Source organism: Rhizobium tibeticum, assembly GCF_900110205.1.
GTDB lineage: Bacteria > Pseudomonadota > Alphaproteobacteria > Rhizobiales > Rhizobiaceae > Rhizobium > Rhizobium tibeticum.
In genome coordinates this window covers 114,572-201,638 of the sequence record NZ_FOCV01000009.1, presented here as the reverse complement: position 1 = coordinate 201,638, position 87,067 = coordinate 114,572, and the positions used below count along the sequence as shown (strand labels likewise).

Sequence of the window (87,067 nt, the reverse complement as noted above, 5' to 3'; positions counted from 1 at the left end):
GCATCGCCGATCTTCCCGTCTCCCGCCTGCACGAACTGCTGCCTTGGGAGTGGAAGGCACAAAAGGGAACCGCTATTGCGGCGGCCGCGTAAACAGCTTCCGGAACAACGCTTCCGAACGCTCCAAGCCTTCATCGGTCAGGATCAATGACTTCGACTTGTTGACTGGGTCGCCGATCATGCCCTTCTTGTGAAGCCGATCCGTCGTTGCCCAGTCGAAACCTTTCCAGGCGCAACGCTCATTATGCAGCGTCAGCCATAACAGCGCCAAAACTGCATCGTCGATTTTGTCCTCATCGATCTCCATGAACCGACATTACCACGCGCGAAAATCAAAATCCCGCGGCCTTGCTCGGATGGATACGTTGGTCTCCTGGGAATGCTCGATGTGGTCGATGGCCGGAGCGTAGAAGGCGGTCCCGCAGTTGACGCTGTGCGCCGGTGCGAGGGCTGGATACTCGGCCCCACCGTCGCGATGGCGTAACGTGACCTGGGACGAGGGCAGGGCACGTTGTCGGCAATTCATCTCAAGTCTCCGGCAACCTGAAACAAATTGCAGGCACGCCGGTTGCCGCACTTAGTGCCTCTTCCGCCGACATTCCGACATTCTCGACGAGACGTTTGACAGAGTGGGCCATGTCGATGTGCGCACCGGCCAGCGATCCCAGGTGGTTGACCAACCTGCCGTCAATGACGTGGGATCGTCTCGTTGTGTAGGTCAAAGTGGTCCGGTCCGTTCCAGGTTGGCATGGCGTCAGAGACCAACATAATACGGTCGCGGCGGGCACCGGAGCGGATCGCGAGACGCAGTACGGTATCGCCGATGTGATGGCCATCGGCGATGACGCCACAGCAGATGCCGCTGTCAGGCGCAGCCCCCACGACACCCGGTGCGCGAGACGTCATTGGCGTCATGGCATTGAACAAATGGATTACGGCCGTCGCGCCCTCGGCGATTGCGAGCCGAACCCGGGCGTCATTTCGCAGCAGTGTGGCCAAGTGAGTCGACCACATCCATCCCGCAGAATCGCGCGATCGCTCCCTGCGGAACACATTCAGGCGCCAGCGTGAGAAGCACCGGCGATGCCGCGTTCCGGAGCCTCTCTAGGGCTGAGAAAGTGCGCTCGCCTATGGGTTGTTTCAATGCGGGGTTGCGCGCCCCTTACGAAGGAAGCGCGTGGCGACTTATACTCAACCCATTCGCCGGTTCGAAGGCCGCGGCCAGAGCTATCTCAACTGCTCCCTGCATTGCTGATCTGGCCGAGCCGATAGGCGAACTGGGCCCGACTGAGGCCGAGCATACGGGCAGCTTGTGTCACGTTGCCTCCTGCGCGCCGGATCGTCATCTGATAGATCTGCCGGTTGAGATCGTCGATGGCGAAGCCGCCTTGCTCGATCGCCTGCTCCAGGACGGCCGTCAGGGCTTCGTTCGGGCCTGGGGAATGAGGCTGCATTCCTAAGCCATGCGCCGCGGTTTCGAGCGTCGATGCTGTCACGGGGTTCTGGTGCGCGGTCAGGACTGCGCCGCGCATCAGTGCTTCAAGCTCGAACAGGTTGTTCGGCAATGGAAGCGCGGCGAGCCATGCTGCCGCATCCTCTGCCAGCGTGGGCGGGGTTTTGCCGTATGCTGGCGCCAAACGCCGCATAATAGCCTGGGCCAGGCGGACGATGTCGCGGGGCCGGCTTGCAAGGGCAGGCATGGCAACGGGCAGAGCCGTGAACGCGTAGAACAGATCCCTGCGGAGATGCGGCAGGCTTGCCAATTCATGGGGCGAGAGTGTCGAGGTTGCGATAAGTCTTGGACGAAGTCTGTCGCCGGCTCCCGTTCTTCCATCTGAAAGCATTCCAGCGATTTGGCGCTGGATTGCTGCGCCCAGCTTTTCGATATCTTCCAAGACGATTGTTGTTGCGGCCTCCTCGCCCCGCGCCGGCTTGCGGCCCCGGCGCTGCTGGTCACCGACCATGTCGAGCAGGTTGGTGTCGGTGATCTCCGAACAGGAGAAGCGCGCGAATGGCGCTGCGGTGCCATGCGTTGCGTCGTGGATATGGCGTGCAGCCATGCATTTTCCACTGCCGCAAGGGCCGGTTATCAGGACAGGGATGTCTGTCAACTGGGCGATCCGGTCAAGACGCTGCCGCACCGGCTCCAAAAGGATGGCCGCAACCGGATCCTCGGCATGGCTGCGGCCACTGGGCGCATCCTGCTGCAGTGTGGTTGTCCGCATCGTCTGCGGCTGGAGTGCGGACGGCTTTCCTTCGGCGAGGATATGACGGCGATAGAACCGGACCGTGTCGTCGTCCTTTTCCCATGCCTCTGCGGGTCGGCCAACCACACGACAGCGTTTGTCGCCACGTGCGATGCACTGGACCTCCTTGTAGACGATCAGCTTGCCGAAAAAATAGGAAGCATAGCCGGCGGCATAGCCCACCTGCGTCCAGCACATGGATTCATGGGCGATACCGTGGCGATCGAGATATTCGGTCGCTTCCACACTGTCGTTCCAGAAGAACTCGCCCGAGAACTTGCCCTTCTTGAAGTCGAAGTCGTTGTGCACCGTCTCGACGCGAGCCTCTCCCTTGAGCATGTGGAGCCTGGTGCCCGCGGTAAATGCGTCACCCTGATCGAGCGCCGGCCATGCCTGCCGGATGAATTCGGCATCTTCCTGGCCGGCAGATAGCCGAGGCGGGTGAGGATGACAAAGGCGTCGTCCCGACCATGCTGGCGGATCAGTTCGTCGCGCAGCGCGCCGCGCGTGGTGGCGCGCTGCATGATGAGACGGCGCTCGTTGAGTTTGATCGTTCCATCGACGGGATTGTATGTGAGCTTGCTCAGGAATTCCCGGATCGTCGGATTGCCACCCCGATCAAGAAGGGACTCCTGGTTTACGGTCAATCTCATGAAATACGTCCTCCCGAGACGGTCCGCGCCATGCCTCCGCGGATGTGATTTACAATGACCGTGTTTATGATTTGAGCAAGTGGAATTTATCATTTCATAAAGTCCGCAACGCAACATTCTTCGTGGGCGTCGCAATATGAGGCGTTTTGAAATTTGATTTTCGTGATTTTTTTCAATGACCTCCATCGGCGATGACCCATGCGGAGAAATCTCTGAAAGAATGAATTTGACGAGATTTTCGGCCGCTCTCTAAGCTTCAATGCAGTTGTCGGATGGAAGATTTTTCGGAGGAGATTTCCATGAACGAGCGACCGAAAATCGTGAAATTGCCAGAAGAGCCCTACGAGGAAGCCATCCGCCGTTTTGCCCGCGACGGTGCCCATATTCCCGGCGACGATGCCTCGACGCCCTGGGTGCCTTTCGGCGACTCCGCGGCGATCAAGCATCTCTGTTTCGACGTGCGCACCAATTCGGTCGCCAACATCCTCTGGGTCAAGGGCGGCGGCCGGATCGGCACGCACAAGCATCGCGGCGTCGTCTCGGCGGTCACGCTCGAGGGTTCGTGGGGCTACTACGAGTATGACTGGACCGCGCGTCCGGGCGATTTCGTCTACGAACTGCCGGGGTCGGCGCACACGCTCTACTCCGACGATCCCAACGGCATGAAGGCGCTGTTCTGGATCAACGGACCCATCGAGTTCTTCGACGACGACGCCAAGTTCACCTTCACCGCAGACGTGTTCTGGTTCATCGACCACTACACCAACTACTGCAAGGAGAAGGGCCTCAAGATCAACGAACAGATGTTCATCTGATCCGTCGTAGATCCCTTCAGAATTGCAGCCATCGGGAGGAAGCATGTCGCTTCAGGAAATGTTCGACGTATCGGATCGGTCAGCGATCGTCACGGGTGGTGCGTCCGGTCTCGGCCGTGCCTATGCGGAAGTGCTCGCCGAGGGCGGCGCACGCGTCTGCATTTTCGATCTGAACCAGGACGAGCTCGACCGCACGGTCGGAGAACTCTCGCGGGGCAATGCCGATGTCTGGGGCTTGCAGGTGGATGTCACCGACCGCCCGGCCTTGTCGATTGCTTTCGATCAGGTGGCCGAACGCCATGGTAGGATCGACGTGGTATTCGCCAATGCGGGCATCGATGCCGGCCCTGGTTTCCTCACCCCGGACGGCGATCGCAATCCCGATGGCGAGATCGACAATCTCAATGACAGCCATTGGGACAAGGTGATCGCCACCAATCTGACGAGTGTCTACAATACGATCAAGCTCGCCGCCCGCCATATGAAGCGCACCGGCGGCGGCCGGATCATCGCCACGTCCTCGATCGCCGCCCTCTACAATGACGGGATCGTCGGCACGCCCTACATGCCGGCCAAGGCGGGTGTTGCCCATCTCGTTCGTCAGGCGGCGATGGAGCTCGGCCGCCACAACATTCTCGTCAATGCCATCGCGCCCGGTCCCTTCATCACCAACATTGCTGGTGGCCGCATGCGGTTCGAGGAGGACCGCAAGGCGTTCAGCATGTGGTCCGCCCTCGGCAGGGTGGCCGAAGTCTCGGAGATCAAGGGTCTGGCGCTCTATCTCGCGTCGCCCGCGTCATCCTATGTCACGGGTTCGCATATCGTCATAGACGGAGGCCTGGTGCTCAGGCCCGCCGAGGACGCCATTCAATTCACGCCGCGGGCTGCGGGAGGCAGCGCCACAGTGTGAAGCAACAACAAGAGGAGGAGAACACAATGAGCAGCATCGAATTCCTGAAAAGCAGTATCAGTCGCCGCACGGCTCTCAAGTCAATGGGTGCCGCCGCAGCCACGCTCGCCATGCCCCATGTCCTGCGCGCGGACACGACCGACACAATCAAGATCGGCTTCGTCTCGCCGATGACGGGACCGCTGGCACCCTTCGGCGAGGCTGACAGCTATACGCTCGACAAGATGCGTGCGCTCCTGGCCGGCGGCATCGAGAACAAGGGGAAGAAATACAATATCGAGATCATTCCCCACGATGCCCAGTCCAATCCCAACAAGGCGGCCGAAATCGCCGGCAACCTGATCCTCAACGATGAGGTTCATCTGATCATTCCGGCCTCGACCACCGACATCAACAGTCCGGTGGCGGACCAGGCCGAACTCTATGGCTGCCCGTCGATTTCGACGGCAGCACCCTGGCAGGCCTTCGTCATGCCGCGTGGCGGTGCCGAAAAGCCCTTCGAGTGGAACTACCACTTCTTCTGGGGCCTCGAGGATGCGCTGGCCACATTTGTCGGCCTCTGGAAGTCGGTCGAGACCAACAAGAAGGTGGGCATGCTGTTCCCGCGCAATGCCGACGGCGAAACCTGGGGTAACAACGATTACGGCCTGCCGCCGACGGTGCAGAAGGAAGGTTTTACGACTGTGATCCCGTCGATGTTCCAGCCGCGCACCAATGACTTTTCGGCTCAGATCGCCGAGTACAAGGCACAGGAATGCGACATCGTCGGCGGCATCACCTATCCGTCCGACCTCAAGACCTTCATCACCCAGTGCAGCCAGCAGAACTACAAGCCGAAGGTGGTCACTGTGGCCGCCGCACTGCTTTTCCCGTCGGGTATCGCCGCCATGGGCCCGCTCGGCGAAGGCATGTCGACGGAAGTCTGGTGGACGCCGGCTTTCACCTTCAAGTCCTCGCTGACCGGCCAGAACAGCGCCGATATCGCCGGCGAGTGGGAAAGCTCGCAGAACAAGCAATGGATCCAGCCGCTCGGCTATGCCCATGCGCTCTGGGAAGTGGTGGTGGACACGCTCAAGCGCGCCGAAGATCCGCGTGACCGCGCGGCGATACGCGATGCCGCCAAGGCCACCAACCTCAATACGCTTGTCGGGCCGATCAAGTTCGGCGATGGTCCCCATCCGAACATCTGCAAGACGCCGATCTTCGGCGGCCAGTGGGTGAAGGGTGCGAAATATCCCTATGACCTCAAGATCGTCGACAACGCAGTCTCTAAGCTGATCGCGCCGGAGCAGCAGCTGTCGCTGCTCAACTGGTCCTAATCGAGAAAACGGCATCGCCATGCATGATCAAGTGCTCCTCAAGGCAGAGGGCCTGTCCAAGTCCTTCGGCGCCATTCGTGTCATCCACGATGTCGGTTTCGAGGTGCACACCAATGAGGTCCTGGGCCTTTTGGGGCCGAATGGCGCGGGCAAGACAACGCTCTTCAACCTGATCAGTGGCGATCTGAAACTGGATGCCGGCGAACTTCTGTTCGCCGGTGCCGTCTTGCAGCATGAGCCGCCCTACAAGCGGTGCAAGCGTGGCATCGGCAGGACCTACCAGATTCCGAAGCCCTATGGCGGCATGACCACGTTTGAGAACCTCATGGTGGCGGCGATGTTCGGCGCATCCCGCTCGGAAAGAAGTGCCAACGACCATTGCGCCCAGATCCTCGAGGATTGCGGGCTGGCCGACAAGGCCAACAAGACCGCCGGCTCGCTGACGCTGCTCGACCGCAAGCGGCTGGAAATGGCGCGTGCCATGGCGAGCGATCCGAAGCTGCGGCTGCTCGACGAAATTGCCGGCGGCCTGACCGAGCATGAATCGCATGTGCTGGTCGATCTGGTGAAGAAGGTTCGACGGCGCAATGTCACGGTTGTCTGGATCGAGCACGTGCTGAACGCGATCATGGCTGCGGCGGATCGGATGATGGTGCTGAATTTCGGGGAGAAGATCGCAGAGGGCACGCCGCAGGCCGTTATCGCCGATCCCAATGTCCGCCGCGTCTATATGGGAATCGAAGCATGACGACTGAGCCACCGATCCTGTCGACACACGGGCTCTGCGCCGGATACGGCGATTTCCAGGCGCTCTTTTCGGTCGATTTCGAAATCATGCCCGGCGAGGTGGTCGCGCTCATCGGCGCCAACGGTGCCGGCAAATCGACCTTGCTGAAGGCGGTCATGGGGCTGTTGCCGAGCAACCGGGAGATGATCCGCCATGCCGGCGTTCCGGTCGGTGGCAGTGCGCCGTATCAAATGGTCCAGAACGGCTTTGCCATGGTGCCCGAGGGTCGCCGGCTTTTTGCCGGGATGACGGTGGAGGACAATCTCCTGGTCGCGGTCGATCACGGCCGCAAGAACGGCGCCGCAATCTGGACCATGCAGCGCGTCTTCGATCTCTTTCCGGCACTCGCATCGATGCGCAAGCGGCTGGTGGAAAAGATGTCGGGCGGCCAGCAGCAGATGGTGGCCATTGGCCGCGCGCTGCTCAGCCAGCCGAAGGTGCTGCTCTGCGACGAGATATCGCTCGGGCTGGCCCCGAAGGTGATTGGCGAGATCTATGACTCGATGCCCGCCATCACCAAGGCGGGAACCGCGGTGATCCTGGTCGAACAGGACGTGTCGCGCGCTCTGGCGGCGTCGAACAGGCTCTATTGCATCCTCGAGGGCAGGATCACGCTTTCGGGAAACTCCGCCGATGTCGCGCGGGAAGATATTGCGCGGGCCTATTTCGGAGCAGACCATGCAGTGGCTTGATGCGGTCATCCAGGGAATCCTGCTGGGCGGCATGTATGCCCAATATGCGCTCGGCATGGCGCTCATGTTCGGCGTGATGCGCATCGTCAATATCGCGCATGGCGATCTGGTCATCCTGCTCGCGCTGATCGGTATCTCGCTTGCCGCGGTTCTCGGTTTCGGGCCATTCACCTTGATGATCCTGCTGATCCCCATGGCCGCGGCGATGGGCTGGCTGCTGCAGCGCCTAGTTCTCAATCGCGTGCTCGGCGACGATCCCCTGCCGTCACTGATTGCGACGTTCGGCCTGTCCATCGCGCTTCAGAACCTGATGCTGCAGATCTGGTCGGCCGATACGCGCTCGCTGCCGGGCGGGGGCATCGAGGCGGCGTCGGTCAATATCGCCGGGCTTTATCTCGGCGTCCTGCCCCTGATCGTGTTGCTGGTCGCCACGCTTCTCACCGGCGGCATCGACCTGATGCTGCGCTATACCCGGTTCGGCCGAGCGTTGCGCGCATCCGCCGCCGATACCGAGGCCGCGGCGATCACCGGTGTCAATCCGCGCAAGGTCTATGCTTTGGCGACGGCGCTTGCCGTCGGGATCCTCGGTTTTGCCGCCGTCTTCCAGTCGCTGCGCTCCACCGTTTCGCCCCCGACGGTCCAGCGCAGCTGATCTACGCCTTCGAGGCTGTCATCATCGGCGGCATGGGTTCGATCTGGGGCGCCTTCCTGGGATCGATGGTGCTCGGTATTTCCCAGGCAGTGGGTTTCCGCCTCGATCCCGGCTGGGGAATTCTGGCCGGCCATCTGGTTTTCCTGCTCGTGCTCGCGACCCGGCCGCAAGGCCTGATTTCGAAGAGGTAACCCGTCATGAACCACACGATCCTCGAGAGCGCGACGGACGAGCCGACGGCAAGGGTCTTTGCTTCGGCGCGCGTTAAGCGGCATACGACGTCTAGCCGGGTTGCCCAGACGATCGCCCTCCTCATCCTCGTCGCCATGCTGGCCATGCCGTGGTGGGCCGGCTCGGGCAGCATCCGCTGGGCGATCGAACTTTCCTGCCTGATCGCGATTGCCCAGATGTGGAACCTACTCGCCGGCTATGCCGGTTTGGTGTCGGTCGGCCAGCAGGCCTTCATCGGCGCCTCGGCCTATTTCATGTTCGTTCTGGCCTCGAATTTTGGCATCAACCCGTTCCTTGCCGTTGGGCTCTGCCTGATCCTTCCGGCTCTGCTCGCGGTGCCGACCTATGGCTTGCTGCACCGGCTGGATGGCCCGTACTTTTCGATCGGGACCTGGGTGGTGGCCGAAGCCTTGCGGTTGCTCACCAGCAATCTCGACTACGTCAATGCCGGGGCGGGTCTCACACTTCGCGTGCTCGCCAAATATAGCCTGCACGAGCGCGAGGTGGCGGTCGTGACACTGTGCGTGATCATGCTGCTGGTGACCGTGGGCGGCAGCTATTGGCTGCTTCGTTCGCGCCACGGGCTGGCACTCACCGCCATGCGCGACAACCCTGTGGCCGCCGAGAGTCAAGGCGTCAACGTCAAGCGCCTGCGCTTCCTGATCTTTGTCGCCGCCGCCGTCGGCACGGGGCTTGCCGGCGCAATCTACTATATGGCGCAGCTCAGGATCACGCCGTCATCCGGCTATGATCCGAACTGGGCCTCGATTTGCATCTTCATCGTCATGGTTGGGGGTATCGGCTCAATCGAGGGGCCGATCATCGGAGCACTGATCTACTTCTTCGCTGACCGTTATTTCAGCCAATATGGCGCGGTCTATATGGTCGTCCTCGGCATGCTCACCCTGTTCATGGCGCTCTACGCCCGGAGCGGCATCTGGGGGCTCTATTGCCGGTTCTTCGACGCGCCATGGTTTCCGGTCGGGCGCAAACTGATCCGGCAATCCAGCGACAAGGGGACATAACATCATGAAGGCCGCACTTTTCGACCGGCTCGGAGCACCGCTCAAGATCATGGATGCGGAAGACCCGAAGCCGAAGACGGATTATCTTCTGCTCAAGGTCTGCCGCTGCGGCATTTGCGGTTCAGACCTCCATATGACCGAGGATCCCGTCTTCGGCGTCGCGGCCGGCGATATTCTCGGCCACGAGTTTTCCGGCGAGGTGATCGAGGTCGGTTCGAAGGCAGGAGCCTTCAGGGTCGGCGACCAGGTGACGGTCGCGCCCAATCGCGGTTGCGGTCGATGCCCGAGCTGCCTCAAAGGCGAACCGGCCTGGTGTCAGGAAATGGAGCTGATCGGCGGCGGTTACGCACAATATTCCGCGGTTGCCGGCCGTCAGTGCCGCAAGCTGCCGTGGGGCATTTCCGCTGCTGACGGCGCGCTGGCCGAGCCGCTCTCGGTGGCCCTGCACGGGCTGATGCGAGCCGGCATGGGGCAGGGTGATCGCGTGTTGATCGTCGGTGCCGGCGCCATCGGGCTTGCCGTTGCCTTCTGGGCACGCAGGCTTGGGGCGGGAAGTGTGGCCGTCACCGACATTCATCGCCACCAGGAAGCGCGTGCGATGGAACTTGGTGCCAGCGCCTTTGTCACCGCCGATCCTGATCAGGCTGCCAATGTTGAACTGGCGCTCGGCGGCCCGCCGGACATTGCCTTCGAATGTGTCGGCAAGCCGGGTCTCGTCGATCATTGCATCGGCCTCGTCCGTCCTCGCGGCAAGGTCGTCGTGCTGGGGCTTTGCACTGTACGCGACCATCTGGACAGCTTCCGGGCGATTTCGAAGGAGGTCACTGTCATCATGTCGGTGTTCTTCAACATGCATGAATTCGCAACGGCCATCGATGCGCTGGATTCGGGGCGCTACGCGCCGCAGAACCTGATTTCCGATACCGTCTCACTCATGGAACTGCCCGACGCTTTCGAAGCCCTGCGCAAGCGCACCACCCAGTGCAAGGTGCTCGTGGATCCGTTCGGATCGCCGTGAGTTCCGTCGACATGCTGGAAGACCTTGGCCACGTTGTAACCGAGGCAAATTCGGGAGCGGCTGCCTTGGCTCTGTTGGAGGCAGGCAACGTCTTTGACCTGATGATCACCGACTATTCGATGCCTGGAATGAACGGGGCGGAACTAGGGCAGGCGGCGCGAAACCTGGTGCCGGATTTGCCTATCCTTGTCGCGTCGGGCTATGCAGAACTTCCCCCCCCGGTGCAGGTATAAACCTGCCTCGGCTCGGCAAGCCCTTACACGCAGTCCCAGCTTGCTGCCGAGATCAGCAAATTGTTCAGCCCGACGTCGCCTGAGGCCGAGGCGCTCCTGCAGCGGAAGTCTTATGCAGACGAGAACGACGACGATTTCCCCGGATAAGGATCGCCTTACGGCATCGGCAAAGGCGATGGCGATCTAAGACTTCGACCAGCATTACCTGGAGAACAATGCCTTTGCCCGCCTCTGGCGCGAAGCGGAAAATCAATTCCTCTTTCCGGCTAAGGCTTGCAACTAAAAGTCTAGGTATGATTAGGTCTCTGTAACTAAATCCAAATGAATCCTCCCGCGGGCGAAGCCTTTGCACTTGTGCCGCCGTGGGCGGATTTACCTAGCAACATGTTTTGATCTGCATTCATAATACTATTTACTAATTAAGATTCTGGTATACCGTCGGGGAGCGATCGGCACCTATGCCATACGTCACTTCGCGACGGGCCCTTGGAGGGGGCGCGCATCCGGCCGGCCGTAAGTCGCGAACGGGCCCTCGCAACTGCGGCCCTAGGGAGGTGTATTATGAAACAGCTGAAACGCAAAAATGCAGCCCTGTTCTTCGCCGGGTTGATGCTGAGTGCGGCACCGATGGCTGCATCCCATGCTGCCGACAAGCCGACGCTCGCATTCGTCGTCAACGGGGCGTCCGACTTCTGGAAAGCCGCCGAGGCGGGGGTGAAGAAGGCGCAGGGCGAAATGCCGGACTACACCATGGAGCTGAAGTATCCTGAGCAGGCGGCCGTCGCCATTCAGCAGCGTCTCATGGAAGATCTCGTCAGCGCCGGCGTCAAGGGGATCATGGTTTCCGCCGTCGATCCCAAGACTCAGACGGACGGCCTCAACAAGATCGGCTCGCAGACGGCTCTCTTCACCACCGACAGCGACGCGCCGAAGACCAACCGCGTCGCCTATATCGGTTCTTCGAACGTCGACGCCGGCAAGCAGGCCGCCGAAATCGCCAAGAAGGCGATGCCTGACGGCGGCAAGTGCATGGGCTTCGTCGGTCTGCTGGGCGCCGATAACGCCCGCGAACGCATCGAAGGCATGAAGGAGGGGCTCAAAGGCACCAAGATCGAGCTTGTCGATGTTCGCGGTGACGACATCGACCAGACCCGTGCCAAGAAGAACGTCGAGGACGCGCTGGTAGCCAGCCCCGACCTGACCTGCATGGTCGGCTTCTACTCCTACAACACGCCGCGCATCTATGAGGCGCTGCGCGACGCAGGCAAACTCGGCCAGATCACCGTCGTCGGCTTTGATGACGACCCGATCACGCTCGGCGGCGTCAAGGAAGGCACGATCGCCGCGACCGTTGTACAGCAGCCGTTCGAATGGGCTTATCAGGGCATGAAACTGATGGCCGCCTACCTCAAGGGGGACAAGTCCGGCGTTCCCGCCAACGGCTTGATCATTATCCCCACGGTGATCATCGGCAAGGATGACGTTGACAAGTACGCCGCCAACCTGAAGGCGATGGCCGGAAAATAACCCGCCTTCGCGGCGGCGGCACTCGCCGCTGCCGCGAAAGGATCACGCCGACAGTAGCAGTCATGGACAGGCGATGAATCATAGCTCCGACATTCCGTCACCGGACGCGCCCTCAACGCCGTTCCTTTCGCTTTCCGGAGTTGGCAAGACCTATCCAGGCGTCGTTGCACTCGAGGGTCTCTCAATGGACATCGTGCCAGGCGAGGTCATCGGCCTTGTCGGCGAAAATGGGGCTGGAAAATCGACGCTGATGAAGATTCTCGGCGGCGTGATCGCACCCGATCGGGGCAAGATCCTGCTCGACGGCGCAGAGCGTCGTTTCCTCACTGTGGAATCGAGCATCTTGTCCGGCATCGCCTTCGTGCATCAGGAACTCAATCTCTTTGAGAATCTCGACGTCGCCGCCAATATCTTCCTAGGGCGCGAACCGCTGAAGGCGGGACCTTTTAAGCTTGTCGATCGCGATCGACTAAGGGACATGGTGAAGCCGCTCTTGAAGCGCGTGGGCGCGCATTTTTCCGCCGACACACCCGTGGCGTCGCTTTCGCTTGCCGAGCAGCAGATGGTGGAAATCGCCAAGGCGCTGTCCATCAACGCGAGGCTCGTAATCTTTGACGAACCCACTTCCAGCCTTCCGCTGGCGGAAACCGAGCGGCTGCTCAGCATCATCAAATTGCTGAAGGCGGATGGCATCAGTGTTATTTTCATCTCGCATCGCCTCCACGAGGTTGAGCGCGTAGCCGACCGGGTCGTAGTACTCCGCGACGGCGCGCTTGTGGGCACGCTCGCCAAGAAGGACATCGGCCACGACCAGATGGTCAAGCTGATGATCGGCCGGGTGCTTGCGGCCCGTACTGCAAAGCCGCAGCGCTTGCCCGGCTCAGTTGCGCTGAAGGCAAGTGGCGTGCGCACCGCGGCCTATCCCGGCCGCCCCGTTGATCTTGAAATCAGGTATGGAGAAATCATGGGGCTTGCGGGCCTCGTCGGGTCGGGCCGCACCGAGCTCGCAAGGGTACTCTTCGGCATCGACCGGAGTTACGGCGGAGCCGTCCTGCAGGACCGACAGGAAATCGTGCTCCGTTCCGCGCGGGACGCCGTTGCTCGCGGCATTTTCCTGGTGCCGGAGGATCGCAAGCGCAACGGCATTCTTCTTGATTTCCCGATCACCCAGAACATAACCCTTGCCGATCTCCCCATGCTCGCCACCCGCTTCATGCTTTCCGCCGAGCGGGAGACGGCGGCGGCCGAAAAGCAGCGCGTTCGCCTCGGCATCAAGACGCCCTCCGTTTCGACGCGAACCGGCACTCTGTCCGGCGGCAACCAGCAGAAGGTGGTGCTTGCCAAATGGTTGTCGATGAGCCCGAAGGTGATGATTTTCGACGAGCCGACACGCGGCATCGATATCGGCGCGAAGAACGAGATCTACGGCTTGATGCGGGCGCTTGCCGATGCCGGTGTCGCGATCTTGATGATCTCCAGCGACATGGAAGAGGTGATCGGCGTTTCTGACCGCATTGCCGTCATGCATGAGGGCCAAATCGCCGGCATTCTCGATGAGGACGAATTCAGTCAGGAAAGCGTCCTTTTGCTTGCTGTCGGCAAAGGCGTAAAATAACCGCAGCGGCAATATAATTGGGGTATCGGGGGATGGATCTCGAATGATCAAAAAAGATCTTGGACTGCTGCTTTTGATCGTCGTCGTCGGCATCGTCGTCGCCATCATCAATCCGCGCTTTCTGCTGCCAATCAACCTGGCGAATACCGCCAACCTGATCGGCCTGTTCGGCATCCTGTCGATCGGCCAGGCCTACGTCATCATTACAGGCGGTATCGAACTTTCCGTGGGCTCGCTCGTAGCGCTTCTTGGCGTGCTGTTTGTCGATTTCGTCGCGGTCCAGGATATGTCATGGATGCTGGCGCTACCACTCATTCTAGCGCTCGGCGCGGCCATAGGTGCCATTCACGGCTGGCTGATCACCCGGCTGAACCTGCAACCCTTCGTCGTCACCCTCTGCGGCCTCCTTATCTATCGCGGGGCGGCGCGCTTCTATACGGCCGACGGGACGGCGGGTTTTGCGTTCGGCCAAAATTTCCCAGACCTAGAATTTCTGACCGCCGGACGGTTCTACGGCGTTCCCAACACCTTCATTGCGCTCGTCATCATTTCCGTGGTCATGTGGGTGGTGCTGCATCGCTCTGTCTTTGGGCGTTATCTTTACGCGATCGGCAAGAACGAGGAGGCGGCCCGCTATTCCGGTATCCGCACCGGCCGGATGGTGATGTCGGCCTATGTCATCTGCGGACTGCTTACGGCGCTTTCGGCGATCTATTTCGCCATGTACACCCGCTCGATCTCGCCGGCGAGCCACGGCCAGTTCTATGAACTCTACGCGATTGCCGCTGCCGTACTCGGCGGCTTTTCGCTCCGCGGCGGCGAGGGATCGATCGTTGGCGTCGTGCTCGGAACGGTCCTGCTCCAGGAGTTGCAGAACCTCGTGAATCTGCTTGGCATCCCCTCCTCGCTGAATTTCGCCGTCATGGGTGGCGTGATCCTCATTGGCGTCCTGATCGACCAACAATGGAACGCGATCCGCGCACAGCGCCGCCTCGTCTCTGCCGCCCGGCAGACCGAAGCCCGTGTTCCGGACGAAGGCACATTGCCGGTGGCTGCCAATCAGGACTAGGCCGGTGGATGAGACCATTCAAATCCGGCCCCCGAAACCAACAAACAGCCCGCGCAAGTGGGGCTTCTTAGGCACAACAGCACTCAGCGACTGATCGGACGCCATCGCGGCGACGTCCTTGCCATCGGGGCAGCTCCAAAAAGGCGCGCATGTCGTCGTGTTCCCGAGGAAGTCGAAGCGGATTCCGGGATTTGCCGTTGCCTCCGACACAGGGCTTCGACGGGCAATAGAGGCATGTCACCCCCGAAGCTCGTAGAGCTCCGTCTGCCCTGTTCGACCTCTGACGCTAACGGTTCCGACGGATCTGAAATTGAAGCTCTCTTCAACCGCGTCGCGGATCGCGCTACTGACCAGGATCGAAGTTCCATAGTCACGGTTCAGGCCCTCTAGCCGCGAGGCGATGTTTACCGTATCTCCGATGGCGGTATACTGGCGGCGGGTCTCGGCGCCGACGCTCCCGACAACGGCCGCGCCGGTGTGAAGGCCGAAGCGGGTGATGAGTACGGGGCGACCGGCGGCATTGTTAGCCGCATTCATCGCGTCGACGGCCGCCTTCACCGACAAGGCACAGCGGCAGGCGTTTTCGACATGTCGCTCGTCGTGAACGGGTGCGTTCCACATCGCAAAAATGGAGTCTCCGATGTATTGGACGATGGTGCCGCCGTGGCGCTCGACGATCGTGTTGAGGGTTTCGAAATAGGTGGAGAGCAGGGCGACGACCTCTTCGGGCGAATGCCGCTCGGAAATGGTCGTGAACTCGCGGATGTCGGTAAAGAGAACGGTGATCTCCTGCCTGGAGGCAGAGCCTATGGCGGACTGGCCGGCGATGACGATCCTGCGCACGAGCTCGCGCGGCACGTAGAGCGAGAACGTCCGGATGGCATCGCGGGCCGAGCCCAGCGCCTTCGCGAGCGCGTTGACTTCGGATATCCAGGAGCGTGAGACGCGGCTCTGCTTGAATTCCAGATTGCCCAATTGCCTTGCCTCGTCGGCCAATGCATAGAGCGACCGGCTGATCAATCGGGAGATGATGATCGCGGCAATCGCGCCTGCTGCCAAGAAGGCAGCGGCGGCGGCAAGGTTACGCCTCAGCGTGCGCTCGACAGGCCCGATGAGCTCGTCGAGTGGTGCGGCGATGATGACCGTATAGTCTTTCAGCAAACCGGCGATTTCCGCATGGAAGCTTTGAGCGAGGTACTCGCGGCCATTCACCCCAAAACGGACGACCTCGCCATCGGGCACGCGACTGTCTTGTGCCAAGGTGGTGACCGCTGGAATGGCGGGATCTGCGTCTACCGCGTCTGCGGCCGACAGCACCATCCCACGGCGGATGCGATCGCGCAGTTTCGTCATGACTGCCGGGTCGGAGTGTACGATCAGACGGCCCGTGTTGTCGAACACATAGCCATGCGCCTGTTTCGAGACCGTGCCGATATCGACAACCTCCCCCAGGCTCACAAGCATCACATCGGCGCCGATCACGACTCGATCCTGCCCGACGGCGGGCGTAGCGAACGTCAGGGTGAGGTAGTTGGTCGCGGCTGAGATGTAGGGGCCGACCGAGGTCGTCCGACCCTCGGAGAGCGCAGCTTTGTACCAAGGCCGAAAGCGTGGATCGAAGACATCGTCGCGGTCGGCACGCCGAGCGAGAGGGCGAGCGTCCTTATCGAAGAAAGTCCATGTCGTCACTGGAATGCCGATGACCTTGGTGATCGTGCGAACGGCGAATGCGGCTCCGGAAGGGGTGTTCATGGTGTCGCGCCAGGCGGGATTTGTGCCAATGCTGATGGCTTGTACGTAAGTCCCATCCGCATAACCGGCATAGATTCCGTCGATGCGGAAAGATGACTTCAGTAGCCGCAGCAGGAGATTGTGCTTCGCCAGCAGGTCCTGGGGAGGCGGCGTAAGCATTTGTGGGACCGCGGAGGTCATCTCGATCGCGGCATAGCCGCCGCTAAAGACATTGCGGTAGTCCTCGATGGTGCGCAAACCGAGCTGCCGCATCTGGGCTTCGCCGGCAGAAAGGGCAGTCACCTTGCCTTGGGTATAGGCCATCCACACGAGTGGCAGCGCCGTGCAGGCCAATAGCCCGACAATGATGACGCTAAGATGCAGTCGCAGGGGAAATCCCCAGTCCGATGGCGTCGTGGTTTCCGTTGCGGGCGATGGCTGGGCGCGATGTTCCATACCTAACCCCCAGGAGCGATTGCAATGCCGACCAGCACAAGGCGGAGGCAAGTCATCGTTATAGCTGCATTGAGCGGTTTCGCGTCGGAAAAGCGCGCCCCTTGAAATTCCGAAATACGATTGCAGGCCTGAGGCAATCGATGATCCGAGAGCGCGGGCGCAAGCAACTGATGCTGAAGGTTCCCGAGATTCGTCACTTCCCCGCTACCTCCGGCAAGCGAGACATTGGGCGATCTTTTCGAATCGTATGATCTGGCGGTCTCTGCGCTTGAACTTCCGTGCGGCCCCGTTGATGAGCCGCGGATTGTCGAGTGCGAGCGGCTCTGCCGTGACATGGAGCAGGAAGTGAGGGTGTATTGTAATGAGGGATTTGGGAGGCAGGCGCGTTCCCGACATGCTGCGGTAGCCTTCATTGCCAGAGGCTGCGACATTGTGAGAGCGCTTCGTGATGGCTGACGCGAAATGCATGATGTCGAACTCCTCTCAAGATCAGCATGGCTCGACGCCTTTCACTTTCTTGTCCTTGTCGTCGAGCGGCAGGGTGGCCGCCATTCGCTCGGCCGACGCGGAGGGCCAAGCCCAGGCTCGCAGCAGCTCGTAAAAGACGCTGAGGACGATGGGTCCCAGAAACAGGCCGAGCAGGCCATGCGAGAGGGTTCCGCCGATGACACCGATGAGGATCACGGGCATCGGGGTCGATAGCCCTCGGGACATCAAGATCGGCTTCAACACATTGTCCGCGAGCGTGATCGGGATCGCCGCGACAGTAAAGGCAAATGCCATCGATGTCGGCCAAGAGAACCATGCCCAGACGACGACCGGGACAAGAACAAGGCCGGGGCCCAGCTGCATCAAGCAGAGGACAAACACAAGGAAAGTGAGGGCTCCGCGTGCCGGAATGCCGAAGAAAGCGAAACACAGACCGCAAAGGAGCGTCTGAAGAAAGGCCACGCCGATGACGCCGCGCGAGACGTTGCGAACCGTTGATCCCGCCAGCCGCGCAAAGCCGACACCCCTCTCTCCGCCGATGCGGTCTGCCAATACCTGGATGGTTGCCGCGAGACGGGGAGACATGGTGAGGAAGATTCCGGAAAGAATGACTGACGCGACGAAGCTCAATACGCCGCCTCCGATCGATGCAAGCTTGGCGATGATGACGCCCATGACCTCGCGAAGCGGTGCCTGGAATTTCATGATCGCTGCAGCGAGGTTGCTTGCGACCTGGTTCCAGCCGGCGTAAAGGCGCTCGCCGACCACAGGCCAACTACGTATCGCTTCCGGCGCTGCGGGCAGCGCGAAGCTGTTGGTCTTCAACTGACCGACGAGTGCCTGGACTGCATCGGCAAAATTGACAGCGACAAGCGTCAATGGTGCGATGATGAGCATAAGGCATGCCATGACGACAACGGTGGCTGAAAGCGCTGGCCGATTTCCCAGCAGCCTGGACAGCGCGTCGAACATTGGAAAGAGCGCCACCGCAAGGATCGAGGACCAGATGACGATCAGCGCGAACGGCGCAATCAGCTGCAGGCTCCAATAGGCAAACAGCCCAATGATGCCGATCCGCACCAGGTCGCTGACCCGTGCCTCTATGGAGATCTGCGCGGGACTGGCTTCCGTCGCCTTCCCGCTCGTTGGTTGCTCCATTGCAGTATGCCTATCCCACGGCTTTCCATAGGTGGTGCCCGAACGGATCAGGCCTTATCTAGTCGTCTCCGGCACGACGTTTCGGACGCTCTGATCCTCGATGTAGTCCGATGGCCGCTTCTGCCGTTTGCCGAGGTCCGGTGCCTCGAACTTCACGCGCTGGTAGGGGATCGACTGCAGGATATGCGAGATGCAGTTTATCCGAGCGCGCTCCTTGTCGTCGGAAGGCACGATCCACCACGGTGCGTGGTTGCTGTCCGTCATGCGCAGCATCTCGTCATAGGCCCGTGTGTAATCCCACCAGCGTTGGTACGACTCGACGTCCATGGGGCTGAGTTTCCACTGCCTGACCGGGTCATCGATGCGGCGCTTGAAGCGGCGCTCCTGCTCTTCCTCGCTGACGGTCAGGAAATACTTCAGCAGAATGACGCCGCTTTCAACGATTGCCGCCTCGAAGCGGGGCGCAAGTTCGAGGAAGCGCTGGGCCTTTTTCTCGCTGGCGAAGCCCATGACGCGGTCAACCCCCGCCCTGTTGTACCAGCTGCGGTCGAAGATCACGACCTCGCCGGCTGCAGGCAGATGCGCAATATAGCGCTGCATGTAGATCTGGGATTTCTCGCGATCGGTAGGAGCGGGCAAGGCGACGACCCGGAACACGCGCGGACTGACTTTCTCCGTTATCCTCTTGATCATGCCGCCCTTGCCGGCGGCGTCACGGCCTTCGAAGATGATGACAATCCGGGCGCCAGATTTCTTAACCCATGCCTGCAGATGAGCCAATTCGATCTGCAGTCGTCTGATTTCTTTGTTGTAGTCCCACGATTTTGTCTTCTTCTGCTTTCCCTTGCGTTCCATTGGCGTCTCTTGCTTGGCGTCATATACTTCGTCCATCGTTCCCTCCATTCGTTTGATCTCGCCCGGCATTCACGACCCTGCCGCGTTGCCCAAGAGCGCTCGCAGCGCCTCTTCCCTGCCGTTGAAAAGGTTGTGAGCGCCGATCGCCTTGATGACGCCAGCGCGCTCGAGAATGCCCCGGCTTTCCTCGCTGAGGTCAGTAATCGCAAAGACGATGTCCCGCTTTGCGAGGATACCCGCCAAGGCGTCGAGTGCTGCCGCGCCAGTGCTGTCGATATGGGTGATGGCGCTGGCATCCAGCACAAGACACTTGGTTCCGGGGGCGAGGTCCTTAGCGACTGCTGTCAGCCGCATGCGGAGATAGTCGGCGTTGTAAAACAGAATATTACCCTGGATCGCGAAAACAGCAGCGCCCTCGACGGGGCGAGCCTCCGGAAAGCGGGCGAGGTCGAAGAAGCCGTGCCGCCCTTCGATGTGGCCGAGAAGGCCGTCGCGCGGAAACATCGTCTTGCGCAACAGGTAGACGAAGGTTGCGGCAACGGCGACGACCACGCCGTTGAGAACGCCGAAGCTGATTGCGCCCCACATGGCGATCAGCGCAAAGACGAACTCCATGTGGCTGATGCGCCAGATCTTCTTGAGTTCGTAAACGTCGATGAGGCTGATGGCCGCTGTTGCAAGGATCGCAGCGAGGGCAGGGATCGGAAGGATCCGCAGGGCGCTATGAAGGAACACAAGAGCGGCAATCAGCGTGGCGGCCGAAACCAGCCCTGCGGCCTGGGAGATGCCACCGGTCGACAGGTTTATGGCGGTTCTGGAATCTGACATGCTGATCGGAAAGGAGCCGAAGAGCCCGGGCGCGATGTTGGCAGCGCCGAGACCGATCAATTCCTGGTTCGCGTCGACCTCTTCACCGGTGCGGGAGCCGAAACTGCGTGCCGTGACGATGCCGGCGCCGAAGCTAACGAGAAACACGGCCGCTGAGCCGAGCACGATCTTGTCCAGTGGCATCTGATGGAACGCCGGCAAGGATAGGCTCGGGAAACCGCTTGGAACATCGCCGACAACGGCAATGCCGTGCCCCCGGAAGTCGAAGAGCGCCGAGAGAATAACGGAGACAACGACCACGAGAACAGGACCCGGGACCTTGAGGTTGAATGCCCTGACGATCCACAGCACCGCAAACATGGAGAGGCCGAAGAGGAACGACGGCCAGTGGATCAAGGCGCTCTTGCCGAGAATTTCAAGGACCGGCGCAAGCAGCCCTTCGGACTCGATCTTCACGCCTGTGAAGCGGCCGATCTGCCCGACGAGGATGGAAAGCGATACGCCGGCAAAGAAGCCCACGAGGATCGGACGCGACAGAAAGCTTGCTAGCACCCCGAGCCGCAGAAGTTTTGCCGCGATGCAGAACACGCCAACGCCAAGGGCGAGCGCCGAGGCGATGGCAACCCTGTCGACATTGGCAGCGGAAGGCTCGGCCGCGATGATGGCGGCCATCGCAGCCGCGAGCACGGTCATTGTGGCGGCATCGGGGCCGACGATCAGGAGCCGGGATGGGCCGAAGATTGCGTAGGCGATCGGAGCAACGATGCTGGCATAGATGCCTGTCTCCGGCGGCAGGCCGGCAATCGCGGGATAGGCGATGGCGCTCGGCAAGCCCACTGCGGCGATCGACAATCCGGCCGGGATATCGCTACGAAGCCAGTCTTTGTTGAAACCGGCCAGGCCCCGTAAGATTGGTAGGCTGCCTATCACCTCGGACCCTCCTGAATCTCGATCTCCGAGCTTGTCCGGCCGGCGCACCCAAGCGACGACCGGAAGGTTGATGCGTTTTCAGTGTTCCAGGAAGACGTAGTTCATCCAGCTGCTCATGCGCAGCAGGACCTTCCGCAAGACAGCGACGTGGTGCCAGTGATGTGTGTAGACAGCGACCTCGGCGACCACGCCACCGGGCAGCTGATAGTCGTCCGTGTTTTCCAGCAGCTCGATGCGCGCCAGCGTCTGCCCCGGCGATACCCGCTCGGGGGATTGCGGATCGATCAACGCGCCGCTCGGCTGCAACTGGCCCTGCGCCATGACATCGATGACTTCCTTTACGCGCGCCTTGAAGATCTTGCCGGGCACCGCCTTGAAGGCTACCTCGGCCTCGTCGCCGGCCCGCACGCGCTGCAGCGAATTCTGAATGAAGGCTGCGGCCAGCTCCCGATCCTCGCCGTTGATGAAGACCATCACCGGCCGCAAGGGAAGCGGGTTCGCCATCATGCCGGGGCGGAGAAAGACCTGCGTCACGGAGCCGTCGCTCGGCGCACGGACCGTTGTCTGGTCGAGGTCGTACTCGGCGTTTCGCAATTCGGCCTGCAGCCGTGCCACTGTGGGATTGGTGCCGTTGATCTCGGACTCATAGGCAAGCTTTGCCTGCATCGCCTGCGCGCGAGCTGTGTCGACGGCGGCCTCTGCCGTCAGGTAGATTCCACGCCGGTTCTCGACTTCCAGTTCCGAGAAGACGGCTGCCCCACCCTTCGACCTTGAGTTCTCGTTCGATTGCTGGAACTTCTCAAACGCCTGCAGCGAGCGATCCCGTGAAGCTTCCGCACCTGACACTGCCGAGTTGGCGGCGTCGAGAGCAGCCTTCAGCTGCAAAACGCTTTGCTCGGCTTCGGCAAGAGCCGCCTTCTTCTGATCGACGGTGTACTGATAGGGACGGGGATCGATCCGGAAGAGAACATCGCCCTTTTTCAGCGGGGTATTGGCGGCAACGGGCACTTCCACGACCTGTCCTCCAACCACGGGGATCACCGGAGCTGACGTGAAATAGATGCGTCCGTCGCTGGAGTAGGGGTGATTGTAGCTCATGAGCAGCAGAAGGCTGGAGATAAGAAAGATTCCGCCGAGGACGGCCGTTGCGAGCGTCCACTGGTTCACCGGAATGCGGAAGATCTTGAAGATCGTCCAGCAAATCGCGGCATAGGTGAGGACGAGTAGAAGATCCATCAGGCGTTCTCCTTCTCCGGCGACTGCGCCTCGAGGTCTGCGATCCGTGCGTGGAGACGGGCAATTTCGGCATTGGCTTCCGCCTCGGCCGACAGCTTTCCGTCTGGCCGGATGCCCCAGCCGCGATCCTCGCGATAAAGGGTGGCCCAGATGAAAAGGAAGGGCCAGATGGCGTGCAGCGTAAACAGGCTGACCCATCCAGCGACATGGATGGCGTCTTGGTGCGGATGGTTTCTGGCCTTGGCGATCAGATGTGGAATGTCATGGATCGCGATCACTGCGTAAAACAGAGTGACGACGACAAAGATCAACACGCCCAGTGCAAAATAGTCGAGAAACACGGTCACTCCCCTTCGGCCGTTCACCGTAGTCGAGAAGGAAATAGTAGACCTGCCCGGCCTCGAACGCCCGTAGCATCACGTAATATCTATCGAGCGTGGTGTCGCTCGACAGGCAGTCCGGATTTTGGAGATTAAGGGTGGCCATCCGCGACAGCGCACGTGTCACGCCGCAATGGCAACTACCGGAGATTTCATCACTATCGGGATTGGGGAATGGTTTGACCGGCTTGCGGGCGCTGAGGCATTCCCGGATGCCGACGAACTTCCGGCACTCGCAAGGCGCAAGCGTATGCCGCGGCAGACGGACCTCTACCCCATTCGCCGCCGTCACGCGTAAGTTCGCGTATGTTACGTCTGCAACGTAAGTGGCTGTAATACAATACATCAATCTGCTTGACGCGAATATGACAGCGGGGGGCGGCATGACGTCGGGAGAAAGCAATTCGACACATTTGTCTGCCCTGGAGATTGCCGAGGCGCAGTTTCCTGCCCAGGCCGGGAGGGTACGGCAGCTTTTCCAGACGAACGAAACATTCCGCAGCATGTGTGAAGACCTGGCTGCCGCCGCTGAGACGTTGGCCAATGTCGAGCGTCTTCCGGACAATGTCAGAGAAACGCGACGGCAGGAATATGCGGGCCTCGTCGATGCGCTCGTCTCTGAAATCGGCGATGCGCTTTCCCAATCGAAAGTCGTCATGCTCAGGCGGCAGGGTGAGGCAAAGCCCAAACCGCAGTGAGCATTCAGCCAGGTCATCTGCAAGGAGGTCGGTGCATGATGAAAGCAAGATCCTTGAGGCTGCTTGCGGGGCTCTCGGCCTTGGCAGTCATTTCCATGCATCCGGGGCTGGCGGCATATTCACAAACCGCGACCCCCACACCGAAGCCTGCGTCGAGCGAGAGCACGGAGCCGACGGAGCCGGAGACGGATTTACTCTCCGAGGATGAACTCGAGGTGCTCGTCGCCCGTATCGCGCTCTATCCGGACGAGCTCGTGGCCGCAATCTCGGCAGCATCGCTGTTTCCCCTGCAGGTCGTGGAGGCTCAGCGCTTCCTGGAGGCCAAGAAGAAAGACGCCAATCTCAAGCCGAAAGACGATTGGGACGGAAGCGTTATATCACTCCTGAACTATCCCGACATCGTCAAGATGATGAGCGACGATCTCGATTGGACCCAGGCGCTTGCTGACGCATTGAACAACCAGCAAAAGGACGTGCTGATCGCCATCCAGCAGCTTCGCGACGAAGCCGTGGCGAAGAACATCATCAAGACGGACGACAAGGTCACTGTTGTCACCGAGAACGAGAACGTCGTCATTCGACCGACCGATCCGGAGAAGGTGTATATCCCGCAATACCCTCCTGAGATGCTCTATGAACCGGGCTATGCGGTCGAGCCGATCTCCTACTATCCCGACTACTACGACAACTACTATTATCCAGGGGCCGGGTTCTTCGCAGCGGCGGTAACCGGTGTCGCGTGGGCGGCCATCGTCAACTGGGACGATTGGGGCGTTTGGGGCGGCAACTGGGACGGCGACCTCGATCTCGACTGCAACAACTGCTTCAACGACCGGAACTTCAACGGCAAGGGGAACGACATCGACTGGACCAAGGTGGACCGGAGCAAGCTGAATATCGGAAAGGATCAGTTCGCCAATATCGATCGTTCGGCGATCAAGTCCAGCCTGCAGTCTGACAACCGCAACCAGCTCAAGAACAAAGTGAGCGACCGGCAGGCAAACCGCGGGCCGGGAGCCAGGGACGTCGGCGCCCGTGCCGACGACATCCGCAAGGGCACGGTCGAAGGCTTGAAGGCAAATCCGAGGGCGAACACCAGAGACGCTGCGGCGAACCGGCCGGGGGCGTCGCGCCCGGATGCCCGCCCGGGCAACGTGGCCAATCGCGCGGATGCGCGTCCAGGGAATGCAGCCAATCGCCCCGGCAACGCGGCGAACCGTCCGTCAAAGCCGGCAGCCAAGAAGAAGCCAAGCGCACCGAAGATGGCGGCGCGATCCGACAATCGTCCGCGCCAGCCAAGCGCCCTCGGTAATGTGCAATCCGGCCGGCGTGAGGCGGTGGCTTCCAAGCGGGGCGGGCAGAGCATGGGAGGCGGGCAACGCGGTGGCCCACGTCCCTCCGTCCAACGCTCGCGCCCAATTCCGCACGGAGGCGGTGGCCGCGGCGGTGGTCGAGGCGGCGGCGGTCGTGGTGGCGGCGGTCGGCGGTAGTGTTCCAGCTTCTCGGATTTCCGGAGATAAACCATGAGACCACAGTTGAGATTAATCCCGCTGCTGCTCGGAACGGCTCTATCCCTGGTGTCGGCAGCTCCGTTGATGTCGCAGATGCAGACGGACCTTTCGGAGTTCGAAGCTGGCACCCCGCCGTCGTTCGACGATCCATCGGAGGCGCTTGATCGGCTCAAGACCGTGTTGAGCGCCAACGACGTTGATGGCTTGGCAAGCCTTCTCGGTCTGAGCGCGGCCAAGCTGCGATCCAGCAATGAGGCGATGATAAGCTACGGCATCATCCGCGAGGGAGCCGCGCGGCAGTTGCAATTGCAGGACGTCGAAGATCGCAAGGTCGTCCTAGTCGGAGACGTCCTGTGGCCCATGCCTTTCCCCCTATCCAAAAACAAGGACGGCAAATGGGCATTCGATACGGAAGTCGGGCTACAGGAAATCGTTAACCGCAGGGTCGGCCAAAACGAGCTTGCAACGATCCGGACGATGCACGACTACGTCAACGCCCAGTACCAATATGCTCAAATCGACGAGGACGAGGATGGCGTCTACGAGTTCGCTCAGCGGCTGATCAGCAGCTCCGGCAAGCGGGATGGCTTGTATTGGGAGCCCGGCTTGTTCGATGAGGAGAGCCCGGCCGGGCATCTGATAGAGACGGCGGCTTCCGGTAAGGCCAAGCGCGGCGAAGGGTATTATGGATATCGCTATCGTATCTTGACCGCCCAGGGTTCCAACGTCATTGGCGGCAAGCAGAACTACATCGTCAATGGCAACATGACAGCCGGATTTGCCTTGATTGCGTGGCCGGTGACGTATCGCGTGACCGGGGTTCAGACGTTCATCGTAAACGGCGCGAACATCGTTTATCAGCGGGATCTGGGCCCCGAGACGGAGCAGCTGGTCTCAACAATCAAGGAATTTAACCCGGACGAGAACTGGACGATCGTGCGCGACTAGCCCAAGCCATTCGCAGAACACGCGGATGCGTCGCGGGAACGCTTGGCCTTTAGAGACTCGAGCCTCCTTGTTCGTCAGCGACTTTTCCTGCCGACAGGCCGCAGGAGCCTTATTCACGCTCACGACGCAAACCTGCCGGGCGGTGCCGGGTGTCTATCCGATCAGGCGCCTTCCGTCCGATCTATTCGACAGGCGGCTCCCAGGTCAGGAAGAAGCCGACGTCGCCGGGGATGCCGCCCGGGAAATTGATAATCGCCGCTTTCAGGCCGTAACCCTGGGGCTTTGCGACCGTTTCAAATAGATCGTAGAGTTCCTTCGCCTTGCCCTGCAGGCTATTTTGCCAGCCAGGGAGGTTGTTGTTGATGCCGCGACCGCTGTCCGAGCAGAGGCTGGACGGAAAGCTATAGATCATCGCTTCGTATTTCCCGTCCGCAGCCGCCTTCATCACAAGGCGTTTGATGACTGCGCGTTCTGTCTCACCGATATGCTTCTGGAAAAAATCCTCGATGAACTCTGCATGTTTCGTCGCCTCGCGGGCCTTTATCTTTTCGTCGCGTTCCATCTCCGCGAGCTGAAGTTCAAGTGCACGCTTGCGCAGATCTTCGGCACTGGTCATCGACTGGGGGGTCGTCTCGCTTGCAGTCATCGCCATGTCCTCCAAAGTTTTCCAAAGGATAAGGTGAGTAGGGGCGTTAAGGCAGTAAAATACGCGTCGGATGGGGTAGCATACGGTATGCTACGTCGCGAACTACTGGCTGCCGATCATGCCATCGCCAGGAGGGATCGCGACGCCGGAGGCCCGCAAGCCGTCAAGGAAGCGCTCCTGGTCTTGCGCACGGTGGAGACGTAGCGCCACTTCCTTGCGGATGTTTTCCATAAGCACCGGGGCATTCATCCGGAGCCAGTCCTGCTCGCTGCGCGCTTCGTCAAGCTTGCCTGACGCGCCGAGGATGGCCAGCAAAACGAGATGGTGCATGGGATTGTATTTCAAATCGGCCATGCGGGCCCAAAGCTCAGCTGCCTGATTGTCTCCCCTCATATAGGCACATAACGCCATACCGACCTCGTAGTATCCTCTAGGGCCGGGATTTCTGCTGATCGCGCCGGAGATCAATTCGCAGCCGGTGTCCCACCTTCCGAACATTGCAAGACGGAAACCATATTCGCCCGCAACCTCCGTATCATTGGGGTTGATTGCGTAGGCGGCAGCTCCCGCTCTCAGCGCAGCGTCCACGTCGTTGCTGAAGAAGCTGGCGAGCATCAGCGCCTGCAATGCACGGGCGTTCCGGGGGTCAAGATCCACCGCCCGTTTGGCTGCGTCCGCCGCGAGCTCCAATGGCCGTGGCGACGACTGGGCTCTGAGCTGGTATTGGAACCTCACCTCATCGAGATAGATCAGCGATAGCAAAGCCCAATAGGTAGAATTCGTTGGAAGCCGTCTGACTGCCTCCGTCAGACAATCTCTTACCGCCGTATGCATCCGCGGATCGAGCTCGGCTCGATATGCGTAGTACGACAGCGCACATGAATAAGCTTCCCAATCGCCGCTGTCCGGCTTGACGACCTTGCTGACATAAGGCTGAAAGGCGATACCGTATGGTTGGGCAATGGTCGTGGCAATACGTTGCGCAACGTCGGTCTCCACCTCAAGCAGGTTGCGCTCGCGCAGGTCCGCATCATAGTCGTCTGCCCAGATGACGGCACCGTCCCCGAGGCGGATCAGCCGCGCGATCAGCCGCATTTTATCCGCTTCGAGCCGAACGCTTCCCTGCAGTGCAAACCATGGTCCTTCCGCCTGGGATCCCGGCTGTGTTCGGGGGGCAATGACGACGATCTCCCTGAACTTCGTGAGTTGTCCGACGACTTCATCCGTCAGCCCTTGTGCGATGTCTGCCGAGGCAGCCTTGCCGGGAACGTTCTGGAACGGCTCGACCATGATCCTGGGCTGAGTGCCGTCGCTTGAAACAGCAGATGAGGACAGGGCCGGTGAAGCGGTAAGGGAAAGGCGCGGCACATGAAGGAAGCCTATGACCCCAACAATTGCTGCGGACACGGCTATGGCATACCACATCCAGCGTCGGTAGCGTGTAGGAGGGGATCGCATTGGTGCCGGCGCCGGTTCTGTCGGATCCCGTTCAGGAAGCGTGCTCGGGGCCGATACCACTTGAGCGGTGGGGTCGCAGGCACCTTCGGCGTAGCCGAAGGATGGCACATACCCGCCTTTTGGTATCGTAACAACGATGCTGTCGGCGTGGCCGGCAACCAAGTAGTAGCGTTCGAGCGCCCTACGGATCCGGCCTGCCTCGATCCGCACAACCGGATCGTTTTGGGCGTCGAAGGACGTGTCTCTCGCGAATACCTCTTGCGCAATCGTGTAGGCCTTCAGGTAGTCGGCACGGCCTGAAAGTGTCTCCTCGACAATGAATTCGAGAAATCGCCGGCCCCGGTCGGGTGCGTGAAACTCGCCACTGGAGAGGATGCGCTCGATTTGATCACGTATTTCATTGACTGTGGGATGGGCAGCCCCATCCCTGCTCGCTCGGGAACTTTGCATTGCAGGCGCCCTCAGACTGTTCCTGTCGCTCAGTTTTGTCGGCGGTCTCAGTATATACTAAATCTGCTAATTCAGGGGGTTGCAATATAATTGTTTGATCTCCCGTAAGGGGGGACGATTTTGGATTTGCGGCGCAAGGCCTCTCATCTTTAAACAGACGAGCTTGACCAGATCGCACAAGTCGAAATGCCTTCATGCTTGACAAAGCGCATCGGATTATCTTATTGGGTAAACGATAACCCAAGGGAGGAAGACTTGGCGGCGTCGCTTTCAGACATAGCGGAACTGGCGGGGGTCTCGATCAAGACCGTCTCCGGCGCGCTGCATGGTGGATCCGCCCGTATGTCGGAAGCGACGCGCTCGAGGATCAAGCAGATTGCCGAGGAACTCGGCTATGTCACCAACCTCGCTGCCAGAGGCGTGCGGCAGGGTTGGTTGCCGCTGATCGGCGTCGTTGCCGACGAGCTTATCACCTCACCCTTTGCGACGGAGATCATCCGCGGCCTCGATGGTGCCGCACGGACGGCGGAGATGGCCGTCTTTGCGATGAACCTCAACGGCACCCGCGATGTCGCTTCGGTTCTAGAGGAGGTGCGCCGCTTTCGTCCTCGCGCCATCGCCTATGCGGCGATGTACCACAAGACCGTCGCCTTGCCGGAAGCGTTGGTCGGAAATGTCGGCATCATGATCAACTGCAGCGAAGCCAACGGTCGGGTAACCTCGCTGGTGCCTGACGAAGAGAGTGCTGCCTTCGAGATCACTCGTCACCTGCTCGCCGCCGGGCGTCGCCGCATTGCCTTCATCAATCTTCCGGGTCTTCTCGCCGGGGAATTGCGTGAGCGCGGCTTTCGAAAGGCGCTCGATGAAGCAGGCATTGCGCCGGCCGGCGTTGTGCCTGCTGTGCGCCGTCCGATCTACAGTGACCGCGCGCCCAGTCTGGTCGGAACGCATATCGCCGGCCTGATGAACGCGAGCGAGCGTCCAGATGCCATTCTCTGTGGCAACGATCGTGTCGCCATGGAGGTGTATTCGGCGCTAAGGCGCGTGGGAGCGCGCATCCCCGACGACGTCGCGGTCGGCAGTTTCGACAATCAGGTCGAGATCGCCACAAGGCTCGATCCGCCGCTGACAACGATGGCTCTGCCGCATCGCGCCATGGGCCGGCTTGCCGCAGAGATATTGCTGAGCGAGGAGACGGTTCCTCCGCAAGCGCGAAGGCTTCCATTCCAGCTCATCTCTCGATCTTCCATCTGAAAATCAACCGCAGCATGATTATCCAAAGGAGGAGAAATAAAATGGGTAAACGTTTACTTTCGGCGCTTCTGGTCTCGGGGTCCCTTGCCGTAACCGCCGGCCTGGCAGAGGCTAAGACGGTCATTCACATGATGCATCAGGGTGATCCGGGTTGGGTCAAGACCTACGGCGACGTTGGCAAGCGCTTCGAAGAAGCCAATCCCGATGTTGACGTCGAACTCATCTATGCGCCGCATGATGCCTACAACGAAAAGTTCAGCGCGGCTGTCATGGCCAAGCAGTTGCCCGACATCATGGAACTCGATGCACCGTTTCTCGCCAACTACGTTTGGTCGGGATACCTGCAGCCGATCAAGCCGTTGATCGAGAAGGATATCGTCGACGACATGACGCCTTCGAATGTTGCACAGGGTACCTATCCGATCGACAAGGACCTCTATGCTGTCGGTCTCACCGACTCCTCGGTCGTGCTCTACGGCAACAAAAAGTACCTGGAGGCGATCGGCGCACGCATTCCGAAATCCGTCGACGACGCCTGGACGCGAGAGGAATTCGAAGGCTACCTGGAAAAGCTCTCCAAGCTCGACGGTGTCAAATGGCCCATCGATACGTTCCGCGGCTATGGCATCAAGACGGAGTGGATCACCTACGCTTACGGACCACTTCTCGCGTCTGCCGGCTGTGACCTGATCGACAGGACATCGTGGAAGGCAACGGGAACGCTGGACGGCGAGGCCTGTGTCAATGCGCTGACGATGATGCAAACGTGGGTGAAGAACGGTTGGGTCGTTCCGGGCTCTTCGGGCACAAACCAGTTCTATGCCGACGGCAAGCCGGCTGCATTGGCACTCGGCGGTCATTGGTTCTATGCGGAGGCAGCCGCGGCGATGAAGGACGATATCGTCGTCATGCCGCTGCCGAAGCTCGGCACCAAAGGTGTGAGCCCTAACGGGACCTGGATCTGGGGTATCACGAAGTCGTCCGAGCATCCCGACGTTGCCGGCAAGTTCCTGAGCTTCCTTCTGAAGGACAAGGCGTATCGCGAGTTTGCCAAGGAGAATTCCGGCTTCCCCGGGCTGAAGAGCTTTGCCGCCGATTCGCCGCTCTACGCTGCGGGTGGCCCGATGGCCGTTGCCTTCGAACAGGCGTCGAAGACGGCCGTCGCTCGCCCGCCGCATCCGGCCTATCCGACGATTACCTCGGCCTTCATGCAGGCCGTCGACAAGATCTTTAATGGTGGTGACGCCAAGGAAGCATTGTCGGAAGCCGCCCAGAAGATCGATGAAGATATCGAGGATAACGCCGGCTACCCGCCGTTTGATGCGCAGCAGTGAGACTTTTGCCGCCAGGCCGTGCCGGTAAGGCAGCCTGGCGGCAACCCCGTTGGATGCCCCCAACTTCAGGAGGAGGAGATCATGACTTTGCAACAATCGCCCGCCGCCGGGCGGCTGCGCTCGGGCGGCCGACGCGATCGGCGTCGGCTGGCGCAGGAGGCCCTGATGATCGCCCCCGCCGTCCTGCTTCTCGCCGTCTTCCTGATCGCGCCGTTCCTTCTGTCATTCTGGACGTCGATGACGAACCAGCCGCTGGTGCCGCGGCCGACGCCGGTGCGCTTCGTCGGGTTGCTGAACTTCCAGCGCATCTTCAACGATCCGCTGTTCTGGACGGCCTTGTGGAACGTGTCGCGCTTTACATTCTGGGTTCTGCCGGTTCAGTGCGGCCTCGCCTTTGCGACGGCGCTGCTGCTGCACCAGAAGATACCCGGTCGCAATCTCCTGCGCGGCATGTTCTTCCTGCCTGCGATCACCTCCATGGTTGTCGTCTGCGTCATCTGGGGCACTCTGTTCCAATATCCCAGCGGGCCGTTCAACCAGATCGTCGGCTTCCTGTCCGGCGGCCGGATCCAGCCGATCGACTGGCTAGGCGATCCCGACTGGGCGATGTTCTCGATCGTGCTGCTCTCCGCGTGGCAGGCCTATGGCTTCCAGATGATCGTCTACCTCGCCGGTCTCCAGGGGATTCCGGACGAACTCTATGATGCTGCCAAGATCGATGGCGCGAACGCACTGCGCCGCTTCTGGCATGTCACGATGCCCGGTCTGCGGCCCACTCACGTCTTCGTGCTTGTCATTACGACCATCCAGGCGTTCAAGCTCTATACGCAGGTCGCCATCCTCACCCAGGGCGGACCAAAGGGAAGCACCGAAACCGTCGTGCACTACATGGTGCGGGCCGGATTCGAGGAGCAGAAGCTCGGCTATGCTTCTGCCGTCTCCGTTATTCTGTTCGTCATCGTACTCGTAATCGCGCTGATCCAGCGCAAACTCTTGAGGCGCTTTGATGTCTGATCTCGTCATGAGCCAAGCGACGCCCGTCGTGAAACCCTGGGCTTCCAGCAAGGCGTCATTCCACCTCGTCCAGGCCGTCTGCATCTTTATCATCGCCCTGGTGGTGATCTCGCCGCTGTTCATGCTCCTCATCGCCAGCCTGAAAGACGATCGTTTCCAGATCCTGGCGGATATGGGCAGCTTCCGTGCCTTCTGGGTGTCGGATCCGACGCTCGCCAACTTCAAGGAAGTCGCGCACTTCTCAGGCGAACTGGCTTTCGGCCGCTACCTTCTCAACTCGCTGCTGATCCTGGCGGTCACAGTCGGCGGCGGCCTCGTCGTCAATTCCATGGCCGGCTTCGTGCTGGCCTGGGGCTCGCTGCGCGGCAAGGCCGTCTTGCTTGCGCTGGTCGTCGCTCTCTACGTTATTCCGCAGGAAAGCATCATCATGCCGCTGGTGGTGATGGTGTCGCGCGCCGGCATGACCGACACCTTCGCCGTGCAGATTCTTCCCTGGGTCGCGAGCCCCCTCTACATCTTTCTGTTCTACCAGTTCTTCGCACAGCTTCCCAAGGAGCTCTACGAAGCGGCGGAGATCGATGGGGCTTCAGTCTTCCGTATCTATCGCTCGATCTATATGCCGCTCAGCCTGCCTGCGCTTGCCACCGTCTCGATCCTCATGGGGATCGAAAGCTGGAACCAGTATCTCTGGCCGACCCTCGTGACGCAGACAGACTATGCGCGTCCGATCTCCGTCGCCATCGCCACCTTCTTTGGCCAGGACAGCATCTACTGGGACCGTGCCATGGCCGCCTCCGTCCTCATGATGCTCCCCATTCTCGCTCTCTACCTCGCTTTCCAGCGCTGGTTTGTGAGCTCGTTCGTCGGCTCTGCCGTGAAAGGTTGATTGATGACAATTCAAACAGGACGTTTCTCGGGGTCTCGGGAGAACGTGAGTGCCGATCTCCAAGCCGGGGACGTGATCCACGTCTGGTTGAAGGCGCGGATTACGGGCGTTACGGCGTCTGTCGCCGTGACCGTCGAGGGTGTCGAGATCGCCGCGGTGGTTTCCACCAAGACCGAAGAGTTCGACTTCCAGCAAGTTGTTCTGTCAGCAGGTGGAAAATGCGTGCTGATCTATGAGCCATCGGCCACGGCCGTCTCGGTGATCTACAGCTTCGATCCGGTAAGCGTGCTTGAGCAGGGCATTCGCGTGCTTCACTACGCGGCAGCAAATGCGCCGCCGCAACTCCATTCGGGGTATCATTTTCGCCCGCCCTTCGGCTGGATGAACGACCCCAATGGTTTCGGCCGATTCGGGGGGAAAGCGCACCTTTTCTACCAGCATTACCCCCATAGCCTGCGCTGGAACACGATGCATTGGGGGCATGCGGTCTCGCATGACTACCTTCACTGGACGCATCTTCCGGTCTTCCTGTTTCCTGTAGCCGAACTCTCGATGCGTGACGACGGCCGCGGAGGAGCTTTTTCCGGGTCGGCCATCCCGGTTGCGACAGAGGACGGCGAGCAGATCCGCGTCTTCTGCACCGAGCAGGTGCGGGATCGGAAGCCGGAGGAGCAGATACAGCTTTCTGCGATCTGCGCAGACGGGATTTTTGTTGGCAACCCCTCCGTTGTCCTGCCGGTGCGACCGGAAGGACTGGGGCTCACGCTGGATTTCCGCGATCCCTATGTATTCAAGGGGCCGGACGGCCTCTGGAAGATGTTGCTCGGCAGCCGCGACAAATCCGGCGGCGTGATCCTCCTTTATGAGACGTGTGATCGCGACGCTGCGGGCAACTGGAGCTTCGTCGGCATCCTGCATCGCGAGGATCGTTTTGGCATGACGGCCGCAGAATGCCCCTGCATGATCCCTCTGGGCGATGTCGCAAGCGACGAGACGCGCTGGGCTCTCATTTTCGGCCTTCTGACCAGCCGCGATCCGGCGACCGGACGTCGTAACATGTCGTCCGTCACCGTTGGTCGGTTCGATGGTCGCCATTTCCAACCGGAGTTTGAGCAGGAACTCGACTTCGGATCTGACGCCTATGCCTTTCAGGCTTTCGTCGATCATGACGGACCTGTCGGTCTGGCTTGGCTGGCGAATTGGACGGACGTTTCAAAGAGCGTCGATTTTCCAACGGCCATGACACTGCCGCGGCGCATTCTTCTCGATGGAAGCGCGGTCCTGACGCCGCCCATCGAGGCAGTCGAGGGCCTGCGCCACAAGCTTCTCGATGACGACGGGTTGCGGACCGGCAAGAGCGTCGAGTTGGTCGATGGGGCGGTCGAGATTCAGCTTGACCTCAAGCAAGCCGGAGCATCCTTCGAACTCAGTTTCGATCATCCCGAGATCAGTCTTGGTGTCAGGCAGGACAAAGATGGGCTGGCGGTCCTTTTCGACGCCGGAACGGGAAAGCCGTCGCCGCGCTACTTGGCTGCCGGCGCCAAGCCTGAGCAGGTTCGCATCTTTGTCGACGCCGGCTCGATTGAAGTGTTCGCGGACAACGGCCGCTGGTGCGGCACGAAGCGCATCCCAGGCTTTGCCGCTATCCGATCGGCAACACTTAACGCATCCGAAGGCAGCGTCGCGGCTGCTCGCGTCTGGCAACTCAAGCTCTGATCGAAGAGAGAAAGACATGGCATCCGTCGCGATTGAACAGGTTCGCAAGCAATAGGGCGCCGTGCCGGTCATCGACGGCGTCTCCGTGGATATAGAGGACGGCGAGTTCGTCACATTGGTCGGGCCGCCCACTGTCGACCTTGGGGGCGTGTCGTCACTTGGCCTCCAAGGAGCGCGATATCGCGATGGTTTTCCAGAGCTACGCCGCTCTACCCGCACATGACGGTTGCCGAAAACATGGGCTTTGCTTTGAAGCTGCAGGGGCAGGACAAGGTGGCGATCGGCAGGCGCGTCCAAGAGGCTGCTGACGTTCAGGCGCTACAGCCCTGCTTGATCGCCTGCCGAAACTGCTTTCCGGGTCACCCTGCATCCGGGTGAGGCGATAAACGTCGTTCCTGACCTATCCAAGACGCATCTTTTCTCGTCCGAGGGAATGCGGCTGAACTGACCGATAGCGGGCATAGGAAACCGACGTGCATCGGGGTATCATGCGCATGTGATTGCGAATGCCGCAGAAATTCTACCGGGTGTAGAATTTCTGCGCCTGCGCTGATTGACAGTTGTCGGTCGTGCGACAAGTTAAGCTGGTCGTTAGACGCAGTTTGAGGGGGCTCAATGAAACCTTGCGTCAGTCAATTTTCAGCCGTGCTTGCAACTGCTGTTTTCGCTCTCGCGACGAGCGTGGACGCACTCGGCCAGGAAGGTGCCAAGCCGGCCGCGCCTTTGCCGGCGGTGACCGTTGCGCGGGCGCTCACCAAGGACATTCGACCGTCTATTTCGTTCAGTGCCCGCGTGGAGGCTATCGACAAGGTCGAGCTACGAGCCCGAGTCGACGGCTTCCTCGAGAAGCGTCTCTTTACGGAGGGCCAAGACGTCAAGGCCGGGGACCTGCTCTTCGTCATGGAGAAAGGCCAGTATGAGGCCGCCGTTGGCCAGGCAAAAGGAGCAATCGAGTCGGCGGAATCAGCCTTGGCGCTGACCAACATCGAGGTTGATCGTCAGTCAGCGCTTGTTGCGAAGAGTGCGGCACCCAAGTCGCAGTTGGACCTGGCGACGGCAAAGCAGCGGGAAGCGACGGGGAGCCTTGTCCAGTTGAATGCTTCGCTCGACAAGGCAAATCTGGACCTCAGCTATACCGATATTCGCGCGCCAATCACCGGACGGATCGGTCGCTCGCAGTATTCCGTCGGAAATTTTGTCGGCCCATCCAGCGGCGTGCTTGCGACGATCGTCAGCCAGGATCCGATCTACGTCACCTTTTCCGTTTCGCAGCGCGAGATCCTGGAGGTGCGCGAAAAATTGGGCACCTCGGGCAAGTTGGGCGAGCAGGTGAGCGCTGCCAACGTGCATGTGCAGCTTGCCAACGGCAAGCAGTATGAACAACCCGGCAAGGTCAATTTTGTCGATGTGACGGTGGATCAGGGAACCGACACGGTGCCGGTGCGGGCAACCTTTCCCAATCCCGACCGCATTCTGATTGACGGGCAGTTGGTGAATGTGACGGTTGAGGGGGGCAGCCCACAGAACATGCTGGTCATCCCGCAAGCGGCGGTGCAGCTCGACCAGTCGGGCCCCTATGTACTCGTCGTCAACAGCGACAAGAAGGTTGAGACACGCCGGATCGAAGCCGGCCTACCCGAAGGGAGCGAGCTCCCGGTCTTGAAGGGCCTGACGGCCGAAGACCTCGTCATTACTGAAGGAATTCAGAAGGTTCGTGCGGGCCAGCTCGTGGCGCCAGTCGAAACAAAGCCGGGGTCGTAAGCCATGTTGTCCGCGATTTTTATCGCTCGGCCGCGGCTTGCGGTCGTCATTTCACTCGTCATCACCATCGCCGGCCTCGTGGCGCTGACGGTTATCCCCATCGCACAGTTTCCGGATATCGTGCCGCCGCAGGTGTCGGTAACGGTGACTTATCCGGGTGCAAGTGCCGAGACCGTGCAGCAATCGGTGGCCCAACCCATCGAATCGCGCGTCGTTGGCGTCGACAACATGATCTACATGAAGTCGACCAGCGGCAATGACGGAAGCTATACGCTGACGGTCAGTTTCGCGGTGGGTACCGATCCCGACATCAACACCGTCAACGTGCAGAACCGCGTCAACCTGGCCGAGGCGCAACTGCCGCAAGAGGCACGCGCACAAGGCATCAGCGTCAAGAAGAAATCCTCGGCGCTGATGCAGTTGATCGCGCTCACCTCGACGAGCGGTGACCATGACCAGCTCTTTCTTTCCAATTATGCTACGATCAATATCATCGACGGTCTGAAGCGGATCCCGGGCGTCGGTGATGTCTCGCTGCTGACGCCGTCGGACTACAGCATGCGCATCTGGGTTTCTCCCGATCGCCTGACGAATTTTTCGATGACCCCGAGCGATATTGTCGACGCATTGAAGCGCCAGAATATTCAGGCCGCAGTCGGCCGCATCGGCGCACAGCCGGCCTTGCCCGACCAGCAATTCCAACTTACCATCCAGACCAAGGGTCGCCTGACCACCACCGAGGAATTCGGAAACGTCGTGCTGAGGGCCGAGCCGGACGGATCCTTCGTCCGCATCCGCGATGTGGCCCGCGTCGAGCTGACCTCGAAGTCGGCGGAGCAGCTCGGTCGTCAGGACGGCACACCGGCCGCAGTGCTTGGCATCTATCAGTCGCCAGGTGGCAACGCCATCGCGACGGCCGAAGCGATCAATCAGCTTCTCGAGAAGCTCAAGCCGTCTTTCCCCGAAGGCGTCCAATACAAGGTCACTTACGATACGACGAAGTTTGTCGAGGAGAGCATCCACGAGGTCGTCAAGACGCTGATCGAGGCCTTCGTCCTCGTCGTTATCGTGGTCTACCTGTTCCTGGGGAGCGTGCGCGCAACCCTTATTCCCCTGATTGCCGTGCCCGTGTCGTTGATCGGCACATTTGCAGTGATGATGGGGCTGGGCTTTTCCGCCAATACCGTGTCGTTGCTCGCGCTGGTTCTTGCCATCGGCATCGTCGTTGATGACGCCATCGTCGTGGTCGAAGCCGTTGAAGCGCATCTGGAAAAGGACCCGAGCGTCACGCCCGCAGAGGCGGCCCGTCGTGCCATGCGCGACATCACGGCGCCGATCATCGCCATTACACTGGTGCTTCTTTCGGTCTTCGTGCCGGTGGCTTTCATTCCCGGCATTTCCGGCGAGCTGTTCCGGCAATTCGCCGTTGCCGTCTCCGTGTCGATGGTCATCTCGGCCATCAACGCACTCAGCCTCTCTCCGGCGCTCTGCGCGGTTCTCCTGAAGGCCCACCACGGTCCGATCCGCTACGTCCTGAAGGGGATCGATCTCGCTCGCGACGGTTACGCCGCGATCGTGCGGCGCTTTGTTCGTCTGGCGGCTTTTGGCCTGGTCTTGCTTGCGGTGCTTATCCTCGGCACCGGCTGGCTGTTCAAAGTGACGCCCACGGGCTTCCTCCCCTCCGAGGACCAAGGTGCGATCTTCGGCGAAATCGTTTTGCCTGATGGCGCTTCGGTCAACCGATCGGATGCCGTCGCGAAACGGGTCGAGGAGATGATCCGCAAGACCGAAGGCATTGAGGGCGTTATGTCGGTCGTCGGCTACAGCTTGCTTGACGGCCAGGTGAAGTCGAACGCGGCCCTGCTGGTGATGACATTGAAGCCCTTTGCGGAGCGCACCACGCCTGAGCTTTCGGTGAACGGCCTGATCGCGAAGCTGAGCGCCGACCTTCAGGCGATCCCGGAAGCCAACGTTATCGTCTACAATCTGCCGCCGATCATCGGTCTTGGAACAGGGAGCGGCTTTGAATACCAGCTCCTCAGCCTCAGCGGCGGCTCGTCGACGGAAATCGCGCAGGCTGCGCGCGGTCTCGTTTTTGCGGCGAACGAGAATCCGGCCCTGAGCAGGGTCTACACGACCTACACGGCCAATACACCGCAGCTCTATCTCGACATCGACCGCGAGAAGGTTCAGACGCTGGGGATCCAGGTCTCCGACGTCTTCAACGTGCTTCAATCGATCCTCGGCAGTTCCTACGTGAACGACTTCAACCTGTTTGGTCGAACCTGGCAGGTGACGGTGCAGGGTGAGGCTTCCGACCGATCGAAGATCGATGACATCTACCGTATCAACGTGCGCAACAGCAAAGGCCAGATGGTGCCGATCAAGGCCTTTGCGCAGGCGCGGGTGATCCTCGGGCCACAGCTCATCGTCCGCTACAACAACTATTCCAGCGCCACGATCAACGGCGGACCGGGACCGGGTCGCAGTTCCGGCGAGGCAATTGCGGCCATGGAAGAGGTCTCGGCCAAGACGCTTCCGCCCGGCTACAGTTACGAATGGACGGGAACCGCACTGCAGGAAATCGAGGCGAGCGGCAAGACGGCGATCATCCTCGGACTTGCCGTGCTCTTCGCCTATCTATTCCTGGTCGGACTTTATGAGAGCTGGACTATTCCGATCGCGGTGTTGCTTTCTATATCCGCAGGCGTTGCCGGGTCGATGCTTGCCCTCAAGATCGCCGGCCTCGACAACAACCTCTATGCCCAGATTGGCCTCGTCGTCCTGATCGCGTTGGCGGCCAAGAACGGCATCCTGATCGTCGAGTTCGCCATGGAGCGGCGTAGGCACGGGCTTGGTATTTCGGAAGCGGCGATCGAAGGGGCGCGGGAACGTTTCCGCGCCGTGATGATGACGAGCTTTGCCTTCATTGCCGGCCTCATTCCCTTGGTCATTGCGCAGGGGGCTGGCATGCTCAGCCGCCGCGGTGTCGGCACCGCCGTCTTCGGCGGCATGCTGGCCTCGGCACTCGTCGGCATCTTTCTGATCCCCGTTCTCTATGTGATTTTCCAGTGGCTGCGGGAAAGGGCGAAAGGCGTCAAACGCGAGGCGAAACCACAGGTAGTCGAGGAAGGGCAGCACTAGCTGCCGTTTTGTCACGCAAGACGAACAGGATCATCCGTTCGCGATGTACAGACCTGGCTTCCCAAGGATAAGTGCCGGCCGTGGTGAGGCTCTGCTGCGCGCCTACCGGCCAATATTCTACGTACACGGTAGTAAATTGCGCGATTGTCGAAGTGGGAAATGTTGCTGAGCGTCGTTGGAACATTTAGCGCGGTCGCAGGTTGCTTGTGTAAATAGGAGCGAAGCGATGCTGATTCTTGAAGAAATTCTCCTCGTTTCTGCTGATCGGGTGGCGTGCTGTCGTGGGCAGCTCGAGTTGGATCTCGGGCAAATGATCGACGAGCTCGAGCGTTCGGGCTTCTCCCGCAAAGAAATATTGGTCGCCCTGAGCGAAATGATCGGCGAAGAATTCTCGGCTCTTCCAGACATGCCGAGATTCCACTGATCCCATCTACACTGTCAGTCCGATATGGTGGCAATTCGCTCATTGCGCTATGACATCGCAATGAGCGAGAAGTTCCTGATCACCGGCCCGGACAATCCACGAGCCACCATCATGCTTGCCCACGGTGCCGGCGCGCCGATGGATTCAAAGTCCATGACGGCAGCCGCAGACGCGCTTGCTGCCGTCGGGTTCTGCGTTGTACGCTTTGAGTTCGCCTACATGGCTGCCCGCCGGACATCCGATGCGCGAAAGCCACCGCCGAAGGCCGAGACTCTGATCCCCGAATATCTGGAGGCGGTAAAGGCGCTCGCGAGCAACGGGCCGCTGATTATCGGCGGCAAATCCATGGGTGGACGAGTGGCGAGCATGGTGGCCGACGACCTCTACGAGCAAGGGACGATCCATGGATTGTTGTGCCTTAGTTACCCTTTCCATCCACCCGGCAAGCCGCAACAGTTGCGCACGGCGCATCTGAAGAACCTGCGCACGCCGACGCTTATCTGCCAGGGGACGCGCGACGAGTTCGGTACGCGCGAAGAGGTGGCGACTTATCCGCTTTCCGCTGCAATATCAGTCTTTTGGCTCGAGGACGGCGACCACGATCTTGCGCCGCGCAAGAAGATTTCCGGCTTCTCAGTCGGCGATCATCTCGCCACGACGGCTGCGCGCGTGAAGGCTTGGGCGCACGACAGCTGCCTCCGTTAGGGGCAGGCGGGAACGTCAACTCGACTTGACGGATGTGAAAGCTTTATGCATCTTCGCGTGCAAGGTGTGACGTGCATATCTACGATCCTTTATCGCATGTTTGGGGGACAGGCATGGCGACACGCGTAGCATGTTCAGGGCTCTTTTCATCCGTTTTCGCCGCAACGCTCGCGATGAGCAGCGCCGCCTTTTCCGCCGACCTCGTGATCGCGATGCCGAATTGGCCTTCGGGACAGGCAACGGCCAATATCCTCAAGGTCAGCATCGGCAAGGAGTTCGGGCTCAATGCCGATGTGCAGGAGATGGGCACGCTACTTGCCTTCAACGGCCTCGAGAAGGGCACGGTGGATATCCACCCAGAAGTCTGGCAACCTAATCTCGAAGACGTCATCAAGCGGTTCGTGACGGAAAAGGGCGTCGTGGTTCTCGCCAAGCGTAGCGTGCCGGCTTGGCAGGGCATCTGCGCATCACCGGCTGCCGCGGAAAAGGGCCTGAAGACGATCGCGGATCTCAGCGACCCGGAAAAAACGAAGATTCTCGACACGGACGGTGATGGTAAAGGCGAGATGTGGCTCGGCGCACCGACATGGTCTTCGACCGGGATCGAGCGGGTCCGGGCAAATACCTACGGCTATGCGAAAAACCTGACGCTGGTCGAGTCGGAAGAGGAAGTTGCCATGGCGGGGCTGGATATCGCGATCGCGACGAACCAGCCGCTGGTTTTTGCGTGTTACGCGCCGCATTTCATCTTTGACCTGCATAAGATCGTCCGCCTTGCCGAGCCTGCGCATGATGCGAGCAAGTGGAAGCTCGTCGGTCCTAACGATCCACTCTGGATCACCAAGTCCTTGGCATCAACGGCCTGGGACACGGCGAATTTCCGCATCGGATACGCGGCGGCTTTCGAGAAGAAGCACCCCGATATCGCCGCGTTTCTGGAAAAGGTCGATCTGTCGCCAGAGGAAGCGACGGCGATGAGCTATGCGCTCGAAGTCGAGCGCATACCGCCACTCGACTACGCGACAAAATGGGTCGCCGACAACGCAAAGCGCGTCGATGGGTGGGCGAAAAAATGACAGCAAAGCCCAGATTTCCAGTGAAGGCGAAAGAGGCCGCAGGGGGGCGCAAGCTGACCTTGGCCCTGCTTGCGGCCGCAGCGTGCGTTGGCCCTCTTGCCGCGTGGGCACAGACGCAGATCTATGATTCCAAGACGCACACCTGGGTTGATTACGACAAGAGGAAGGCCCGCCAGTATTACGCGCGCAACAATCAGCCGCCGGAAGCATTCCGAATGCAGACGGTTCCCTTCAGGACCGCCGAGCCGCCGGGAACGATCATCATCGATGGCAACCAGCATTTCCTCTACCTCACCCAGCCTGGCGGTCAGGCAATCCGCTATGGCATCGGCGTTGGCCGCGAAGGTTTCGGATGGGCCGGGATAGTGCGTGTCGGCCGGACCGCCGAATGGCCGACCTGGACGCCGCCGGCCGAGATGGTGGCACGCGACCCGAATGCGGCGAAGTGGGCGGCCGGGATGCCGGGTGGACCGGAAAACCCGCTGGGTGCCAGGGCGCTCTACCTCTACGAAGGCGACCAGGACACCATCTATCGGATCCATGGGACAGCGGAGCCTTGGACAATCGGGCTCGATGTGTCTTCCGGCTGCATCCGCATGAACAACAACGACATCGTAGACCTTGCGTCACGGATCAGGATCGGCGCCAAGGTCATTGTGCTGATGCAGGGGGCTGCACTCTACAAGGGCGTTTGAAAATGGGCCGGCTCAGCGCCGGAGAGCGAACAGATCACGCAAGTCGGGGGACAGGGTTTTGTGGAAAAACACCGCGAAGACGATTTCGATCGGCCGAATGATGGCGGCAATGACAAGTGCGGCGCTGCTTGGTGCCTGCACGCCAACGCCACCGGCGCCTGAAAGCATGGCGCGCACAACGCTGCAGACCGCGCCAGCGGATCTGCAGCTGCTGTGCGCCAATTCGGCGGCTGGAGTTGCCGGTGCGAACGCCAAGGTATTGCCCACGGCGTCTCGCCAATTGCCCGACGGCACCTTCGGCGTCGACCTTGATGCCGGCGGCAAGAAATTCTCGTGCATCGTCGACAACAACGGCACGGTCCGGTCGGTGCAGCCGGCATAGTCGGTTCGCGGCACGCCCGCCCGACGGCTTGGCGTACCCGCACTGACCTTAGACGGCCACCAGCTCCAGCTTGACCTCTGGGAAGCGACTGCAGCTTGCATGAACGCTTATTGCACCCGTCAGCCCGGTCGCCTCCAGCCAGAAGCCGGCCGTGCCGCCCTGTAGCGAAACCGATGCCGGACCGACAATCTTTGCGGGCCCGTCGACCTGCAGGGTGACATTCTCGTTCATGAAGGGCAGGCGTTGACCCTGCTGATCAAGCGCGCGGATGATGACACGGGTCGTGTCGCGCTCGCGGGCCTTCAGCGTCGTGCTGTCGGCAACGATCTGCAGCGTCGTCGGCAGCGGGTCGGCGGCAAGCGTCAATCTGGCGACCGGTTCGCCGTCAATATAGCCGATGAATTCGCCGTCGATCCACTCGAGGCCCCATGTGCCAAGCTCGTCAGGCGTGAAATGACGGTGGTCGAGAACCACAGGCGGGTGCGGCAGGTGCGGATAGTTCTCGTGGTCGGGCCCGATTCGCTTCGTCACTAAGCCGTAGCGCAGTTCGACCTCGTCGCAGTTGGTCAGGATGATCAGTGGCAGCACGCCGCCGATGTTGCGTTCGCCGCGCGCCCAGAAGGTGACCGGCTGCATGACGATCTCTTCGGAAGGATCGCACTGGCTGGCATAGACATAGGCCGCAAACTTCGGTTCGCGGAACATGTCCATGACGCCATGGTAGCAAATGCGGTCGCCGGAGCCGAAGTCCTTGTGGGTGTTGTAGTCGAACATGCACCAGCCGATTGCGCCTGCGATATCCGGATCGCCATAGGCGGCGTTCAGCACTTCGAGGTGGCGGCGGACATGCTCGGCCTGCCGGGCTTCCTGGTCGTAGATCTTGGTGGGATACATGTGACCACCGAACTCGGTGATCATGTAAGGCACCTTGCGGGACAGGCCGGTGGCCTCCTGCTGCGGGCGAAGCGCCGTGCGCGGACGGTTGTTGCCGGGCAGTTCCTCGTTGCCGAGGATGAAGTCGTTCATCGTGTAGACGTCTTCCAGCAGTTCACTGTCCGTTATGTAGCGGACGCCGCCGGTCTGTCGTGTCGGGTCGAGTTCACGGGCAAGCCGGTTCGTCTCGACGTAGAAGTCGTGGCTGTCCTGCGACTCATTGATGCGCACGCCCCAGATGATGATCGAAGGGTGGTTCCAGTCGCGTTCGACCATGCGCCGGACGTTGCGGATCGATTCCTGCTGCCACGCCTCGTCGCCAATATGCTGCCAGCCTGGAATCTCTTCGAAAACAAGAAGGCCGATGCGATCGCACCGGTCGAGGAACCACTTCGACTGCGGATAGTGCGACGTGCGGACGATATTGCACTTCAGCACTGACTTCATGATGTCCGCATCGCGCTCCTGGGCCGATCTGCCCGCGGCATAGCCGACATAGGGGAAAGCCTGGTGGCGATTGAGGCCGCGCAGCTTCAGCGGCCGGCCGTTGAGCAGGAAGCCTTCGGGCGTAAATTCCGCGGTGCGGAAGCCGAAATGCGACGAGACGCGGTCGGAACCATGGCTTGTCTTCAATTCGACGGTGACATCGTAGAGCGCAGGATCGGCGATGTCCCAGAGCGATATGCCGGTCAGGCCATCGAAGGAGAGCGTAAGGTCTTCACCGGTGGTTTCTGCGGAAGCCGTGGCAAGCAGGCGTCCGTCAGCATCCTTCAGCAACGCCGATACCGAGCCCAGGAACGCAAGCTGCTGTGGATTGGCAAGATCGACGCGCACGCTTGCCGACTTTTCCTCTGCCAGCACGTTGTGGGTTTCAATCTTGAGGTTGCCGACCGAGATCGGGTCGGTGACCTTCAGCCAGACGTCACGGTAGATCCCGGCATAGGTCAGGTAGTCGATGCGGCCGCCGAAGGGGGGAATCTCAGGATTTTCGCTGCCGTCGATTTTCACCGTGATCAGATTGTCGCCCATCACCAATCTGCCGGTGAAGCGCGCTTCGAACGGCGTGTAGCCATCCTTGTGAGCGATGATCTCTTCACCGTTCAGGTAGACGACGGCATCGGCCATGGCGGCGTCGAAGACGAGGGACACCTCGCGGCCCTCAAACTCCGGCATCCAGCGCAGGATCTTCTGATAGGTGAACGCCCGCTGGTAGCTTTTCTCATCGAAGTAGTTAAACGGCAGCTCAACCGCCGTATGAGGCAGCCTGACGGTCGCCGTGCCATCGAAGTCCTCAAGCAGACGCTGGCCGAAACCCTCGTGAAAACTCCAGCTTTCGTTGAAAGAGACGACGGAACGCATCTCAGGCTCCCATGAAAAAGGCGTTGCGGATGGATTGGCGCCGGTTGCGCGCGCGTGAAAACTCGAACATCGATGGTTCTTTCTGGATGGAAAGGCGCGCCGAGGTCTTGGTTCGATGGCGCGCGACACTGAGCCTATGGATATTGTGCGCCGTTGGTCGTGGTGTAGATCGAATACAGCGATTGGGTGGCCGTGATGAACAGCCGGTTCTTTTTCACGCCGCCAAAGGCGATGTTCGATACCGTTTGCGGTACCTTGATCTTGCCGAGCAGCGTGCCGTCGGGCGCGAAGCAGTGAACGCCGTCGGCAGCACTCGTCCAGAGATTGCCGCTGACATCGAAACGGAAACCATCCGGCACGCCGCTGTCGATCGAGCAGAAATACCGGCTGTTCGTCAGCTTTTTGCCGTCGACGACGTCGAAAACGCGGATGTGACGCGGGACTTCATGATTGGAAGAGCCGGAATCGGCGATGTAGAGCTGCTTTTCATCGGGCGAGAAAGCAAGGCCATTGGGCTGGATGAAATCGGTGACGACCGCTTCGATCTCCCCGGTGGGGGCATCAATGCGGTAGACATTACGCGTTTCCTGCTCCGGTTCCGCCTTGTGACCTTCGTAGTCGGACATGATGCCGTAGCTCGGATCGGTGAACCAGATCGAGCCGTCCGATTTGACGACGACATCGTTTGGCGAGTTCAGACGCTTGCCGTTATAGCTTTCGGCCAGCACAGTGATGCGGCCGTCGAACTCGGTGCGGGTGACGCGCCGTCCGCCGTGCTCGCAGGAAATCAATCGGCCCTGGCGGTCGCGGGTGTTACCGTTGACGTAGTTGGATGGCGAGCGGAAAACCGAGACGTTGCCATCGGGCGCCCAACGCATCATCCGCTCATTGGGGATATCGCTCCAGATCAGGCAATTCAGGTCTGAGAACCAGACGGGACCTTCGGACCAACGGCAGCCGGTATAGAGTTCCTCCAGCCGGGCGCTGCCGGCGATCAAGCCGCGGAAACGGTCGTCACGGATGTCATAGAGCGCATCTTCTGACACGGGTCAGCTCCTCCCAAAGCGATGTGACGCTCTTCGTAAACGTAAACGGCAATGTGTTCCAGAGCCCGGCGCCTGCAAAAGCGCCGGGCTCTGCATTTTTTCAAAGGGCCGTGTCCGGGTGCGGCGAGCCGTCATAGGCTCCCCAGATCGACTGGTCGAAGCAGATCATGGATCCGGTCATGAGGCCGGATTCCGCTGAGGAGAGATATGCGCATGCGCGGGCTACTTCCTCGGGATCCACGAGGCGGCCGAAAGGCTGGCCGGCCGCCGCCTTTTCCAGCCAGTCGGCGGGTGCGCCATGAAATTCGCGCTGAATGCGATCCTCCCCCTCGGACGCCATCCAGCCGATGTTGAGACCGTTGACACGGATGCGATTGCGCAGCAGAGCGTATGCCGTGTTCTTCGTCAACGTTTCCAAGGCACCCTTCGAGGCGCAATAGGCGCTAATGAAGGGTTGCCCTGCCTTGGCCGACATGGAGCCAATATTGACGATCGTGCCTTCGATCTTCTCACGACGCATCACCTTCACCGTTTCCTGCATCAGGAAGAAGGGGGCGCGCACGTTGACGGCGAACATGGCGTCAAAGAGTTCTGGACTGGTATCCAGGATGGTTCCACGGTCGGTGATGGGGGCCGCATTCACGAGCGCATCGACGCGGCCGAAGGTCTGGTCGCAGACATGAACGACGTTTCTTGCATCATCGACCTGCCCGAGATCCGCTTGGACATAGACGACCTTGATGCCGGTGGCGGCAGCGATCTCGTCGGCCTTCGCCTTGCCCTTCTGCTCGTTGCGGCCACAAATGACGAGGCCCTTGACGCCGCGCTCGGCAAACAGGCGGGCGATTGATGCCCCGAGCCCCTGCGTACCGCCGGTCACGATTGCGATCTTGCCGTCGAGGCGGCTATGGTCTGTTGTCATGCTTTCCTCCAATGAATGATGGGCCATATGCCAAAAGCTCCCGACGCGAGAGGCCCCGGGAGCAAAATTCGCCAATGCTTCTGCGTCAGCTTCGTCGCCGCTCGCGCTGTTGCGCCAGTGCCGACGTGAACCGCGCATCGTCCCAATCTTCCTGCAGCGCCTCATGCATCAGCTGCGCTTGCGTCTTCGGGGCAAGGCCACCGATGGGTGGGTCGCGGTCGAGGTTGGTCGGGAAGGAATAACCCTCGGCGCAGGCGGCGACGGCGTTACCGATCTCGCCTTCGGACAGATTGCCCTTCATCTTCTTCAATGCCGGGAATAGCCTGGCGCTCATGCGCTCGCGATTGACCGTCTCCATGGCGCGGCCAAATGCGGAGGAGACCTGCAGCAGATTGGCCACGCGCTTGATGTTGGTCGAGCGGTTGGTACCGGCTGCGTGGAAGAGGGCCGGATTGAAGAACACCACGTCGCCCTTTTCGAGCGACAACTGGACATGATGCGTTTCGAAATAGTCTTTGAATTCCTGGCGCTTGAGGGCGAGGTAACCCGGCTCGTAGGTCTGGCTATGCGGCAGGAAGAGCGTGGGGCCACTTTCAAGCGGCATGTCGCAGTGGGCGACCGCGCCCTGCAGTGTCAGCACTGGCGAGAGCCTGTGCACATGCGCCGGGAACTGCTCGATCACCTTGGAAGACTGGAAGCCCAGATGGTAGTCGCGATGAGCGGACTGTGCGGCGCCGCCCGGATTAACCCGGTTGACCTGTGCGGTCATCTGATAGCTCGGGCCGAGCCAGGCTTCGCTCGCGATCGCGACGATGGCGTTTGCATAGTATTCGGCAAAGTTTTCGGGATCGGCGAGGCAGTGCTTTTCCAGCGAGTTCCAGATGCGGTCATTGGCGCCCGGCTTGGCAAAGTGGTCGCTGCCGCCGGTAGCCGTTCGATGTTGCTCCTCGATGATCTCGTCGAATATTGCGCTGGCGCGGTCGATGACGCTTGTATCCCTGTAGGCGCGCTTGAAGACGACGACGCCGGGGCCATCACCGAAGGCTTCGCATATCTCGGCGAGGACCGCTCTGCGGCCTTCGGGGCTGGCGATCGCTGCTAAGACCTTGCCGCTGTCGTAAATCAGAATGTTCTTTTTCACGGCCTCTGCCGTCGGATAGTCGGCGAGAGCCGTTGTCTTCTCGGCAAGCTTGCGGAAATCGCCGAGATCGCAGGCGTCTTCGGTCAGCCAGGTGCGATCGGCGCGCAGTTTTTGTCGGTTGTCGGATTTCATCAGGTACTCCTCCCTTTCCGATGAGCGTACTATACGCCGCCGACCGGTGTGTTATAGATCAGGAATCCATCAAAAAACCATCAAAGACGGATAACGTGGCACATCGGTTTCTCGTCAAGGATATCGCCTTTCAGGCCGGCTTGAGCACGGCGACTGTGGATCGCGTCCTCAACGATAGGAACGGGGTTCGGCACCAGACGATTTCAAGGGTTCAGGCAGCGATCGCCGAGCTGGAGAAGCAGCAGATCGGCGGAGAAGTGAGCGGACGAAAACTCGCAATCGATGTCGTCATGGAAACGCCGGACCGGTTCAGCACCGCGGTTCGCGACGCCTTCGAAGCGGAGGTTGCGACGTTCCTGCCGACTGTGTTTCGGTGCCGTTTCCATTTCGCCGAGGTCATGAAGCAGGCCGAGCTGGTGCAACTGATTGACCGGATCCGGCTGCGCGGCACGAACGGCATCGTGTTGAAGGCACCTGATGTTCCAGAGGTGGTCGCGGCCGTGGCGCGCGCAACCGAAGCGGGGCTTCCCGTGGTTACGTTCGTGACGGACTTGCCCAATTCGTCACGCAGCGCTTACGCAGGTGCGGACAACCGCGCGGCCGGCGAGACGGCGGCCTATCTCATCGGTGCGCATTTCAGCGGAGCGCCGGGGCGCGTCCTCGTGACACTTTCCAGCGGTCGCTTTCGCGGCGAGGAAGAGCGGGAGATCGGCTTTCGCCGCGTGCTGCGTGAACGCTATCCGCTGATCGGCGTGAGCGAGATCAGTGAAGGGCACGGCACGGACGCGGCGACGGGAACGTTGGCCGTGCAGGCGATTGCGGCCGATCCGGCAATCAACGCGGTCTACTCGATCGGAGGCGGAAACCGGGCGGTGCTTGCTGCCTTCGAAGCGGCGCAACGGCCGGTCCGAATCTTCGTGGCGCATGACCTTGACGCAGACAATCGCGCGCTGCTTGCCGCCCGCAAGATCAGCTTCGTGCTGCATCACGATCTGCGCACCGACGCCCGTTCGGCCTTCCGCGCCGTGATGGGTCGCTCCGGAGGCGGAAGTGCGCCTTCGGCATTGTCGTCGGTGGAAATTGTCACACCTTACAACATGCCTGCGACGGGCTGAGCTTTGTCTTTCCCTTGCCGGCAAAATCGCGATACAGCTTTCGCACCAGCGAGGGAAACGGCATGGAATACAGCGATATAGGGATAATTGCGGCCTGGCTGACGGAGCAGGGGCTGAAAGGCGCCTCCGAGGCAGAGCTGCTGACCGGCTTCTGCAACGCGTGTTGCGAGCGCGGTCTTCCGCTTGATCGCGGCATGGCGCTGATGGATACGCTGCATCCCGTCCACGAGGGCCGGGCGTTTCGCTGGGATAGCCGGGAGGAGATCGAGACCGAATTCGAATACGGACCCTCGAGCGAAGGAGCGGCGCTGGACAGCTGGCAGCGCTCCGCCTTCTACTATCTTTGGGCCGGAGAAGAGAACGAGGTCAGACGGCGCATCGGCTTTGGCGATCCGACCGATTTCGTCATGCTCGACACAATGCGCGAGCAGGGCCATACCGATTTTGTTGCGATGGTCCACCGGTTCGCCAAGGCTGGCACGATAGGCGAGATGGATTGCTTCTTCTCTCACTTCGCGACGCGCCATCCCGAAGGGTTCTCGGATCAGGATCTCATTATCCTGCGAAAGCTGGTGCCGGTACTGGCACTTGCGATCAAGTGCATTGCGCTAGCGCGTATCGCGAGGACGATTGCAGAGGTTTATCTTGGCGATGATGCCGCGCGGCAGGTACTGGAAGGCAAAATCACGCGTGGGAAGTCGGAGCGGATCTCGGCGGCTCTCTGGTTCTCGGATCTTCTGAATTACACCAAGATATCCGACAGCGCGCCGCCGGAAGAAATCCTGCCGATGCTGAACGCCTACAGTGATGTCGTCATTTCGGCAATCCACGAGGCCGGCGGCGACGTATTGAAGCTGATCGGCGACGGCGTCCTGGCAATCTTCAAGGGGGACGAGCCGGCAGATGCCTGCTGCGCGTCGTTGCGGGCCGAGCGATTGCTGCGGCAGAAGCTGAAGACGTTGAACGACGAACGCGCGCTCGAGGGGCGCCCAACGACGGAGGTCTATATCGGCCTGCACATCGGCGATGTCTTCTACGGCAATATCGGCAGCCGCGAGCGGCTGGACTTTACCGTCATCGGGCCTGCTGTGAACGAGGTTAGCCGGATCGCCTCGATGTGCCGATCGGTCGATCTCAACGTACTGATGTCGTCGGAGTTTGCGGCGACGATCCCGGAAGGCGAGCGCGGCGCGCTGGCCTGCATCGGTCGTTATGCACTCCGCGGTGTCAAGCGCGCGCAAGAGCTCTACACGCTCGACACGGCGCGCATCGAGATCTGATCGCCTTTTGCCTATCGCTGCCCGGAAGAAATTTCACGGCGTTGTCGCCTTCTGCCGATAGAGGATTATATCGCGTTAAGGAAGCGGATTGCTTCTTTCAGCTTCCTCTAATCCAAATAGGAGAACGGCATGCAGATCAATCGTACAGGTTCAGCGCAGTGGTCCGGCGGACTGAAGGACGGCAAGGGACAGATTTCCACCCAAAGCGGCGCGCTCAAGCACTATCCCTACGGTTTTTCGAGCCGCTTCGAAGGTATTCCCGGCACCAATCCGGAGGAACTGATCGGAGCGGCCCATGCCGGCTGCTTCACGATGGCCTTGTCGCTCATTCTGGAGGAAGCGGGCCTCAAGGCGATCGATATGGAGACGACGGCAAAGGTGACGCTCGAGAGCGTGGAAGGCGGCTTCGCGATCACCGCGATTCATCTGACGCTGACCGGCACGGTTCCCAATACGGACGAAAGGACGTTCGTCGAACTCGCCAACAAGGCCAAGGCAGGGTGCCCGGTCTCCAAGGCGCTCTCAGCGGTGCCGATCTCGCTGGACGTCAAGCTCGCCTGAGCCCGAAGGATAAGGCCGAGTGCTGCGCATAGGCGTCGGCACTTTGCCGTCTGCCTGGTTTCTCAAGTCCCGCTTTATCTCAAAGCAATTGCGCCGCGGGGGTAGGGCGGCGGGGCGGTTATCGCGTGCCCTGCCGCATCGAGCATTCCAATGCACAATCTGGCAACCCAAACGCCATCGCCGGAGTTAGGCGGTGGCGGGATCGCATTGGCGTCTGATCGTTCCGCTCCTCAACGCACGAAAACCTTGACATATTACGATTGATATTTTACGACTGACGAAATTCAAAAATCGTCAGTCGTAAGCAAGGTGCGTGAAAATTGATCAACGATGCTGCGGAGAACACGATTGACCTAGCACGTCAGGAGAATGTGTCGCGCATTCTCGACGCTGCTGAGCGGCTTTTCCGTCATTACGGATATTCAAAGACGACGGTTGCCGATATCGCCCGCGATCTCGGCATGTCGCCGGCCAACGTCTACCGTTTCTTTGCCTCGAAGGTGGAGATCCACCAGGCGATTTGCGGCCGCATGCTCGCCTTGAGCTATCAGATGGCCTACGACGCCTGCCACTTGCCGATTAGCGCTTCCGATCGGCTGCGCCGCTTCGTGCAGGGCCAATACCAGATGACGGTCGAGACCATGCTCGACCAGGAGAAGGTGCATGAGATGGTCGTCGTCGCCATCGAGCGCGACTGGCACGTCATCGAGAGGCACGTCGACAGCATTCATGAATTGCTGGCTGACGTGATCCGTGAAGGGATCGCAGCTGGCGAGTTTGCCGAGCAGGACGCGGATGTTGCCTCCCGCTGTTTCGGGGCTGCAACCATCAGCCTGTGCCATCCGCAGATGGTGGCGCAATGTCTCGCCAAGACCAACCGCGCCACCGTCGATGAACTGGTCGAATTCACGATCAGGGCACTGAAAAAATAATGCGCGGCAGGGGCCGCAGATCAACCGATAACCGATTTCAGGAGTGCGAAAGATGATTTCGCTGAAGACAGTCCAGTTGCCGTCCTTTGTCAGTCTTGCGCTCCTTGGCGCCGTTGCACTCGCCGTATCTGGCTGCAGCGAGGAGAAGAAGGCCGAGAGTGAAGAGATCATCCGGCCGGTGAAGGTGGTGGAAATTGCCGCGGCTGGCGATACGCGTGCGCTGGATTATTCCGGGGCGGTGAAGGCCCGCGTCGAGATGAACCTTGGCTTCCGCGTCGCAGGCAAGATCATCGACCGTCGCGTCAACATCGGCGATCGCGTCAAGCCTGGCGATCTGCTCGCTGAAATCGATCCGACCGATTACGAATTGGCGGTCAGGACCGCCGAGGCAAATCTTGCCGCTGCCGAAAAGGGTGTGGCGACCGCCGACCTTGCCAACAAGCGCGCCCAACAGCTTTATGACAAGAGCGTCACGGCAAAGTCACAAATGGAGCAGGCCGCGCTCAGCTACGATCAAGCGGTTTCGACACGGGATGCCGCAGCGTCGTCACTCGATCAGGCCAAGAACCAAGTCACCTATACGGAGCTCAAGGCTGACCGTAATGGTATCGTAACATCGATCAGCGCCGACACTGGCGCTGTTGTCGCGGCAGGCACGCCTGTCGTCACCGTCGCGCTCGACGGCGAAAAGGAAGTGCAGATCGCCGTGCCGGAAAACGACATTGCGCAGTTCAAGCCCGGCAAGACGGTCAAGGCCAGCTTCTGGTCAGACAACAAGCTGGTGCTCGACGGCAAGGTGCGTGAGGTTTCCGGCAGTGCCGATGCGCAGTCGCGGACTTTCTCGCTTCGCGTCAGCCTTCCGACCGACGATCGCGTGCTGCTCGGCATGACGGCGACGATCGAGGCCGCCATTGGCAATGCCGAGACCAACGTTGCCATTCCGCTGAGTGCACTTGCAGAGAGGGACGGCAAAAAGATTGTCTGGGTCGTCGATCGCAATGCGTCAACCGTCCATGCCCGTGAAATCAAGGTCGCGGACTTCACCGGCGGCGGTGTCCATGTCGCCGACGGTCTGAAAACTGGCGATCTCGTCGTCTCAGCCGGCACGCAGTTCATGACCGAAAACCTCAAGATCAAGCTGCCGGAACAGCAGTCGGCGCAAGCCGAAACCGGCGACGTCATTCGCTAGAGCCCGGCCCGGAGAGGATACGATCATGGATAACTCCACCGCCGAGAAGCGTCCCTTCAACCTGTCGCGCTGGGCCATCGGCCACCCGAGCATTGCGCGCTTCCTGTTTGGGCTGATCCTCATCACCGGTGTCCTCGGCTTGATGCGCATGGGTCAGAAGGAAGATCCGGATTTCACTTTCCGCGTTATGGTCGTGCAGGCCATATGGCCGGGCGCCTCCATCCAGGAAATGGAAGACCAGGTCGTCAACAAGATCGAGCGCAAGCTGCAGGAAACGCCGCATATCGACTGGGTTAAATCCTATACGCGGGCGGGTAGCGCCATCATCACCCTGCAGGTCAAAGGCGATACCAACAGTGCGCAGGTGGCCGATGCCTTCTACCAAGTGCGCAAGAAGGTCGGCGACATCTCCAATGAGCTGCCGGAAGGGCTGCTCGGGCCCTATTTCAACGACGAGTTCGGCGATACTTACATCACGCTGCATTCGATCAGCGGCGATGGATACAGCTATCCCGAGTTGAAGACGTTCGCCATCCAGGCGCGCGACATGCTGTTGACGACGCCCGGCGTCGAGAAGGCGGTGATCATCGGCGACCAACCTGAGAAGATCTACATCGACGTTTCCTCGAAGGCGCTGGCTGAACGCGGCCTGACCGTGCTCGACCTGCAGAATGCAATCAAGGGGCAGAACAGCGTCGATCCGGCTGGATCGGTCGATACCGGCACGCGTTCGGTGCGCATCTCCGTCGAAGGGGATGTCACGAAGGCGCAGGACATCCGTGAGCTGCGGCTAAAGGCCGGCAATCAGGTGACGCGCCTCGGCGATATCGCCACCGTCTATTCCGGCCTCGAAGATCCCTATCAGCGCAAGTATCGCTTCAATGGTCACGACAGCGTCCAGGTCGGCGTCGTCATGGCCAAGGGCTTCAAGGTGACCGATGTCGGCAAGGATGTCGAAGCGACCTACCAGCGCTTCGAGGAATCGCTGCCCTACGGCGTGGCCGTCGACCAGATTTCCAACCAGCCCGACGTCGTCACCGATGCCATCAGCGAGTTCATGCATGCGCTCGGCGAAGCGCTGATCATCGTGCTCATTGTGTCCTTCCTGTCTATTGGCTGGCGCTCAGGTCTCGTTATCGCGATCGCTATCCCGCTCGTGCTGGCCGCGACCTTCGCCATCATGTACGAGCTCGGCATCGACCTGCAGCGCATCTCGCTCGGCGCCCTGATTATCGCGCTCGGCCTGCTCGTGGATGACGCCATGATCGTCGTCGAGTTGATGGAGCGAAAACTCGAGGAAGGTCTTGTGAAGATCGAGGCGGCGAGCTTTGCCTATTCCTCGACCGCCTTCCCGATGCTGACCGGCACGCTGATCACCACCGCTGGTTTTATTCCCGTCGGCTTTGCTGCATCGACAGCCGGCGAATATGTTCGCACGCTCTTCTATGTCGTCGGCATCGCGCTTGTCGTCTCATGGTTCGTCGCGGTCTATTTCACGCCCTGGCTCGGCTACATGATCCTGAAACAGCGCCATCATGCGGGCGAGCATCACGATGCCTTCGATACGCGCTTCTACCACCGCCTCAGAGCGACGGTCAGCTGGGCCGTGCGTCATCGCATCATCGTTATCGCGATGACACTCGTGACCTTCGTCACCAGCCTGTGGGCATTCCAGTTCATCCCGCAGAACTTCTTCCCGCAATCGTCGCGCCCGGAAATCCTCGTCGACCTCTGGCTGCCCGAAGGCACCAGCATCAAGGAAGTCGAGACGCAGGCAAAGGCGCTCGAAGCCAAGATCATGGACGACAAGGACAAGAAATTCGTCGCCACCTATATCGGCGAGGGCGCCCCGCGTTTCTTCTTGCCGCTCGATCAGCAGCTTCGCAATCCGAACTTCGCGCAGCTTCTGGTCATGGCAAACGACGAGCCGGCGCGCGAGCGGCTGATTGTGAAGCTGCGGACCATCCTGGCGCAAGACTTCCCTGATATCCGCGGCAAGGTGGATCGTCTGTTCCTCGGCCCGCCGACGGGTTGGCCGGTGCAGATGCGCATCATGGGGCCGGATCGCCAGGAAGTGCGCAAGATCGCGGACGCGGTGAAGACAAAGTTCCAGGCCAATCCGCTGCTTGGCGCGATCCACGACGATTGGCTGGAGCCGGTACCGGCAATGAAGCTGGTGATCGATCAGGATCGTGCCCGCGCTCTCGGCGTCACCTCGCAGCGCGTTCGCCAGATGCTGCAGACGGCCGTGTCCGGTGCACCGCTCGACGATTTCCGCGATGGCGAGGAGACGGTGTCGATCGTCGCCCGGGAGCCGGAAGCGAACCGCGCCCTGCTGTCTGCCGTCAACTCGGTTTATGTACCAACGGATTTCGGCAGCTTTGTCCCAGTGTCGCAGGTTGCCAAGGTCGTGCCGGTCTTGGAGCAGGGGATCGAGTGGCGGCGTGACCGTCTGCCAACGATCACCGTGCGCGCAACGCTGCCCGATGGCGTGCAGTCCAATGACGTCGTCATGAAGATGTATGCCGACATGCAGTCCCTGCGCGACGGTCTTCCGGCCGGCTACAACATCGAGATCCAGGGCGGTGCAGAGGACTCCGCCGAAAGCCAGGCGTCGATCGCGGCCAAGGCTCCGATCATGCTCGTGGTCATCGTGCTCTTGCTGATGGCGCAGTTGCAGCACTTCGGCAAGGCCATGCTCGTGCTGGCGACCGGCCCGCTTGGGATCATCGGTGCGGCTGCGGCCTTGCTGATATCAGGCGCACCCTTCGGCTTCGTCGCCATCCTCGGAGTGATCGCACTGCTCGGCATCATCATCCGCAACTCGATCATCCTCGTCGACCAGATCGACCAGGACATCAAGGCGGGGATGCATCGGCAGGAAGCTATCGTCGGTGCAGCAGTGCGGCGCTTCCGCCCGATCATGCTGACGGCGCTGACGGCTGTCCTGGCGCTGATCCCGATCTCGCGTGGTGTCTTCTGGGGGCCGCTGGCTTACGCCATGATGGGCGGCATTCTGGTCGCGACGGTGCTGACGATCCTGGTGCTGCCAGCTGCGTACGCGCTGTTCTTCGGCAAGGAGCCGAAGGCGGCTGGCGCCGAAAGCGATCGGTCGAACGCCAATGACGACGCGGTGGATGATCGCCATCCCCCGGCTGTCGCTGCCGAGTGACGTCAAAAGGCGCGGTGAAGGCCGCGCCTTTCTGCTTTGAGAGGTCAGCCTTCCGCGTTCGCGCGCTTTGGCAGCACGAGATCATCCACCGTGTAGGTGTGGAATTCGCTCGTCGAGACGCTGTCGAGCATGCGGAACTTCTCAAGAAAAGCCGGATCGGCGAAAAACTCGCCGACATTGCCTTCGTCCTGGATCGCTTCGATGTTGACGACGGTCGTCCCGTCCGTGCTTTTTGAAAGGTTGCTCCAGAGGAAGCCTTCCTTGCGCTCCGCGACATAGTGAACGACGTCCTGGATGATCCGGAAAGCCTCGTCCTGTTTTCCCGGATGGGCGTGAATGACGTTGACGATGAAGGTCGTGGGGGTGGGCGCGATATTGAAGCCGGCGGCGTATTGGTTGGGCATGCGGGTCTCCGTGGTTGCAAGGCCGAGTTTTCGGCCAACGGGAGAGTGGTAGCCTTGTCCCTATTACGGAAAAATGGGACGATGTTCCGATAAGATCGGACAATTTTGTCCGCAATGGGAGGGGTGCTTGGATCATTTTGGCGCGCTCGGAATATTCATACAGGCGGCCGAATTCCGCAGTTTCGCCAGAACAGGGCAGCAATTCGGTATTTCGTCCTCGGCTGTCGGGAAAACAATTGCGCGGCTTGAGGATCGGTTGGGAGTGCGGCTCTTTCATCGCAGCACGCGCAGTATCACGCTGACGCCCGAAGGGGCGATGTTCCTCGAGCGCTGTCGGCGGATCGCCGACGAGTTCGAAGCCGCAGAGCTCGAGCTGGCGAGGACGAAGGCGGCGCCGCGTGGAAAACTTCGTGTCAGTCTGCCATTGGCAGGCATGTTGTTCATGCCGACGATTACCGCCTTCATGCAATCCTATCCCGAGATCGAGCTCGACCTGGATTTTACCGATCGCCTTGTCGATGTGATCGAGGAGGGGTTCGATGCCGTCGTTCGAACCGGCGAGATCAGCGATTCACGCCTGATGACGCGCACGCTCGGCAAATTCTCTCACCGCATCGTCGGCTCGGGCGAATACCTCGCCCGCATGGGCGTGCCGACGACATCGCAGGACTTGCGACGTCACTTTTGCCTGCATCACCGGTACCCCTCGAGCGGCAAACTGGAGCGATGGCCGTTCCGGACCGATGGCCCGTTGGATCTGCCCGTGTCCTCGATCGCGAGCACCTTGGAGCCGTTGATCTATATGGCCGAGAGTGGGATCGGGCTTGCTTGCCTGCCGCTGTTTACCGTGCGCGAACAACTCCGTTCGGGCCGGCTGATATCCGTGATGGAAGAAGAGCTGGCAGACGTCGGCGCTTTTCGCATCCTATGGCCTGCCAATCGCTACCCGGCCCCGAAGATACAGGTCTTCGTCGACTACATGGCGCGGCACCTTTTCAGCTAGCCACGAAATCGGATTCCGCTTTCAGGCCGAGCAGAGCGGCGCCGATCAGGCCGGGCTCGACGCGGCATTCGCTGCGCACCACCAGCGGGCGATCGAATTTGCGCAGGATGCGCTGCCGAACGGCCTTGTCCAGCTCGGCAAGCAGTGGTTCGACGTTGGAAAGCCCGCCGCCGACGGGGACGATGGTCGCGCCCGTGATGTTGATCGTCAGCGCGAGCGGTGAGGCGACGAGATCGACGAAGACGTCGATGGTGCGCGCCGACTTGGCCTCGCCCTTCAGCCAATCATCGATGATCTCCTGGCTGGAGAGGTCAATTTCATGCAGCGTCTTGTGCAGGCGTTCGAGGCCACGCGCGCCGCCGACCGTATCGACGCAACCCTTCTGGCCGCAGCCGCAGGGATAGGCCGGAATCGCAACGGGCGGATTGCCTGCCTGTGATGCGAGCGCCGGGCCGTGGCCCCATTCGCCGGCAAAGCCGCCAGCGGCATTGATCAGGCGGCCATCCGCAACGACACCGCCACCGACGCCCGTTCCAAGAATGGCACCCAAAACGATACGATGGCCGCGTCCGGCACCGAGATCGGCTTCCGCCATGGCGAAGCAGTCGGCGTCATTCGCGATCAACACCGGAAATCCGAGTTCGGTTTCGAGGTCGGCGGCGAGATTGCGGCCGTGGATGCAGGGGATGTTGGCGCAGGTGAGCCGCTGCGTGTCAGGATCGACCACGCCGGCGATCGAGAAGGCCAGGCGCCTCGGCTGCTCGCCGGTTTCTGCTATGATGGCGCGCAGCGTGTCGACGAAAGCAGCAAAATCGTCCTTGGGGGTCGGACGACGGCCGAGTGGCCTGATGTCGGCTTCGGAGTGTGCCACGCCGCCCTTGATGGCGGAGCCGCCGATGTCGAAAGAGATGATCATTCGGGTTCTGCTGGTTTGGATGGCTTCTGCGTCTGCTCGCACCCTTCCGCCGGTTTTGCAAGCCAAATTCCGGGCTAGGCTGGAAGCGTCATCTTCGCTTCGAAGCCGGTTTTTGCACCGGTCGCCGGCGACAACAACTCCAGCGTGCCGCCCATCTGAGAGACGATGCGGTCGGCAATAGCCAGTCCGAGCCCAGAACCGGACGCTGTCGTCTTGCCGCGGCTGAAGCGCTTTTTCAGATTCGCCATGTCGGCCTCGCGAACCAGCGGTCCGCCGTTGATGACGCGGATGATGCCGCCGCTTTCAAGGCTGACATTGACCGGCAGGTCCGGATCGCCGTGCAACAAGGCATTCTCGATCAGGTTTCGCGTGACGATGCCGAAAGCGTCCATGTCTGCGTTGCGGACGAGCTTTGCGTCCGGCGCCGCGGAATATTGAAGCCTACGATTCGTGCGGCTGTCGCGCTGGAAGTCGGTGACGACCATGTCCAGTACCGGGCGCAGGTCGACCGTAGTTGAGCTCCCACCGATGCCGGCTTCCGCGCGTGACAATTGCAAAAGCTTCTCTGCCAAACGGCCGAGATTGACCAGCGAAGCCTCGACCTGTTGGACGCGATGCTGCGTTGCACCGGGCGGCAGTTCCTCAATGAGGCGCTGAGCCTGTGCAAGCGCGCCGGCGATCGGCGTTCTCAGTTCGTGCGCGCTGTTGGCGGTGAATTCGCGCTCCGCTTCGAGGGAAGCGCGCAGGCGCCCGAGGAGCAGGTTGACCGATCGCGCAATCGGCCGTAGTTCGACCGGCAGCTTCTGGCCGTCGACCTCAGCCATGTTGCCACTGTCCTTCGTCCCGATATCTCGCCGGAGCGTCTCGATCGGTCGCAGTGCGCGCCCGACGATGAACCAGATCGCGAATATGCTGGCGGGAATGAGCGCCACCAAAGGGATGAGAAGTGTCACCGTGCTTTCGCGTACCGCCTCGCGCCGGTTCTTGAACCGATCGGCCACTTGCAGGAACAGAGAACCGTCGGCTGTCACCTCGGTATAGATTCGAGCCGTCGGCGTGTCGTGAAACCCCATGCGAAGCGGCGCGTCGAAGGGCTCGGCCGGGGCATCATTCGAGCGCAACGCTACCTTGCCGCTGGCGTCGCGTACCTGATAGGTCAAATACTCGCGTCTGGCCGCAGCGTCGAACATCGCCATGCTGTGCGGATCGATCTTCGTACTCTGGTTCAGATCGTCGAGGATCAGAGCCAGCAGGCGCTCGGTTGTCTCCTGCTGGGCGCCGTCGAAAATCTCGTCAAATTCATGCTGCATCACCCGAAAGCTGAGGCCGATCGCAGCAAGCCAGAAGACGACCATGACGGTCGTCAGGGCAAGAATGAGCGGGCCGGTGATGCTGCGTTCGCGTTTCATCTTCATCCGATTGTGTAGCCGATGCCGCGTGCCGTGCGGATCCTGTCCTTGCCGATCTTCTTGCGCAAGCGGCTCACATAGACCTCGACCGTGTTGCTTTCGATCTCCGAGCCGAACGCATAGAGCGCTTCCTCGATCCGGTCCTTCGGAACGATCGCGCCTGGGCGCGCCGTCAAGAGGTCTAGCACCGCCCATTCGCGGCTCGTCAGGATGATCGTTTCGCCGGCCACGGAGAGCTGATGCAGGGGCCGGTTGATCTCGATATCGGAAATGCGGAGCACGGGATGCGGATTGGCGTCATAGCGGCGCGCTACCGCCATGATGCGCGCTTCCAACTCGTCCAGATTGAACGGTTTCACGAGGTAGTCGTCGGCGCCGGCGTTCAGCCCGTCGATGCGATCCGAGATCTGGTCTCGCGCCGTCAAAATGATAACGGGCGTCTTCAGGCCTCTTTCGCGAAAGCGGCGAAGAAACTCTACGCCGCTGCCATCCGGGAGCTGAAGATCGAGAAGGATCAGCCCGTAGTCGACAGGTCTAGCCGCGGCGTCAGCATCGGCGAGATTTTGTACCCAGTCGACGGCATGATTGGCGGCGATGACGTGATCCCGCACTGCTCCACCAATCATTCTGTCATCTTCAACCAGCAGAATTCGCACAGTTTTTTCCTCGGTGCCAGTTAGCTCGCAGTTCAACCCTCGGTCAAGCAAGCCTTGATCGACAAAGATGACAAGCAGATGGCATCCAGCTACCGCGTGGCAAGTCAAAATAGGCTGTGCAATTTCTCAATGCACTCGACATTTGCCCGAATTCTGGTTTGATCTGCCGCAATAGGCATCTTCGCGTTGGCTACGGCCGGTCCTTTCAGCATGGCAGAGACTTGATGGTAAGAAAATCCGAGACTTCGGGACGGCTGGATGACGCGGCGCGTGCAGGATGGCTCTACTACGTGGCGGGGCGAACACAGGATGAGATTGCCTCTTCCATGGGGATTTCGCGGCAATCGGCACAGCGTCTGGTGTCGCTTGCCGTTGCCGAACGGCTGATCAAGGTGCGGCTCGACCACCCGATCGCCGCCTGCCTCGAACTCGCCAATGCTGTGCGCAAGAAGTTCAACCTCAAGCATGTCGAGGTTGTGCCAAGCGACCCGGGCTCCAGTTCGACGACTGTCGGCATCGCGGAGGCAGCTGCGGCCGAAATCGAGCGCTGGCTGAAGCGGGCGGATCCGATCGTGCTGGCAGTCGGGACAGGGCGAACATTAAAGGCTGCGGTCGATCAGCTGCCCGCAATCGAATGTCCCAACCATCGGATCGTGTCGCTGACTGGCAACATTGCGCCCGACGGTTCGGCCGCCTATTACAATGTCATCTTCAGCATGGCCGACGCGGTGAAGGCGCGGCACTTCCCGATGCCACTGCCAGTCCTGGTGACGTCGGCGGAGGAGCGGGAAACCTTACACGGCCAGCAGCTCGTCCGCTCGACGCTGGAGATCAGCGCGCAGGCGGACGTGACGTTCGTCGGCATCGGCGAGCTCGGCATCGACGGACCGCTTTGCGTCGACGGCTTCCTGGAGAAGGACGAGATGATGGAGCTGATGCGCAACGGCGCTGTCGGCGAGATCTGCGGCTGGGTATTCGACGGCGAGGGCAAGCTTCTCGACAACCCGATCAACGAGCGGGTTGCCTCTGCGTCGATCCCCTCGCGCGAGTCGTCGACCGTCATTGGAATCGGCAAGGGCAAGCGCAAATTCAAGGCGATCAAGGCTGCTGTAACAGGCCACCAGATCAATGCGCTGATCACCGATGAGGACACCGCTGAGTATCTGCTCAGGCCGTGAGCAAATATATATTCATTTAAAATCAAATAGATAACATACATCTTCGCTGATGCAGCAACGAATGGTGATTGACATTTTTCTCCCATAGGCGAGTAATTGCCCATGAGCAAAGCGAATGCTCGCACTCATCTTCTGGGAGGAAGATATGACATTGAGAACTCTCCTGCTGGGCGCCTGCTCAGCACTGGCGTTTGCCGGCATGGCTTCGGCCGAAACGCTGACAATCGCGACCGTCAATAACGGCGATATGATCCGGATGCAGAAGCTGACGGATGACTTCAAGAAGAAGAACCCCGACATTGATCTCGAGTGGGTGACCCTCGAAGACAACGTCCTGCGCCAGAAGGTTACGACCGACATCGCGACTAAGGGTGGCCAGTACGACGTTCTGACGATCGGTACTTATGAAGTTCCGATCTGGGCCAAGCAGGGCTGGCTTCTGCCGCTCGACAACCTCGGCGCAGACTACGATGCCGACGACCTGCTGCCGGCAATCCGCAGCGGCCTGACCACAGACGGCAAGCTCTATGCAGCGCCGTTCTACGGCGAAAGCTCGATGGTCATGTACCGCAAGGACCTGTTCGAAGCCGCCGGCCTGAAGATGCCTGACGCGCCGACCTGGGACTTCATCGCGGAAGCGGCGAAGAAGATCACCAACAAGGACAAGGAAATCTACGGCATCTGCTTGCGCGGCAAGGCTGGCTGGGGTGAAAACATGGCCTTCCTGACGGCGATGTCGAACTCTTTCGGCGCCCGCTGGTTCGATGAGCAATGGAAACCGCAGTTCGATCAGCCGGAGTGGAAGGACGCGTTGAACTTTTACGTCAACCTGATGAAGGAAGCCGGACCTCCCGGTGCTTCGTCGAACGGCTTCAACGAAAACCTGGCACTCTTCCAGACCGGCAAATGCGGCATGTGGATCGACGCGACCGTTGCTGCCTCCTTCGTCAGCAACCCGAAGGAATCCACCGTCGCTGACAAAGTCGGCTTCGCTCTGGCTCCGGATAAGGGCCTCGGCAAGCGCGGCAACTGGCTGTGGGCCTGGAGCCTTGCCATTCCGGCGAGCTCGCAGAAGGTCGAAGCAGCCGAGAAATTCGTCGCCTGGGCAACGAGCAAGGATTACACCAAGCTCGTCGCCGACAAGGACGGCTGGCTGAACGCACCTCCCGGCACGCGCTCTTCGCTCTATGCAAACGCCGACTACCAGAAAGCCGCGCCTTTCGCCAAGATGACGATCGACAGCATCAACGCGGCTGACCCGACCAAGCCGACCGTCAAGCCGGTCCCCTACGTCGGTGTCCAGTTCGTCGCTATCCCTGAATTCCAGGGTATCGGCACGGCCGTCGGCCAGCAGTTCTCAGCAGCTCTTGCAGGACAGGTCTCGGTCGATCAGGCGCTGCAGAGCGCGCAGCAGCTGACGACCCGCGAAATGACCAAGGCTGGTTACATCAAATAGATAACCTCCTGAGAAGGCGGGGCGTTTGACCTCCCCGCCCATCTGGGTCGCCGAATGCCCAAACTGCGTCGGCGACCCCCTTTTCTCAGCTGTCTTGCAGCCGTCTGCCTCTTTGAACAGGATCGGTCATCGCCATGGCAACGTTACACACCCGCTCCGCAGCGCGAATGATGATCGCACCGTCCGTTGTGCTTCTCTTCCTGTGGATGATCGTCCCGCTCGCGATGACGATCTATTTTTCGACGCTGAACTACAATTTGCTCAGCCCGGGCATGGAAACCTTCGTCGGCTTCCTGAACTACAAATATTTCCTCACCGATCCGGCCTTTTTCTCCGCGTTGATCAATACGTTGCTGCTGGTGCTCGGCGTGCTCCTGATCACTGTCGTGGGCGGCATCGCGTTTGCGCTGCTCCTGAACCAGGATATCTACGGACAGGGCATCGTTCGCATCCTGGTGATTGCACCCTTCTTCGTCATGCCGACGGTTGCGGCTCTGGTGTGGAAGAACATGTTCATGAACCCGGTCAACGGGCTCTTCGCGCATCTCGCCAAGGCGCTTGGATTGCAGCCCTATGACTGGCTTGCCAACGCGCCGCTCTTCTCCATCATTCTGATCGTCGCCTGGCAGTGGCTGCCCTTTGCGACACTCATCATGCTCACCGCCCTGCAGTCGCTGGACGAAGAGCAGCAGGAGGCCGCCGAGATGGATGGCGCCGGCGTTGTTTCGAAGTTCATCTACATCATCCTGCCGCATATGGCCCGCGCCATCACGGTGGTGATCCTCATCCAGACAATCTTCCTTCTCTCGGTCTTTGCCGAAATCCTGGTCACCACCAACGGCGGCCCCGGCACGCAGAGCACGAACCTCACCTATCTCGTCTATGCGCAGGCGCTTCTGCAGTTCGATATCGGCGGCGCTTCGGCCGGCGGTATCGTGGCGGTCATCCTCGCCAACATCGTTGCGATCTTCCTCGTGCGCCTTGTCGGCAAGAATCTGGAGGCTTGAGATGGCTAGAAAAGTCACAACTCAGCGCAAGGTGGTCATGACCGCCATCGCCTGGACGCTCGGCATCCTGATCTTCTTCCCGATCCTCTGGACCTTCCTGACGAGCTTCAAGACGGAAGCGGATGCCATCGCCTCGCCACCGCAGTTTCTGTTCTTCCACTGGACGACGGAGAGCTATGCGGAAGTGCAGAGCCGCTCAAACTATCTCAGCCACTTCATGAACTCGGTGATCATTTCCTTCGGCTCGACGCTGATCGGCCTGATCATCGCCATTCCAGCCGCCTGGGCGATGGCGTTTTCGCCAACCAAGCGGACGAAGGACGTGCTGATGTGGATGCTGTCGACCAAGATGATGCCGCCGGTCGGCGCACTGATCCCGATCTACCTGATGTTCCGCAACTCCGGCCTGCTCGACAGTCGCCTCGGTTTGGTGATCATCCTGACGCTGATCAACCTGCCGATCATCGTGTGGATGCTCTACACCTATTTCAAGGAAATTCCCGGCGAGATCCTGGAAGCCGCGCGCATGGACGGCGCCTCGCTTGCCAAGGAAATCATCTACGTGCTGACGCCGATGGCGGTACCGGGCATCGCCTCGACGCTGCTTCTCAACATCATCCTGGCTTGGAACGAAGCCTTCTGGACACTCAACCTCACCGCGTCGAAAGCGGCGCCGCTGACGGCGTTCATCGCTTCCTATTCCAGCCCGGAAGGCTTGTTCTACGCCAAGCTTTCGGCAGCCTCCACCATGGCGATCGCGCCGATCCTGATCCTCGGCTGGTTCTCGCAGAAACAACTCGTCCGCGGCCTGACCTTCGGCGCGGTGAAATAAGACATCAGGGAGAGAAACATGGGAAGCATTACCCTTCAGAACGTTTCGAAGGTCTTCGGTGAAGCCAAGGTCATTCCTTCGATCGACCTCGAGATCAAGGACGGCGAGTTCGTCGTCTTCGTCGGCCCGTCCGGCTGCGGCAAGTCCACCCTGCTGCGACTGATTGCCGGTCTTGAGGATGTCAGTGGCGGCAACATCGTCATCGACGGCAGGAATGCAACGGAAAAGGCTCCGTCGGAACGTGGTCTAGCGATGGTGTTCCAGTCCTATGCGCTCTACCCGCATATGAGTGTGCGCAACAACATCGCCTTTCCGCTGAAGATGGCAAACATGGACAAGGCGGAGATCGACCGGAAGGTTGCCGATGCCGCCCGGATTCTGAACTTGACTGACTACCTCGAGCGCAAGCCGCGACAGCTTTCGGGCGGCCAGCGCCAGCGCGTGGCGATCGGCCGTGCGATCGTGCGCCAGCCTTCGGCCTTCCTCTTCGACGAGCCGTTGTCGAACCTCGATGCTGCTCTGCGCGTCAACATGCGCCTGGAGATCAGCGAGCTGCACCAGCAGCTGAAGACGACGATGATCTACGTCACCCATGACCAGGTGGAAGCCATGACCATGGCCGACAAGATCGTTGTACTGAACCGTGGAAATATCGAGCAGGTGGGCTCGCCGCTTGAGCTCTATCACAAGCCGCGCAATCTCTTCGTCGCCGGCTTCATCGGCTCACCGAAGATGAATCTCGTGAAAGGCCAATATGCTGCGCAGTTTGGTGCGCACACGATCGGGGTTAGGCCCGAGCACATGTTGCTTTCGACCGAAAGCGGCGACTGGAAGGGCAAGGTCGTGGTTGCCGAGCACCTCGGCGCCGACACATTCCTGCATGTCGATGTCGAGGGTATCGGCCCTGTTACCGCGCGGGGCGGGGGCGATTTCCCGGCCAAGGCCGGCGACGTCGTCTATCTGACGCCCGACAAGACGCGGATCCACAAATTCAACGAAGGCGGCCTCGCCATCTGAGCGCATTGTTGCCGGGTTGGGGACGAAAGCGCAACGCCGGACAAGGTGCCCGGCGTGCCGATACCGGGGTCACAGCCGATCCCGAAGACCTTCAAGAGGACTGAAACATGACGTGCAAACTATCGCTGGCAACGCTTTCCGAGGCGGCAAAGACGGCGGCCGTACCGACCTATGAGCGGGCGTCGCTGAAAGCGGGCATCGTGCACTTCGGCGTGGGCAATTTCCACCGTGCCCATCAGGCCATCTATCTCGACGACCTTTTCAATCTGGGCCAGGATCATGACTGGGCGATTGTCGGCGCTGGTATCCTGCCGTCCGATGCGGCGATGCGCGAAAAGCTCGCCGCCCAAGACTTCCTGACGACCGTGGTCGAGCAGGACAACAACAAAACCGCCGCGCGGATCACCGCGCCGATGGTCGACATCCTGCCGGTGGGCGATGCCAAGACGATCATCGCCAAGCTCGCGGATCCCACGATCCGTATCGTTTCGATGACGATCACCGAGGGCGGCTATTTCATCGACGCATCTGGTAAGTTCAATCCCGACCATCCGGCGATCGCTGCGGATGGCCAGAACCCTGCCGAGCCGAAGACGGTCTTCGGCCTTGTTGTCGCCGGCCTCAAGGCGCGCAAGGAAAAGGGCATCGTGCCTTTCACCGTCATGTCCTGCGACAACATCCCCCATAACGGCGTCGTCACCGCGAATGCCGTTATCGGCACAGCACGGCTTTCGGATCCTGCCTTTGCCGACTGGGTCAAGGCGAACGTCGCCTTCCCGAATGCCATGGTCGACCGCATCACGCCGGCCACCGGACAGCGCGAAACCGATCTCTTGAAGAAAGCCTTCGGCATCGAAGACAACTGGCCGGTCTATTGCGAAGAGTTCAAGCAGTGGGTGCTGGAAGACAAGTTCACCGCCGGCCGGCCGGCGCTGGACAAGGTCGGGGTCACCTTCGTGCCGGATGTGACGCCCTACGAGCACATGAAGATCCGCATTCTCAACGGTGGCCACGCGGCGATCGCCTATCCCGCAGCGCTGATGGACATCCACTTCGTACACGACTCGATGGAAGATCCGTTGATCCGGGCCTTCTTGGCCAAGCTGGAAAAAGAAGAGATCATCCCGATCGTTCCGCCGGTTCCCGGTACCTCGCTGACGGACTATTTCGCGCTGATCGAGCATCGACTGCTCAATCCGAAAATTGCCGATACGATCCCGCGTCTGGCGCAGGACGGATCGAACCGGCAGCCGAAATTCATACTGCCGTCGACGCTCGACAATCTGAGCCAGGGCCGGGATGTCGTCGGCCTGGCGTTGGTTTCGGCACTGTGGTGCCGCTACTTCGCTGGAAAAACGGATAGCGGCAAGGACATTGCCTTCAACGACGCCAGCGCCGAGCGGCTGCATGCGGCGGCTTTAAAGGCCAAGGATGATCCGCTGGCCTTCCTCGCCTTCGACGACATCTTTGGCGAGGTGTCGAAATCCGAGCTGTTCCGCAAGCGCTTCGCCCACGCATTGAAAACCTTGTGGGAAAAGGGCACGCGTGAAACGCTACAGCTTTATCTCGACAATAAGCTTGCTGTGTAAGGATCAGTGGCGGCATTCCTGCCGCCGCCTCCGCCCCGTCCAGAGGATGGGTTCTTCCTGCACCAACTGCGATTGGGTCTACCATGGCTGAGGCTGAAACACGGCTGGTCATTTTCGATTGCGACGGCGTTCTTGTCGATAGCGAACCGATATCGGTGAGCGTTTTGGTCAAGGCGATGAACGATCTCAACGTTCCGATCACCGAGGAGGAGGTCTACGGGCGTTTCCTCGGGCGAAGTCTCGCAACGGTGATCGAGACGATGAAGTCCGAATACAACGTCCACCCGGGCCAGGAATTCCTCGAGCAGATCCGTACAGACCTCTACGCCCGGTTTCGCAAGGAGTTGAAGCCGATGGACGGGATCGCCGAGACCATCGACACCCTCGGCATTCCCTGTTGCGTCGCCTCCTCAAGTCAGGTCGAACGCATTCGCCTGTCGTTGACGGTCACCGGCCTGATCGACCGGCTGCCTGATATTTTTAGCGCGACGATGGTCAAGCATGGCAAGCCGGCGCCCGACCTCTTCCTGCATGCAGCGCGCGAAATGAACGTCGATCCGGCAAATTGCGTGGTCGTGGAAGATAGCCCGGCTGGGATCGAGGCGGCGAAGGCCGCAGGCATGACGGTATTTGCCTTCACCGGTGGTTCGCACGCCAATTTTTCCGGCTATCGCGCTGAACTTGACCGGCTTTCGCCTGAAGCCGTGTTTGACGCAATGCCGGATTTGATACACCTTATCCGCAAACATAAGCAGGACGGGATGCACCTTTAATGCCTCAGCATGTGGTTGCGGTCGATATCGGCACGGGCAGTGCGCGCGCCGGCGTCTTCGACGCTCGCGGCGCGCTGCTGGGCAAGGCCGAACACCCGATCATCATGAACAGGCCGCGTGAGAACCACGCCGAACACGATTCCGAAGACATTTGGTCGGCGGTCTGCATTGCCGTGCGCAAGGCGATGGAGCAAGCGGGTGCGGCGCCTGCATCGGTGGGCGCAATCGGCTTCGACGCCACCTGTTCTCTCGTCGTGCGCGATGTCGATGGCGGCCAGATCAGCGTTTCCACCGGCGGAGAACGGCGCTTCGACACGATCGTCTGGCTCGACCATCGGGCGCTGAGGGAAGCCGATTTCTGCACGGCCACGGAGCATCCCGTGCTGGAGCATTCCGGGCATTTCATGTCGCCGGAAATGGAAATGCCGAAGCTGATGTGGCTGAAGAAGAAGCTGCCTGGCACCTGGATGAACACCGGCTATCTGTTCGACCTCGCCGATTTCATGACCTGGAAGGCGACCGGCGCGCTTGCCCGCTCGCGCTGCACGCTGACGGCCAAGTGGAACTATCTCGCGCATCTCAACAAGGGGTGGCAGAAGGATTTTCTCGAGCAGATCGGGCTTGATGACCTCCTCGAACGTGGACGGCTGCCGGAGGAAACAGTGCCGGTCGGCAAGAGTGTCGGGACGCTGACGCAGGAAGCCGCCTCGGCGCTCGGATTGACGACGGCGTGCCATGTCTCCGCAGGCATGATCGATGCCTATGCAGGGGCGCTGGGCACGCTTGGCGGTGAGGCACACGATGCCGGCCGGCTGGAACGCCAACTGGCGCTCATTGCCGGCACGTCGAGCTGTATCGTGTCCTTCTCGCGCGAGCGCAAGCCGAGTCACGGCATGTGGGGTCCATACTACGAAGCTGTCTTTCCAAAGTCCTGGCTGGTCGAAGCGGGGCAATCGGCGACGGGTGCCTTGCTCGACCATATCGTGCGGATGCACGCGGCTGGCGGCGAACCGACTGCGGCGCTGCATCAGAAGATCGTCCTGCGCATTGCGCAGCTTCGCACCGAGGAGGGGGACGAATTCGGCGCCCGGATCTTCGTCCTGCCTGATTTTCACGGCAACCGCTCGCCGCTCGCCGACCCGCATGCCGTCGGCGGTATCAGCGGTCTGACCCTGGACACGTCCTTCGATGGGCTCTGCGCGCTCTATTGGCGCACAGCAGTGGCGATTGCGCTCGGGATCCGCCACATCCTCGAGCGGATGAAGGAATATGGCTATGTGCCGGACACGCTGCATGTCGCTGGCGGCCATGTGAAGAACCCGGTGCTGATGGAGCTCTATTCGGACGCAACCGGCTGCAAGGTCGTGGTGCCGAAGATGAACGAGGCCGTACTCCTTGGCACGGCGATGGCCGCTTCCGTAGCCTGCGGTCTCTATGGAGATCTCGCAGAAGCCGGATCGGCCATGTATCCCGGCGGCGAAGAGCGACTGCCGAATGCGGCCAAACGGGCCCTTTATGACCGCGATTATCGCAGGCTGCTTGGCATGTATCGTCATCGCGCCGAATTGGAGGCGATGGAGTAGGCGCCTAGCGGTTTCCCCCCTCCCCGAGCATGCTACCAAATTCGGTCATGCGACGGGTGCGGGCACTCGCTTCTTCGCCGGCGGCGGCGATCACGGCTTCGCACAGACAGTCGAGCAGGGCCATCAGCGGTGGCAGGTTGTCGTCGCCATCGGAGCGGGCAGGCGGAAGGGCGAGCACGAGATTGGCCTGATCCGGAATCCAGTTGGCGCCTTGTGCGGTGATCAGGATGACCTTGTATCCGTAGCGCCGTGCCGTCCGGGCCAGCAAGCGGGCTTTGCCGAAACGACGGCTGTCGATCACGACGAGCAGCGCGTCATTGCCATCGAGCCGTGCGAAAAGCTCGGCGAAACGGCTGCCCGTTCCATCGAGCGCATGAATGCCGTCGCGGGCATAGGTCAAGCGCTGGGCAAAGTGGGACGCGAAACCGGACAGGCGCGCATGCGAGGCGACAAAAACCTCATGGGCCGCCGATATCATCGACACTGCCTCGTTCCACTGCGGCTGGCCCGTCAGATGGTAGATATGGTGCAGCGCCTGGATCTGTTCGGAGACAAGTACCGCGAGCGGCTTACCGGCGGAAGCGTCGGTCTGCAGCTCGGTGAGCGATGCCTGCATCTGCGTTGGCGAGATGGCGCTTGTCTCGCGAATGTGGACCTTGACGCTGTCGAGCCCCTGATAGCCGAGCGCGCGCAAAAAACGGCCCACCGTCATCGGGCTCAGATCCAGCCGATCGGCAACGGAGGCGGCTGTTTCGAACGGCAGGTCATTCAGATGCTCGGTGAAATATTTCGCGATTCGTCGTTCGGCCGGGGTGCCGGACTTGGCATATTGGCGGAGCTTCTGGACAAAATCTTCCACGTCAGCCGTCCTGATCTTCCCGGAAGCATTTCTCGGATATGCAGGGCCCACCCTTGTCGTTTGCAACTATTCCGGAAGCTGCGTCTCAGGATCAAACAATCATAGATGATAAATTACTATATATTAACATAGATTTTCCGACAAGTTTTGGGTTAATCGACGGAATTTATTTCAGCCTTGCCGTTCAAAGTTCAGATTCCTACATGGTTATTGCAACCGGAGACCTCAGGATGATCTTTCAGGCCTCTCGCCTATCCCTCATCAATCTTTTTGCTGCGGAAACACGCTCAGTCTTCTGGAAGGTCCTGGGACTGACCCTTCTGGTGCTTGCCGGGCTTTGGCTGGCGCTGCGCAGTGCCTTTATGTCGTTCGTCTTTCCGTGGATTGCCAGCTTTTTTCCCGCGATGCCGGATTGGGCGGGGTGGCTCGGCTTCGTGTTTGCGATTGCTGCAGCCATCGGGCTAGCGCTCGGATTGGCGCTGTTGCTGTCACCGGTAACAGCGCTGATTGCCGGCCTGTTTCTCGACGATGTGGCCGAGGTGGTGGAAAAGCGGGACTATCCCTCGGATCCGCCTGGCACAGCAATGCCGCTCGGTCCGGCGCTCGCAAGCTCTGTCAAGTTTCTCGGCGTCGTCATCCTTGGCAATATCGTCGCGCTCTTCCTGCTCTTCGTGCCGGGCATCAACCTGATCGCGTTCTTCCTCGTCAACGGCTACCTGCTTGGCCGGGAATTCTTCGAGTTTGCCGCGATGCGGTTCCGTTCGCCACAGGAGGCACGGTCGTTCCGCGCCAAGCATGCGGCGACGGTCTTTCTCGCGGGGCTTGTCATTGCGGCCTTCCTTGCCATCCCGATCGTCAATCTGCTGACGCCGCTCTTCGCCGCCGGGCTGATGGTGCACCTACACAAACTGATTTCCCGCGAGGACATGGGACTTCGCGGCTAAGGGTCAGGTGAAGCGTGCCGAACTCTGCCTCCAGGCTTACTCGACAGCCTCTCCAATCACTTGGCGCGGTAGCTCGACCAGCGGCGCCGGCACGTCGCAGGTCTTCTCGGGCGATTTGCAGATGTCGGCGATGACGCAACGCTCACATTCCGGCTTGCGGGCCTTGCAGGTGTAGCGGCCATGCAGGATGAGCCAGTGGTGCGCGTGATAGAGGTAGTGCTTCGGGACGACCTTCATCAGCCGTTCCTCGACCTCATCCGGCGTCTTACCCGGCGCCAGCCTGATTCGGTTGGCGATGCGGAAAATGTGGGTATCCACCGCCATCGTCGCCTGACCGAAGGCCATGGAGAGCACGACGTTGGCGGTTTTGCGGCCGACACCGGGAAGCGTCACCAGCTCGTCACGCGTTTGCGGCACGACGCCGCCGAACTTCTCGATTAGGATCTGCGAGAGAGCGATGACGTTCTTTGCCTTGTTGCGATAAAGGCCGATCGTCTTGATGTAATCCCGCACCCGTTCCTCACCGAGCGCCAGCATCTTTTCGGGCGTGTCAGCGATCTTGAAGAGCGCGCGCGTTGCCTTGTTGACGCCGGCATCCGTCGCCTGGGCGGATAGGGCCACGGCGACAACGAGCGTGAACGGGTTTGTGTGCTCAAGCTCACCCCTGGGCTCCGGGCGCTGGACGCAGAAGCGGCGGAATATCTCCTCGCGCTCGGCTTCGCAATAGGCGGAACGAACCGTTGCCGGCTTCTTGCGGTGAACGATCACTTTTGAGCTCCGCGGCGATGTGGCGGCGGATTTGAGTTTCGGAGTTGGCATGGAAAACCTATACTTGGCAGCCATGATGGAAAGCAACGCCGATAGAGCCAACGAACAACCTGTTTTTGCCGCCGAGCTTTTTCCTTATCGGTCACTTGGCCGCAAGGGTTTCAAGGTCTTGCTGCTTGTGGCCGGTGCGGTGTGCTGCATGTATGGCATGTTCTTCGTGGCGACGGGCGCCTGGCCGATCGGCTTCTTTTTCGGGTTGGATTTTCTATTGCTCTACGGCGCCTTCTGGTTGAACTACCGTTCCGGCCGGGCGCGGGAGGAAGTGACCGTGTCGCGTAGCGATATTTTGGTGCGCAAATTCGCGCCTTCCGGGCGAATGGTCGAGCATCATTTCAATCCCTTCTGGACGCGCTTCTTCGTCCGCCGGCATCAGGAAATCGGCATCCTTTCCATGTATATTTCCGGGGAGGGGCGGGGCACGGATATCGGTTCCTTCCTCAATCCCGATGACCGCGAAAGCTTTGCCAGGGCCTTCAAGCGGGCGCTTGCCACCGTCAAGCAGCGGATTTGAGCGGTACGCAAGAATCGGGTGGTTTGCGATGGCTCACTTGACTATCTCCTTGGTACAAGGAGAAAGATCATGAATATGGTAGCCAAGCTGAACAACGACATCACGCCCGATGGCTCTGAGTACGAGACCGTACGCCAGGTGATCGAACTCATCACCGAGGACTATCGCGATCAGCCGTCTCTCGAAACGATTGCAGCGCGGCTGAGCCAATCGCCGACGCAGTTGCAGAAGACGTTTACGCGGTGGGCCGGCCTGTCGCCGAAGGCTTTCCTGCAGGCCGTCACGCTCGACCATGCAAAGCGGCTTCTGCGCGAAGAAGCGATGCCATTGCTGGAGACGTCGATCGAGGTCGGGCTTTCCGGCCCCAGCCGTCTGCACGATCTGTTCGTCACGCATGAGGCCATGTCACCTGGCGAATGGAAGGCCAAGGGCGGCGGGCTGACGATCCGCTACGGCTTCCATCCTTCGCCGTTCGGCGTTGCGCTCGTCATGGCGACGGACCGTGGCCTCGCGGGGCTTGCCTTCAGCGATCTCGGGGACGAGGCCGCTTGTCTTGATGACATGACATGCCGCTGGCCGAATGCGAGTTACGTCGAGGATGCCGAAGCAACGGCGCCCTATGCCGAGCGGGTATTCGAGCCCGGCCGCTGGTCGTCGGAGCAGCCGCTGCGCGTCGTGCTGATCGGCACCGACTTCCAGGTGGAGGTCTGGGAAAGTCTGTTGAAAATTCCCTTCGGCAGGGCCGTCACCTATAGCGATATCGCCAATGATATCGGCCGCCCGAAGGCGATGCGCGCGGTTGGTGCGGCGGTCGGTGCCAACCCGATTTCCTTCGTGGTCCCCTGCCATCGGGCAGTCGGCAAGGGCGGCGCCTTGACCGGCTATCACTGGGGCCTCACCCGTAAGCGGGCCATATTGGGCTGGGAAGCCGCCCACGCCTGAGGCTGGTTTCGGTTTTTATTGTGCCGCAAGGTCCAGCAGCACCTTGGCGGCACTTTCGTCGGTAATCAGCGTATTGCAGCCGATCCGCTTGATCGTGGCCCGAATTGCCACGGCGCGATGGGCGCCGCCCGATGACAGCACGATGTGCTTTGCTTTTTTCAGCGTGTCGAGATCCACCGACATGACACGGCTGTTGATCGAGTGATCGATCGTATTGCCGTCCTTGTCGAGGAAGTTGAACATGGTGTCGCAGACGCAGCCGGCGTCGATCAGCTGCTGCAACTCGGCCTTCGAGATCCAGCCTTCCGACAAGGACGTGGAATGCGGCCCGATGTCGCCGCAGCTGACGATCGCGAGATCCAGCGTTTCCGCCAGGCGATAGATCGTGTCCAGCCCGCATTTTTCGACAAGGTTTCGCTTCGTCTCGGTCGAATCCACAAGCAGCGGCGCGAGGAACATGTAGCACTCCGCACCGAGCTGGCTCGCCAGGCGCCAGGTGTAGTCGATCGGGTTCGTCTGGTGGACGGCGACGACGCCGCCGAGCAGGGAGACGACCTTGCAATTGTCGCGCCGAGGCGGCCGAAAACTGGACAGCGATGCAGTCATGGTGCGGCCCCAGCCGACGCCGATGGTGTAATCGTCGGGAATGGCCTCGGAGAGAAACTGTCCAAGCGCAAGCCCGACGCTCTTGGCCAGCGAGTTGGCGTCGGGGTGTGCCGGTGCGGGGACGACGATCGCCTCGTCGAGGCCGTAAGCGCGCTCGAGTTTGACCGACAGTTCGACGCAGTCGCCAATCGAGTCGTTGATCCAGATCTGCACTTCGCTGCGCTTCATCGCCTCGTCGAGCAGGCGAATAACAGTCGTGCGGCTGATGCCGAGCTGTTCTGCGACGTGCTTCTGGGTCAGGCCCTGATTGTAATAGAGCCAGGCGGCACGCAGCCTGAGAGAGGATGCCTCAGAATAAGTCGTGTGCGTGCCGCGTTTGAGCTTGACCACATCTCCTCCGGAGCAAATTGCGCCCTAGTTTTACGATTAAGCCAGGACGGGTTGGTATTTTGCCCGATAATGACGGGTGTGACACTTATGTCAATTGAAATGCACAAATGTCCTTGACATATCTAGGGAGGAATGACGATAGTCGCCCGCGAAGAAGTCGCTTCTGTGCGTCCGAGGAGGTAATGTGCAGGCAAGCGGGAAGTCCCTATCGGCCTTTGGCGGTCGAGGCGTGACGGCTTCTCGCAGGGACGACGCAGTTGCCGCCTAGCTTTGCGGCTCGTTTGGAAAAGACGGGCGCAATCTGATGCGCAGCATGCAGGCTGCCAATTCGTAGATCATTTTTGCCGGGCGAGATTCGCATCGGCTCGCAGCTCAAGTCAAAAGGACCAGTGACCATGACATCCAAGCTTGACCAACTCCGCGAGATCACCACGGTCGTTGCCGATACCGGTGACATCGAAGCCGTTGCCCGTCTGAAACCCGTCGATTGCACGACGAACCCAAGCATCGTCCTGAAGGCACTCGGTACGCCGATGTTTGCAGATACGGTCAAGGAAGCCGTTTCCTGGGGCAAAAAGCAGGGCGGCAATCCAGAGGCCGTTTCCGTGGCCGTTGCCGATCGTCTGGCGATTTCCGTCGGCGCTGCACTTGTGAAGCTCGTTCCGGGCCGGGTGTCGACCGAAGTCGATGCGGACCTCTCCTTCGATACCGAAGCGTCGCTTGCCAAGGCACGTTCCATCATCGCGGCCTACAAGGAACGCGGCATCGAGCGCGACCGCATCCTCATCAAGCTGGCTTCCACCTGGGAAGGCATCCGCGCTGCCGAAATCCTGCAGAAGGAAGGCATCGACTGCAACCTGACGCTTCTCTTCTCGAAGGCCCAGGCCGTTGCATGCGCCGACGCCAAGGTGTTCCTGATCTCGCCCTTCGTCGGCCGCATTCTCGACTGGTACAAGAAATCGATGGGCAAGGAATTCACGCCTGAGGAAGATCCGGGCGTCATCTCCGTCCGTGACATCTACAATTATTACAAGGCCAACGACATCAAGACGATCGTCATGGGTGCATCGTTCCGCAGCGCTGGTGAAATCGAGGCGCTGGCCGGTTGCGATCGCCTGACGATCGCCCCGAACCTGCTTGACGAACTCTCCAACGATCAGGGCAAGCTCGAGCGCAAGCTGTCGCCTGACGTGACGAAGCCGGCCCCGAAGATCGCGATCGACGAGAAGACCTTCCGCTGGATGATGAACGAAGACGCCATGGCGACCGAAAAGCTCGCTGAGGGCATCCGCGCTTTCGCTAAGGATCTCGGCACGCTGCGCGCCATGGTCCAGAAGGAACTGCAGCTCGCAGCCGCCTGAGGCTTTCGAGCATTGGATTTTGAGAAGGGCGGGGCCGATGGCGCTGCCCTCTTTCTCTTTGTTGATAGCGGTCGCTTCAAGTTTGGTGCGGATCCTCCCGTCACCCTCATTGCTGTGCTTGTCATGGGACTCCAGCCGCGGCGCGTCTGCGTCGTGAAAAGAACCTTTTCTCAAGGACTTGAACGCGCTGGATCGCCGCCTCGAGGATGAGCGAGGCTGACTTGTCAGCGGTTTGAAGTGGCACTGCCCTCTTTGGTTTTCACATCGGCCAGATGCGTTTCGCGTTTGCCTGGTAGAGCTTGTCGCGCTCCTGCGCGCTGCAGCCCGATGTCAACGCGTGCGTTGCGGCGACCCAAGGCGTGAGGCCGCCGCCGAGCGTGCAGACCGGCCAATCGCTACCCCAGACGACGCGATCCCAGCCGAAGCTCTCGATCGTATGCTCGACATAGGGACGCAGACTGTCGACCGACCAGTTTTCGAGATCGCCATAGGCGATGACGCCAGAGATCTTGGCGGTCACATTCGGGCGTCGGGAAAACTCGCCGATGCCGTTGCGCCAGACATCGTTCATTCCGTCTTTGATCGGCGGATTGGCGCAATGGTCGAGAATGAAGCAAACATCCGGGCAATGATCGACGAGTGCGAGAACCGTTTCGAATTGGTAGGGCAAGACGCAGAGGTCGAAACTCATGCGGGTGGCCGATAGCCGCCTGATGTTCTCGCGAAACAGCGGCCGTGCTGCTGTATCGTCGGCAGCCACATGCAGCACGCGGCGGAAACCCTTCACGAAGGGATCGTCGAGCGAACGTTCGAGATAGTCCGCAAACCCTTCTTCCTCCGGTCGACAGGCGGCAATGACGCCGCGCACGAGGCTGCCCGGGCGACGGCTGATTTCCCTGACATAATTGGTCTCGTCGTCGATGCGCGCGGGGGCGACGTCCACTTCCATGTGCAGGACATTGGAGATCCCGCAGCGCAGCGCATCCCGCGCATAGTCGTCGTAGAGGTTGTCCTGGTTGAGATCACCCGCGCCGGAGAGCCAGGGATAGTCGAGCGCCTGCCGATCGACGATATGCAGGTGAGTATCGAAAAGCATGCGGTTCCTCCCATTCATGCCATGCTGTCTGCCGCCGAGCTGCGGCATCTGGGGTGGCGCCTCGGTATCAGAGATTACCCGTGCCCGTTGCCTCTAAATTGACTAGGGTTTCTCCAGCGAGCGAAGTGTGCGTTATAAGGTTGACGCCAATTTGAATATATTGTTTGCATATGAATGAATGCGCCGCAAGCGCTGGGATTTTGGGAGGATGCATGAGCCACGGTCTGGAAGGCAAGAAAGTCGTCATTACGGCGGCAGGTCAGGGTATCGGTCGAGCGAGCGCCGAGCGCTTCCTTTTGCTCGGCGCGCATGTCTATGCGACCGATATCAATGAGACGCTTTCCACGCTTGAGGGCGCAGAAAAGCATACCCTCAATGTGCTCGATAGCGACGCCGTTCGCTCCTTCGCGACGGAGATCGGTCCGATCGACGTTCTCTTCAATTGCGCCGGCTTCGTTCATGCAGGCTCGATCTTGGAATGCGAGGAGAAGGACTGGGACTTCTCCTTCAACCTGAACGCAAGGGCGATGTATACGACCTGCCGCACCTTTCTTCCCGGCATGCTGGAGAAGGGTAAGGGGTCAATCGTCAACATGGCGTCGGTCGCCTCCAGTGTGAAAGGCGTGCCCAATCGCTTCGCCTACGGCGCGTCGAAGGCGGCCGTGATCGGGCTCACCAAGTCGATCGCCTCTGACTTTGTTGCCAAAGGCATCCGCGCCAATGCGATCTGCCCCGGCACTGTGGACAGTCCGTCGTTGCACGATCGTCTGCGTGCGACCGGCGACTACGAGAAGGCGCTGAAGGATTTCATCGCCCGCCAGCCGATGGGGCGGATTGCAACGCCAGAGGAGATTGCTGCTCTCGTGACCTATCTCGCCGGCGACGAATCCGGCTTCACGACAGGTCAGATCCATGTCGTCGACGGTGGCTGGACCGGCTGAGATCGTATTGCTCCCGCTGCCATCAAGCTGATATCAACGACGATCTCGCACGGGCGGAGCGTTCAATGGCGGAAGACGCAAAGGACCGGGAAAGCCGGGTCATGGGGCAAGTGCGACGGCATTTGGTGTTCGTCGTCGCCGTGGCCGCCGGGCTGGTGACGTTCCTGCTGGTGACCAGCCGCCAGGTCAACCCGCAGAACCTGATCTTCGGCTGGAACGTCGGCGCAATCGTGTTTACCGCGCTCACCTGGCGCCGGATGTTGCGCGCGAGCGTTGCCAGCATCCGCAGGCGGGCGGAGGATCTTGACTTTTCAGACGTCTTCCTGCTGGCGCTGTCGATCCTGGCGGCGCTCGCCAGCATCGCCGGCATCGCACTGGAGCTTCATACAGCCAAGGAAGCTGTGGCAGGCGAAGCACTCGTACGAGCGCTTGGTGCAATCGCCACGATTCTAATCTCCTGGGCATTCCTGCATACCTTGTTCACGGTACACTATGCACATCGCTTCTATGGCGGAGAGGACAAGGGGGAAGGGCTGAAGTTTCCGGAAGGCAATGACGAGCCGGTCTATTGGGACTTCCTCTATTACTCGTTCACCATCGGCGTGGCATCGCAGACGGCCGACGTCGCGACGACATCGGTGACCATGCGCAAGCTGACGCTCCTGCATTCCATCCTGTCGTTCCTGTTCAATACGACGATCCTGGCGCTTGCCATCAATGTCGGTGCGAGCCTCCTCTAACCCCTTTGGCTGCGTGGAGGGGCACACGGATCTGATGTATGAAGCAATCTCCTTCTCCAGAGGTTGCTATGATGGAAGCGTTGCTGCGTGAGAGATTGTTGACACTTGCTGGCTGCGACGATGCCCGCCTCAGCGATCTCGAGCGCTTACAGATCATCGGCCCCGGACATGCCGGCTATGCCGCAAGCGATGTCAGCCGGCTCCAATTGATTCTTGCCCTGCAGGATGCCGGCATCGGCCTTGATGTGCTGGCGGAAGGTTTGAAGCGGCAGATCTTTTCTCTGGAGTTCGCCAATCAGCTGATGTTCGAGCCGGTGATGATGACCGAGGCATTGGTTTTGGCTGAGATGACGGCAGGCCAACTCGATCTCGACATGCTCAATGGCGTCAGGGCATGCGCCAGTCTGCCGCCGCTTTCGGTGGATCAGCCGCTTCGCGAGGACGATGTAGAATTCATCCGGCTTTTGACGGAGTGCATACAGCTTGGTGCCTCCGTTGCAGGCGTGGAGCGGGTGTTGCGCGTCTTCGGTCATTCGGTTCGCCGCTGCGTCGACACGATGCGCGACCTCTTCCGCGCCGAGGTCGAGGAGCCCATGCTGAATGCGGGCCTGAGCTATCGCCATCTTCTGGAGATTTCCGCCGCAAAGCGGCTGTCGCTGCAGCGGGTCGGTTTCCGAATGCTCTTCCTGCTACAGCGGCGGATGCTGGAGGAGGCGGTTTTCGACAACATCGTCGGGAGGCTGCAGGATGCTCTGCGCGAGCACGGCCTGGAACCTGGTGACGAGGAGAGCCTGCCGGCCGTGGCCTTCGCCGATCTCTCCGGTTTCACCGGGCTGACGCATGAGATCGGGGACGTTTCCGCCGCCGAGAAGGCCGCACGCTTTGAAGCAATCGCGCAACGTCTTTCGTGCGCGTTCGACGGACGGATCGTCAAGCCGCTGGGGGATGGGGTGATGATGCTGTTCCCGGATGCGGCTTCGGCGGTGCAAGCATCGTTGTCGCTGGTGGAGCAAAGCCATTTGGATGAGTTGCCGCCTGCGCGGGTCGGCGTGGCTACGGGACAGGTGGTGCCGCGTGACGGCGATATCTTCGGAAGGACGGTTAATCTCGCGGCGCGTGTTTCTTCCGTCGCAGGGCCTTCGCAGACCCTCGTCTGCCTCAATACGCGTGCTGCCGCCGAAGCGGCAGCACGCGGTCTTGCCTTCCAGGGTCTGGGAGCAGTGTCCCTGAAAGGCTTCAAGGAACCGGTGCCTCTTTTCGCCGCTCAACGCCTGGCAGCGGGCTAAAGCACCGCACTGCCAGCCAACAGCGCGAGGACGAGGAAGATCAGGAAGATTACCAGCGCAATGCCGAACAGAACCCGCGCGATCGTTGCCGTTGCCGTTGAGACGCCGGAAAAACCGAGGAAGCCGGCGACCAGGGACACAACGAAAAATATGAGAGCCCATTTGAGCATGGATGATTTCCTCCGTGTTCTACGTCACGATGACGCGGGGCAAAGAGAATTGTTCCATGTCCGATGGCCCACAATTGGTATGGCCCTCAGGCGCCAGTGCTTCGCGCAGGCAAGTTTGCCACGTCGGCAGGCACGCGGCGAGGCAGTCTGCTACATCAGGCCCAGTTGCTTGTAGAAGCCAAGGGCGTCGTAGTAGTCGGACTGTTGCTTGATCGCTCCCTTCTCGATGACGAAGACCGAGGCGCCGTCGAACGAGAAGGACTTGTTGGTGGCGGCCGTCCCATCCGCCCAGACACCGCTGTTCGTTCCTGTGAAGGTCCACGCGAACGAGACCTTGTTTCCACTGACGATCGGATCGCCGCGCATCATCCATTTCAAGTCGGGCACGGCGGTCATGACGTTGTCGATCACGGCAGCCTTGGCTTCGGCCTTGCCGACTGTCGGCTTGCCGACGGATGCGTCGTAATAACTCACCTTCTCGTCGAAATAAGAGGCGGCCTTGGCGGCGTCATGGGCGTTCCATGCAGCCAGATACTGCACGATCGCCAGCGGCGTCTGGTCGGCAGCATAAGCCGGCATTCCGGCAAGGGCCGAGGCGAGACAGATGCCGCCGAGGGCGGCAAGAATGGCACGGCGTTTCATGCAGGCTCCCCTTTGCATGTTGTTTGGGTAGCTGCCGGGCCGTAAGGCCCGGCGCAGGTCAGCCGTGATTGATCATCACGTGCCGGACGGCGGTGTAGTCTTCCAGTGCGTAGACCGACATGTCCTTGCCGTAGCCGGACTGCTTCAAGCCGCCATGCGGCATCTCGTTGATGAGCATGAAGTGGGTGTTGATCCAGGTGCAGCCATACTGCAGGCGGGCGGCCGTCTTCATGCCGCGGCTGATGTCTTTGGTCCAGACCGACGAGGCGAGGCCGTAATCGCTGTCGTTCGCCCAGGTGACAGCATCCTCGACATCGCTGAAGCGGGTGACCGAGACAACCGGACCGAAGACCTCGCGGCGAACGATTTCGTCGTCCTGCATGGCGCCGGCGATGACCGTCGGCGCGAAGAAAAAGCCCTTCTCGCCCGATGACTTGCCGCCCGTCGTGACCTCCATGTGCTTGTGCTCGGCAGCCCGGGTGACGAAACTTTCGACACGGTCGCGCTGGCGCTTGGAGATCAGCGGGCCGATCTCGTTTTCGGTGTCGTCGGCCTGATTGAACCTGATCGAGGAGACGGCCGAGGAGAGGTCGGCGACGAACTTGTCGTAGACCCTGGCGTCGGCATAGATGCGGCAGGCGGCGGTGCAGTCCTGGCCGGCGTTGTAATAGCCGAAGGTGCGGATGCCTGCGACGACGGCATCGATATCGGCGTCGTCGAAGACGATGACCGGCGCCTTGCCGCCCAGCTCCAGATGCGTGCGCTTGACGGTCTTGGCAGCAGCCTGCAACACCTTCTTGCCGGTGGCGATATCGCCGGTGATCGAGACCATGCCGATCTTCGGATGGTTGATCAGGGCATTGCCGACGCTCTCGCCGCGGCCGAGGATGACGTTGACGACGCCCTCGGGCAGGATATCGGCGAGGAGCCTCGCCATCTTCAACGCCGTCAGCGGCGTCTGCTCGGAGGGTTTGAAGACGACGGTGTTGCCGCCGGCGATGGCCGGAGCGAGCTTCCAGGCCATCATCATCAGCGGGTAGTTCCACGGCGCGATCGAGCCGACAATACCGACCGGGTCACGGCGGATCATCGAGGTGTGGTTCGGCAGATACTCTCCGGCGACCGGTCCATGCAGGTTGCGCACGGCGCCGGCGAAGAAGCGATAACAATCGACGATCGCCGGGATTTCGTCATTGAGCACGGCGTTGATCGGCTTGCCGCAGTTCAGCGCTTCCAGCGTTGCAAAGCCCTGCGCGTCCTTCTCGATCGCATCGGCGATCTTCAGGAGGTAGCCGGAACGTTCCCCCGGTGTCGTCTGCGACCAGCTCCTGAACGCGCTGTCCGCGGCATCGACGGCGGCGTCGATCTGGCCAATCGAGGCTTCCGGCAGGTCAAGCACTGTCTCGCCCGTCTTCGGGTTCAGGATGTGCTCTTCCGTTTCCGTGCCCGCTTCGAAGCGGGATCCAATCAGCATCGCGGTGTCCATGGTGTTCTCCCTTGTTGTTGGTCGAGTGGGATGTGGGCGGAAAACCGCTTCACACTTTTCCGCATCCCACTCTGGGTTATTTGCCGGCCCCGGCGACCTGATCGCCGTCGCGGGTGAGGTAGTAGGCTGCCAGGATCGGCAGGAAAGTGACGAGCACGACGACCATTGCGACCACATTCGTGACCGGGCGCTGGCGCGGACGGATGAGTTCTTCGAGCATCCAGATCGGCAGCGTCGATTGCTGACCGCCGGTGAAGGTGGTCACGATCACCTCGTCGAACGACAGCGCGAAGGCAAGCATGCCGCCGGCGAGCAGCGCCGTGCCGATATTGGGCAAGATGACATGGCGGAAGGTCTGGAAGCCGTCAGCGCCAAGGTCCATCGACGCCTCGATCAGCGAGCCGGAGGTGCGGCGGAAGCGGGCGACGGCGTTGTTGTAGACGACAACGACGCAGAAGGTCGCGTGGCCGAGGACGATCGTCCAGACCGAGAAGGGGATGTCGAACAGGCTAAAGGCCGAGCGCAGCGCAATGCCGGTGATGATGCCGGGCAGCGCGATCGGCAGGATGACGAGGAGTGAGATCGCTTCACGACCGAAGAACTTCGTCTGGCTGATGGCGGCGGCGCAAAGCGTTCCGAGTACCAGAGCGATGGCGGTGGCAACACAGGCCACCTGCACGGAGAGGCCGAGCGCGGACCAGACATCGGGACGGTTCCATGCAACGGCGAACCATTGGGTCGTCAGACCCGGCGGCGGCCACTGATAACTCCTCTCCTCGGTGGTGAAGGCGTAGACGAAGATCAACAGGATCGGCAGATGCAGGAAGAGCAGGCCACCGGCGGCGGCGATCTTCAGAAGCAGTGGTGAACGCTGTGAACGGTCAGAGCGCATCGAAGGCCCCCTGTTTCTTGGCTAGCCAGAGATAGATGGCCATGATGACGATCGGAACGACGGAGAAGGCGGCCGCGAGCGGGACGTTGCCGGCGGTACCCTGCTGGGCATAGACCGCCTGGCCGATGAAAAGGCGCGACGAGCCGATGATCTGCGGAATGATGTAATCGCCCAAGGTCAGCGAGAAGGTGAAGATCGAGCCGGCAACGATGCCGGGCAGCGCCAGCGGGAACAGCACGGTGCGGAAGGTCTGGCTCGGGGTTGCACCGAGATCGGCGGAGGCTTCGATGAGGTTGGCCTGGACACGCTCGAGTGCGGCCTGCGTCGGCAGGATCATGTAGGGCAGCCAGACATAGACGAAGACGAGGAAGGTGCCGAGATAGCTGACCGACAGCGAATTGCCGCCGATGACGGGCAGGTTGAGGACACCGTCGAGCAGCCAGGAAAGCTGCAGCTTGGCGAAGATCCAGGTGAGAATGCCTTCCTTGGCGAGGATGAGTTTCCAGGCATAGATTTTCACGAGGTAGCTCGACCAAAGCGGCAGCATGATACCGAGATAGAAGAGCGCCTTCCATTTGCCTTGCGCATAGCGGGCGGCATAGTAGGCGATGGGGAAGGCGACGACGGCGGAGGCCAGCGTCACCAAAGCCGCCATGACGATGGTGCGGATGATGATGTCGAAGTTCGTCGGGCTGAGGAGCTGCGCATAGGTCGCGAGCGTGAACTCGTAGTTCACCAGGCCCGAGAAATCGTCGATCGAGAAGAAGCTCTGCAGTAGCAGTGCGATCAGCGAGCCGATGTAGATGATGCCGAGCCACAGAAGTGGCGGCGTCAGCATCAGCAAGAGCAGCAGCTTCGGATGCCGCCAGAAGGCATCGGAGAGCTGTCCGAAGAAACCGCCGCGGCCGGGCAGGATCGAGGTTTCCCGCAGCTCGGCCGGCTTGGTGAGGGCAAGCGCTGTCATGCTGCATCATCCATGTAGTGCACGTCGAAGGGCTGCCAGACGAGACGGACGCTCGTGCCGACATCCGGCACGTTGGTGCCGGCCGGCAGCATGACGTGCAGGCGGGTGCCGCGGATATCGACCGAGAGGCGGGTTGCGGCGCCAAGGAAGCTTGCATTCTGGACGCGCGCCTCGACGCCGTCGCCAGCGAGATGGATCGCTTCCGGGCGCAGGCTCGCCCAACGCTTCTCGCCGCCGAGCGAAGTCATCAGCTCGGGCGCGATGACATTCGAGGAGCCAACGAAATCGGCGACGAAGCGGGTCTTCGGGCGGCTATAGATGTCGTGCGGCGTGCCCTCCTGGACGATGCCGCCGTTGTTGAAGACGGCGACGCGGTCTGCCATCGACAGGGCCTCGCCCTGGTCATGGGTGACGAAGACGAAGGTGATGCCGAGCGCGCGCTGCAGGCTCTTCAGCTCTTCTTGCATCTGCTCGCGCAGCTTCAGATCGAGGGCGCCGAGCGGTTCGTCGAGGAGAAGGACCTTCGGCTTGTTGACGAGGGCGCGGGCGAGCGCGACGCGCTGGCGCTGGCCGCCGGAAAGCTGTCCGGGCTTGCGGGCGCCATAGCCGGGAAGCTTCACCAGCTCCAGCGCCTGCTCTGCAGCCTTGGTGCGCTCCGCCTTACCGATGCCCTTGACCATCAGCCCGTAGGCGACGTTGTCGAGGATGTTGAGATGCGGGAAGAGCGCGTAGTCCTGGAAGACGGTGTTGACGTTGCGGCGATAAGGCGGAATGCCCTCGGCCGTCTCGCCGAAGATTTCGATGTGGCCGTCCGTCGGCTGCTCGAAGCCTGCAATCAGGCGCAGGCAGGTCGTCTTGCCGGATCCGGAAGGGCCAAGCATGGCGAAGAATTCGCCCGGCGCGATTTCGAGATTGACGCCATCGACGGCGCGAACCTGCCCGAAATGGCGTGAGACCTTTTGGAAACGGACAGCGGGGGTCATTGTAAACTCCGGGATTGTGTCTGATGTCTCGTCTTCCCCGCGGGAAGGCGGTGGCCAAAAGGCTTCGACGAGGGGACAAATCGGCTTTCCGTCGTCGCGCAGCGCTCGGACGTCCGCTCTTGTCTTCGGTTGCCCCCTCGTCTGCCCCTCAAAGGGCGTCTTCTCCGCTTACGGAGAAAGAGAGGTTGCGGGCGAGATTATCGTCCGCCGATCACGCCGATATAGTCGGAGACCCAACGGTGATACGGCACGCACTCGCCCTGCGTCGTGCACTTGGCCGTCGGCGTTCTCCAGAACTTGATCTTGTCGAAATGATCATAACCGTTCGTTGCGCAACCTTCATCGGTTAGCAGTTCGTTGCCCTTGCAGGCCGCGGGAACCGAAGGTACGGCGCCGAACCAGGCAGCGGCATCGCCCTGGACCTTGGCCTGGAGCGAATGTTCCATCCACATGTAGGCGCAGTTCGGATGCTCGCTGTCGACATGCAGCATGGTCGTATCGGCCCAGCCCGTCGCCCCTTCTTCCGGGAAGGTTGAGGCAATCTTCTGCTTGTCAGCCTGCATCAGGTTGACCTGGAACGGCCAGGAGCCGGAGGCCACGACGCCCTCGTTCTTGAAGTCGTCGATCTGGATCATTGCGTCGTGCCAGTAGCGCGAAACGAGCTTGCGCTGGCCGCGCAGCAGGTCGAGGGCCGCCTTGTACTGATCCTCGTTCAGCTCATAGGGATCCTTGATGCCGAGTTCCGGCTTGTGCGCCATCAGGTAGAGCGCGGCATCGGCAACGTAGATCGGACCGTCATAGGCTTGGACGCGACCCTTGTTGGACTTGCCGTCCGGAAGGGTCTCTTCCTCGAAAACGACCTTCC

At 60.6% G+C, this 87,067-nt stretch carries 80 protein-coding genes and 3 pseudogenes (1 of these 83 only partly in view); 52 read left to right on the top strand and 31 right to left on the bottom strand.

The genetic code is table 11. The features are described 5' to 3' along the window. Window positions 1–72: 72 nt before the first annotated feature. The 4 genes and pseudogenes from BSG20_RS12640 to BSG20_RS38820 all read right to left on the bottom strand — a co-directional run. The gene (locus BSG20_RS12640) at window positions 73–306 is read right to left on the bottom strand and encodes a DUF6429 family protein (RefSeq protein WP_018327668.1); all 234 of its coding nucleotides are present in this window, start codon (window positions 304–306) and stop codon (window positions 73–75) included. Window positions 307–686: 380 nt separating this feature from the next. Further along, window positions 687–998, bottom strand: coding sequence for a hypothetical protein (locus BSG20_RS12630; RefSeq protein WP_143147478.1), 312 nt, complete (start codon window positions 996–998; stop codon window positions 687–689). Between the two features lie 233 nt (window positions 999–1,231). Beyond that, window positions 1,232–2,818, bottom strand: coding sequence for a sigma 54-interacting transcriptional regulator (locus BSG20_RS12625; RefSeq protein WP_280142186.1), 1,587 nt, complete (start codon window positions 2,816–2,818; stop codon window positions 1,232–1,234). Further along, window positions 2,734–2,991: pseudogene (locus BSG20_RS38820) on the bottom strand (hypothetical protein); the annotation flags it as partial. The pseudogene BSG20_RS38820 and the gene BSG20_RS12625, both read right to left, overlap by 85 nt. Before the next feature lie 206 nt (window positions 2,992–3,197). Between BSG20_RS38820 and BSG20_RS12615 the strand changes: the two are divergent. The 13 genes and pseudogenes from BSG20_RS12615 to BSG20_RS12560 all read left to right on the top strand — a co-directional run bounded on the left by BSG20_RS12615 (window position 3,198) and on the right by BSG20_RS12560 (window position 14,791). Continuing rightward, window positions 3,198–3,713: a 2,4'-dihydroxyacetophenone dioxygenase family protein gene (locus BSG20_RS12615; protein WP_083539911.1), complete on the top strand. Its 516-nt coding sequence runs from the start codon at window positions 3,198–3,200 to the stop codon at window positions 3,711–3,713. A 43-nt stretch (window positions 3,714–3,756) separates the two neighbouring features. Then, window positions 3,757–4,623, top strand: coding sequence for an SDR family NAD(P)-dependent oxidoreductase (locus BSG20_RS12610; protein ID WP_072375645.1), 867 nt, complete (start codon window positions 3,757–3,759; stop codon window positions 4,621–4,623). Window positions 4,624–4,649: 26 nt separating this feature from the next. Beyond that, the gene (locus tag BSG20_RS12605; RefSeq protein ID WP_072375643.1) at window positions 4,650–5,942 is read left to right on the top strand and encodes an ABC transporter substrate-binding protein; all 1,293 of its coding nucleotides are present in this window, start codon (window positions 4,650–4,652) and stop codon (window positions 5,940–5,942) included. 19 nt (window positions 5,943–5,961) lie between these two features. Then, a complete protein-coding gene (locus tag BSG20_RS12600; protein WP_072375641.1) occupies window positions 5,962–6,690 on the top strand; it encodes an ABC transporter ATP-binding protein in 729 nt (242 codons plus the stop codon). After that, window positions 6,687–7,421, top strand: coding sequence for an ABC transporter ATP-binding protein (locus BSG20_RS12595; protein WP_072375639.1), 735 nt, complete (start codon window positions 6,687–6,689; stop codon window positions 7,419–7,421). The genes BSG20_RS12600 and BSG20_RS12595 overlap by 4 nt, the downstream gene beginning before the upstream one ends. Next, window positions 7,408–8,073 (top strand): branched-chain amino acid ABC transporter permease, encoded by a 666-nt coding sequence (locus BSG20_RS12590; RefSeq protein WP_244541323.1) that lies wholly within the window; start codon window positions 7,408–7,410, stop codon window positions 8,071–8,073. The genes BSG20_RS12595 and BSG20_RS12590 overlap by 14 nt, the downstream gene beginning before the upstream one ends. Window positions 8,074–8,105: 32 nt before the next feature. Further along, window positions 8,106–8,264: a hypothetical protein gene (locus BSG20_RS37355; protein WP_244541322.1), complete on the top strand. Its 159-nt coding sequence runs from the start codon at window positions 8,106–8,108 to the stop codon at window positions 8,262–8,264. Between the two features lie 6 nt (window positions 8,265–8,270). Then, complete coding sequence (locus BSG20_RS12585; protein ID WP_083539908.1) at window positions 8,271–9,329, top strand: branched-chain amino acid ABC transporter permease; 1,059 nt, start codon at window positions 8,271–8,273, stop codon at window positions 9,327–9,329. A gap of 4 nt (window positions 9,330–9,333) precedes the next feature. Further along, window positions 9,334–10,347, top strand: a complete 1,014-nt coding sequence (locus BSG20_RS12580) for a zinc-dependent alcohol dehydrogenase (RefSeq protein ID WP_072375637.1) — start codon at window positions 9,334–9,336, stop codon at window positions 10,345–10,347. Continuing rightward, window positions 10,338–10,727: pseudogene (locus BSG20_RS38815) on the top strand (response regulator); the annotation flags it as partial. The gene BSG20_RS12580 and the pseudogene BSG20_RS38815, both read left to right, overlap by 10 nt. Before the next feature lie 414 nt (window positions 10,728–11,141). Then, window positions 11,142–12,107, top strand: a complete 966-nt coding sequence (locus tag BSG20_RS12570; RefSeq protein ID WP_072375635.1) for a sugar-binding protein — start codon at window positions 11,142–11,144, stop codon at window positions 12,105–12,107. Window positions 12,108–12,180: 73 nt separating this feature from the next. Then, window positions 12,181–13,722: a sugar ABC transporter ATP-binding protein gene (locus tag BSG20_RS12565; protein WP_072375633.1), complete on the top strand. Its 1,542-nt coding sequence runs from the start codon at window positions 12,181–12,183 to the stop codon at window positions 13,720–13,722. Window positions 13,723–13,765: 43 nt separating this feature from the next. Further along, window positions 13,766–14,791 (top strand): ABC transporter permease, encoded by a 1,026-nt coding sequence (locus BSG20_RS12560; RefSeq protein WP_072375631.1) that lies wholly within the window; start codon window positions 13,766–13,768, stop codon window positions 14,789–14,791. 237 nt (window positions 14,792–15,028) lie between these two features. On the opposite strand, the gene BSG20_RS12555 is transcribed toward BSG20_RS12560, so the two are convergent. From BSG20_RS12555 to BSG20_RS12525, 6 genes are all read right to left on the bottom strand, one after another. Then, window positions 15,029–16,978: an adenylate/guanylate cyclase domain-containing protein gene (locus tag BSG20_RS12555; protein ID WP_083539907.1), complete on the bottom strand. Its 1,950-nt coding sequence runs from the start codon at window positions 16,976–16,978 to the stop codon at window positions 15,029–15,031. Between the two features lie 489 nt (window positions 16,979–17,467). Beyond that, entirely contained in the window at window positions 17,468–18,625 is a 1,158-nt protein-coding gene (locus tag BSG20_RS12545; RefSeq protein WP_072375625.1) for an AI-2E family transporter, read from the bottom strand. A gap of 54 nt (window positions 18,626–18,679) precedes the next feature. Then, entirely contained in the window at window positions 18,680–19,516 is an 837-nt protein-coding gene (gene ppk2 / locus BSG20_RS12540) for a polyphosphate kinase 2 (protein ID WP_072375695.1), read from the bottom strand. A 33-nt stretch (window positions 19,517–19,549) separates the two neighbouring features. Then, window positions 19,550–21,238 carry a SulP family inorganic anion transporter gene (locus BSG20_RS12535; RefSeq protein ID WP_072375623.1) on the bottom strand — a complete coding sequence of 563 codons (1,689 nt, stop codon included), beginning with the start codon at window positions 21,236–21,238 and terminating at the stop codon, window positions 19,550–19,552. 78 nt (window positions 21,239–21,316) lie between these two features. Then, window positions 21,317–22,474 carry an HlyD family secretion protein gene (locus BSG20_RS12530; RefSeq protein ID WP_072375621.1) on the bottom strand — a complete coding sequence of 386 codons (1,158 nt, stop codon included), beginning with the start codon at window positions 22,472–22,474 and terminating at the stop codon, window positions 21,317–21,319. After that, complete coding sequence (locus BSG20_RS12525; protein WP_072375693.1) at window positions 22,474–22,815, bottom strand: DUF3302 domain-containing protein; 342 nt, start codon at window positions 22,813–22,815, stop codon at window positions 22,474–22,476. Before BSG20_RS12525 ends, BSG20_RS12530 begins: the two co-directional genes overlap by 1 nt. Before the next feature lie 172 nt (window positions 22,816–22,987). Between BSG20_RS12525 and BSG20_RS36425 the strand changes: the two genes are divergently transcribed. From BSG20_RS36425 to BSG20_RS12510, 4 genes are all read left to right on the top strand, one after another. Continuing rightward, complete coding sequence (locus BSG20_RS36425) at window positions 22,988–23,152, top strand: hypothetical protein (protein WP_167371561.1); 165 nt, start codon at window positions 22,988–22,990, stop codon at window positions 23,150–23,152. 85 nt (window positions 23,153–23,237) lie between these two features. Further along, the gene (locus tag BSG20_RS12520; protein WP_072375691.1) at window positions 23,238–23,552 is read left to right on the top strand and encodes a hypothetical protein; all 315 of its coding nucleotides are present in this window, start codon (window positions 23,238–23,240) and stop codon (window positions 23,550–23,552) included. Window positions 23,553–23,590: 38 nt separating this feature from the next. After that, entirely contained in the window at window positions 23,591–25,042 is a 1,452-nt protein-coding gene (locus BSG20_RS12515; protein ID WP_072375689.1) for a DUF3300 domain-containing protein, read from the top strand. 33 nt (window positions 25,043–25,075) lie between these two features. Next, on the top strand, window positions 25,076–26,011 hold the full coding sequence (locus BSG20_RS12510) for a DUF2950 family protein (RefSeq protein ID WP_072375619.1): 936 nt from the start codon (window positions 25,076–25,078) through the stop codon (window positions 26,009–26,011). Between the two features lie 181 nt (window positions 26,012–26,192). Here the strand turns inward: BSG20_RS12510 and BSG20_RS12505 are convergent, their stop codons facing one another. Continuing rightward, the gene (locus BSG20_RS12505) at window positions 26,193–26,657 is read right to left on the bottom strand and encodes a hypothetical protein (RefSeq protein WP_177309837.1); all 465 of its coding nucleotides are present in this window, start codon (window positions 26,655–26,657) and stop codon (window positions 26,193–26,195) included. 102 nt (window positions 26,658–26,759) lie between these two features. After that, window positions 26,760–28,565 carry a hypothetical protein gene (locus tag BSG20_RS12500; protein ID WP_072375615.1) on the bottom strand — a complete coding sequence of 602 codons (1,806 nt, stop codon included), beginning with the start codon at window positions 28,563–28,565 and terminating at the stop codon, window positions 26,760–26,762. 255 nt (window positions 28,566–28,820) lie between these two features. Between BSG20_RS12500 and BSG20_RS12495 the strand changes: the two genes are divergently transcribed. The 13 genes and pseudogenes from BSG20_RS12495 to BSG20_RS12435 all read left to right on the top strand — a co-directional run bounded on the left by BSG20_RS12495 (window position 28,821) and on the right by BSG20_RS12435 (window position 42,956). Then, entirely contained in the window at window positions 28,821–29,819 is a 999-nt protein-coding gene (locus tag BSG20_RS12495) for a LacI family DNA-binding transcriptional regulator (protein ID WP_072375613.1), read from the top strand. A 41-nt stretch (window positions 29,820–29,860) separates the two neighbouring features. Further along, the gene (locus BSG20_RS12490) at window positions 29,861–31,153 is read left to right on the top strand and encodes an ABC transporter substrate-binding protein (RefSeq protein ID WP_072375611.1); all 1,293 of its coding nucleotides are present in this window, start codon (window positions 29,861–29,863) and stop codon (window positions 31,151–31,153) included. A gap of 81 nt (window positions 31,154–31,234) precedes the next feature. After that, on the top strand, window positions 31,235–32,167 hold the full coding sequence (locus BSG20_RS12485) for a carbohydrate ABC transporter permease (RefSeq protein ID WP_072375609.1): 933 nt from the start codon (window positions 31,235–31,237) through the stop codon (window positions 32,165–32,167). Then, window positions 32,160–33,053, top strand: a complete 894-nt coding sequence (locus BSG20_RS12480; RefSeq protein WP_072375607.1) for a carbohydrate ABC transporter permease — start codon at window positions 32,160–32,162, stop codon at window positions 33,051–33,053. The genes BSG20_RS12485 and BSG20_RS12480 overlap by 8 nt, the downstream gene beginning before the upstream one ends. A gap of 3 nt (window positions 33,054–33,056) precedes the next feature. Beyond that, a complete protein-coding gene (locus BSG20_RS12475) occupies window positions 33,057–34,769 on the top strand; it encodes a GH32 C-terminal domain-containing protein (RefSeq protein WP_072375687.1) in 1,713 nt (570 codons plus the stop codon). Window positions 34,770–34,830: 61 nt separating this feature from the next. After that, window positions 34,831–35,146: pseudogene (locus tag BSG20_RS37345) on the top strand (sugar ABC transporter ATP-binding protein); the annotation flags it as partial. A 238-nt stretch (window positions 35,147–35,384) separates the two neighbouring features. Beyond that, window positions 35,385–36,530, top strand: coding sequence for an efflux RND transporter periplasmic adaptor subunit (locus BSG20_RS12465; protein ID WP_072375604.1), 1,146 nt, complete (start codon window positions 35,385–35,387; stop codon window positions 36,528–36,530). Between the two features lie 3 nt (window positions 36,531–36,533). After that, the gene (locus BSG20_RS12460; protein ID WP_072375601.1) at window positions 36,534–39,674 is read left to right on the top strand and encodes an efflux RND transporter permease subunit; all 3,141 of its coding nucleotides are present in this window, start codon (window positions 36,534–36,536) and stop codon (window positions 39,672–39,674) included. Between the two features lie 226 nt (window positions 39,675–39,900). Beyond that, window positions 39,901–40,098, top strand: coding sequence for a hypothetical protein (locus BSG20_RS12455; protein ID WP_072375598.1), 198 nt, complete (start codon window positions 39,901–39,903; stop codon window positions 40,096–40,098). A gap of 60 nt (window positions 40,099–40,158) precedes the next feature. Beyond that, a complete protein-coding gene (locus tag BSG20_RS12450; RefSeq protein ID WP_072375685.1) occupies window positions 40,159–40,803 on the top strand; it encodes an alpha/beta hydrolase family protein in 645 nt (214 codons plus the stop codon). A 113-nt stretch (window positions 40,804–40,916) separates the two neighbouring features. After that, window positions 40,917–41,879 (top strand): ABC transporter substrate-binding protein, encoded by a 963-nt coding sequence (locus tag BSG20_RS12445; RefSeq protein WP_072375596.1) that lies wholly within the window; start codon window positions 40,917–40,919, stop codon window positions 41,877–41,879. Beyond that, on the top strand, window positions 41,876–42,574 hold the full coding sequence (locus BSG20_RS12440; protein WP_093041137.1) for a L,D-transpeptidase: 699 nt from the start codon (window positions 41,876–41,878) through the stop codon (window positions 42,572–42,574). Before BSG20_RS12445 ends, BSG20_RS12440 begins: the two co-directional genes overlap by 4 nt. Window positions 42,575–42,674: 100 nt before the next feature. Next, the gene (locus BSG20_RS12435; RefSeq protein ID WP_051166658.1) at window positions 42,675–42,956 is read left to right on the top strand and encodes a hypothetical protein; all 282 of its coding nucleotides are present in this window, start codon (window positions 42,675–42,677) and stop codon (window positions 42,954–42,956) included. A 48-nt stretch (window positions 42,957–43,004) separates the two neighbouring features. Here the strand turns inward: BSG20_RS12435 and BSG20_RS12430 are convergent, their stop codons facing one another. The 4 genes from BSG20_RS12430 to BSG20_RS12415 form a co-directional block, all read right to left on the bottom strand. Then, a complete protein-coding gene (locus tag BSG20_RS12430) occupies window positions 43,005–45,248 on the bottom strand; it encodes a glycoside hydrolase family 2 protein (protein ID WP_072375590.1) in 2,244 nt (747 codons plus the stop codon). Window positions 45,249–45,382: 134 nt separating this feature from the next. Further along, window positions 45,383–46,294, bottom strand: coding sequence for an SMP-30/gluconolactonase/LRE family protein (locus BSG20_RS12425; RefSeq protein ID WP_072375587.1), 912 nt, complete (start codon window positions 46,292–46,294; stop codon window positions 45,383–45,385). Between the two features lie 100 nt (window positions 46,295–46,394). Continuing rightward, entirely contained in the window at window positions 46,395–47,216 is an 822-nt protein-coding gene (locus tag BSG20_RS12420; protein ID WP_072375683.1) for an SDR family oxidoreductase, read from the bottom strand. 85 nt (window positions 47,217–47,301) lie between these two features. Next, window positions 47,302–48,489, bottom strand: a complete 1,188-nt coding sequence (locus tag BSG20_RS12415; protein ID WP_072375584.1) for a phytanoyl-CoA dioxygenase family protein — start codon at window positions 48,487–48,489, stop codon at window positions 47,302–47,304. A 95-nt stretch (window positions 48,490–48,584) separates the two neighbouring features. On the opposite strand from BSG20_RS12415, the gene BSG20_RS12410 reads away from it, so the two are divergent. The 6 genes from BSG20_RS12410 to BSG20_RS12385 all read left to right on the top strand — a co-directional run bounded on the left by BSG20_RS12410 (window position 48,585) and on the right by BSG20_RS12385 (window position 56,738). Continuing rightward, window positions 48,585–49,604 (top strand): LacI family DNA-binding transcriptional regulator, encoded by a 1,020-nt coding sequence (locus tag BSG20_RS12410; protein ID WP_072375581.1) that lies wholly within the window; start codon window positions 48,585–48,587, stop codon window positions 49,602–49,604. 62 nt (window positions 49,605–49,666) lie between these two features. After that, window positions 49,667–50,884 (top strand): adenylate/guanylate cyclase domain-containing protein, encoded by a 1,218-nt coding sequence (locus tag BSG20_RS12405; RefSeq protein ID WP_072375578.1) that lies wholly within the window; start codon window positions 49,667–49,669, stop codon window positions 50,882–50,884. Between the two features lie 129 nt (window positions 50,885–51,013). Further along, complete coding sequence (locus BSG20_RS12400) at window positions 51,014–51,445, top strand: OsmC family protein (protein WP_072375575.1); 432 nt, start codon at window positions 51,014–51,016, stop codon at window positions 51,443–51,445. A 323-nt stretch (window positions 51,446–51,768) separates the two neighbouring features. Next, window positions 51,769–52,377, top strand: a complete 609-nt coding sequence (locus BSG20_RS12395) for a TetR/AcrR family transcriptional regulator (protein ID WP_072375681.1) — start codon at window positions 51,769–51,771, stop codon at window positions 52,375–52,377. A 52-nt stretch (window positions 52,378–52,429) separates the two neighbouring features. After that, on the top strand, window positions 52,430–53,566 hold the full coding sequence (locus tag BSG20_RS12390) for an efflux RND transporter periplasmic adaptor subunit (protein ID WP_072375572.1): 1,137 nt from the start codon (window positions 52,430–52,432) through the stop codon (window positions 53,564–53,566). A 25-nt stretch (window positions 53,567–53,591) separates the two neighbouring features. After that, window positions 53,592–56,738: an efflux RND transporter permease subunit gene (locus BSG20_RS12385; protein WP_072375569.1), complete on the top strand. Its 3,147-nt coding sequence runs from the start codon at window positions 53,592–53,594 to the stop codon at window positions 56,736–56,738. 44 nt (window positions 56,739–56,782) lie between these two features. Here BSG20_RS12385 and BSG20_RS12380 read toward each other — a convergent pair whose 3' ends face one another. Then, window positions 56,783–57,142, bottom strand: coding sequence for an antibiotic biosynthesis monooxygenase (locus tag BSG20_RS12380; RefSeq protein WP_072375566.1), 360 nt, complete (start codon window positions 57,140–57,142; stop codon window positions 56,783–56,785). Window positions 57,143–57,269: 127 nt separating this feature from the next. Here BSG20_RS12380 and BSG20_RS12375 point away from each other — a divergent pair, with 127 nt between their 5' ends. Next, complete coding sequence (locus BSG20_RS12375) at window positions 57,270–58,145, top strand: LysR family transcriptional regulator (RefSeq protein ID WP_072375563.1); 876 nt, start codon at window positions 57,270–57,272, stop codon at window positions 58,143–58,145. Here the strand turns inward: BSG20_RS12375 and BSG20_RS12370 are convergent. From BSG20_RS12370 to BSG20_RS12360, 3 genes are all read right to left on the bottom strand, one after another. Further along, on the bottom strand, window positions 58,138–59,061 hold the full coding sequence (locus tag BSG20_RS12370) for an ROK family protein (RefSeq protein WP_072375560.1): 924 nt from the start codon (window positions 59,059–59,061) through the stop codon (window positions 58,138–58,140). The two genes, BSG20_RS12375 and BSG20_RS12370, sit on opposite strands and share 8 nt — an antisense overlap. A 74-nt stretch (window positions 59,062–59,135) precedes the next feature. Beyond that, entirely contained in the window at window positions 59,136–60,470 is a 1,335-nt protein-coding gene (locus tag BSG20_RS12365; protein WP_072375680.1) for a sensor histidine kinase, read from the bottom strand. 2 nt (window positions 60,471–60,472) lie between these two features. Next, window positions 60,473–61,126 carry a response regulator gene (locus BSG20_RS12360; protein ID WP_072375557.1) on the bottom strand — a complete coding sequence of 218 codons (654 nt, stop codon included), beginning with the start codon at window positions 61,124–61,126 and terminating at the stop codon, window positions 60,473–60,475. A 224-nt stretch (window positions 61,127–61,350) separates the two neighbouring features. Between BSG20_RS12360 and BSG20_RS12355 the strand changes: the two genes are divergently transcribed. The 8 genes from BSG20_RS12355 (at window position 61,351) to BSG20_RS12320 (ending at window position 70,561) form a co-directional block, all read left to right on the top strand. Continuing rightward, the gene (locus BSG20_RS12355; protein WP_072375555.1) at window positions 61,351–62,304 is read left to right on the top strand and encodes a sugar-binding transcriptional regulator; all 954 of its coding nucleotides are present in this window, start codon (window positions 61,351–61,353) and stop codon (window positions 62,302–62,304) included. A gap of 145 nt (window positions 62,305–62,449) precedes the next feature. Further along, the gene (locus tag BSG20_RS12350; RefSeq protein ID WP_072375678.1) at window positions 62,450–63,760 is read left to right on the top strand and encodes an ABC transporter substrate-binding protein; all 1,311 of its coding nucleotides are present in this window, start codon (window positions 62,450–62,452) and stop codon (window positions 63,758–63,760) included. A gap of 134 nt (window positions 63,761–63,894) precedes the next feature. Further along, window positions 63,895–64,767, top strand: a complete 873-nt coding sequence (locus BSG20_RS12345) for a carbohydrate ABC transporter permease (RefSeq protein WP_072375552.1) — start codon at window positions 63,895–63,897, stop codon at window positions 64,765–64,767. A 1-nt stretch (window position 64,768) separates the two neighbouring features. Continuing rightward, window positions 64,769–65,599 (top strand): carbohydrate ABC transporter permease, encoded by an 831-nt coding sequence (locus BSG20_RS12340; RefSeq protein WP_072375549.1) that lies wholly within the window; start codon window positions 64,769–64,771, stop codon window positions 65,597–65,599. An 18-nt stretch (window positions 65,600–65,617) separates the two neighbouring features. Next, the gene (locus BSG20_RS12335) at window positions 65,618–66,616 is read left to right on the top strand and encodes an ABC transporter ATP-binding protein (protein WP_072375546.1); all 999 of its coding nucleotides are present in this window, start codon (window positions 65,618–65,620) and stop codon (window positions 66,614–66,616) included. Between the two features lie 107 nt (window positions 66,617–66,723). Further along, window positions 66,724–68,205, top strand: a complete 1,482-nt coding sequence (locus tag BSG20_RS12330; RefSeq protein WP_072375532.1) for a mannitol dehydrogenase family protein — start codon at window positions 66,724–66,726, stop codon at window positions 68,203–68,205. 83 nt (window positions 68,206–68,288) lie between these two features. Continuing rightward, window positions 68,289–68,978, top strand: coding sequence for an HAD family hydrolase (locus tag BSG20_RS12325; protein ID WP_024314936.1), 690 nt, complete (start codon window positions 68,289–68,291; stop codon window positions 68,976–68,978). After that, window positions 68,978–70,561 carry an FGGY-family carbohydrate kinase gene (locus tag BSG20_RS12320; protein ID WP_072375529.1) on the top strand — a complete coding sequence of 528 codons (1,584 nt, stop codon included), beginning with the start codon at window positions 68,978–68,980 and terminating at the stop codon, window positions 70,559–70,561. Before BSG20_RS12325 ends, BSG20_RS12320 begins: the two co-directional genes overlap by 1 nt. A gap of 4 nt (window positions 70,562–70,565) precedes the next feature. Here BSG20_RS12320 and BSG20_RS12315 read toward each other — a convergent pair whose 3' ends face one another. After that, window positions 70,566–71,420 (bottom strand): MurR/RpiR family transcriptional regulator, encoded by an 855-nt coding sequence (locus BSG20_RS12315; protein WP_072375526.1) that lies wholly within the window; start codon window positions 71,418–71,420, stop codon window positions 70,566–70,568. Window positions 71,421–71,650: 230 nt separating this feature from the next. On the opposite strand from BSG20_RS12315, the gene BSG20_RS12310 reads away from it, so the two are divergent. Beyond that, window positions 71,651–72,364 carry a sulfate transporter family protein gene (locus BSG20_RS12310; protein WP_072375523.1) on the top strand — a complete coding sequence of 238 codons (714 nt, stop codon included), beginning with the start codon at window positions 71,651–71,653 and terminating at the stop codon, window positions 72,362–72,364. A 36-nt stretch (window positions 72,365–72,400) separates the two neighbouring features. Here BSG20_RS12310 and nth read toward each other — a convergent pair whose 3' ends face one another. Further along, window positions 72,401–73,207 (bottom strand): endonuclease III, encoded by an 807-nt coding sequence (gene nth / locus BSG20_RS12305; RefSeq protein WP_177309836.1) that lies wholly within the window; start codon window positions 73,205–73,207, stop codon window positions 72,401–72,403. On the opposite strand from nth, the gene BSG20_RS12300 reads away from it, so the two are divergent. Beyond that, entirely contained in the window at window positions 73,206–73,703 is a 498-nt protein-coding gene (locus BSG20_RS12300; protein ID WP_072375520.1) for a DUF2244 domain-containing protein, read from the top strand. The two genes, nth and BSG20_RS12300, sit on opposite strands and share 2 nt — an antisense overlap. 69 nt (window positions 73,704–73,772) lie before the next feature. Beyond that, window positions 73,773–74,645 (top strand): methylated-DNA--[protein]-cysteine S-methyltransferase, encoded by an 873-nt coding sequence (locus tag BSG20_RS12295; protein ID WP_072375516.1) that lies wholly within the window; start codon window positions 73,773–73,775, stop codon window positions 74,643–74,645. Between the two features lie 15 nt (window positions 74,646–74,660). Here the strand turns inward: BSG20_RS12295 and BSG20_RS12290 are convergent, their stop codons facing one another. After that, the gene (locus tag BSG20_RS12290) at window positions 74,661–75,641 is read right to left on the bottom strand and encodes a sugar-binding transcriptional regulator (RefSeq protein WP_072375514.1); all 981 of its coding nucleotides are present in this window, start codon (window positions 75,639–75,641) and stop codon (window positions 74,661–74,663) included. Window positions 75,642–76,036: 395 nt separating this feature from the next. On the opposite strand from BSG20_RS12290, the gene tal reads away from it, so the two are divergent. Further along, window positions 76,037–77,002, top strand: a complete 966-nt coding sequence (gene tal, locus BSG20_RS12285; protein ID WP_072375674.1) for a transaldolase — start codon at window positions 76,037–76,039, stop codon at window positions 77,000–77,002. A 259-nt stretch (window positions 77,003–77,261) separates the two neighbouring features. On the opposite strand, the gene BSG20_RS12275 is transcribed toward tal, so the two are convergent. After that, the gene (locus BSG20_RS12275) at window positions 77,262–78,098 is read right to left on the bottom strand and encodes an amidohydrolase family protein (RefSeq protein ID WP_072375508.1); all 837 of its coding nucleotides are present in this window, start codon (window positions 78,096–78,098) and stop codon (window positions 77,262–77,264) included. Window positions 78,099–78,310: 212 nt separating this feature from the next. Here BSG20_RS12275 and BSG20_RS12270 point away from each other — a divergent pair, with 212 nt between their 5' ends. The 3 genes from BSG20_RS12270 (at window position 78,311) to BSG20_RS12260 (ending at window position 81,065) form a co-directional block, all read left to right on the top strand. Beyond that, window positions 78,311–79,039, top strand: a complete 729-nt coding sequence (locus tag BSG20_RS12270) for an SDR family oxidoreductase (protein ID WP_072375505.1) — start codon at window positions 78,311–78,313, stop codon at window positions 79,037–79,039. A 101-nt stretch (window positions 79,040–79,140) separates the two neighbouring features. Next, window positions 79,141–79,779, top strand: a complete 639-nt coding sequence (locus BSG20_RS12265) for a DUF1345 domain-containing protein (RefSeq protein ID WP_420884116.1) — start codon at window positions 79,141–79,143, stop codon at window positions 79,777–79,779. Window positions 79,780–79,847: 68 nt separating this feature from the next. Continuing rightward, window positions 79,848–81,065: an adenylate/guanylate cyclase domain-containing protein gene (locus tag BSG20_RS12260; protein ID WP_244541319.1), complete on the top strand. Its 1,218-nt coding sequence runs from the start codon at window positions 79,848–79,850 to the stop codon at window positions 81,063–81,065. Here the strand turns inward: BSG20_RS12260 and BSG20_RS12255 are convergent. From BSG20_RS12255 to BSG20_RS12225, 7 genes are all read right to left on the bottom strand, one after another. Continuing rightward, window positions 81,062–81,235: a DUF1328 domain-containing protein gene (locus BSG20_RS12255; protein WP_072375499.1), complete on the bottom strand. Its 174-nt coding sequence runs from the start codon at window positions 81,233–81,235 to the stop codon at window positions 81,062–81,064. The genes BSG20_RS12260 and BSG20_RS12255 overlap by 4 nt on opposite strands. A 150-nt stretch (window positions 81,236–81,385) precedes the next feature. After that, window positions 81,386–81,877 carry an ester cyclase gene (locus tag BSG20_RS12250; protein ID WP_072375495.1) on the bottom strand — a complete coding sequence of 164 codons (492 nt, stop codon included), beginning with the start codon at window positions 81,875–81,877 and terminating at the stop codon, window positions 81,386–81,388. Window positions 81,878–81,935: 58 nt separating this feature from the next. Next, the gene (locus tag BSG20_RS12245) at window positions 81,936–83,363 is read right to left on the bottom strand and encodes a gamma-aminobutyraldehyde dehydrogenase (RefSeq protein WP_072375492.1); all 1,428 of its coding nucleotides are present in this window, start codon (window positions 83,361–83,363) and stop codon (window positions 81,936–81,938) included. Between the two features lie 76 nt (window positions 83,364–83,439). Beyond that, window positions 83,440–84,255: an ABC transporter permease gene (locus BSG20_RS12240; RefSeq protein WP_072375489.1), complete on the bottom strand. Its 816-nt coding sequence runs from the start codon at window positions 84,253–84,255 to the stop codon at window positions 83,440–83,442. Further along, a complete protein-coding gene (locus BSG20_RS12235; RefSeq protein ID WP_072375487.1) occupies window positions 84,245–85,219 on the bottom strand; it encodes an ABC transporter permease in 975 nt (324 codons plus the stop codon). Before BSG20_RS12235 ends, BSG20_RS12240 begins: the two co-directional genes overlap by 11 nt. Continuing rightward, entirely contained in the window at window positions 85,216–86,202 is a 987-nt protein-coding gene (locus BSG20_RS12230; RefSeq protein WP_072375484.1) for an ABC transporter ATP-binding protein, read from the bottom strand. The genes BSG20_RS12235 and BSG20_RS12230 overlap by 4 nt, the downstream gene beginning before the upstream one ends. Before the next feature lie 197 nt (window positions 86,203–86,399). Then, window positions 86,400–87,067 carry the 3' portion of an ABC transporter substrate-binding protein gene (locus BSG20_RS12225; RefSeq protein WP_072375481.1) on the bottom strand. The gene runs 493 nt beyond the window's last position, so only the last 668 of its 1,161 coding nucleotides appear in the window; the start codon falls outside the window, past its right edge; its stop codon occupies window positions 86,400–86,402.

What these genes read in the sequence shown, in the direction of transcription:
- BSG20_RS12440 (WP_093041137.1), top strand. Translation starts at nt 41,876, where the DNA reads ATGACAGCAAAGCCCAGATTTCCAGTGAAGGCGAAAGAGGCCGCAGGG.
- BSG20_RS12600 (WP_072375641.1), top strand. Translation starts at nt 5,962, where the DNA reads ATGCATGATCAAGTGCTCCTCAAGGCAGAGGGCCTGTCCAAGTCCTTC.
- BSG20_RS12295 (WP_072375516.1), top strand. Translation starts at nt 73,773, where the DNA reads ATGAATATGGTAGCCAAGCTGAACAACGACATCACGCCCGATGGCTCT.
- BSG20_RS12235 (WP_072375487.1), bottom strand. Translation starts at nt 85,219, where the DNA reads ATGACAGCGCTTGCCCTCACCAAGCCGGCCGAGCTGCGGGAAACCTCG.
- BSG20_RS12560 (WP_072375631.1), top strand. Translation starts at nt 13,766, where the DNA reads ATGATCAAAAAAGATCTTGGACTGCTGCTTTTGATCGTCGTCGTCGGC.
- BSG20_RS12610 (WP_072375645.1), top strand. Translation starts at nt 3,757, where the DNA reads ATGTCGCTTCAGGAAATGTTCGACGTATCGGATCGGTCAGCGATCGTC.
- BSG20_RS12515 (WP_072375689.1), top strand. Translation starts at nt 23,591, where the DNA reads ATGAAAGCAAGATCCTTGAGGCTGCTTGCGGGGCTCTCGGCCTTGGCA.
- BSG20_RS12530 (WP_072375621.1), bottom strand. Translation starts at nt 22,474, where the DNA reads ATGGATCTTCTACTCGTCCTCACCTATGCCGCGATTTGCTGGACGATC.
- BSG20_RS12545 (WP_072375625.1), bottom strand. Translation starts at nt 18,625, where the DNA reads ATGGAGCAACCAACGAGCGGGAAGGCGACGGAAGCCAGTCCCGCGCAG.
- BSG20_RS12380 (WP_072375566.1), bottom strand. Translation starts at nt 57,142, where the DNA reads ATGCCCAACCAATACGCCGCCGGCTTCAATATCGCGCCCACCCCCACG.
- BSG20_RS12450 (WP_072375685.1), top strand. Translation starts at nt 40,159, where the DNA reads ATGAGCGAGAAGTTCCTGATCACCGGCCCGGACAATCCACGAGCCACC.
- ppk2 (WP_072375695.1), bottom strand. Translation starts at nt 19,516, where the DNA reads ATGGACGAAGTATATGACGCCAAGCAAGAGACGCCAATGGAACGCAAG.
- BSG20_RS12345 (WP_072375552.1), top strand. Translation starts at nt 63,895, where the DNA reads ATGGCAACGTTACACACCCGCTCCGCAGCGCGAATGATGATCGCACCG.
- BSG20_RS12270 (WP_072375505.1), top strand. Translation starts at nt 78,311, where the DNA reads ATGAGCCACGGTCTGGAAGGCAAGAAAGTCGTCATTACGGCGGCAGGT.
- BSG20_RS12300 (WP_072375520.1), top strand. Translation starts at nt 73,206, where the DNA reads ATGATGGAAAGCAACGCCGATAGAGCCAACGAACAACCTGTTTTTGCC.
- BSG20_RS12480 (WP_072375607.1), top strand. Translation starts at nt 32,160, where the DNA reads ATGTCTGATCTCGTCATGAGCCAAGCGACGCCCGTCGTGAAACCCTGG.
- BSG20_RS12400 (WP_072375575.1), top strand. Translation starts at nt 51,014, where the DNA reads ATGCAGATCAATCGTACAGGTTCAGCGCAGTGGTCCGGCGGACTGAAG.
- BSG20_RS12585 (WP_083539908.1), top strand. Translation starts at nt 8,271, where the DNA reads ATGAACCACACGATCCTCGAGAGCGCGACGGACGAGCCGACGGCAAGG.
- BSG20_RS12505 (WP_177309837.1), bottom strand. Translation starts at nt 26,657, where the DNA reads ATGACTGCAAGCGAGACGACCCCCCAGTCGATGACCAGTGCCGAAGAT.
- BSG20_RS12465 (WP_072375604.1), top strand. Translation starts at nt 35,385, where the DNA reads ATGAAACCTTGCGTCAGTCAATTTTCAGCCGTGCTTGCAACTGCTGTT.
- BSG20_RS12615 (WP_083539911.1), top strand. Translation starts at nt 3,198, where the DNA reads ATGAACGAGCGACCGAAAATCGTGAAATTGCCAGAAGAGCCCTACGAG.
- BSG20_RS12460 (WP_072375601.1), top strand. Translation starts at nt 36,534, where the DNA reads ATGTTGTCCGCGATTTTTATCGCTCGGCCGCGGCTTGCGGTCGTCATT.
- BSG20_RS12405 (WP_072375578.1), top strand. Translation starts at nt 49,667, where the DNA reads ATGGAATACAGCGATATAGGGATAATTGCGGCCTGGCTGACGGAGCAG.
- BSG20_RS12390 (WP_072375572.1), top strand. Translation starts at nt 52,430, where the DNA reads ATGATTTCGCTGAAGACAGTCCAGTTGCCGTCCTTTGTCAGTCTTGCG.
- BSG20_RS12240 (WP_072375489.1), bottom strand. Translation starts at nt 84,255, where the DNA reads ATGCGCTCTGACCGTTCACAGCGTTCACCACTGCTTCTGAAGATCGCC.
- BSG20_RS12415 (WP_072375584.1), bottom strand. Translation starts at nt 48,489, where the DNA reads ATGAAATCCGACAACCGACAAAAACTGCGCGCCGATCGCACCTGGCTG.
- BSG20_RS12570 (WP_072375635.1), top strand. Translation starts at nt 11,142, where the DNA reads ATGAAACAGCTGAAACGCAAAAATGCAGCCCTGTTCTTCGCCGGGTTG.
- BSG20_RS12455 (WP_072375598.1), top strand. Translation starts at nt 39,901, where the DNA reads ATGCTGATTCTTGAAGAAATTCTCCTCGTTTCTGCTGATCGGGTGGCG.
- BSG20_RS12365 (WP_072375680.1), bottom strand. Translation starts at nt 60,470, where the DNA reads ATGAAACGCGAACGCAGCATCACCGGCCCGCTCATTCTTGCCCTGACG.
- BSG20_RS12350 (WP_072375678.1), top strand. Translation starts at nt 62,450, where the DNA reads ATGACATTGAGAACTCTCCTGCTGGGCGCCTGCTCAGCACTGGCGTTT.
- BSG20_RS12430 (WP_072375590.1), bottom strand. Translation starts at nt 45,248, where the DNA reads ATGCGTTCCGTCGTCTCTTTCAACGAAAGCTGGAGTTTTCACGAGGGT.
- nth (WP_177309836.1), bottom strand. Translation starts at nt 73,207, where the DNA reads ATGGCTGCCAAGTATAGGTTTTCCATGCCAACTCCGAAACTCAAATCC.
- BSG20_RS12475 (WP_072375687.1), top strand. Translation starts at nt 33,057, where the DNA reads ATGACAATTCAAACAGGACGTTTCTCGGGGTCTCGGGAGAACGTGAGT.
- BSG20_RS12520 (WP_072375691.1), top strand. Translation starts at nt 23,238, where the DNA reads ATGACGTCGGGAGAAAGCAATTCGACACATTTGTCTGCCCTGGAGATT.
- BSG20_RS12510 (WP_072375619.1), top strand. Translation starts at nt 25,076, where the DNA reads ATGAGACCACAGTTGAGATTAATCCCGCTGCTGCTCGGAACGGCTCTA.
- BSG20_RS12595 (WP_072375639.1), top strand. Translation starts at nt 6,687, where the DNA reads ATGACGACTGAGCCACCGATCCTGTCGACACACGGGCTCTGCGCCGGA.
- BSG20_RS12605 (WP_072375643.1), top strand. Translation starts at nt 4,650, where the DNA reads ATGAGCAGCATCGAATTCCTGAAAAGCAGTATCAGTCGCCGCACGGCT.
- BSG20_RS12310 (WP_072375523.1), top strand. Translation starts at nt 71,651, where the DNA reads ATGATCTTTCAGGCCTCTCGCCTATCCCTCATCAATCTTTTTGCTGCG.
- BSG20_RS12230 (WP_072375484.1), bottom strand. Translation starts at nt 86,202, where the DNA reads ATGACCCCCGCTGTCCGTTTCCAAAAGGTCTCACGCCATTTCGGGCAG.
- BSG20_RS12640 (WP_018327668.1), bottom strand. Translation starts at nt 306, where the DNA reads ATGGAGATCGATGAGGACAAAATCGACGATGCAGTTTTGGCGCTGTTA.
- BSG20_RS12580 (WP_072375637.1), top strand. Translation starts at nt 9,334, where the DNA reads ATGAAGGCCGCACTTTTCGACCGGCTCGGAGCACCGCTCAAGATCATG.
- BSG20_RS12275 (WP_072375508.1), bottom strand. Translation starts at nt 78,098, where the DNA reads ATGCTTTTCGATACTCACCTGCATATCGTCGATCGGCAGGCGCTCGAC.
- BSG20_RS12445 (WP_072375596.1), top strand. Translation starts at nt 40,917, where the DNA reads ATGGCGACACGCGTAGCATGTTCAGGGCTCTTTTCATCCGTTTTCGCC.
- BSG20_RS12265 (WP_420884116.1), top strand. Translation starts at nt 79,141, where the DNA reads ATGGGGCAAGTGCGACGGCATTTGGTGTTCGTCGTCGCCGTGGCCGCC.
- BSG20_RS12320 (WP_072375529.1), top strand. Translation starts at nt 68,978, where the DNA reads ATGCCTCAGCATGTGGTTGCGGTCGATATCGGCACGGGCAGTGCGCGC.
- BSG20_RS12370 (WP_072375560.1), bottom strand. Translation starts at nt 59,061, where the DNA reads ATGATCATCTCTTTCGACATCGGCGGCTCCGCCATCAAGGGCGGCGTG.
- BSG20_RS12435 (WP_051166658.1), top strand. Translation starts at nt 42,675, where the DNA reads ATGGCGGCAATGACAAGTGCGGCGCTGCTTGGTGCCTGCACGCCAACG.
- BSG20_RS12340 (WP_072375549.1), top strand. Translation starts at nt 64,769, where the DNA reads ATGGCTAGAAAAGTCACAACTCAGCGCAAGGTGGTCATGACCGCCATC.
- BSG20_RS12245 (WP_072375492.1), bottom strand. Translation starts at nt 83,363, where the DNA reads ATGGACACCGCGATGCTGATTGGATCCCGCTTCGAAGCGGGCACGGAA.
- BSG20_RS12500 (WP_072375615.1), bottom strand. Translation starts at nt 28,565, where the DNA reads ATGCAAAGTTCCCGAGCGAGCAGGGATGGGGCTGCCCATCCCACAGTC.
- BSG20_RS12565 (WP_072375633.1), top strand. Translation starts at nt 12,181, where the DNA reads ATGAATCATAGCTCCGACATTCCGTCACCGGACGCGCCCTCAACGCCG.
- BSG20_RS12260 (WP_244541319.1), top strand. Translation starts at nt 79,848, where the DNA reads ATGATGGAAGCGTTGCTGCGTGAGAGATTGTTGACACTTGCTGGCTGC.
- BSG20_RS12485 (WP_072375609.1), top strand. Translation starts at nt 31,235, where the DNA reads ATGACTTTGCAACAATCGCCCGCCGCCGGGCGGCTGCGCTCGGGCGGC.
- BSG20_RS12590 (WP_244541323.1), top strand. Translation starts at nt 7,408, where the DNA reads ATGCAGTGGCTTGATGCGGTCATCCAGGGAATCCTGCTGGGCGGCATG.
- BSG20_RS12255 (WP_072375499.1), bottom strand. Translation starts at nt 81,235, where the DNA reads ATGCTCAAATGGGCTCTCATATTTTTCGTTGTGTCCCTGGTCGCCGGC.
- BSG20_RS36425 (WP_167371561.1), top strand. Translation starts at nt 22,988, where the DNA reads ATGGCAACTACCGGAGATTTCATCACTATCGGGATTGGGGAATGGTTT.
- BSG20_RS12420 (WP_072375683.1), bottom strand. Translation starts at nt 47,216, where the DNA reads ATGACAACAGACCATAGCCGCCTCGACGGCAAGATCGCAATCGTGACC.
- BSG20_RS12250 (WP_072375495.1), bottom strand. Translation starts at nt 81,877, where the DNA reads ATGAAACGCCGTGCCATTCTTGCCGCCCTCGGCGGCATCTGTCTCGCC.
- BSG20_RS12330 (WP_072375532.1), top strand. Translation starts at nt 66,724, where the DNA reads ATGACGTGCAAACTATCGCTGGCAACGCTTTCCGAGGCGGCAAAGACG.
- BSG20_RS12490 (WP_072375611.1), top strand. Translation starts at nt 29,861, where the DNA reads ATGGGTAAACGTTTACTTTCGGCGCTTCTGGTCTCGGGGTCCCTTGCC.
- BSG20_RS12385 (WP_072375569.1), top strand. Translation starts at nt 53,592, where the DNA reads ATGGATAACTCCACCGCCGAGAAGCGTCCCTTCAACCTGTCGCGCTGG.
- BSG20_RS12555 (WP_083539907.1), bottom strand. Translation starts at nt 16,978, where the DNA reads ATGGAACATCGCGCCCAGCCATCGCCCGCAACGGAAACCACGACGCCA.
- tal (WP_072375674.1), top strand. Translation starts at nt 76,037, where the DNA reads ATGACATCCAAGCTTGACCAACTCCGCGAGATCACCACGGTCGTTGCC.
- BSG20_RS12355 (WP_072375555.1), top strand. Translation starts at nt 61,351, where the DNA reads ATGGTAAGAAAATCCGAGACTTCGGGACGGCTGGATGACGCGGCGCGT.
- BSG20_RS37355 (WP_244541322.1), top strand. Translation starts at nt 8,106, where the DNA reads ATGGGTTCGATCTGGGGCGCCTTCCTGGGATCGATGGTGCTCGGTATT.
- BSG20_RS12325 (WP_024314936.1), top strand. Translation starts at nt 68,289, where the DNA reads ATGGCTGAGGCTGAAACACGGCTGGTCATTTTCGATTGCGACGGCGTT.
- BSG20_RS12335 (WP_072375546.1), top strand. Translation starts at nt 65,618, where the DNA reads ATGGGAAGCATTACCCTTCAGAACGTTTCGAAGGTCTTCGGTGAAGCC.